This window comes from Polaromonas sp., from assembly GCF_035638815.1.
Classification (GTDB): Bacteria; Pseudomonadota; Gammaproteobacteria; order Burkholderiales; family Burkholderiaceae_C; genus Polaromonas.
On the sequence record NZ_DASQZG010000014.1, the window covers coordinates 113956 to 206635 of the forward strand.

The window sequence follows — 92680 nt, forward strand, 5'->3', positions numbered from 1 at the left end:
TATGCACGTCGGTCTCGCGCAGGGCCGCCGTAATTTTCCCGCCGCCCCTGCCAGTCAGCGCCACAACGGTCATCTCCCGCTCATGGGCGGCCTCGATGGCCGCCAGTATGTTGGCTGAATTTCCGCTGGTGCTCAGCGCCAGCAAGACATCTCCGGCGCCGCCCAGGCCTCGCACCTGCTTGGAAAAAATCACGCTGAAATCGTAGTCATTGCCAATGGCGGTGAGGATGGAGCTGTCGGTGGTCAGCGCGATCGCGCCGAGTTCGGGCCGCTCTCGCTCAAAACGCCCAATAAACTCCGCAGCGAAATGCTGCGCATCCGCTGCAGACCCGCCGTTGCCGCACGCCAGGACTTTGCCTCCGCTGGTCACGCTGGCAAGAATCGCCTGCACTGCTGCCGCGATAGGCTTGGACAGGATCTGGGCCGCCTGGTACTTCAGGTCAGCGCTATCAATAAAGTGTTGTTCAATGCGTTGTTCGAGCATGGGCCAATGATAGCGGGTCAAATTTTCCCAACTAACAATTAGCACTGATCCCTAACAATTAGGAGCAATTTCAATCGCCTACGCACACCCTGGCCATGGAACGCAACAGACGCGGTACTGAATTCACCGCAGGGCACATCTATTCAAGAGAAGAATCGGCAGCCTGCAGCTCTGTCTTATGTTGGGGCCCGATCTGACCAGGCTTCGAACTTGCCGGCTCGTCGCTTCGGGAAGTTGCTCTTGCACCCCGAGCCTCTTCTCCCAGCGTGAAATAAAAAGTGGTGCCTTCGTCAAGAACAGACTCAGCCCAAATCTTGCCGCCGTGTCGCAGGATGATCCGGCTTACAGTCGCCAAACCAATGCCACTTCCTGAGAACTCATCAACCGAGTGGAGCCGCTGAAACGGAATAAAAAGCTTGTCCCTGAACGCCATGTTGAAGCCAGCCCCGTTATCGCGGACGTAGTAGACGGCGCCTTCGACCGGATCCAGATTGCAACCCACGAGAATTTCCCGCCTGTCCTTTTTGGAGCTGAATTTCCAGGCATTGGCGATCAGGTTCTCGAGAACTTCCTGCAGCAGGGACGCGTCACCCCTGACCACCATACCCTCTTGCACCTCCAGCCGAAGCAAACCGCTTGTCTCATCTTCGCTGTGTTGATGCAGAATTTTTCGGGCTTCGGCACTGAGGTCGACATTGACCCATCGAATATCTGTACGGGACAGTTGAGCCAGCGCCAAAAGGCCGTCCGTTAGCTCCCCCATTCGCCGCACCCCCGCCCGTATGCGATCCAGATATGCGCGGCCCCGCGGTAGCGTTTCGGGAGAAACCGCCTTTTCCAGCAAGGTGCAGAATCCGTCGATGGTGATCAAGGGGGAGCGTAAATCATGGGCAACAGAGTATGAAAACGCCTCCAGCTCCTTGTTTGCTGCCTCCAACTCCTTTGTTCTTTGATAAACGCGATTTTCGAGTTCCACATTAAGGCGTGCGACCTCCCTTTCGGCAATCTTGCGCTTGGTTATGTCGGCCATCGACACGACGTACCCTGCGACGGTTGACGAAGCGCCATTGCCGTTGTTTTCAAAGATGGGTTGCACATTCACAGAGGTCCACAGCAGACTGCCGTCAGGTCTGCGAAGGCAGATGACCTCATTGGAAACCGTGCGCCCGGTGCTGACCGCTTTCGCCCCGGGACGCTTTTCCGGGGATAGGGGGTGGCCGTCATCATCAAGCACCTGCCAATCCGGGGCCATCAAAACCTGACCCCTGACCTGCTCGGCCGTTTTGCCAAACATGCGCTCTGCGCTGGCATTGCAGTCGACAATTCTCTGGTTTGCATCACGCAGGACAACACCCTCGGCCAAAGCGCCCACCAGGGTGCGAAAGCGCGATTCGCTTAAGCGTAGCGCCGCCTCTGCCGCGTTGCGGGCTGTGATATTCGTTCCCACCCCTCTGTATCCGCGGAATTCGCCATCGTCCCCATACACCGGCTCACCGCTGATGGACAAAGCCACCATCCCCCCGTTCGGCTCCTCCCGCTCATATTCGAAATCCTTGAACGTTGCGTGCCGCTGAAGATCAGCACGATGTTTGTTCCATAAATCGGCGTTCTTCTCGCCAGGGTCTATTTCCCACCGGGTCTTTCCAATGAAGTCCCCGATTACATTTCTGGCCTGAGGGGTCAAACCACCAGACAATATGGTGAATCTGAAGTCGGTATCTGTCTCCCAATACCAGTCTGCTGACAATCTCGTCAGACTCTCGAACCGTCTTTCGCTTTGAACCAGACGCCGCTGGGCGGTCAGCTGCTCGCTGACTTCCTCAGATGCAACCAATACCCCTTCCAGAACACCCTGCGAATTACTGATGGGCAATTTCCGGACGCGGACATCGAGGGCACCTTTGGATCGACTCCAAACGCGACAGCTTTGCAAGTCCGTCGCGTCAGCCGCTTGCGCGGGTTCAAGCGCATCGTCATCCAGACTTTGGCCGGGCGGGGCGGCACACAAATTCGGGAAACTTTTTCCAAGCGCATCATCACGGGGTATCCCGTAAAGATCTTCAGCAGCCCTGTTCCAGCCAGCCACCCTGTCGTTCTGCCCTGGCGTTTCCAAATGGCAAGCGATAGGAAGGTTTTTAATTACCGCTTCCATCAGGCAAATGGGCCCCTCGTTCCATCCTGACGCTGGCGTGCCTGTCTCAAGAATGCGTGCCGTTCCACGGTAGCCGGTAAAGGTCCCTGCATCATCGAACAGTGGCACCCCGGCAATCGAAAATCGTCTGCGCACGCCATCAGGGGACATGCACTCATATTCGAAGTCCTTGAACGGCTCATGCGCGTTCAGCACTTCCCTGTGTTTCTCCCAGGGCGCACTCAACGCGACACTTCCGGGAAGCTCCCACCGGGCAAGACCTGCAGCCGCCTGCTCCGGGCCAAAAGCACTCCCGCCATCGCGGAGCAGGGCGAACGGCTCCGTAAATCGATGGAGATTGTCTTGCTGCCAACTCCAGTCCCCGGACATCGCCGCCAAACGGCGCAACGCACTAACCTCGTTGACAAGGTCTTTCAGCGCACCCCTTTCTTCCCCCATCACATCGGGGTGTTCGGTCATAAGTTGATCAAAAAAAGCTGAGCCGAAATCACGCTTCATCACACTGACTCCAATTCAGAAACCTCAGGGTATACGCTGACCATATACGGTGGCGGACTGGCGGAGGTTGGCATTAACCCTCAAATATGACGGGGCGCAAACGCGTAGTTACAAATGGCACAGGAGACCCCGTTGGAAAACGCTGATTTGATCAGTCCGCCTCGAAAGCGCCGCGCAGCCATTCGATGGTTGGCACATCGGTGGAACGAAGGCCACCTTGTACGAGGACAACATCAAACCGGCACGGCGGCGGACTGGCATAACGCATGAGATAGTGGCGCGCCGCAAAAACAAGCCGCCGCTGCTTGACCGTGCCTATGCTTGCCCCCGCACCACCATGCTGACTGCTTTTGCGGTGGCGGACTTCCACAAACACCAGGGTGCCCTCCTTGTCGCACATGATGAGGTCCACCTCGCCACCACCCCGCCCCGGCGTTCGATAATTGGCCTCAACGCGCCGCAAACCCGCTTTGACCAGATGTGTCAAGGCCAGAGATTCAGCGGCGTCACCGAGGCGCTTGGTGGTAATCTGACCAGGCTGCGCGGCTGCGCTGGGCGTGGCCGCGCTGGGCAAATTTGCAACCTGTTTTCTGGAAAAACACATTGAACGCTTCCTTCGACCTTGCACTGCCCGCGGCCCGTGCCGCAGCAGGCATGCAGCATTATCCCGAAGCAACACTGTATGTGGTGGCGACGCCGATAGGCAATCTGTCCGACATCAGCCTGCGTGCCTTGCATGTGCTGCAGCTGGTTCACGCCATAGCCTGCGAAGACACACGCCATACCCAAACCTTGCTGCGGCAGTACTGCATCGACAAGCCCCTGCTGGCTGTCCATGAACACAACGAAGCGGAGGCCGCGCTGCTGGTGATTGAGCGGCTTCAGCGCGGTGAACGGGTCGCCTACGTGAGCGATGCCGGCACCCCGGCGGTGAGCGACCCGGGTGCCCGGCTGGTGGCTGCCGTGCGCGCTGCGGGCCTGGCCATCATGCCTTTGCCTGGCGCAAGCAGTGTCACCGCAGCATTAAGCGTGGCTGGCATCGGTGGTGGATCCGGCTTTGCCTTTGCGGGCTTTCTTCCTTCAAAGGCCGGCGAAAGGGATTTGGCCGTAAAGGCCCTGCAAGCAGACCCCCGTGCCGTGGTTATCCTGGAAGCGCCGCATCGCATTGAAGCCCTTGCCAGGGCGATGGCGCTGCTGGGGTCAAGGCAACTCACCGTGGGTCGGGAGCTGACCAAACAGTTTGAAGAGATCGCCACGATTGCTGCGCAGGACTTCAGCGCCTGGCTAGCTGGCAGCAACCAGCGGCTTCGCGGTGAGTTTGTGCTGGTGTTGCACCCCGGCGAGGCAGATGTTGTTCACGATGACAGCGGCCGGGTTTTGCAGCTGCTGCTGGCCGAGCTGCCGCTGAAAACCGCTGTAAAGCTTGCAGCTGAAATCACAGGCGCTTCGCGCAACGAGCTGTACGAGGCTGCGCTGCAGCTAAAAAACGGCCAGGCCTAGGGGTTGCCGGTGTTGAAACGGTCCTGAGCGGCAGATAATCTCCTTCCATGCCCGGCAAAGCCCTAAGAACCACGGTTCAGTCCCTACAACGACTCGCACTTTTCAGCGTCGCCTTACCGCTGGTTGTGCTTGCTACGTTTGCAACGTTTCGGTACTACCAGCTCGTTGAGGTTGCTGAGCTGCGGGTCAACCGCTCCTTGCGGGTGGCACATGAACATGCCCTGAAAGTGCTGGATGGAGCGGAATCCGTTCAGGCCCGCATACTTGATCTGGTCGATGCAGAAAGCCCTGCCGAACTGGAAAAACAAAAGGACGAGCTTCACGCCCGGCTGGTGGAACTGCTGAAGGAAAAGCCGCAGGTCCAGTCAGCGTGGATCATCGGCTCTGACGGGGTACCGCTGGCCAGCAGCCGCATTCATCCCCTGCCTCCGTTGAACTTTGCAGACCGCGCCTACTTCAGGTTTCATCAGCGGGGCGGGCCCTCGCCCTACCTTTCGGAACCCATGGTGACCGTTACCACGGGCGAGCGGGTGGTCGACATCAGCGCACCCTTCACAAAGCCTGACGGGAGCTTCGGCGGTGTGGTCAACGTCAGCCTGCATACCGCCTACTTCCAGAAATTTCACAGCGACCTGGTCGAGGACGAGCCGGGGCTGGCTGTCAACATGCTTCATGAGAATGGCGCTATCTACACCCGCTGGCCACAACTGGCCAACGCGCCGGACAAGCTCGGCACCAACAGCCCCGTCATGACGCAAATTCGCGCGGGACACACGACCGGTGCCGTGCGGGGCATTTCCTCAGTGGACAACCGCGACCGCCTCATCACCTTCAGCAAAGTTGGAGCCTATCCCTTGTACATGGGCACCGGCGTGGACCTGACCGAGGTGAAAAACAGATGGCTCAGGGAAGTGGGGCTGTTGTTCGCATTCGGAATTCCCCCGCTCATCGGCCTGTTTGTGGCAGCAAGGGTGGCGTTGCGACGCACCAACGATGCAGCAGCGGCAGCGGATCGCCTCGGCGAGGAAACCCAGACGCGTCGTCGGGCGGAGGAGGCCTTGTTGCAAGCCCAGAAGCTGGAAGCATTGGGACGGTTGACTGGAGGCGTGGCGCACGATTTCAACAACGCCCTGATGGTGATCAGCAACAACCTTTTTCTGCTCAAGCGAAAGGTACCAGACACCGTCGACCCGCAGCTGGCTTCAATCACCAGAGCGGTGGAGTCAGCCACCAAACTGACGCGCCAGTTGCTGGCCTTTTCACGCAGGCAGCCCCTGGTGCCCGAGCACATCCGCTTGCAGGACAAACTCCCCCCAGTCAAGGAACTGGTCGCGCCGGTGCTCGGCAGCAAGATTCAGGTGTCGGTGGAAGTTGCCAGCGACACCCAGTCGATTGTGGTGGACGCGGCCGAGCTTGAGCTGGCCCTGCTGAATCTGGGCATCAACGCACGGGACGCCATGCCCAACGGCGGCAGTTTTTCAATCTCGGCAAACAATGCACTCACGGACATTCCGGCACTGATGACAGGCCCTGCGGTTGTTATCCAGGCGCGTGACACGGGCACCGGGGTAGACCCCGCTGTACTGGAAAAAGTATTTGAGCCCTTCTTCACCACCAAGCCGGTAGGGCAAGGCACGGGGCTGGGTTTGAGCCAGGTCTATGGGCTGTGCCAGAGAGCTGGCGGAACGGCCACCATTGAAAGCGTTCCAGGCGCTGGCACCACGGTAAGCCTGTACTTTCCGGCCGAAAGCAGTTCACCCCCGGCCGGAAAGGCACTCGCCAGCCCGGTCAACCGGCATTTAGGCAAAACCATACTTCTGGTTGAAGACAACAACGAGGTTGCAGATGCCCTGGTGCTGGTTCTCCAGGCTTTGGGCTGCACCGTGACGCGGGTGGATCGGGCGCATTTTGCGCGCGAATGGCTGGCGGCGCAGGTCCAGTTACCAGACCTCCTCCTGAGTGATGTGATGATGCCCGGGGATATGGACGGCCTGGCCCTGGCCAAGTACGCTCGGGCCACTTACCCGTCGCTCAATATTCTGTTGATGACGGGCTACGCTGAGCAGATGGACATCATCGCCAAATCGGGATTTGACATCCTTCCAAAGCCCTGCTCAGCGGACATTCTTGCCGATGGCATCGTCAAGGCAACCCGCGCGCCCTCGCCCGCAGCTTGAACTCCTGCTGATCAGATTCATCCTCCGTCCTACACCCATCGCGACCGCCTCTTACGCGCCCCCGCAGCGTCGCTTTTTATATTGAGTGCTTTCCATTATTCAAGGAAGCACCATGCCTCAATCCTCCAAAGACTCCAACGGCGGCAAAAACCATCCAGCCAAGGATAAAAACACCGGCAAGGGCGCGCCGCGTAGCAGCACGGCGCCTGAGCGCAATCCCAATTCGCCAACCGGCTCCCACAATCGGGGCGAAAAGAAAACCACTCCCTGAACGTGTCCCGCGTGGCATCGGCTCAATTGCCCGCAATTCTGTGGGTTGTCCGGCACGGGCAAAGCGCGGGCAACGTGGCACGGGATTTCGCCGAGGCGGAGGGTTTGTCGGTCATCGACATTGCCTGGCGTGACATCGACGTTCCCCTGTCAGAGCTCGGTGTAGAACAATCCAGAAGCCTTGCCCGCTGGTTTGGCCATCTGCCAGACGATGCACGGCCCGAAGTGGTTTTATGTTCACCCTACGTCAGGGCGGTACAGACCGCCGAAGCAATTGCACACGGCGCCGGTGGAGCCCTGCAACTCCGCCTGGATGAAAGGCTTCGCGAAAAAGAGTTTGGAATCCTTGACCGACTGACACGGCACGGAATTCAGCAAAAGTATCCCGAGCTTGACGAACAGCGTGGGCATGTTGGCAAGTTTTACTTTCGTCCTCCGGGAGGTGAGAGCTGGTGTGACGTGATCTTGCGCCTGCGCAGCCTGGTGGAAATGATCGCGCGTGAATACGCTGGTAAGCGGGTTCTGATCGTTGCGCATCAGGTGATCGTCAATTGCATGCGTTACCTGGTGGAAAACCTGACCGAAGCCCGCATTCTTGAAATTGACCGAATGGGTGACGTGCCCAATTGCGGCGTCACCTCGTACCGGCTGGAGCCCGGCCCCGACTCCATTGAACAGCTTGTGCTCGATCATGAAAATCTGGTCGCGCCGCTTGAGCAGGCTGGAACGCCGGTAACCACGGCTGCTGACGTTCCTGCAGCAGCCAAGCCCTGACAGAAACTGATCCTGTGAAAAAACCAATCCCGCTGGACCTCAAAACATTGCAGCAATGGGCGCTGCCCATGCCGGGGTCTGACGCCGACAAGGAAGTGCGGGGTCATGTGCTGATTGTTGCCGGCAGCAGGGAAATTCCCGGGGCCGCGTTGCTCGCTGCATCAGCCGCAATGCGCGCTGGTGCGGGCAAGCTAACGGTTGCAACAGCCGAGAGTGTTGCCATCGAACTGGCCCTGGCCTTGCCTGAAGCCCGCGTCATTGCCCTGCCAGAAAGCGATAGCGGAGGCTTGGAAAGCGAGGGCGTAGAAGGGCTGCTGGAGTGTTTGAATACCTGCTGCGCCATGCTGGTCGGGCCAGGACTGATGGATGCGGAAACGACTTCCGGATTTGTAAAACGCCTGCTCGAAAACAGCAGGTCCCTGCCCTGCGTGCTGGATGCCCTTGCGATGGATGCCGCGCTTTTGGGCATGGTCTTCACGCAACCCGTCCTGCTCACGCCGCATGCTGGCGAAATGGCTCACCTGACCGGGGCGCCCAAAACTGCCATTCTGGAAGATCCTGTCACCGCCGGGCAGGAGCTCGCATCCCGCTTGCGGGCCGCTGTGGTCGTGAAAGGGGCCACGACCATCCTCGCGACTCCTGATGCCGGGACATGGAGCCACACCGCCGCTGTGCCGGGATTGGCCACATCCGGGTCAGGCGACGTCCTCGCCGGACTCATTGCCGGCCTGGCGGCGCGCGGCGCCTCACTTGAACAGGCGGCTGCCTGGGGGATTGTTGTGCACGCCCAGGCGGGCGAACGCCTTGCCCGGCGCTTCGGCCCCATTGGCTATCTCGCGAGAGAGTTGCTGGATGAGCTCCCCGCCCTTCTTCACCAAGCCCGTCCTACACCAGAACCCCTGGTTTGCTGACCACCCGAGGCACTGCAAGCAGTAAAGATGATGTCCGCAATGGGGTATTTTGTTCCTGCGCATGGGACTTGGCATTAGGGAGCATCGATATGCGAGTAGCCCAGCTAGACATCACCGACTGGAAAGAAGCGGTTGGAAAAAAGGTTTTATCCGAAGCGTCGTTGCTGAGAATCATCAACGACCGCCTGACCCGCCCCTCTCGCCACCATGGCCTGATGGTTCGATCCTTGAGGCCGGCAGCGTCGGCAGAAGGCAACTGGACCGTTGGCCTTTTTGATCTTGGGTGCGGCGGTCATCACGAACAAAACAAACGTCTGGCCCTGCTCGCCGGCGTTCTCGCCGCAGCCGGTGAGTGTTACGACGTCGCGTGGCCTTCTTTGCGTTTGCATTGACCCCTTTGCTTCCACCATCCTGGGGCTGTCGCATTGCCGCGAACCTCTCTGTCTTTCGTCACTGACCGACCCGCGTAGGAACGAACCCACGCAGGTGAGCGGCCAAGCCTGATACATCACGCCCCCGATGGGTCCCGACACTGAAGTACCTCATTAGGCACTCATATCCATGTTTATCACTCCCGGCGAATGGCTCCCCTCTTTACCAAACAAGATGCCATCCGCATCTGTCCCTACCCGGCCGCACGCCTATGCCCACCTGTACAGCCGCCTCGCAGATTCGCGCCCGGACAGCTCTACTCGCGAGTCGGCTGAATCGTTTGTTCACTACGAGCTCGACCGCGCACACAGCCTTTCTTCAGGCTTGCCGGAGTCGCCCGATGATTTGATCGCCTGGATGCACGACGGTACGCAGTCCGTTCACGCCAGCTACAGCCTCTATCTGGAAGAACGCAAAGGAGGCGCTCCGCGCCGGTATTTCTCCAACCGTTCTCACGCTCTGTATTTTCTTCGCACGGTTGCCCCGACCAAGCTGGTTGACGGAGCCTGGTTGTATGGTCTCACCCGTCACTGGAAAAACCCCCGATTGGCAGACCTGATTCGCACCTACGTCGAGGAACTGGGCGAAGGCCTGGCCGACAAAAATCATGTACTTATATATAGAGACCTGTTGTCGCGTCACGGTCTGGATCCCCTGGACGATCTGGCGGACGATTTCTATAGACAAGGTCTGATTCAGCTCGCTCTGGGATGGAATGCCGAAAAATTTCTGCCCGAAATAGTCGGCTTCAATCTGGCCTACGAGCAGCTGCCACTTCACCTACTGATCACCGCATATGAGCTGAATGAACTTGGCCTTGATCCCTACTATTTTACCTTGCACGCCACAGTCGACAACGCCGAAACCGGCCACGCGCGACGCGCTTGCCAGTCGGTGATCGATCTCTTGCCGCGTCTGTCCGATGGCGGTGAATTCTGGCGCCGTGTTCGCGAAGGGAGCAAGCTGGCGGATGCAGGCATCAGCACCACACAGGTCATTGATGGCTTTGATCTGGACCGCGAGGTCCTGCGCATTTTTTCCAACAAGTCTGGCTCGGGCAAAGGTGCGCATTCTGACTACTGCAAGGTTAGCGGGCGCTCGGTGAATGAATGGTTGTCTTCGTCCGAACACTTGCCGGCCTTTCTGGATCAGCTCCAGAAAACGGGATGGATCCACCGCGGCGAGCCGGTAGGCAGCAGCCGTTTCTGGAATCTGCTCAAGGGCGAAAAGGCGGAGATGTTTGGCGTCTTCTCCAGCTATGAATTACAAGTCATACACGACTGGATACGCGGAGACGCCAGTGCGGACGGGTTGCCCCATGATGCGAGCGATGCGGGTGCAGGCAAGCGACGCCCCACTTTCAGAGCCGCAGCGCGCTTGGCAAACGCTCGTCCAGAAACGGCCCCGACCCCCGACGATCAACCCGAGTTGCTGGACAGCGATCTGGCAATTTTGAAGCGCCAGTTGCAAAGCGTGGAAGATGACGCCCGGACGCAGCTTCTAGCCGAGGTCATGTCACCCGCGCAGCACTGGACCCCCGCTGGCCTGCATGCGACTGCCCTTTACTGCAAGGAAGTTGGGGCTGGCATCGCCTACCAATAAGGCCTACAGCGCCTGCAGGGTGACGATTCCCGGCCGCGCGGAGTAGCGACTGGAAGCATCAAATTGCTCAAGCTGAACCCGTGCTGACCGCCCTGCATAAACTGAAGTCTTGAGCCATTGGCATTCCGCCCGCAGTGAATTTTCGTCGCCCAGCTTGATTTGCCAGACCTTGATGTCGGCATCCCATCGGTACCCTCTTGCCCGGAGCAAATCCTTGGCTTCAAAAGGCGCCGCAGTAGCCTGCAGGCGGTAGCTCGTTCGCACCGAGACTGCAAGCAAACCCGCCAGGCCGGTATGACCAGAAAGCGGGAGCTGGCATGCCAACACTGCCAGCAGCGCGTGGCAATCCATCTCGGCGCGGTGGGCATCGTAAAACCAGCCCAGCTCCAGCGCGAGCTGGCTTAGCTTGGCGGAGCTGCGACCTTCCTTCTTCCAGTCCAGATCTGCAAAGGAACAGGCCCAGGGCAATCGGGAAAACTGCGCCATGCGAGCTTCCACAAAGGGTCGATCGAAACCGGCGTTGTGGGCCAGCACCAGGTCGGCCTTGAGCAGCATGCTCGCCACACGTTGTTCGTCAAGACGATGGCCGCGGACCATCTCGTCATTGATCCCAGTGATCCCCTGAACTTCTTTTGAGATCGGCATGCCAGGATCTTCGAGTGCGTTGTAGACCTCCACTTCGCCCGTGGGCAAACCTGTAGCGGTTTCAACATCGACCGCCAGAAGGGCCAATTCGATGATGCGGTCGCGTGCGTGATACAGCCCCGTCGTCTCGGTGTCCAGAATAAGGACACGCGTTACCGGTCCCGTCGGTTGATGCGCAAACCGCAACTGCACAGGCAAGCGACGCAAGACGCGGTAATCAGGATGTGCCTCAAGCAGGCGGGCCATGGCTTCTGGTTCCGGCGTCTGCGGCTGCACGGCGACCGGACCGCTTTTTCGGGCTTTTCGCAGAGCTGGTGGCAGCGTCCCGGCAGCGGCGTCTTCAAACCCGAACCCCAACTGCCCCGAGGACATCATCTGGCTACTTGCCTCACTCATGTTTCATCCTCTGCGCACGGAGTGCCACTCTTCCCGGGGGGTAATTTGTCTGTCGCGAGGTCGGCATGACCTGGCAGCCCAAAGGATAACGCACCGCTACGCAGGAGAGCCTGCGGGCGCAGCAGAAAGGTGGCCTCCGGTGCGGGAATGGGCGGCAGCCCTACAGACGCTGCCCCAAACTTCTCTATTCTGGAAGTCAGCGCCGCCTGCATCCGCTCAGTTCACCTCGTCACACCAACCCGGCACAAAATCCACCGACATGAAATTCATCAAACAAACAGAGCACTTTTGCAGCCGCCACGCCACGCCGGACAAGCCATGAGATTTCTGGGCATTGGGGAATTTAACGATCTTGCCGCGCTGTACCACGGCCTTGCGAAACGAGGCCATGAAGTTCGTGTGTTTATCGGCGACGAAGCTTGTCAGGACGTGTTTGGCGGCATGCTGCAGACGACCCCGGACTGGCGCGCCGAGCTGGAATGGATTCACCAAGCTGGCGATCAGGGGATCATCCTTTTTGAATCTGCCTCCATGGGTAAGGAACAGGACGAGCTGCGGCGGCAGGGCTTTCAGGTTATTGGTGGCAGCGCGTACGGCGACCGGCTGGAGGCTGACCGCACGTTTGGACAGGAAGTTTGCCGGAGCATTGGACTGCGCACAGCGGCCAGCCATAGCTTCACGCGTTATGCGGACGCGATGGATTTTCTGAAGAAGCGCGGTGGAAGATACGTTCTGAAGTTCAATGGTGCCAACAGTCCACGCACGCGCAACTACATTGGAGAAATGGAGGACAGCGCAGACATGCTGGCCCTTTTGACCATGTACAGTCACGCCGCGCCTGCTGATGTGGACGAGCCCGATTTCGTTCTGATGGAATACCTGCAGGGAGTTGAAGTAGGCGTTGGCGCGTATTTCAACGGAGATGACTTCCTCGACGCTGTGTGTATTGATTTTGAACACAAGCGCTTTTTTGCAGGGGAACTGGGGGAACTGACGGGAGAGATGGGAACCATCGTCAGCTATCGGGGAGCTCGAAAACTTTTTGCCGCTACTCTCGCTCCGCTGGCCCCTCTGCTGCGCGCCAGCGCCTATTGCGGGTATATCAACATCAACCTGATCGTCAATGAGGCGGGGGTGTGGCCGCTGGAATTCACCAGCCGCTTTGGCTACCCAGGATTTGCGATTTGCGAGGCCTTACATGCCGAACCTTGGGAAAGCATCTTCAGCAAAATGGTGGGTAAAACCAGCTTGCACCTGAAGACTCAGGAAGGTTTTGCTTGTGGGGTGGTGTTGACCGTGCCGCCCTTCCCCTACCGCCTTGGTTACGCAGAGCTTTCCAAAGGAGAACCGATCTGCTTCCGCCCGGGCATGACACCCGCAGACCATGCCCGCCTTCACTTTGCCGAGGTGGCTGAGCAACATGGCCAGCTGGTAACCAGCGGCGCCACCGGTTATATCGGCGTTGCCACTGGAACCGGAAAAAATGTTGAAGATGCTAGCCGGGAGGCATATCGCGTTGCGCGCATGGTCGTGATTCCTAACCTGCGATACCGCACCGATATCGGAGAACGGGTCCGCACCAGGGACTGGCAGCAGCTTGAGACGTGGGGCTGGATAGATTCGAGAGACGCACAACCCTGAAACCTTTTCAGGGTTGTGCGTGCATGTCGGACGCAACAGGGTCGCGTCAAGACGAGCCTAGGATTTAAACCAACGGTGGGTCCGTTTCCCGCATCGGGTGCCGATGGTCTTCAATCCCTTTCACAAAAGCAGCAATGGCGCCGCTGACGTCTCCGTCCGCCAGGACAATCCCGGGATCCGGGTCGCCTGAGGGCAGTGTCGGGCTGGCTTCTGCCGCTTCCAGCAACAGACGCGAGCCACCGATGGCCATGATGGTCTTGCAATGCCTGTACTGGTCCTTGATGAACTCCATGGTGTGGCCATCACGTTTAAGCGCCGCCACGCCCCCGTCGCCGCCGGCCAGCACCAGCGCATCAAAGAGAAAACCAGGTTCGTTTTCCAGCGATGCGTCTGCGTCGATGGATACGCCATCTGATGTAGCGACCGGTCCAATGCGTGGAGCAACAAAACGCGGAACCGCACCCTGTTCAACCAGTGCCGCATGCACATCGGTAGCGGAGGCGCCAATAGAGCCATTGGCCACGAGGATGGCAATCTTGCGTGCCCGGATTCCGCCCGCGCCGGGCTTTGCAAAAAGCGACAGTGAGGGAGAGTTGGTCACCTCGGCTTTGGCAGGGTTCTCCAGCGCTCTTGGCATGGGGTCAGGCAGTTCGCGCATGCCAAGATCAGCCGCCACTTTAGCCGCCAGCTCTTCTGAGGCATTGCGCAGGGATGCGACCATACGCTCACGGATGGCCGGCACGGTGACCTTGCTTAACTCAAAACGGAACGCTGCGGCGATGTGGGCCTGCTCCGCTGGCGTCTGGCTTTCAAAGAAAAGTGTTGCCTGGGTGTAATGGTCTGCAAACTTTTCGGGCTTGCCACGTACCTTGCCCTGCTCTTCCTTGGCTTTCAGGCGTTCTGGAACCGTGACAAAACCCTGACCCGCGCCCGCCTGGAAGGGACAACCGCCTCCCAGTGAGTTGGGTTCGTAGGAGACACGCCCGCGGTGAATCGCCTGGCGATGCAAGCCATCGCGCTGGTTGTTGTGCACAGGCGCGACTGGTGCATTGATCGGGATCTCATGAAAGTTGGGCCCACCCAGCCGGGTGATCTGTGTATCCACATACGAGTGAATGCGACCGGCCAGCAGCGGGTCGTTCGAGAAATCAATACCGGGCACCACGTGAGCTGTACAGAATGCGACTTGCTCTGTCTCAGCGAAGAAATTGTCCGGGTTGCGGTTGAGCACCATGCGGCCTACCGGGCGTACGGGGATCAACTCTTCGGGAATGAGTTTGGTGGCATCGAGGATGTCGAAGCTGAACTTGTCCGCTTCCTCCTCCGTGAAAATCTGCACGCCCAGTTCCCACTCAGGATAAGCCCCCGCCTCGATGCGCTCCCACAAGTCGCGGCGATGGTAGTCAGGGTCTGCGCCGGAAATTTTGACCGCCTCATCCCAAACCAGTGAATTCAGGCCCTCTTTCGGCGTCCAGTGAAACTTCACGAACACAGACTCCATGGCCTCATTGACCAGCCGGAACGTATGAACGCCAAAACCCTGCATCATGGAATAGCTGCGAGGGATGGCGCGATCTGACATCACCCACATCAGCATGTGGGTTGACTCCGGCATCAACGAGACAAAGTCCCAGAAGGTGTCGTGTGCGCTGGCGGCTTGGGGCATCTGGTGATGAGGCTCTGGTTTCACGGCGTGAACCAGGTCCGGAAACTTGATGGCGTCCTGGATAAAAAACACGGGCATGTTATTGCCCACCAGGTCCCAGTTACCTTCATCGGTATAAAACTTCACTGCAAACCCGCGCACATCGCGCGCCGTGTCCTTGGATCCGCGCTCACCCTGGACCGTCGAGAAACGAACAAACACGGGTGTGACCTTGCCGGCTTCCTTGAAAGGCGCGGCTTTGGTGTATTGCGTCAGTGGCTCATAACACTCAAAGAAGCCGTGTGCGCCAGAGCCGCGCGCGTGAACAATCCGCTCGGGGATGCGCTCGTGGTCGAAATGGGTGAGCTTTTCGCGCAGGATGAAATCTTCCAGCAGCACCGGGCCCCGGACACCGAGCTTGAGCGAATTCTGGTTGTCCGCAATCGGCACGCCCTGGTTGGTGGTCAGCACCTGGCCACCCGAATCAACCCGCACCCTGTCAAGGGGCTCGATGGTTGAGTTCATGCCTTCGGGGGCGACGCTCCCGGTTTTTTCGGTGCCATTTTCTTCAGTCAAGGTGCTGCCAGTGGGCAGTCGGGACTCAGGCTCAACAGTCACGCCTTCAGGCGGAACCAACCCATTTTGAAAACCGTGTTCTGATTTTTTGTTGGCATTGAACGGCATCGCGGCTGCCAGATCACCGGTCTGGACCATCTTTTGCACGGCGGGGTCATTTGAATCGATCACCGCGGCTTTTGAGGGCCCACTGTCGGTGTTGCGGGCGGCGGCCTTTGCGGCGGCATTGTCTTTGCGGGAGTCGGGAGATTTGGGCATCGTCGTAGTCGCTGGTTGGGTCTGGCGAAATTGCCAACAACCAATCTACGAATGCGTGAAGCGCGCTCCTGTAGGACAACGCGCAGGACGCGGCGGGATGAATGCACTTTCTGCTTCAGCCCTGGACAGAGCCGCTCTTTTACCGCGACTTTTTTCGCCGATGGACTGGCGGATCGGTCTCCAGATGCGTCGCTACCCGATCTGACCGGCATTCGCCCCGCGCCAACGCATCAGCCACGAGCGCAAGCACCGGAAGGGCGCGGTCGCGCCAGTGGTCCATTGGCACAACCTGGGCGATCACATGTCGTCGCAGACTGACAAAGCCATGGATGACGGACCAAATCTGCAGGGCGGCATCGAGCCGGACGGTGTCACTGCTGCTAGCAGGGACCAGACGGGTTATCAGCGCTTGCAGCCCGCTGAAGGCCCGGGCAGCGACAGCGCTTGCCTGGGGGGATGGGGTGTAGGTGCTGTCAGATTTGCCGTAGATCAAATCGTAGTGCGCAGGGTAGCGCTCGGCGATCTCCAGATAGTTGCGGCAGGCCTGCAAGAGTGCCGACTTGGGATCCGCGTCCTGGACATCCATGCCCTGTGCCACCCGCTCGTAACCCTCCACATACAAGGCATCCAGAATACCCTGCTTGCCCTGAAAGTGGTTGTAGATGCCGATGGTGGACAACTCAGCGCGCGTGGCGATGGCGCGCACGCTGAGGGCGTCATACCCTCCCTCAAGGAACAGCTCGGTTGCGGCGGTGAGTATCCGGGTTTTAGCGTCGTCCATGGATGGGGGGAAAGGGTGAGGAGAAACAGTGGCGACACCCATTCTCTCTCATTGCTTGACGTGCAATAACAATGTTATTAATATCGTATAACACTGTTATTGCCATTCTCTTTCCGACGGAGGCCACCATGTCCCACCCTATCCATCTAGACGCTGACTATCTGATCATCGGCGCAGGCGCCGTGGGCATGGCCTTTGCCGACACCCTGATCACCGAAACCGATGCAACCATCATCATGGTGGACCGCATGGCCAAGCCCGGCGGTCACTGGAACATCGCCTATCCCTTTGTCACCCTGCACCAGCCCTCCGCCTATTACGGCGTTAACTCGGTCGAACTGAGCAAGGGCCGACGGGATCCGTCGGGGTGGAACCAGGGCCTGGGTGATCTTGCCAGTGGCACCGAGGTGCTGGCGTATTTTGAGGACATCATGCGTCATCGGCTGTTGCCAAGCGGTCGGGTCCAGTATTTCGCGATGAGCGATGTCCAGAGTGACGACGCCTTTGTCAACCGCCTGACTGGCCAGCGTTACACGGTGACCGTGCGCCGCAAGACGGTTGACGCGACCTGGCTCAAGACATCCGTACCCGCCAATCACAAGCCGGGTTACACAGTGGCCGAAGGCGTTCACTTTATGCCCGTCAATGGTTTGCCAGCGCTGACGGAGCAGCCCGAAGGGTATGTTGTGGTCGGCGGTGGCAAAACCGGCATTGATGCCTGCCTGTGGTTGCTGGCGCAGGGGGTTGAGCCTGATCACATCCGCTGGATCATGCCGCGCGATGCCTGGCTGCTGGACCGGCAGAACACCCAGGCCACCGACGAGTTTTTTGGCAGCACCGTGGGCGGCATTGCCGCCCAATACGAAGCTGCGGCAGCCGCAACAGGCATCGAAGATCTGTTTGACCGCCTGGAAGCTGCCGGGGTGTTGCTGCGGATCGACCCCAACGTGCGCCCAAAAATGTTTCATGGCGCCACCGTGAGCCAGATGGAACTGCAACAGTTGCGCCGGATCCGCAACATTGTCCGTATGGGCCGCGTGCAGCGCATAGAGCCTTCGCGCATCGTGCTGGAGCATGGGGAGCTGCCCACCGGTCCAGGGCAGGTCCACGTGGACTGCTCGGCCAGCGCCATCGGCAACATGAGCGTGCGGCCCATTTTTGAAGGCAGGCGCATCACGCCGCAAACCGTACGTTCCTATCAGCCGGTTTTTAGCGCTGCCTTTATTGCCCATGTCGAGGCCGCCTATCAGGACGAGGCGCAAAAAAACAAGCTGTGCGGCGTGGTGCCCCTTCCCAATCACGACACGGACTGGATCCGCATGATGCTGGCAGGGTCCCTCAACCAATACCATTGGTCGCAGGAGCCTGACATAGGCAAATGGTTGGTGCAGAGTCGGCTCGATGCTGTCACCAGGATGCTCAAGAGCATTCAGCCCCATGAGACCGAGAAGAAGGCCGTCGTCGCCCGCCTGCATCAGGCCGCCCCTGCCGCAATGAGCAACCTCCAACGCCTTGCCAAGCAGATTGCGTGACGGTGGAACCCCGCCAGTCCTGACGCCCCTACCCCCTTTACTCGAGAAAAAAAACCAATGTCGCAGTTTCAAATCGATCGCCAGCAATTTGCCCATGGTCGCGTGGTGGAAGACGGTCTTTCCGCAGCGCCGCTTGCCACCGGCGCAGGCCGGGTGCGCATCGAACGCTTTGCTTACTCGGCCAATAACCTGACCTACGCCGTGACAGGTGAGCAGCTTGGCTACTGGGGCTTTTTTCCCCCGGCTGGCGCCGACGCTGAAGGCTGGGGCATGACCCCAACCTGGGGGTTTGGTGTCGTGCAATCGTCCAATTGCGCGGAGGTCCCGGTGGGCGAGCGCCTGTTCGGCTTTTTCCCACCCGCCACCCACGTCGACCTGTTGCCGCAAGGCGTCAAGCCACACGCCCTGTCCGACGGCTCGCCACACCGCGCCAAGCTGCCGCCTGCCTACAACCGCTACAGTCGTGTGGCGGCTGAACCGAATCACGACCCCGCGCAAGACAACGCGCGCATGCTGCTGACCCCGCTTTACCTCACCGGGTTTGCGATTGCCGCCTGGCTGAGTGAGCAAGGCGACTTTGGTGCCCGTCGGGTGCTGCTGCTGAGTGCCAGCAGCAAAACCAGCATCGGTCTGGCCTACGCGCTGGCTGCACGCGGCGACGCCCCTGAAATAATCGGGGCGACATCGGCGCGCAACCTCGATTTCGTTTCCAGCCTGGGGCTCTACGCCCACACAGTGAACTACGACACCCTCGAAGGTCTCGATCCATCCATCCCGACCGTGGTGGTCGACATGGCGGGCAATTCAGAACTGCGCGCACGACTGCGCACCCACTTGGGTGGAGCCCTGCGGCGGTCCGTCCTGGTAGGGATGACCCACTGGACCCCTGGAGAGAAGACCGATGGCACCGAGCCTGACAGCGAGTTTTTCTTCGCACCAAGCCATGTTCAGCGCCTGCGCCAGAGCTGGGGTGAGGCGAAGTTCGCACAGCGCAGTGGCGCCTTCCTGCTGCAATCCATAACGCTCAGTCAGCGCTGGCTGCGCTTCACCCATGTCGCCGGACTGGACAAGCTGGCAGAGCTACACCCCGCAGTTTGCAGCGGGCGGGTAGCGCCTGAACAGGGACTGATCGTGGCGCCATGATGAGGCGGGCGGGGATGCACAGCCTTGTGCCCTCCTCGTAGTGGATAGCGTCGCGTCAACTGAAACGCCGTGAAGCCAGCTGTCGCACCGCATCACGCGCAATAGCGACCCTGTCCTACCCGCGCGTGCCGGCAAGTCTGCTGAGATGAGATCTTCAGCACAGCTCAGCATTCCAGTTCGTCTTCCTCACTGAAGAAGGCGAACAAGCCACCACAAGACCTCTAATGAAAAATGAAAACCGGATCATTGTCATTGGAGCGTCCGCAGGTGGAGTACAAGCGCTGCAGCAACTGGCAGCGACCCTATCCCCTGACATCGCCGCGCCCATCCTGGTGGTGCTTCACATAGGCGCACACCGCAGTCAACTGCCAGACTTGCTCGCTGGGCATGGCCGACTGCCGGCCGTTTTTGCAGAGAGCGGCATGATCCCGGAGGCCGGAACCATTTATATGGCGCCACCTGATCACCACCTGCTTTTGGAGAACGGCAGACTGAACCTGTTCAAGGGGCCCAAGGAGCATTTTTCGCGCCCCGCCATTGATCCACTGTTCAGATCTGCCGCCTTGCACAGCGGCAACGCCGTGATTGGGGTCATCCTGACCGGGATGCTGGAGGACGGGAGCGCCGGACTCGATGCGATCAAAGCATGCGGTGGCACAACCGTTGTGCAGGACCCTTCCGAGGCGGTCCAGGCAAGCATGCCGAGAAGCGCCATTTCAGCAACCGCCGTTGATCATGTAGTGAGACTTGACGCCATGGCCGACCTTTTGAAGCGCCTTTCCCTGCCGGTTGAACAAGCAAACGCCAACGCGCCTGACTGGCTGCGCGTCGCCCACGCCATCAGTCTGGGCCATGGGGACCTGGAAGAACTGGGTCGCATAGGGACCTCTTCCGGTTTCACCTGCCCGGATTGCGGCGGATCACTGTTCGAACTTAAACACGGGGCGTTGCGCTACCTGTGTCACACGGGCCACGCCTTTAGCCTCTTGAGCCTGGTGGAAGCCCACGATGTGGTGACCGAGGAATTGCTCTGGTCCGGCTTGCGCGCTTTGCAGGAGAAAGAGACCCTTCTTCGCCACCTCGCCGCTACACAAGCTGCGGATGACCCGGCGTGTCAGAAAGACAGTCTTGCTGAAGCCGACGACATTGCCGCCCTCATAGCCCAGATGTGGTGACAACGCGGGATTAAACGGCGGACCTTCCGGCGACCTGAACCCATGGAATCAAGAGAACACCTGTTGCACTTGCTGGCGGAAGCGGCTGAGCTTGAGCACAATATTCTTTGCAGCTACCTCTACGCGGTTTTCAGTCTTAAAGAACGGGAAGACGAAGGCCTTGACCCAAAAGAGCTGGCAGTCGTTGCCGGCTGGCGCAAGACCCTAATGGGTCTTTGCGTCGAGGAAATGGTGCATTTGGCCCAGGTCTGCAATCTGATGGTTGCCCTGGGCTCGCGGCCCCACCTCAACCGGCCCAATCTGCCCACACCTCCCGGCTATCACCCCAGCAAAATCACATTGGGCCTGTCCCCTTTCAACGGCGAAACACTGGACCATTTCATTTTTCTGGAGCGCCCCGAGCAAGCCAACATCGAAGACGCCGAACCCTTTGGCAAGGCGCCAGGCGCCACCGTTCGTCTCCCTCCGCAGTTTCCACCGCTCATGCCCCGGGCACCTGACTACAACACCATCGGCGAGTTTTATACAGATCTTCGCCAGCGGTTTGCAGACCTCGCAAACCAGATGGGAGAGGATCGACTGTTTGTCGGAGACGCGGCGTTGCAGATTCAGGCGGCTGAAATCGGGGCTAAGGTCCTGGTGGTGGTGCAGGACCTGAGCGGCGCCAACAAGGCCATTGATTTCATTGTCGAACAGGGCGAAGGGTCACGCGGTGCGCGCGACGAATCGCACTATGGAAAGTTCATGGCCATCAAGGCGGGCATGGACCGGTTGACGGCGGCTCGCGCAGAATTTCAAGCTTGCCGGGACGCAGCATGCAACCCCGTGATGCACCCGGCCGTTGAGCCAGGCCGAATACATATTGACGGGGAGCAGGCGGCTCCCGTGCTCGACGCCGCCAACTCCGCGTACGCCTTGATGCTGCGTTGCCTGTCTGCCGTTTACGAAGTACCTGCCTCCGAAGGGACCTTGCGATCTGCCTTACTTGAGGGTGCAATGGTCGCCATGAAACTTGTCTCGGGGTTGGGGGTTGCCCTCACTGAGCTTCCCGCGCAAGACCAGGGGTCGACCCGAGCAAGCATCAGTTTTGCCATGCTGAGAAGTGTTGAAGGGCCCCTGCGCGGTCGCGAGGCTGAATTCCTTGGTGAAAGGTTTGTCGCGCTGGCTAGCCGCCTGCCCAAGCTCGGTTTGACAAACGATGTCCAGCGCTCCCTTGTCGAGGCGGTGCTGGGTGCCAGCCTGACCCGTTGGGCTAAAGAGGGCCGTTCTTCAGAAGGTTAAGCCCGCAGCTATGTTGTGCCTCGGGCTTGGGGCATGTCCACCAGATCAAGCGAAGCGCCAGGGTCCTCCTCGCCAGCAACGGACTCCTCCGAAAGATCGACACCCGCCGGCTTTTGCTTTCGCGGCGCTACTTTCTGCGGAGGATTCCTTTTAAGGATCGGTTGGGCGCGGTCTTCTTTATCTGTTCGGTCAACGTCCGGATGTTGTTGATTTTGCATCTGCGGCTCCTTTAAAAAAGCCATCTTCCTGCAATGAAAAACTGGCCCTGTAGGAGGCTATCGCTTCACACCCGAAGCGATGGTGAAGGGCGTCGCACCCCCCCAGGAATCAGGGTGCCAGCCCCGCTTTGGCTCGTCCTACAGTGCTTGCGCAGTCCAACTCACAACGAATGTTTTCACGTCCGTCAGCATGAAAGATGTGACCAGCAATGGTGCTGCTCACTCCATTTGACGCTTCAGCAATTGCGAGGAGCGTTTTTACTTTTCAAGGAGATCAAACATGGCTTCAACCAATCAAGGCGGCAACCAGGTCGTTGGGCAACGCACTTCCAACCGCGGCTTCGCGGCGATGGACCCCGAGCGCCAGCGGGAGATTGCCCGCGAAGGCGGCAAGGCAGCGCATGAAAGCGGTAACGCTCACCAGTTCACCTCAGAAGAGGCCCGTGAAGCTGGCCGTAAAGGTGGAGAGGCCAGCGGCAGCAACAGGCGCAAGTTCAGGTAACGGAGCCGCTGCCAGCAAAGGCGCACGTTGATCCGTTGCACCGATTAAAGGGCGGTCTGCTCCGCCCCCTTCTTGCGCTGACGAAGATGAACCAAACGCTACCAAATTAATAGCCAGTAGCGCCCGTACAAAAAGGGCCAGAGGCCCTTTTCTTATAAATTGTCGCACTGTGTCCACCTAAAGGCGGAACATTCCAGACGCATCGTTAGCCTGCACGAATCAGCCGCAGCAATGCGGCCGCCCATTTCCAGCCAACACCCTGCTCCCAAACCGCCGGTGGACGGTCCGGGAAACGCCAGCGACCGTCACGCGGTCCTGCGTCCATGGGCATGTCGATCAGCGGTTGGTGGTGCTACCGGAAGTACCCGTTCCCGAACCGCTACCGGTACCAGGAGCTGAACTGGCGCCACTTGGGCTGGATACGCCAGAGCCTGTGGTGCCGGAACTGCCCGAGCTGGTACCCGGAGTGCCAGTGCCAGTTCCACTGCTCGACCCTGTTGAACCGCTCCCCATGCCGGAGGCTGCGCTACCCGTGGTGCCGGAGCCCATGCCGCCCATGCTGCTGGCTCCAGAGGTGCCCGTAGTTCCCGAGCTGTCGGTTGAGCTGGAAGAGCCGGTGCTGCCCGTGCCGCTTGAAGAAGATCCGCCGCTGGAGCCAGACGAGGTGGGAGATGTGGAACTACCGGGTGCGCCGCTGCCAGCGCCAGCGTCGCTATTGCGGTTACAGGCGCTCAAGCCGGCAACGCTGACCAGCAAAGCAGTGACCGCCAGGGGTCGCCAAATGGATGTATTCATGAGATGTCCTTAAAAAAAATTGGAAAGGGGTGCCCCAACGGGGCATTCCGGTTTAGATTTGGGAAGGTGGATCAGCCGTTACGGCGGCCAAGACGCATCGCCATAACGATGCCGTACACAGCTGCCAGGCCGATGAGGATGTAGACGGCCCGCGATGCCCCGGTGCCTTCGCCAAACAATGTGGCGACCAGGTCCAGGTTCATGGTGCCCACCAGTCCCCAGTTAAGCCCACCCAGAATCATCAGGGTGAGGGCTATCCAATCCAGGGGATTGAGGGCCGAAGTTGCCGGTGCGACTCTGTAGCCTGCGGCTGTGTTGTTGCTAGTTTCCATGGTTGCTCCAGTAAGGTTATAAAAAAAACGCCGGCAACGCGCCGGGGTTTATTCATTGTGTGGAGGGCACAGGGCCATGCAGTAGCCACGCGCCCTCAGCCCATGTAGGAGGAACTTAAGGACCCGGGCTGACGGGCCGCGCTTGGGCGCAGGGCGACGTACCCGCCATCCCGACCACAAACCGCAAAATCCAGTTACGCCTACAAAAAGATCCGCTGCCGGCCTGCCTGCCACCCTGAAACCTTTGAATGAACTGTCAATAGTGGCCCTCTCACCGCCTGGGGGACTAATATCGACGTTTAAGCAACCACCCAGCACCCTCCATGTCCGACACTGCCCTCACCGCGAACGACCCTGAAGAAAGCAGCAACACGACACGGGGGTCGTTGAACTTTCCGGTGGTGGGAATTGGCGCCTCGGCCGGCGGATTGCCCGCCATGATCCGGTTCTTCGAGCAGATGCCCGCGCGCAACGGGATGGCCTTTGTGATCATTCTTCACCTGTCGCCCTCACATGAGAGCAACGCGGCAGAAATTTTGCAGCGCGCCACAAGCATGCCCGTTGTCCAGGTGACCAAGGCCACACGGATTGAGGCCGACCACGTGTACGTGATTCCTCCGGCCAGTGATCTGCTGATGAACGACGGCTACCTTCGGGTGGTTGACCCGACCCGGACCGGTGGACCGCATGTGGCCATTGACTTGTTCTTCCGGACCTTGGCGCATGTTCATCGTGAGCGGGCCGTTTGTGTGGTGATGTCCGGCACGGGCGCGGACGGCGCCGTTGGCCTTGCGCGCGTTAAAGAGCAGGGCGGCCTGACCTTTGTCCAGTCCCCAGAAGACGCGGAACATGACGGCATGCCGCTGGCAGCGATTGCAAGTGGCATGGCCGATTTTGTGATGCCCGCCGCAGAACTGCCGGGGAAAATGATGGCCCTGTGGGCCAACGCAAGGCGTATCCAGATGCCGGTTGATGCGCAGATCGAAATGAAGACCAAGGCACCAGAGGATCAGGACGCGGCTGAACTCGCCGAGCGAGCGCTAACCGACATCATGGGCTTGCTGCGCCGGTATTCCAAGCATGACTTCCGGCATTACAAGCGGGCCACCGTCCTTCGCCGCATTGAGCGGCGTTTGCAGGTTCAGGGCTTGCCTGATTTGCCAGCGTACCGGGACTACCTGCGCCAAAACCCCGATGAAGCCACCCCCCTGCTCCAGGACATGCTGATCAGCGTGACCAATTTCTTTCGCGACCGCGAAGCATTTGAGGCGCTGGAGCGCGAGGCCATGCCGACCATCTTTCATGACAGAAGCGCAGACGATCCTGTGCGGGCTTGGGTCACAGGTTGCGCCACCGGGGAAGAAGCCTATTCCGTTGCCATTTTGATGCGCGAACAGGCCTTGTTATGCAACCCCATGCCCGAACTCCAGGTTTTTGCGAGTGACATTTCCGACAAGGCCATCGGCGTGGCCCGTACCGGCCTGTATCCCAGCTCCATCGTCACGGATGTGCCGCCGACCCGTCTTCGTAATTTCTTCACCCGGGAGCAGGACCAGTACCGAATTATCAAGACGCTCCGGGAAAAGGTGCTGTTCGCCAATCACAATCTGCTGCGTGATCCCCCCTTCTCGCGACTCGACCTGATCTGCTGTCGCAACGTGCTGATCTACCTGGACCGCGAAGCACAGGTTCGGATTCTGGAGATGTTTCGCTTTGCGCTCAAACCCGGCGGCTATCTCTTTCTGGGGATATCAGAGTCGGCCGACGTTGCGCCAAACCTGTTCACACCGGTTGATAAAAAGAACCGCATCTATCGCGCCAATCCCCTTTCCCAGACCGTGCGCCACGTGCCGACGGTGGCCTACCCGCTGGTGGAAGCTGCGGTAGTCGCGCGCAGTACCGGACCCCATGAGCGGCGTCAGCCCTCGTTGGCAGAGCTGCATCAGCGCTGCATGGCCCAGTACATGCCGCCCAGCGTGCTGATTGACAGCAAATACGATGTGCTGCATCTGGCCGGGGCCGCGGGGCAGTTTCTGGAACACGCGCCCGGAAAACCCAGCCGCAGCCTGTTGGCTAATGTCAACCCGGAGTTGCGCATCGAGCTGCGCACGGCCTTGTTCCGCATCACGCAGTCCAGCGAAACGGCCAAAACCCGACCGGTGGCCCTGCAACGCGGCACCGAGCAGCGAATGGTTGCGATCACGGTCAAGCCGTTTCTGGATCCGACGGTGCATGAGCCCCTGTACCTTGTGGTGTTTGAAGAGCTGGAAGGCAAAGCGCCGCCTCCGCAAGAGGCAGGTGACGCAGCGCAGCAAGCGGTTATCGATGAAATGCACGGAGAGATCAGGCAACTGAAGGCGCACCTCCAGGATTACATCGAGCAATCGGAGACATCGACCGAAGAGTTAAAGGCATCCAACGAAGAACTACAGGCGATCAACGAAGAACTGCGGTCTGCCACTGAGGAGCTGGAAACCAGCAAGGAAGAGTTGCAGTCCATGAACGAGGAGTTGATCACCGTCAACTTTGAACTGAAGTCAAAGGTTGAAGAAACCGCCAAGATCAATGACGACCTGAAAAACTTTATTGCGGCATCTGACATTGCGACGGTTTTCATCGACAAGACCATGCGCATCAAGCGTTACACGCCGCAGGCAGTTGATATCTTCAACCTCATTCCATCGGATTTGAACCGTCCCTTGCTCGACATCAAGGACAGGCTCAACTATGAATCCCTGGCGAGCGATGCAGAACATGCCTTCCAGACGCTCCAGACAATTGAGCGGGCCATTCTGAGCCCTGACGGAAAGCACTACCTGGCGCGCATCCGGCCGTACCGCACCACGGACAACCATATTGACGGCGCGGTGCTGACTTTTGTGGACGTGACCGCCCTTCGCAAAGCCGAAGAAGCCGTGCGCCGGAGCGAAGAGCGGCTGCACATTGCCGCCGAAACCACCAAGGACTATGCCATCCTGACGGTTGACGAGGAAGGCCTGATCACGACCTGGAACGCCGGTGCCGAGCGGGTGTTTGGCTACAAGGAAGAAGAAGTTCTGGGCCAGGCACTCGACCTTATCTTTACGCCCGAAGACGTTACGGCGGGCGCACCGCAGGACGAGCGCCTGCGCGCGGCGACGGAAGGGCGGGCCGAAGACGAGCGCTGGCACGTACGCAAAGGCGGCGAACGTTTTTATGCTAGTGGCATCATGACGCCCCTGGGCAGTGGGCTCAAAGGGTTCTCAAAAATTGCCCGCGACATGACCGGCATGAAGCATCAACAAAACCTGCGCGATGCCGAGCTTGCACAGCAACACGTCATCAACAGCCAGGCACAGGCTGCCAACGAACTCAAGGACAAATTTCTGGCGGTGATGTCGCACGAGTTGAAACATCCGCTCAATCTGATTCAGGTCAACACAGAGTTGCTGGTCAGCCAGCCCGGCGTTCGCGGCCTGCCTCTCGCGGTTCGCACCGGCGATATCATCCGCCGGGCTGTCGCCAGCCAGGCCAAGATCATCGATGACCTGCTGGACCTCTCCCGCGCACGAACCGGCAAGCTCACCCTCAAACTTATGCCAGTACCGCTGGACGCGCTTGTCGCTTCCATCGTCCAGGCGTCTGCGGAAAACGCGCGGAACAAAGGCATTGGTCTTGTTTTTGAATGCGCAGAAGATGATATTCAGGCCCTGTGCGACCGGGTGCGCACGGAGCAAATTTGCTGGAACCTGATCAACAACGCGCTCAAATTTACCCCCGAAGGTGGCAAAGTGACCGTGCATCTGGCGCGCGACGCCGGTTTTGCCCGTCTCAGTGTTGTGGATACGGGTGTGGGCATTGCCGAAGACTTTTTACCCGAAATTTTTGGCATGTTTTCCCAGGGGCCAAAAGCCACTGAAAGCGGTGGCCTGGGTGTTGGACTGGCGCTGGTAAATGAGCTGGCCACTGCGCAAGGCGGGCGTGTGTCCGCTGAGTCCAAAGGCCTGGGTCACGGCGCATCGTTTTCGGTCTGGCTTCCGCTGGAAATGGAGGACACCTTCCCTGACTCACTCCCTGCGGCGCCCGACATCGTGGCCTCGCTGGAAGGCCTGCGCATTCTCGCTGTCGATGACATGCTGGATGGTCTGGAGCCATTTGCAGCCCTGATGCGGATTGATGGCGCCGTGGTCGACACCGCGGACTCCGGCGAGAAAGCCTTGCAGGCGCTGACAGCGTCGAGCTACGACTTGATGATCTCCGACCTGGGTATGGCCGGCATGGACGGCTTCGCGCTGATTCAGGAGATCAGAAAGCGTGCGCCCCTGAAAGATTTCCCGGCGATTGCCCTGAGCGGATACGGCAGGCAGGCTGACGTGGACCGGGCGCTGGAAATGGGATTCACGGCCCATCTCTCCAAGCCCGCAACCTTGAGCCAGGTTCGCGACACCGTGTCCAGGCTAAACCTGAAGCGACGAACCGGTTAATCGAATCCTCAATCGATGTAGCGGTTTTCGATGGCGTAACGGGTCAGGTGGGAATTGGAGGTCAGATTCAATTTTTTCAGCACCTGCTTGCGGTGAGTGCTCACGGTGACGTCACTGACATGCAAGGTGTTTGCGATGTCTGTCACCGTTTCACCGTTGGCGAGGCGCAGGAACACCTGAAACTCCCGGGCTGTCATGCCCGCATCACCTGTCGGCACCTTGTGATTTTCTGCCTCGGCCATCAGGGCCTGGACGCGCGGGGAAAAAGAAGTGCCTCCAGCCGCAACCTCGCGAACGGCGTCAACAAGCGTTTCCAGGGCAGAGGCTTTGTCTACGAACCCACGCGCCCCCAGACGGATCATGGGCAGCGCGTACTTTTGCTCGGGATAGCCGGAGAAGACCACCACCTTGACATGGGGGGAATGAGCAACGATGCGGCCCAGCACGTCCACTGCGCCTGAATCAGGCATGGCAATGTCGAGAACCAGAACATCCATCTCATGGGTCTGCACCAGCTGCAGCGCTTCCACCCCCGACGTGGCGGTACCCACCACGTGCGTGTCCGCATGACGGGAAAACAGCCTGACAAGACCTGACCGCACCACGCCAAAGTCTTCTGCGATACCTATGTTGATAACACCCGGCGCCTGCCGTGGCACCGTGTTTGTTGCGAACGAGCCAAAACTCATGGAATGCCTCGCATCGTCTGTCGGTTTAACTGATCCATAACATTCAGGCTAAATTGCAACGACCCATGCGCTTGTCCCGATGGCCGCTTTGTAAAGTAGGACAGTTCCGCAGGTCATCGCCCGTCTGTCATTGTGGAAAGGAAAGTGATACGCCGTCGGGAGTCTTCAGAAAACCGATGGACTCCGCGCTGGCCACGGCCTCCACGTCGTCCCATGTCAGAGCCCGGTCGTTGTCGTCAAACGTGAAGGCGATGCGCTTGTCCTGCTGCGCAACCACAGAAAGCGTGAGAACGAAAGCCTCACCCTCGTGTGATGTCCGCAGCACAACGTCCGACGGCCCGCTGGCAGTGTCTACAGCAGCCAGCAGCGCGGCTGTCAGGGCGTGCCGGACAGCATCGCGGGGCATCTGCAATGCCTCGTACCGGACTTCGTTTATCAGCCGGAAGCCCACGAAACCAAATACCCGGCCCAGCAAGGCAGAACACTCTCCCACCGCCTGGGCAATGGGGATTGTTGCGCTCGAGTCCCGCTCAAGCCAGGTTGACGTTTCAAGGCAGCAAGCCAATGCAGCCTTTCCGAACCGGTTCATTTTTGCCGAGCTGTCCAGAAGGGTCGCAATATCCGCCCGTCCGCTGGCCACTTGGTGTTCTGCCAGTTCATGAATCATGCCCATGGGCTGCAAATTGGCCACCATGTCGTGTCGGAGGGCGGGTGCAATCCGTTGCAAGACCGCATAACGCACAGCGTCGGCGCGCGCGGCCACGTACGCAGGAGGTGGTCGGGTTGGTGATCGTTGCGATTGAAGGCCTGTCATCGGGTTCTCTCTGTAAATCCGAATTCAGGAGTCTCGCAGCACGCGCACCGAAGCGCTACAACTTAAAACATGTTTACGTCAATTATTTGCAAACGATGGAAAGCATTGCAACCAAACGCGTAATAACGGGCAATTCCCGGGTAATAAATCACACCGCATTCCCCTTTTACCTCACAGCCGGTCGCCTACCCACTTTGCAATGTCCAGCGCCAGTTGCGGCCCTTCAGGCTCGTTGGTGAGGTCGTGTCTGGCAACGGGAATCTCGCGCAGGGTCTTGTCGCTTGATTTTGCGGTCTTCACAAGCAGGCGGCTGCCTGCGATGCTGGTCGACTCGTCAGCCAGGCCATGCAAAATCAAGAGCGGAACCGACACGCTGCTCATCCGGGCGGCGATCGCCTCAACACCATTCAACGCCGCGCGGGCACTGGCTGCCGGGAGGTCACTGTGGTCAACCAGGGGGTCGGTCGCCAGCGCGCGGCGGGCGCTTTCTTCCCGGAGAAACACGGTGTCGTCCAGTTTTTGGATTTTCGCGCCCGGCGCAACGGCGGCTATGGCCCGTCCGATCACCTGTTCAAAGCGCGATGCGTTCTCTGGCAGCACCAGAAATGGCGCACTCAGAATCACACCCCGGATTTGGGGGTCGGGCCGCGCCGCGTAAGTGGCCGCTGTCATGCCACCCATGCTATGGCCAAACACGAATACGGGCAGGTTTGGGCGAGTCGCGCGCGCGCGTGTTATCCCCAATGAAAGATCTGCCACCAGATCGTCCACGGAGTCAAAGCGCTGGCGGTCTCCCCCCGATGCACCGTGCCCGCGCATGTCTTGCGCCTGAACAACAAGGCCCTGTGCGACCAGCGGGGCTATCAGCCGCGCATAACGATTGGAATGATCGCGCAAGCCGTGCGCCACGATCACTACCCCGCGGGGTGCGCCGACAGGCGCCCACTGGTAGCCCTGCAGGCAGATGCCGTCGGCGCTGGTGAGCTGAAAGCTGCTGGCCGAAGCCTGGGCGACAGGGACTGTGGCAGCACTGGGGGCGCATGCTGTGTTGGCGGCTTGGGCTGCAGGAGTGAGCACAAAGGCAAGGCCGGCGATAAAGGTAGCAAGACGGAGCATGGTGTGAAGGGCGAGTTGAGATGCGCGCAATCGTAATTTTTGCGACGCGCGAGGGGAATCCGCCAGATGGCGGATGGGCAACCGCCCCCGCTGCCGGGCCTGCTAAAGCAAGCCCGCACGCGCCGCCGCCAGCGCCGCACCGGCGCGGGTGTCCACGCCCAGCTTGGCGTAGATGTGCTGCGTGTGCGTCTGCACGGTCCGGTCCGAAATACCAAGCGCGCGCGCAATCTGCTTGTTGGTCTGGCCCGTGGCCAGGGGGCGCAACACGTCGACCTCGCGCTCGGTCAGCTGAAGACCGGCGCCCGTTGTCCGCTGGCGTGGTTGCCCAAGTGTTTGCTGGACAACATCGACACAGGCCGCGTCAAGCCGGCCCTCGTTTGCTTCCCGGACAAGCTGCAGCGCCACTTCCGTAACGCTGCAGGCGCGGCGGTGGGGACGATCTTCGAGCCGGTTACAAGTCATCTCGACCACCGCAAGAAGGCGTGACGGACGTTCAAGCTGGGATTGCCTTGCGCCGCGCGGGTAGCCGCTGCCGTCCAGCCGCTCGTGGTGGGCACCAGCAATGCGAGCGGCCTCCTGCAACACCGGTGCCTGGGCGAGGACGCGCTCGGTCACGCTCACGTGCGTCTGGGCACGTCTGCGCTCGTTGTCGCTCCAGGGTCGGGTTTGCATCCACAGCGCCGTCGGCAGCGCGACATGGCCAACGTCGTGCAGGTGTGCTGCGAGGTCCAGCGCAACGAGCTCTTCCTGCGCAAGGCCAAGTTGTACACCCGCTCCGTGGGCGAGCCGTGCCACAGCCGCCGAGTGGCCGCGCGTATGCGGGGTTTGAAGATCCGCAAACTCGCCAAAAACTTCCGCAGCCCGGAAGGGGCTGATCGCGGCTGCGGCTGCGAGCGATTCACTCGCGCTCCAGGCGAGTGCCAGCGATGAAGGTGTATCCAGAACCTGCAGCGCCGACTCGGCGCGCGCGGCCCAAACCGGGTCAAGCGTGCCGCGCGCCGCTTGCGCAAGGGCCCGGCGCGCGACGTCGGTGCCGCCGGAGGTGTGGAACAGCACAGCGACATGGGCTGCCTGCATCACGCGGCCCGGCACCGACAGCGCATCCCCACGCAGCCCGTGCGGGCCACCGCGGCCATCCCAACGCTCAAACATCTCGCCCAAGGCCGTAAGCGTTGCAGAAGTGCAGCCCAGGTGCGTGGCCAGACTGCGGGCCGCGCCACAGGCCTCACGCATCCAGTGGTCGCGGATGTCGGCATGGTGCAGGCCGACATCGATCAAGGCCGCGATGCGGCTGCCCGCCCGCTGGTTGGCGCGCAGCAAGGCCCAGACCAGAGACCGGGGCGACTCGCGGTCGCTCTTGCCCAGTGCGGCGCGCAAGGCAATATCGTCATCAGCAAAGCGCGCTTGCGTCGATGCGAATGCGGTGCATCCGATGTGATACAGCAACCCGGCCATAAACGCCGTGCCCCGATCGGCGGGGGAAAGACCGGCTTCGCTCGCAAGATGCCATGCAAACGCCGCCGTGCGCTGGCTGCTTTCTTCCTCAACGCCATTGGCCAGATCGAGAATCAAGGTCAATGCCGCCACGCAGGCGAGGCCAGCTCCCGGCTGCGCGGCCGCAGGCTCAATGACGGAATCAGTGTCGGCGTGAACGATCGCCATGTATATCCTCTCAGGATGGGGGTGCCCTGCGTGTCCCGTGCCGACAGCAGGCGCTTAAGGCGGGTGGCTAAGTGTGGCCTGTCCCCTTAATGTGCCGCACTTTCTGCAAACGGGAAAGGACCTGGCCAGGCATTACAGAGTGGGGCAAGAGGGCAAGACAATGCGCAGCGGCTGGCACCTTATCCAAGGCCTGTGGCTCCACATTTCCGTCGTTTGGTCGCACGGCACTGGCCATGAGGCGTCAGTTGCGCCACAGTCCGGACTACAAAAGGAGTGACGACATGCTGACCCCGATGCTTATGATCTTGTTGCTGGTCTTTCCGTATATGGTTGATCGGTTTCTGTTGCACCGAGAGCCGGGGCGGGACAGGAGTCCTGCTGCGGCCGCAGGCCTCGCTTTGCTCTTCCTATTCACCGCAAGCGGGCATTTCATTCAGACCGGCCCCATGGTGCTCATGCTCCCCTCGTGGATTCCTGAGAGGGAGACGTTGGTCTACGCGACGGGTGTGCTCGAGATCGCTATCGCACTCGCCGTCTACTTCGCGCGCTCTCGGGTGGCAGGATCGTGGGCTGCTTTTATAACTTTGATCGCGTTTTTCCCAGCAAACGTCTTCGCCGCCCTTCACCACGTGCCGATGGGGGGTCATGCGTGGGGTCCCGTTTATCTCCTAGTCCGTGCGCCCGTGCAGATCTTCGTTCTTTGGTGGATCTGGGCGGTGGTCTTGCCGAACCGCAGCACGGTCCTCGACCGCGCCTTCACTGCTTCATCAGCGAACCCGAGCAGAAGTAAGGACGGAACGCACTCCGTGTAGACGCGAGGAGCCCTGCAAGGGCCTTGCACTGGTTGTTCCCGTCAGTCACGTACCGGCTGTCGCCCGTGGACTTGTACGCGCACGCATCAAACTGGGCGATGGCGTCGTATACGTAAGTCTGAGGGTCAGCCTTGCTACCCGGGTAAGAAACTGACTTGCATGCGAGTAAAGCGGCATTGTTCGCGCCGCTTTGGGCGCCAGAAGCTGTACCGGGGGACGTCTGTGAAGCAAGCGTAGTTCCACTGCCGCCTACACCGGAAGATGCGAGGGTGCCGGCCCTCCCGCCTGAAGTTAGCGCCGAGGCGAGTGCGTTGCCCATTCGACCCTCATCCGTACTGCCAGTTTGCCTTGCAATCTGTTCTTTGGTCTCGGCCGCGAGCTGAGAGTTCATGTCAGCTGCAAGCCTGCCTGCGACGCCGCTACCGCCCAGTGCAGAGTTCACCAACGCCGCATTGCGGTCCACGATCTGGGAGGCGACGCCGCCAAGCAGGCCGCCGAACAGGCCACCACCGAAGCCCGGGCTCGGGGATGGCGGAGGGGGTGGCTGCTGCACTGGAGCATGGGTCACAACTCGTTGGTCTGCCGATGGAGCCGCGTTTTGCTGAGCGGCAGCCTCTGCTGCATCTTGCGTGTGCCCCCTAAGACGCATGGTCTCAACCTCCTTGATGGCAGGTTCGTCACCCAAAGCCGCTGCCTTGCGTAGCCAAGTGAGCGCCAATGGCGAGTTCGCCGGCAGACCGGCATTTCCATTGAAGTGGTAGGCCCCAAGCATCCTCATAGAGTTAGGATTTCCTGCTTCAGCCCCGGCGCGAACAAACGAGAGCCCTTTGGCTTCGTCCTTTGCAACGCCTAATCCAAAGAAGTGCAGATCGGCCAGCAGCCCATAGCAGTCGAGATTTCCTCCATCTATCGCAAGCTGACACAGCCTCACGACACTGGCTGGATCCTGAGAAATGCCTTCTCCCCCGCGCAGGTGCAAAGATGCTAGGACGGTATGGGCCCGGGCTTCCCCCGCGTCGCTCGCCCTTCGGAACCACTGCAAGGCCTGCGGCACGTCCTTAGGCGTGCCGAGACCGTTCAAATAAGCTACACCAAGGCCGTTCATGGCTCGTGTACTACCAGCGCCTGCCGCTTTGCGCCAAAGCGCGACTCCTTTATCAACGTCTTTCACGACTCCCGTGCCGTTGAAGTAAAGCGCGGCCAAATTACCTTCTCCAGCAGGGTCGCCCTTATTTGCCAACTTTTCGTACCAGACAAAAGCCTCGGCAAAGTTTCGCTTTTTTTCAGCGAGTTGGCCGAGTTGAGCCATGGCCTTCGCATTTCCCCCTTCTGCGGCTTTACGCTCCCAGATCGACGCTTGCTCCTCGTTGATGGGTAGGCCCTTGCCTGCCCGGAAAGCTAGCGAGAGCGCGAGCATCGCTCCGGTGTCGCCTGCCTCCGCAGCCGCCCGCAAGCGATTGGCTTCGATCGAGTCGGTCCGATCGGACTGGGCACGCTCTTGCTCTTTTCCCTTGTTCAAGGTCCGGCCACGCGCGTTTAGCCGAGGCGGGCCAAGCTCGATCTCGATGCGCTTGGTAGTGCCGCTGCCGATGCGAATTTCTTGTTCACTCGCAAGTTCGGTTGTGTCGCTGGCCTGTTTGGTTGCTAGGATGCGAATCGTGCCCGGTGCAATTTGCACGTCAAGCGGGCAGTCGCCTTTCACCTCGCCTTGGACAGTGATTTCGGCACCTGCATTTTTGCCTTCACACACGATTTGCAATGTTGCTCGGTCTGCCGAGACCGCAGGGCGCGAGCGGGGCGAGGATTGGGCCCATGTATTAGCAGAATGCAGACACCCCATAGTTACAGCAACTGTCACAAGAAGGGTCAAGGGCTCCCAGCTTTTGCTCACAGGGGGACTGAGTAGACGTGTCATGAACACCTGACGTGATGGAGGTGTGACGGATTGTAACGAGGCAAAAGACAACCAAGCGCGCGTCAGCGGACAGCCATCTCTAGCTGTGGTGTATGGGGACTGCGATTGATAACCGGCTGCGTAACAAACGGGCCTATAGCGAACTTAAGCGGGCTTATGCCTAAAGTCACGAAGCACGCAACGACACGCACCGAACGGTAAGTCATTGATTGGTGCGGCTGGCGGGGATCGAACCCACGACCCTTGGCTTCGGAGGCCAATACTCTATCCACTGAGCTACAGCCGCATGCTGCTTTGAGACCAATAGTCTACCCGTTGCGCTTTATCCCAATGACGACAGCCTTCGGAGGCCAATACTCTATCCACTGAGCTACAGCCGCAACGCTGAAAGGTGCCACTACCCCGGTTTCGAAGGGCAGGGGTTTGCAGAGATCGGGCTGTTTGAGCCTGCCTCTGACGCCCCGGATTCTATCAGCCCGACCGGGCCAAGGTCGGGTTTTACGGGCCCAATGGCTATAATCGAAGGTTGTCGACTATCAGTTGCTTTAGTCACCGATTTTCAGTTTTGAGGAAGCCATGAGCGCAAACGACCACACGACGGCCCACGAAGAAGACCACTCTGGCCCCATCAAAACGCCGCAGCAATTGCTCGCTGCTGTTTTCTTTTCATTTGTCGTCCCGATTTTCGTCATCATCGCGCTGGTGTATTACGTCACCTCTCAAAACAAACCGGCCTCGGGCGCGGTCGATGTTGAAAAAGCGGTGGCCCAGCGTATCCAGAAAATCGGTGTGGTCGACATTCGCGACGCCAACCGCGCACTGAAACCGGGTGCAGAAGTCTTTACCGCACAGTGCGCAACCTGCCACGCTGTCGGTGCTGCGGTTGCTGCGGCGCCCAAGCTGGGCGATGTCGCCGCCTGGGGCCCGCGTCTGAAAACCGGCTTTGAAGCGCTGGTTAATTCCGCCCTTAAAGGCAAAGGCTTGATGGGCCCACAGGGTGGCGGTGATTTTGATGATGTAGAAATCGCTCGCGCCGTGGCCCACATGGCCAATTCCGCAGGCGGCAAGTTTGCCGAACCGCAAAAAGCAGCAGCCGCGGCCACCGCCGATGCGGCCGTAGCGGCACCCGCTGCGCCTGCAGCGACGGCTGTCGCCGCACCTCAGCCCGTTGTTGTTGCTGCAGCGGCTCCGGCTCCAGCCACCGCCGCCAAGGCCGGTGCTGGTGAGGCCCTCTACAAACAAGCATGTTTTGCCTGCCATGCCGCCTCCGTAGCGGGCTCCCCAAAGTTTGGTGACAAGGCCGCATGGGCGCCCCGCATCAAGACTGGTGTGGACGCGTTGACTGCCAGCGTCATCAAGGGCAAAGGCGCCATGCCCCCCAAGGGCGGCTCTTCTGCCTCCGACGCCGACATTCGTGCGGCAGTGGAATACATGGTCAGCGCCGCCAAATAAGCAGGCAGCGCACCAACAAAAAGCCGGTCACTGACCGGCTTTTTTATTGCACTGTGTAAAAACCTAAGCCCTTGGCAAGGGATTCGCCGCCGGGCTGCGCACATAGCCAAACCGCTCCGGCAACTCACGCGTTGCCAACTCGCCTGGCACCCAGAGCCCCTGGTCAATCGCATCGGAGGCCTGCATCATGTCCAGCGTGTGCACCAGGCCAAAACCAAGATCGGTGTCCAGGTAGAGGCGGCCATGCTCATCCAGAATGCAGCACTGCATGCGCGCTGGGCGCCCGAGGTGATCGGTCACCGCAAAGTCCGGTGCGCCGTCAAGCCGCCAGATCAGGGGCGTGGCCTCCAGCTCAACGTACACGCGCTGGGGGCCGTTCTGAAAAAACCAGCGGCCGGTTTTGTCGCTTTCGTAATTGCGGGCAATGAAGGCAATGAGTTTGTCGTGCTTGAGGAGGGAGCCCTTGCTGGCCGCAGAGCCGCCCGCAAACGGCCCCGCGGCCTGGGTCTGGTCGTCCCGCATGTACCAGTTGCCGCGGGCGTCCAGGCCCAGCCAGCCGTAACAATCCGGCACGTTGGGCCATTTGGCGATGGCCTGGCGAACGATGTCATCCATGCACTACTCCCTCTCCATTCAGCTGACTTGCAAAAAATCCGCACACCGCCTCCGGCATGGCGCGTACATGGCCTGGAAACGGCGAGGCCGGAAAACCCACATGCCCGCCTGTGCGCGGCTGCCAAAGAGTCACCGCATCGCTGACGTCTGCCGGTTGCGGCAGGCTAAAGGCCGGAACAAAGGGATCATTGAGCGCGTTGAGCGCGAGGGCCGGCACGGCGATACGCCGCATATGCGGCTTGGCAGATGCGCGCTCCCAATAATCTTCAGTGTTTTTAAAACCATGCAGCGGTGCGGTCACCACGTTGTCAAAGGCGTAAAGATCACGCGCCGCCAGCAGGGCTTCACCGCTGAACAGGCCGGGGTGCTGCTCAAGTTTTTTCATCGCCTTGGGCACCATGGAGTTCAAAAACATGCGCGTGTAGACCAGACGGTTGAAGCCCCGACCGATGGCGTGGCCGCTGGCCGCAAGATCGAGTGGTGAGCACACCGAGGCAACTGCCCGGACCGACTGCGCAGCAGAGGGGCCCATTTCGGCAGCCCAGCGCATCAAGGCGTTGCCGCCCAATGAAATGCCGACTGCCAACACCGGCCCGGCATGCAGGACCCGGAATTTTTTCAGAATCCAGTCGATCTCTTCAAAATCTCCGGAGTGGTAGGCGCGCGGTGCGCGGTTGAGTTCGCCCGAACAACCGCGAAAGTGCGGCACAGCGCAAGCCCAGCCCCGGTCGCGCGCAACTGCGGCCAGCGCCTCTGCATAGTGGCTGGCGGATGAGCCCTCGAGTCCATGAAAAACCACAAGCAGGGGTGCCGATACAGCGCTGGCGTGTTCCGCAAAGTCCACATCGACAAAATCATCATCGGGCGTAACCCATCGCTCGCGCCTGAAGCTGGGCGCCTCGCCGAGATATCGCTCTGAGCGCAGGGCCGCATAAATCGTTTGAAGGTTGCCGCCCGGCAACCACCACGGGGCTTGGTAATTCATGCTCTGTCTTAATGCAGCACCTGCGGACTGTCCGATATCTCCTGCATTTCGCGCGGTGTGCCGGGACTGGTGTGGTGCGCCACCATGCGCCAGCCCTGTGCGGTCTTGTGATACACGTTGGTGGCAATCACAAAGGCGTGGTGCGGACCTTCTTCAGTCAGCACTTCGATGCGCTCGAGCACGCTGTGCACACTGGCGCTCATCACCTCTACCTTGCGTACTTTTTCGGCATGCGCCCGAATGCTGCCGTTGGCAAACATGGCCTCGAATGCTGCGCGTATGGCGCCCGCACCCACCACGCGCGGCCCGCCTGGGTGCACACACACAATATCGTCCTCGTCAGCCCAGCAGAGCATCAATTTCTCGATGTCGCCGCTTTGCAGCGCTTCGTAAAAAGCGGCTTCAATGTCGTCAGCGTTGCCGGTGCTGGCAGGGGAGACTTTGGGTTTTCGCATGTTTCCGTCCGGTTAAGCGCGCATGAGTACTCAGGCACTTTGCTCCGTATTAAGCCACGCCAGCACGCCGTCCTGAAGGTTGGGGGCTTGCACCACCCGGGACAGCAACTCGGGGCCCGCAATATGCACCCCGGCGGGCATGACGCGAAGGGCTGCGTCCACGAATTCCGCGAGCTTGACCGTTCTGACCGGTTGTTCTGCAGATGGAATCATGTATTTGAATATGGACAACATCCAGCGCGCGACTTTTTCAAAAAAAGAGCCGCCAGACAAGCCGGCATGCTTTTGCGCCGATCGCACCAGCAACACCCGCTCAAATCCCAGCGCGACGACCTCCTGCTCGTCAATGCTGGCCAGGCCGTGCCTGAGTGCGTGCGGCAGACTGCCCTGTGCATGCGGCAAAACCAGCACCAGCGTGCGCACGCCGCAGCGCCTGAGCCACTTGGCCAGGGTCACCAGTTCGCCGGGCAAGGGCGTCCACAGGGCGCGCTCGCGGTCGTGGTACAGACGCGGTGGCTCAAACATCACGACACCGGTCTGCGCGGGAATGCGGGGTAGCGGCCAAGCCGCTATGTCACCTCCGCCAACCAGCTCTATGCCCACTTGCGCCAGGCCGGCGGTGATGGGCTCGCGGGCCAGTACCCGGGTTTGCGCAAAGCAGCCGCTGCCTGCCAGCCGGCGCAAAACTTCGCTGCCAAGCGCGCCTGTGGCGCCCGCCACCAGCAATGTGGGTTTGACGCCTGCCACTGGGGCAACGGGGCGAAGCGATGCCTGCAAGACGTGCAACGGGCTGGCTGCGGACGGGGCGTTGGCTGACGGAGACATCATTTTGGGTATGGTAGTGTTCTGCATAACATTTTTGGAGGTCTCCCATGACATCACGATTTTTGAGCTGGTCCCTGATGGGCGCCTTTGCCCTTCTTCTGTCTGGCTGCGGCTACAACAACTTTCAGTCGCTGGACGAGCAAACCAAATCTGCCTGGTCCGAGGTGCTGAACCAGTACCAGCGCCGCGCCGACCTGGTTCCCAATATTGTCGCCACGGTCAAGGGTGAAGCTGCATTTGAACAGGAGACGCTGACCAAGGTGGTTGAGGCGCGTGCCAAGGCGACCTCCATTCAGGTAACGCCCGAGACCTTGAACGACCCGGCCGCGTTCAGCAAATTTCAGGCTGCGCAGGGTGAACTGGGCAGCGCGCTCAGCCGCCTGATGGTGGTGAGCGAGCGTTATCCCGACCTGAAAGCCAATCAGGGCTTCCGCGACCTGCGGGTTCAGCTTGAAGGCACCGAAAACCGCATCACCGTGGCACGCAACCGCTACATCCAGTCGGTGCAGGAGTACAACGTGTTGACACGCAGCTTCCCCAACAACATCACCGCCATGATTTTTGGCTACAGCGTCAAACCCACTTTTGCAGTGGCGAATGAAGCCCAGATCTCAGCACCGCCCGTGGTGGACTTCAACAAGAAGTAAGCGCCCGCCCACCTTTCCTGTCCAACTCCGCTTCATGTCTGGCCTGACCGCGCGCACTGCTGCGCTTGTTTTCTGGGTGCTGGGTGCCTGCTGGCCGGCGCTGGGCTGGGCGCAGGATGTGCAGCCTGTGCCAGCCCTGACCGCACGCGTGATGGACAGCACCGGTACGCTGGATGCCGGGCAAGTTCAGGCGCTGGAGGCCAAGCTTGCGGCCTTTGAGCAAAGCCGCGGCGCGCAAATTGTGATGCTGATGGTGGCAACAACGCAGCCCGAAGACATTGCAGCCTACGCGCAGCGGATTGGCGACAGCTGGAAGATAGGCCGCAAGGGCATTGGTGACGGTGTGCTGGTGGTGGTTGCCAAAAACGACCGCAAGGTGCGCATCGAAACCACCAAAACGCTTGAAGGCGCCATCCCTGACCTGGCGGCGCGGCAGATCATCGACAGCGCCATCACGCCCAACTTCAGGCAGGGCAACTTTGCCGCCGGGCTTGACGCAGCTGCCGACCAGCTCATCGCGCGCATCACGGGGGAAAACCTCCCCACCCCGGATCAGCAGAGCATCCCCGCTCTTGGTGACGGGATTTCGTGGACCGACATGGCGATCTTTTTGTTTTTTGCCGTACCTATTGGTGCGCGCCTTCTATCTGGCGTACTCGGGCGAAAACTGGGATCGGTTGCAACAGGCGGCGCTGTCGGCGGCCTCGCCTGGCTTTTCACCAGCAGTGTGCTGATAGGCGGCATTGCCGCATTTGTCGGTTTGATCTTTGCGTTGATCGCCAGCGTCGGTTCGCTGGGCGGCGGCCGCAGGTCCTCTGGATGGGGCGGCGGCGCTGGCGGTTTTGGCGGCGGTGGTTTTGGTGGCGGCGGCGGAGGGTTTGGCGGTGGTGGCGGTGGCTTCAGCAGCGGTGGCGGCGGAGACTTTGGCGGAGGCGGCGCCTCGGGCGACTGGTAGACCTCATGATGAACAAGCTCACACTGATTTTGCGGCACTTATGGCTGGACGCGTCCGACGCCGAGCGGGTGATTCCGCCAGACGTGTTGACCCGCGTCACGCAGCGCGTTGCCGCAAGCGAGCGACGCCACAGCGGCGAAATACGCATCTGCGTCGAAGCCTCATTGCCGCTGAGCTACCTGGCCAGGGTGGGCAGCCGCAGTCCGCTGCCTAAAGTCATACGGGAGCGCGCCATTGCCATGTTTGGCAAGCTGGGCGTGTGGGACACCGCGCAGAACAATGGTGTTTTGATCTACGTGTTGCTGGCCGAGCATGCGATTGAAATCGTCGCTGATCGGGGCCTGAACACACACGTCACACCTGAGCAGTGGAAAACACTGGTGGTGCACATGGGCGCGGCGTTTCGCGAGAAGCGTTACGAGGATGGCCTGACCCACGGCCTGGAAGAAACGTCAGCAGTCCTCATGCAGCACTTTGCGTTGACGCCGGGTCAGGCTTTCGACAACGTCAACGAATTGCCTGACGCGCCTCAATTGCAGTAAAACCCATCCCGGGACGTCCCCAAGGCGAGGGTTATGCATCAAATCAGCATTTTGCCCTTCATTCACGGGCGCAAGCAGCTATTGATTTAATAGCAAGTGTTTATTGCACAGCCGTCCACTTGCGATCACTGCTGGCGGACTCCACCACTTTCTCAATGAAATGGACGCCGCGTGCGCCATCGGCCACGCGGGGGTAGTCAGCCGCCAGCGTATCAGCCGGGCAACCTGCCGTATGAGCCCGAATGTCCGCTGCCACGCCGAGATAAATGTTGGCAAAGGCCTCGATGAACGACTCAGGATGCCCGGCCGGCAAACGGCTCGCACGGCGGGCGGATTCACACAGCCAGGGCGAACCGCGCGTGAGGATTCTGCGCGGACCATCCAGCGGTGAGTGCACCAGGTGGTTGGGATCTTCCTGGCGCCAGCTGATGGTGCCCAAGGTGCCAGAGACCTGCAGGCGCAAATCATTCTCCAGCCCCGCTGCCACCTGCGACGCAATGATGACGCCGCGCGCGCCATTGGTGTAGCGCAGCAGCAAGTGTCCATCGTCGTCCAGTTGCCGGCCTTGACCAAAAGTGGTCAGGTCAGCGCAAATGCTTTCCAGTGTCAGCCCGGTCACCGTGGCCGCAAGGTTTTCGGCGTGCGAGCCGATGTCGCCCATGGTGCCGACCCGGCCGCCGCGTGCAGGGTCCATGCGCCAGCCGGCCTGCTTGTTGCCCTGCCCCTCCACCGCGGTGGCCAGCCAGCCCTGGTTGTATTCAACCGTGACCTTGCGGACCTCGCCCAGCACACCGCTGCGCACCAGATGGCGTGCTTCGCGCACCATCGGGTAGCCGGTGTAGTTATAGGTCACGCCGAAGACGGTGCCGCTTTGCTCAACCGCGCGCACCAGGGCGTCGGCTTCTGAGCCGCTATTGACCAGCGGCTTGTCGCACACCACATGAAAGCCAGCCTCAACAAACGCCGCCGCCACCGGGTAGTGCAGATAGTTGGGCGTGACGATGCTCACGAAATCAATGCGCTCTTCAGGCGGACGCTCCAACTCATCGGCCAGCAGCGCCTGCCAGTCTCCATGGTTGCGGTCATCGGCCAGCCCCAGCGCGCGTCCCGAGGCGGTGGCTTTCTCCCAGTCGGAAGACAAGGCACCGGCCACAAAATCAATCTCGCCATCCAGCGCCATGGCCTTGCGGTGCACAGCGCCAATAAAGGCATCGCGCCCGCCACCCACCATGGCGAAACGCAGTTTTCTGTCAAATGTCATGAGGTCCTCTTACGATTTGTCGCGCGCGAAGGCGGCGTCAAATGCACCAACAGCTGGCGTGAAATCCAGGCGCTTGCAGAAGGCAGCGCTTTCGGTGGCGCCATGCACGCGGTCCATGCGGCTGTCTTCCCACTCGACTGAAAGAGGCCCCTGATAACGGATGTCATTCAGCGCCACGATGATGGATTCAAAGTCCACCAGGCCGCGGCCCACGCTGCGGAAATCCCAGAAGCGCCGTGCATCACCAAAGCTGGTGTGACCGCCAAACACGCCCACCGTTCCGTCGCCGCGACCCCACCAGACGTCCTTCATATGGACGTTATAAATGCGCTCTTCAAACAAACGCAGAAAGCGGACATAGTCAACGCCCTGATACGCAAGGTGACTGGGATCAAAGTTGAAGCCAAAGCGTTTGTGTCCCTTCACCGCCTCAATAGCGCGTTTCGCCGAAGCAATGTCAAAGGCGATTTCTGTCGGGTGCACTTCCAGTGCGAAGTTGATGTCGTGCTTTTCGAACACATCCAGGATAGGCAGAAAGCGCTGTGCAAAATCGGCAAAGCCTTTGTCCCAATACGCTTGCGTGGTGGGCGGGAAGGCATAAATTGAATGCCAGATGGATGAGCCGGTAAATCCCGTCACGGTCTTCACGCCAAAACGGGCCGCAGCTTTGGCCGTGTCCTGTAGCTCGGAGGCCGCGCGCTGGCGCACACCCTCAGGCTCGCCATCGCCCCACACATGTGGCGGCAGAATGGACTGGTGGCGCTCGTCAATCAGATCACACACCGCCTGACCGACCAGATGATTGCCAATGGCAAAACACTGCAGGCCATGCAATGCCAGCAAAGCCCGCTTGTCCTTGATGTATTGGTCGGAGGCGAGCGCCTCCTGCACATTGAAATGGTCGCCCCAGCAGGCCAGCTCCAGCCCGTCATACCCCATGCTTTTGGCAAGCGGTGCCAGCTCCGCAAGCGGGAAATCGGCCCATTGGCCGGTAAACAGGGTGACGGCTCTAGCCATGGCTTTCCTCAAAAAATCTTGATCAAAAATAAAACAGCTCGGGGCTGGTGCAACACCAAGGACCCCGAGACTCACACACTCAGCCCGTGCTTAGAACGGCGAGTTCGGGTAGTAGAAGTCTTTGGCGTTTTGCTTGGTGATCAGCACCGATGGGACGATGTTGCTTGCGGGCAATTTTTCACCCTTCAGCCGCGCCTCGCCCGTCATCTTGATCGCGTCGTACATGAACTTGGGCGAATAAGACACATTGGCCTGGATCAGCGGGTCGCTGCCGTCCATCAGGGTTTTGATCGCGCCCTTGGCACCCGCGCCACCGAACACCAGCTTGATGTCCTTGCGTTTTGCCTGATCGATGGCCTTGAGCACGCCCACAGCCATGTCGTCATCGGCGGCCCAGACCGCATCGATCTCTTTGAAGCGCGTGAGGTAATCCTGCATGACCTTGAAAGCATCGTCGCGGTTCCAGTTGCCGTGCTTGGCATCCAGCAGCTTGATGCCGGGGTGGTTTTTCATCACGGCGTTAAAGGCGTCCATGCGCTCGTTGTCGATGGTGGTCGGGATGCCGCGCAGCGCCACGATGTTGCCCTTGCCGCCCAGCGTTTTGGCAATGTGCTCGGCGGGGATCTTGCCGAAGGCGGTGTTGTCGCCAGACACGTAGGCATCCTGTGCGCTGGTGTCGGTCAGGCCGCGGTCAACCACGGTGACGTAAATGCCCTTGGCCTTGACCTGCGCCACCGGCTTGGTCAGCGCCGCAGATTCAAACGGAAAGACGACCAGCGAGGTGATCTTGCTCACCGTCACCAGATCCTGCAACTGGTTAGCCTGCTCGGAAGCATTGGCTGCCGTTTTGACGATGACCTTCATGCCGGGATTGGCTTTCTCCAGGTCTTTCTTGGCCTGGTTGGCCCAGTACACGGCACCGGCCATGAAGCTGTGCGTAGCGGCCGGCATGGACACGCCCAGAACTTCTTTCTTCTTGGCTTGCGCCATGGCAGGTGCGCTCAAGGCCAGCGCGGCTGCGCTGATGGCCGAGAGGGCCAGCCTGCGGGTGATTGTTTTCATTTGTCTGTCTCCTTCGATATCGTTAAAAAAAATAGCAGCTTGCGCCACCGGCGGGGAAAAAATCAGTGAAGAACCTTATCGCTTGCCGCGCTGCATAAACGCGACGGCGATGATGACGAAACCCTGCACCGCCGCGTTGAGATAAACGCTGATGATGCTGGTCAGGTTGAGAATGTTGCTGATGACCGAGAGCAAGATCGCGCCGACCACCGTGCCGGTGATGGTGCCGGCGCCGCCCTTGAGCACGGTGCCGCCCACAATCACTGCGGCAATGGCTTCCAGCTCCCAAAGCAGACCGGTGGTGGGGGATGCAGAGCCCAGGCGCGGGACATACAGCAGCGTGGCAATACCGACACACACGCCAAGCAACACATAAGTCAGTATCTTGATGCGGTGCACATCCACCGCGGCGTAATGCGCCACCTGCTCGTTGGATCCGATGGCCTGCACATAACGCCCGTAGGCCGTGCGGTTCAAAATCACACCGCCCGCCAGCGCGACCAGCAGGAAAATCCACACCGGAAACGGCACGCCCAGCAGATTGGCGTAATACACCGGGCTGTAAACATCAGACAGCGAGTTATCCAGCGTGATGGCGCCGCCGTCAGAAAAGTAAGTGAGATAGGCCCGGAAAATTCCCAGTGTTCCCAGCGTGACGATGAAGGGTTCAATCCTGCCCTTGGTGATCAAGAGGCCATGCGCCAGACCAAAGGCCGCACCCAGCACCACCGACAGCACCATGCCCGCAGCCACCGCCATGAGCGGCGAGTCCAGCACAGGTGCCATGGCATTCATGAAAAGAATCACTGATCCGGCAATCAGTGCCGCCATCGAGCCCACAGACAAATCGATGCCGCCTGAGATGATCACAAAACACATACCGACGGCGAGGATGCCGATGAAGGCCGTGCGGGTCAGCACATTCATCAAGTTGTCGTAGGTGGCAAAGTTTTCGTTCAGCAGTGTCCCGGCCACGCACAACAGCACCAGGCCGACGACGGGGCCGAGGCCATGCAGCTTGCTCCACCAGTGGGCGGCGTGGCGCGGCGCGCGCGGGGTATCAGCGGGTTCCTGTGGCATGGGCAATCAACTCCTCTTCGGTCAGCTGGGCGTCCTGCAGGGTAGAAATCAGGCGGCCGGCACGCATCACAGCAACGCGGTGGCACAGCCCGATCAATTCCATCAACTCGGACGAAATCACAATGACAGCGAGCCCGCGCGAGGCCAGCTGCTGAATCAGGTAATAAATTTCGCGCTTGGCACCCACGTCGACACCGCGGGTCGGCTCGTCCAGCACAACAACTGCTGGCGCCGGATGCAGAACCTTGGCCAGCGCCAGCTTTTGCTGGTTGCCGCCTGAAAGTGCAGACGCGGGGACATCAAGCGAGCCGGCGCGTATGCCGTACTCTGCGACGGCTTGCTCAAGCGCAGCGCGTTCAACCTGCGGTTTTAGCCACGGCCTGGCATATTTCTCCAACGCCATCAGGGTCAGGTTTTGCCGCAGACCAAAGTTGACATGCAGGCCCTTGCCTTTGCGGTCTTCACTGAGATAGGTCAAGCCCAGGTGCGCCGCATCGCGCGGGCTGCGCAGCGTCACTGCACGGCCCTGCAGCTCGACCTGACCGGCCGCACGCTCGCGAATGCCCAGCAGTCCTTCAAACAGCTCGGTACGCCCCGCGCCGACCAGGCCTGCAAAGCCCAAAATTTCGCCGGGCTGCACCTGAAAACTCACTTGCGTGGCCCAGCCCGGCACGCTCAACCCGGTGACCTTCAAGGCTGGCGCAGCCGGCTCCACCGGCAGCTTGGGCGGAAACAGATCAGCCAGTTCACGACCCACCATCAGGTTGGCCATTTGGCGCCGGGTCACCGCAGGCGTCGGCTCCCGCGCGACCAGCTTGCCGTCGCGCATAACGATCACTTCGTCCGTGATGCGCTCAACCTCATCAAGTTTGTGCGAGATGTAAATGATGGTGGTGCCCAGCGCCTTGAGAGAGGCCATCAATTCAAACAGCCGCTCGGTTTCGCCGGGTGTCAGGGTGGCGGTCGGCTCGTCCATGATGAGCAGCCGCGCATGGCGGGCCAGGGCGCGCGCAATTTCTACCATCTGCTTTTCCGCGACGATCAACTGGCGCACGCGGGTGTCAGGATCTATGTCCAGACCAACCTTGGCCAAAGCCTCAGCCGCCTCGCGGCGCATGCGCACATCGTCCAGAAAAAACCCGCGCTTGAACTCGTGTCCGAGAAAAATGTTTTGCGCGATGGTCAGGTCTTCAGCGAGGTTGAACTCCTGGTGAATCAGCACAATGCCGAGGTCTTCCGCCTGGCGTGAGCCGCTGAAGCTGCAGGCGGCGCCGTCGACCAGCAACTCACCGCCAGTCAGGCTTTCGTACCCGGCCAGAATTTTCATGAGGGTGGATTTGCCGGCACCGTTTTCGCCCAGCAATCCGTAGATGCGGCCGGGCTGCAGGTCCAGGCTTACGCCATGCAGCACCCGCACCGGACCAAACTCCTTGACCGCGTCACGAAACTCGATGGCGACACTCATCGCAGCACTCCCGCAGCCTTCAGGCTTTCCTGCATGGCCAGCACGCCGGCACCGACCAGGCCGGCATCGTCGGCCAGCGGTATGTACTGGATCTCCAGCTGGCGTGTAGACAGCGCCAGCGAGCGCTGGTAAACGCTTTGTCGCACAGACGCCAGAAACAGCGGCCCCATGCTGGCAATACGCCCCGCAATAAAGACATTGGACGGGTTGAAAAAGTTGACCACCGAAGCCAGCATCTCACCCACCAGATTGCCGGCGCGCTGGATGATGGCGTTGGCCTCGACGTCCCCAGCCCGGCTGGCCTGGGCGACGTCTTCTGCACTTAAGGTGCCCTGGGCCTTTAGCCGCTCGGCCAGCAGAGGACTGCGCCCAGCGGTGGCCGCCTCCACAGCCATGCGAGAAATCGCCTGCGCGCCGGCCATGGCCTCAACGCAGCCGCGGTTGCCACAGTGGCACAGCGGGCCGGAGCGATCCACACAAATATGGCCCACGTCGCCCGCCGAACCATTGGCCCCGCGGTAGACCTGGCCGTGGCACACAATGCCGCAGCCGATGCCGGTGCCAATCTTGATCACCAGAAAGTTCTGCAGGCTGCGCTGCAGCCGCCACAGCTCACCCAGCGCCATGAGGTTGACGTCGTTGTCGACAAAAACCGGGGCTGCATAGTCCTCACGCAAGTAGTCGCGGATTGAAAAACCACCCCAGTCCGGCATCAGCGGCGGGTTGACCAGCTGGCCCCTGTCAAAGTCCACCGGACCGGGCACCCCAATACCGATGGAGATGACCTGACGTGCAGCCAGCCCGCAGCGCGCCAGCAGCTCGCGCATCAGCACGCGCATACGGGCCAGCACCACACCGGGACCCTGGCGCACATCCACAGCTTCAGTGTGGCGGGCCAGTACGGTGAGATCGGGTTTCAGGATGGCCAACTGCATGCTGGTGGCGCCCAGGTCCACGCCCAACAGGACACCCAGCGACGCGCTGAGCTGCAGGGTTTCGGCCCGGCGTCCGCCTGAGGAGTCCTGCAAGCCGACTTCGTCCAGCAGGCCTTCGTCCAGCAAGGCGGCGACCATCGCATTGGCCTTGCTTTTGGAGTAATCCAGGCGCTCGGCAAGCGCATGGCGCGACGCGCCAGCCGACCAGAATATGGTCGTCAGCAGATCGAGATCATCCACACTGCGGTTTTGCCAGCTCACCAAAGCTTGTCTCCTGTCTTGCACCTTTATCGGTGCTTTTCAGAATGTTAGGCGGGTGACTTAAGCCAGGCAAGACTTAACTTAGGCCAATTTCAGGCCTAAGTTAATCACTCAGGAAGGTTTTTGAGCGTTCCGCAGGGGGGGCGGCTCGGTTAATGCGACAGCAGGACACCCAGCGCCGCGACTGTGCAAAGAAGCAGCAGCCCGCGCTTGAGCCAAATGCTGCGCGACCTTCGTGGCTGTGTACTGGGAGAGGCGCCATCTTCCCAACTCACGCTGTCCAGAATGCTGTCCATGATCCCGCCTTGTATGTGTTTTCGGTTGCTCCTGGTGAAACATAACGGCCATCGCAGCCCATTGTGGTGAGCAGTTGTTACGCATGCTCCTGTTTTGATAGCTGCCAGCACCCATCAAATAAGGGCAAATGGCCAATTTCATCATCAATCCGGCCCTCAGGCGCCCGAATTCAGGATTCCGGTAAACGCCACACCGCCCGGCCGCCCACAGGGTAAAGCTGCCGCCCCGGCTCGGGCTGTACCCTCCAGCCGCCGGTGAACTCGCCAAAAGCCGGCAGGATCGCCAAACGAGGTTCAAAACAGAAACAGGGCAGCCGCAGATGGTCACGGCCCGGACCGCGCAGGTGCAGTGCCGGATGAAGATGCCCCGCAATCACCGCATGGGTGGCATGTGTCTGGGGGTGATGGCATGCGGCAAAAGGGCCCATGAGAAACGGCTCATTGACAACCTCAATGTTCAGCCCCTCCGGCGGATCGCCCGCGCGCTGATCGTGGTTGCCCCTGACCAGCGTGCAGTGCACCGCCGCATGCTGACTGCGCCACGCGGTCAAGGCGCTCAGAACGGCTGGCGTGCGCGCTCGCGCCGCGTGCAAAAAGTCGCCCAGGAAAACCAGGGCGTCAGGCCGGTAGTGCGTCAACAAGCGGGTCAGGCGGGTGAGGTTTTCATGTGTGGTGCCACTTGGCACGGGCTGACCCAGCGCGCGGTAGGTTGCCGCTTTGCCCAAATGAATGTCGGCAATCCAGAGCACGCGCTTATTGGGCCACCACAAGGCCCGCTCTGGCAAAAGCCACAGGGTTTCGCCGGCGTAGCTGATAACAAGGGGCGTGGAAGGTGTATCGACAGCTTGCATCAAAGCAGAGGCAAAGGCCGTGATGGTTTACGCCGCGATTTGCGGGAGCCTGGGCCCGCTGCAGATTTGCCAACGCCATCCTGGCCAAAGGCGAGCGTATGACGAACCTGGTCCACATCACTCCCCGGTTGACCAAGCGCGCTGCTGCCCGGGGCGTGACCCGCCGCTTTTTCCAATTGCTGAACAATGCGGGAAATCCGGTCAGCCACACTTTCGTTGGACAGCTGCTCGCGAAAGCGCTCCACCATCAGCGGAAAGGCAAAAGGTGTGGGCCGCTCCAACACCTGCATTACCAGCAGCTGCGCCTGCATGCGCGCCAGACTGCTGCGCATGCGGCCAATCTCCAGCTCTTGCGCCAATAACTCTTGCTCCGCCTGCAGCAACAACTGGTTGGCAGGGTCGTATTTTCTGAATACCTCGTAGAACAGTGATGAAGAGGCCTGCAACTGCTTGTTGCTGCGTTTCTCGCCGGGGTAGCCCTGAAAGATCAGTCCGGACACGCGGGCAATTTCACGAAAGCGCCGCTGCGCCAGCTCGGTGGCATTCAGGCTGGCCAGCACCTCGTGCAAAAGAACCGAGTCATCCTCGGCAGGCATGAGCACTTGCGGCAACAAGGTGGGCCAGTCAACCTCAAGCGCGCTCAACAGCTCAAAGCCGTAGTCGTTGACAGCAATCGAAAACGTCCTCGGCTCACGCTGCGCAACGCGCCAGGCAATCAGGTTGGCCAGGCCCAGGTGCACATGGCGACCTGCAAAGGGATACAAAAAAAGGTGCGAGCCTTCGCGCGTCTTCAGGACCTCAGCCAGAAGCGTCTGCGGCGTCGGCAAGGCAGACCATCGCTGCTGGATATCGAGCAACGGGCGCACACGCTGCAACTCGGGCGTGTCATATCGCTCGTCTTTGGCCAGCGCCAGCTGCTGCACCACGGCATCAGCCAGCGTGGTGGACAGCGGCATGCGCCCGCCATTCCAGCGCGGAACTGCCGCGCGTTTGCTGCTGGCGCGGCGCACCCAGGCGGTCATCTCGTGGATGCGCACCAGTTCCAGCAGGCGACCGCCAAAAAGAAAAGCGTCACCGGGCTTCAGGCGCGCTGCAAAACTTTCTTCAACGCTGCCAATTCTTGCGCCGCCCAGGTATTGCACCGACATGCTGGCGTCGCTCACGATGGTGCCGATGTTCATGCGGTGTCGGCGCGCCAGCCTGGCATCGGGTACTCGCCAGACGCCCTCCTCATCGGGCACCACGCGCCGGTAGTCCGGGTAGGCCGCCAATGAAGCCCCGCCTTGCCGCACAAAGGTGAGGCACCACTCCCAGGTCTCGCGGGACAGTTGTGCGTAAGCCGCTGTGGAACGCACTTCGGCATACAGCGCCTCAGGCTCAAAGCCGCCGCCCAGCGCCACCGTGACGAGGTGTTGCACCAGCACATCCAGCGGCTGCTGAGGCGATTGCCGTGCCTCGATGTGCCCTGCAGCAATCGCCGCGCGCGCGGCAGCGCCCTCCACCATCTCCAGGCTATGGGTGGGCACGAGCGTGATGCGCGACGGACGCCCCGGCGCGTGGCCGGAGCGTCCCGCCCGCTGCAGCAAGCGCGCCACCCCTTTGGGCGAGCCGATCTGCAGCACCCGCTCCACCGGCAAAAAATCAACGCCCAGGTCCAGACTGGAAGTGCAAACCACGGCTTTGAGCTCACCGCTTTTCAAGCCAGCCTCGACCCACTCACGCACGGCGCGGTCCAGCGAGCCGTGGTGCAGGGCGATGAGTCCGGCCCACTCGGGCCGCGCTTCCAGAATGGCCTGGTACCAGATCTCGGACTGCGACCGCGTGTTGGTGAACACCAGCGTGGTTTTGCTGACTGCTATTTCCTCAATCACCTGGGGCAACATGGTCAGTCCCAGATGCCCGCCCCATGGAAAGCGTTCGGCGCGTTCAGGCAGCAGTGAGTCGATGTGGAGTTTCTTGGGGACTTGGCCTTGTACCAACGTCCCCTTATCGTGGCCGAGCAGCGTGTGCATGGCCTCGCCCAAATTTCCCAGCGTTGCCGACATGCCCCAAATCACGGGACCGGGGAGCGCGGAAGCCCACCCCTTGAGCCGTGCCACCGCCAGTTGCACCTGCACGCCGCGCTTGTTGCCGAGCAGCTCATGCCACTCGTCCACGACCACCATACGCACCGTGCTGAGGACTTCTTTGGCATCCGCCCGCGACAACAACAGCGAAAGACTTTCGGGTGTGGTGACCAGCACCGTTGGCAGGCGGCGATTTTGCGCGCTGCGTTCAGCCGATGCCGTGTCGCCGCTGCGCGCACCAGCAGTCCACGGGATCAGGCGCGGCCCAGTGTCACCCTCACCCTGCTCCACGTTCTGCACAGCGTCCAGCGCCTGCTGCAAAGCCCGCAAGGTATCGGCAGCCAGCGCACGCATCGGCGTGATCCAGAGCACCGTGAGTGGCTGTGTTGGCGCAGAGCGGACCGAAGCCGCATTCGCTATTTTTTTAATAGCGCCTCGCGCACGTGGTTTCTGGGCTACCTGCATAAAAGCCATCAAAGCGCCGATCCACACGGCGTAGGTCTTGCCTGCACCCGTAGTGGCGTGCAGCAGGCCTGATTGCCCTGCGGCAATGGCCTTCCACACCTCGCGCTGAAATTTGAAGGGCTTCCAGCCCCGTTCAGCAAACCAAGTATTCAGCGCGTGCTTGACTGGCTTGCTGGCGCTGCTCATGCGGGCAGCAACGCGGCCAGCGTTTCCAAAGTGTCGGCCTCGGCCACTGTTTTGTCTTCGCGCCAGCGCAACATGCGGGGAAAGCGCACCGCGATGCCGCTTTTGTGGCGGCTGCTGCGCGCAATGCCTTCAAACCCCAGCTCAAACACCAGCGTGGGTCGCACGCTGCGCACCGGGCCAAAACTTTCGATCGTGGTCTGGCGGATCACGGCGTCGACGCGGTTCATTTCGACATCGGTCAGGCCGGAATAGGCCTTTGCAAACGGCACGAGCTTGCGGTCCGCCTGCTCGGGCCGACCATCCCACACCGCAAAGGTGTAGTCGCTGTAGACACTGGCTCGCCGGCCGTGACCACGCTGCGCATAAATGAGAACCGCGTCAATGCTGAGCGGATCTATCTTCCACTTCCACCAGATGCCCATGTCTTTGGTGCGACCGACACCGTAGGCAGCCTGCCGCTGTTTGAGCATCATGCCCTCCACACCCATCGCGCGTGCAGCTTCGCGCTGGCGCGCCAGATCTTCCCAGTTGCTGCCATTGAGCATCGGGCTGGCGATGAGTTGGGGATGTTGCAGCTGGGTGATCAGGTCGTCCAGCAACACGCGCCGCTCCGCATGGTAGAGCGTGCGCAAATCGTTGCCTTGCCACTCCAGCAGGTCATATGCCAGCAGCACGACGGGGATTTCGCGCAGCAACTTCGGGCCCAGAGTTTTGCGGCCTATTCTTTTTTGCAGCTCGGCAAAGGGCTGCACCTTGTCTTCACGCCAGACCACGATTTCGCCGTCGATCACCGTGCCGTCCGGCAAAGCCGCCGCCATGGCGCCCAACTCCGGAAAGCGGTCTGTCACCAGTTCCTCACCTCGCGACCACAGCCACTGCTGGCCTGCGCGTCTCACCAGTTGCGCACGTATGCCGTCCCACTTCCACTCGACGATCCAGTCGGCAGGATCGCCCAGCGTTGCGTCAAATTGCGCCACCGGCACATTGAAGGGATGTGCCAGAAAAAACGGGTAAGGCTGGCCGCTGGTTTTCTGATTGAGCTCACCGCTGTTCTCTGGGGCTACCAGCAGCGCGTAATCGGCAGCTGTGGGCTGACCGGTGATGTGGGTGTAGCCCATGAGCCGCTGCGCCACACGCTTGGGGTCAATACCACCCACCGCAGCGAGCGCCTGGGTTACCTGCAGGCGCGAGACACCTACGCGAAAGCTGCCGGTCATGAGCTTGAAGTACACCAGGCGCTCGTCACTCGCCAGCAGTTGCCACTGCGCCTGCAAGGCGCCGGCCAATTCCTCTGGCGGTGTCTTGCGCAGAGGTAACAGGCGCTGCTCAATCCAGGTCGCCAGCCCCTCGTCATGTGCGCCCACCGGCGGCGGCAACAGCAACGCAATGGTTTCCGCCAGATCACCCACGGCTTCATAGCTCTCGTCAAACAGCCATTCGGGAAAATTGGCCGCCTGCTGGGCGAGTTGCCGGAGAATTTTGGTGGGGACCAACTGGCGCGGCTTGCCGCCCGCCAGAAAATAAACCGCCCATGCCGCATCAGCGGGCGCAGCGTTTTGCAGATAGGACTTCAGTGCCGATTGCTTGGCCAAGCTCGAAGTCGTGGCGTCCAGCTCGCGGTACAGCGCGGCGAAGGCTTTCATGTTGCAACTGCCTTGTCGGCCACATCGTCATCACCGTACTCGGTACTGAAACCTTGCGCTTGCAGGCCCTGCTCAGTAAGCCAACGCACCATCACGGCCACGCTGCCATGCGTGACAAACACCCGCTCGGCGCCCGTGGCGGCAATCGCACTTTGCAGGCCGGGCCAGTCCGCATGGTCAGACATCACGAAACCGCGGTCCACGCCGCGGCGGCGGCGCGTGCCGCGCAGCTGCATCCAGCCGCTGGCAAAGGCGTCCGAGTAGTTCCCAAAGCGCTTCATCCACGGTGTGCCCTGCGCCGATGGCGGGGCGAGCACCAGCGAGCGCTGCAACGTTTGAGTCGTCACTTCCAGATCGGTGACGCGAAAGGTAGGCGGCAAGTTGACGCCGGCGGCACGGTAGACGGCATTCAACGGCTCGACTGCGCCATGCACAACGATGGGTCCGATGCTCGCGTCCACGCCGTGAAGAATCCGCTGGGCCTTGCCGAACGCGTAACACAGCAGCACCGAAGCCCTGCCCTCATCAGCATTGCGGCGCCACCACTGGTTGATGCCTGCAAACAGCTCGGTTTGCGTGGGCCAGCGGTATATCGGCAGGCCGAAGGTGGACTCGGTGATGAAGGTGTCGCAAGGCACGGGCTCAAACGGCGCGCAGGTGCCGTCGGCTTCGGTCTTGTAGTCGCCCGACGCGACCCAGACACGCCCGCCATGCGCCAGCCGCACCTGCGCCGAGCCCAGCACGTGGCCGGCGGGATGCAGGGAGACCTGAACACCACGATGTTCAATGGTCTCTCCGTACGGCAAGGTCTGCAGGGTGATTTCACCCAGCCGGGTGCGCAGCGTGCCTTCACTGTCGGTGTGCGCCATGTAATGGCCGTGGCCAACACGGGCGTGGTCCGAGTGCGCGTGCGTGATGATGGCACGGTCGACCGGCTTCCACGGGTCGATATAAAAATCGCCGGCCGGGCAATACAGGCCTTCCGGCCGGGCGATGACGAGGTCCATGTAGCAGCCATGCTAGCGCCCGTACCGCTTGTTTGCTGAACGCCAACTGGCGATCAACCTGTCAGCGAACGCTTACACCGCGCTGGATGTTGAAGGCCACGAGGTGATTGCAGAGGGCAGAAAAAAAGCCCCTGACTCGCAGCAGGGGCTTGATGCAACCTTCAGTGAAGAAGGGCAGCAGCGGGGTGAGCCGCTGCAGTGTTGTTGCTGTTATTTCTTTTGACGGTATTTACGCAGTGCGGCAATCTGCGCCGCCATGACGGCCAGCTCGGACTGCGCCATCGCAATGTCAATATCGGTCTTGGCGTTTTTCAGCGCCTCTTCAGCCGCTGCCTTTGCCGTGCTGGCTTTGGCTTCGTCCAGGTCCTTGCCGCGGATGGCGGTATCGCTGAGCACCGTCACGCAGTTGGGTTGCACTTCAAGCAGGCCACCGGCCACGAAGACAAACTCTTCAGTGCCGTCGGCTTTCTCAATGCGCACCGCACCGGGCTTGATGCGGGTGATCAGCGGCGTGTGGCGTGGGTAAATGCCCAGCTCGCCCGCCTCGCCCGGCAAAGCCACAAACTTGGCCTCGCCCGAGAAGATCGACTCCTCGGCGCTGACAACATCGACACGGATGGTGTGGGTGGTGTCCATGACTTAGACCTTCTTGGCCTTCTCGAAAGCTTCGTCGATCGTGCCGACCATGTAGAAAGCCTGCTCTGGCAGGTGATCGCACTCGCCAGACACAATCATCTTGAAGCCGCGAATGGTTTCGGCCAGCGTGACGTACTTGCCGGGGGAGCCGGTAAACACTTCAGCAACGTGGAAAGGCTGGGAGAGGAAACGCTGGATTTTGCGGGCACGGGCCACGGCCAGCTTGTCTTCAGGAGCCAGCTCGTCCATGCCCAGAATCGCAATAATGTCGCGCAGCTCTTTGTAGCGCTGCAGCGTACCCTGCACGGCGCGGGCCGTGTTGTAGTGGTCTTCACCCACGACAGCTGGCGACAGCTGGCGGCTGGTGGAGTCCAGCGGATCAACCGCAGGGTAGATACCCAGCGAAGCGATGTCACGAGAAAGCACCACGGTGGAGTCCAGGTGGGCAAAGGTGGTCGCTGGGGACGGATCGGTCAAGTCATCGGCAGGCACGTAGACGGCCTGGATGGAAGTGATGGAGCCAACCTTGGTGGAGGTAATACGCTCTTGCAGGCGGCCCATTTCTTCGGCCAGCGTAGGCTGGTAACCCACGGCGGAAGGCATACGGCCCAGCAGCGCGGACACTTCGGTACCGGCCAGTGTGTAGCGGTAGATGTTGTCCACAAAGAACAGAACGTCACGGCCTTCGTCACGGAAAGACTCGGCGATCGTCAGGCCGGTCAGCGCCACGCGCAGACGGTTGCCTGGGGGCTCGTTCATCTGGCCGTAGACCATGGCCACTTTGGATTCTTCAAGCTTCTCCAGATTCACAACGCCGGAGTCGGCCATCTCGTGATAGAAGTCATTGCCCTCACGGGTACGCTCGCCCACACCGGCAAACACGGACAGACCCGAGTGCGCTTTGGCGATGTTGTTGATCAGTTCCATCATGTTCACGGTCTTGCCCACGCCGGCGCCGCCGAACAGACCGACCTTGCCGCCTTTTGCAAACGGGCAAACCAGGTCAATCACCTTGATGCCGGTTTCCAGCAGTTCCTGCGATGGGCTCAACTCGTCATAAGCCGGAGCTTTGCGGTGAATAGGAGCGGTCAGGGTCTGGTCAACCGGGCCACGCTCATCAATCGGCGCGCCCAGCACGTCCATGATGCGGCCCAGTGTGGCTTTGCCAACCGGAACAGTGATGTTGGCGCCAGTGTTGTACACCATGTTGCCGCGGCGCAGGCCGTCGGACGTGCCCAGCGCAATGGTACGCACCACGCCGTCGCCCAGCTGCTGCTGAACTTCAAGGGTCAGGGCAGAGCCTTCCATCTTGAGCGCGTCATAAATCTTGGGCATCTGGTCACGCGCAAATTCCACGTCAACCACCGCACCGATACACTGAACAATCTTGCCTTGAGCTTGAGCCATGACTGGATCCTTTTCTATTCTTTAAATCTTTAAATCGGTTTGGCGGTTTAAACCGCAGCAGCACCAGCCACGATTTCCGAAAGTTCTTTCGTGATCGCCGCCTGACGCGTTTTGTTGTAAACCAGCTTGAGTTCGCCAATCACGCTGCCGGCGTTGTCGGTCGCGGCCTTCATGGCCACCATGCGGGCAGACTGCTCGGACGCCATGTTCTCGGCAACCGCCTGGTACACCAGCGCTTCCACGTAGCGCACCAGCAGGTCGTCGATGACGGTCTGTGCATCAGGCTCGTAGATGTAGTCCCAACCGTGCTCACCCTTGTCGGCTTGCAAACGGTCAGCCGTCAGCGGCAGCAATTGCTCAACGACAGGCTCCTGACGCATGGTGTTGATGAACTTGGTGTAGCACAGGTACACCGCGTTGATCTTGCCTTCGCTGTATGCATCGAGCAGCACCTTGACCGGGCCAATCAGCTTGTCCAGATGCGGCTTGTCACCGAGGTGGGTCGCATGCGAAATCACCTTGGCGCCAATGCGGTTCAGGAAGCCCAGACCCTTGTTGCCAATGGCCACTGCCTGCACGCCTTGACCTGCAGTCTGGAATTCTTTCAGCTTGACCGTTGCCGCACGCAGCAAATTGGTGTTCAGGCCGCCGCACAAACCCTTGTCGGTGGTCACCACGATGAAGCCACCGGCTTTGGCATCGTTGGTTTGCATGAACGCGTGGGTGTACTCAGGGTTGGCCTGCGCCAGATTTGCCGTGATGTTCCGGATCTTGTCGCTGTAAGGGCGGGCAGCGCGCATCCGTTCCTGCGCCTTGCGCATTTTGGAGGCCGCCACCATTTCCATGGCTTTGGTGATCTTGCGGGTGTTTTCCACCGACTTGATCTTGCCGCGTATCTCTTTTCCTGCCGCCATATTGCTTCCTAAATGGTTTCTAAGCGCTGGGCTTTGATGTCTTCAGGTATGAATCAGGCGAAGGATTTTTTGAACGCTGTCACGGCAGTGGTCAATTCGGCTTCCGCGTCCTTGTCCATGGCCTTGGCAGATTCAAGCTTGGCCATCAGCGCAGCGTGCTTGTCCTTGAGGTAGCTGTGCAGACCGGCTTCAAAGGCCAGAACCTTCTTGACATCCACATCGTCCATGAAGCCCTTGTTCACTGCGAACAGTGTGGCGCCCATGGTGGAGATGGACAGCGGGGAGTACTGCGACTGCTTGAGCAGTTCGGTCACGCGGGCACCGCGGTCCAGCTGCTTGCGGGTGGCCTCGTCCAGATCGGAAGCAAACTGCGCAAACGCAGCCAGTTCACGGTACTGGGCCAAGTCGGTACGGATACCGCCGGAGAGGTTCTTGATCAGCTTGGTCTGGGCAGCACCACCGACGCGCGACACCGAGATACCGGCGTTGATCGCGGGACGGATACCGGCGTTGAACAGGCTGGTTTCCAAAAAGATCTGGCCGTCGGTGATCGAGATCACGTTGGTTGGAACGAAAGCGGACACGTCGCCGGCTTGCGTTTCAATAATCGGCAGCGCCGTCAGTGAACCGGTTTTGCCTTTGACTTCGCCCTTGGTGAAGTCTTCGACGTATTTTTCGTTCACGCGTGCAGCACGCTCGAGCAGACGGCTGTGGAGATAAAACACGTCGCCGGGATAGGCTTCGCGGCCTGGTGGACGGCGCAGCAGCAAGGAAACCTGGCGGTAAGCCACGGCCTGTTTGGACAAATCGTCATACACAATCAGCGCGTCCTGGCCGCGGTCGCGGAAGTACTCGCCCATGGTGCAACCAGAATAGGCGCTTACGTACTGCATCGCGGCAGACTCGGAAGCCGATGCAGCCACCACAATGGTGTACTCCATGGCGCCGGACTGCTCGAGCGAGCGGACCACGTTCTTGATGGAAGAAGCTTTTTGACCAATGGCCACATAGACGCAGAAAACGCCAGTGCCTTTTTGATTGATGATGGCGTCGATCGCAACAGCCGTTTTACCGGTCTGGCGGTCACCAATGATCAGCTCGCGCTGGCCACGGCCAATCGGCACCATGGAGTCGATGGATTTCAGGCCGGTTTGCAGAGGCTGGTCGACCGATTTACGGGCAATGACGCCGGGCGCGACTTTTTCAATCACGTCGGTCATCTTGGCGTTGACAGGGCCTTTGCCGTCGATAGGCTGACCCAGCGCATTGACCACGCGGCCAAGCAGCTCGGGACCGACGGGCACTTCCAGAATACGGCCTGTGCATTTGACGGTGTCGCCTTCGGCGATATGCTCGTACTCGCCCAGAATCACCGAGCCGACAGAGTCGCGCTCAAGGTTCAGGGCCAGGCCATAGGTAGGCGTACCGTCAGCGGTGGCCGGGAATTCCAGCATCTCGCCCTGCATCACATCGGACAGGCCGTGGATGCGGACAATACCGTCGGACACCGAGACAACGGTACCCTGGTTACGGATGTCGCTGCTGGCGCTCAAGCCCTCGATACGGCTCTTGATCAGTTCAGAAATTTCTGCGGGATTGAGTTGCATGACTCTTTCCTTCTTTCTTTGTTGTTGGCTGAAAACCGGAGCACAACGCTCAGGCCATCAGCGCCACTTTCATTTGTTCCAAACGGGCTTTGACCGAAGTGTCAAACACCTCGTCACCCGCCACGACCCGCACGCCGCCAATCAAGGCAGGCTCGATTTCAACCGTGAGGTTGAGTTTTCGGCCAAAGCGCTTTTCCAGCGTCACCGCCAGTTCAGCCAGGGCTGGGGCATCCAGCGCAAATGCACTGAACACCGTGGCATCCGAAGAGCCGGTTTTTGCGTTTTTCAGGGCACGAAATTGCAGCGCAATTTCAGGCAGGACACTGAGGCGACCGTTCTCGATCACCACACGCAAAAAGTTTTTGGCGGACTCTGGCAATGCCGTTTTGGCAACACCGGTGATCACTTCAAAACTCTGCGCAGATGTCACGCCGGGGTTGTCCGCAAACTGCTGCAGCTGAACGTTGGACGCAATCGCGGCCAGCTCGTCCAGCCATGTGGCGGTTGCGGCCAGGTCCTGGCCTGCTGCCTTGAACAGCGCTTCGGCGTAAGGACGCGCGATGGTGGCAAGTTCAGCCATGTTTACAGCTCGGTTTTCAGACGGCCCAGCAAGTCAGCATGCACACCGGCATTGACTTCCTTGCGCAGGATCTGCTCAGCACCCTTGACCGCCAGCGCAGCGACCTGCTCGCGCAGTGTCTCGCGCGCCTTGATGGTCTGCTGCTCGGCTTCCACTTTGGCAGCGGCAATAATTTTGTTGCCCTCTTCCACAGCTTTGGCTTTGGCTTCTTCAATCATGGCTTGCGCACGGCGCTCGGCATCAGCCAGACGGCCAGCGGACTCGTTGCGCGATTTGGCCAGCTCTTCTTCCACGCGCTTGTTGGCAACGGAAAGTTCAGACTTGGCTTTGTCGGCAGCGGCAAGGCCGTCGGCGATCTTCCTGGCTCGTTCGTCCAGAGCCGCCGTGATGGGCGGCCACACGAATTTCATCGTGAACAGCACCAGCAATGCGAAGACGATAGCTTGAGCTACCAGAGTTCCATTAATGTTCACAGTAAATCTCCCAGAGCGAAAAGTTCAGGAAGCGCTTACTTGACCAGACGACCGATTTGAGCGAGGAATGGGTTGGCAGTGGCGAACCACAGGGCGATACCGGTACCGATAATGAAAGCCGCGTCGATCAGACCGGCCAACAGGAACATCTTGGTCTGCAGTTCGCCCATCAGCTCAGGCTGGCGTGCAGCTGCTTCGAGGTATTTGCTACCCATGATGCCGATGCCGATACAAGCGCCCAGAGCGCCCAAACCGATGATCAGGCCAGCAGCGAGAGCAACAAAACTAATAACTTCCATGATGACTCCTAAATAACTAAGAAAAAAAAGAGAAAGAAAAACCAACCAAACTAAAAACGGATACGCCGACTCAATGCGAGTCGTGCGCCTGCCCGATGTAGACCAGGGTCAACATCATGAACACAAAGGCCTGCAGGGTAATGATCAGGATGTGGAACACAGCCCACGCCCAACCGGCCACCACGTGCAACAGCAACAGCATCAGGCCCGAGGGCGCAAAAGAGAATGCCCACGCACCGCCAAGCAGCGCGATCAGCATGAAGACCAGCTCGCCGGCGTACATGTTGCCGAAAAGTCGCATGCCGTGTGAGACAGTTTTGGCAACAAATTCAATCAGCTGCATGGACAAATTAACCACGCCGAGGATGACCGCGAAAATCGGGTTCTTGCTGGTGCCGAAGGGCGCGCAGACCAGCTCATGCGCCCAGCCGCCAACACCCTTGTTTTTGACGTTGTAGTACAGGCAAATCAGCAACACAGACACCGACATACCCATGGTCACCGACAAATCGGCCGTCGGAACGCTGCGCATGTAAGCGTGGCTGACATCGCCACCGGTGGCGCCAACAATCAGCTTCCACACCTCAGGCAGGAAATCGAGTGGCAGCAAATCCATGGCGTTGAGCAGGAAGATCCACACAAAAATCGTCAGCGCCAGCGGGGCAACGAGCTTGCGGCTGTTGGCGTTGTGCACGATGCCTTTGGCTTCGGACTCGACCATTTCGACCAGGATTTCCACCGCAGCCTGAAAGCGGCCGGGTACGCCGGATGTCGCCCGTCGTGCAGCTTTCCAGAGGAAGAAGCAGCCGAGCACACCCAGCAGAATTGAGAAAAAGATGGAGTCGAGATTGAAGACGCTGAAGTCGACGATTTCGGTCTGTGGCTTGTTCTGCCAATGGGTCAGGTGGTGAACGATGTATTCACTGGCTGACGGTGCGTTCGGATCTGCGGCCATTCTTTTGAACTCTTTAGTTTGTCTTCTGTTTCGGGCGCATCAAAAGCGCCACCCAATAAACCTTCAGGGTCACGATCAGGCCAATCAGCATTGCCAACCAGTCCAGATCAGGAACCAGGCGCGGAGCCGCAAACAGCATCCCGACGCTGGAAGCGATCTTCACCGCCTCCCATACAAAAAAACCAAAGGCCGCCGTTGCGGCATTTGCGGAGGAGAACCGGCTTTTCAGCCCCCGGGCAAACAAAGCCCCGGGAATCACCACCGCCAAAGCGCCATAAAACGCCGACCAACCAGCACTGCTTCTATCGGTCAGGATCCAGGCGGCAAACGCCACCACAACCCCGACCACCATCTGCCCCACCACCACCCACCAGGGCGACATCGAAGGACTGGCTTCGCGCAGCTTTTGCGCCTCTTCCCGCGTCAGCCGCTTGTATTCCTCATTTCCAGCTTCAACTTCCGACAAGGAAGCGCCAGCTGGGATTGAGGCTGCCGAATTTGCGATTTTGACCATGACAAATTACGAGCGGGTTACAAGCCGTTTATTAGCAAAGCCCCTGATTATACGTAGAAACCCGAGAGCGGCGGAAATGCCCCCGCACGGCGCTGCGTTGATTGCGCCTTCAAGGATCCGTCAGACCCGCGCATTGCCGGTGACAATCGCGCTGTCCCTAGTGCACTGCCTTGTATTGAAAGATCGCTCATGACTTCCCTGATGAAATTTCTCCACATCGCCGCTGCCATCGTCTGGCTGGGCGGGATTTCCTTCATGCTGTTTGCCTTGCGGCCCGCCGCTGCTGCGCAGCTGGCGCCACCACAGCGGCTGCCGCTGATTGCTGCCGTGCTGGGAAGTTTTTTCAGCCTGGTGTGGCTCAGCATCGGCTTGTTGCTTGTCACCGGTCTTGCGATGTTGCTGGCCGTTGGCATGAAGGCTGCGCCTCTGGGCTGGCACGCGATGCTCGGCATCGGGTTGCTCATGTTTGCCTTGTTTGGCCACCTTTATTTCGGGCCTTTCCGCAGGCTCAAACTTGCAGTGGCAGCGTCTGACTGGCCCGAAGGCGGTCGCCGCGTCGGCCAGATAGCCACGCTGGCAATGGTCAATCTCGGCCTCGGTGCGCTGGCTATCGCCGCTGTCATTTTTATGATCTGAATTTTTACCAAGTCCAATCGTGCATTCCTTCTTCTTCTGCCTCTTCCCGATCGATGATTTGCCGCTTCGGCCGGCCGCTTCCTTCCAGGCAAACAAGCCATGAGTACCAACCTGCCCCCGCCCCCTGGGCGTAGAAAAAAAGACGCAGCTCCGCACTGGTCGGACCGTTTCACACGCGGCATACGCCCCGAAACCCTTGCGGCCCACCCCTGGCTCAAGCCCATGTCGCACCGCCTGGAAGAGCCCGCGTTGTGGCGCTTTCAACATGAGGCGGTGGCGCGTGGCGTGGCGATCGGTTTGTTCTGGGCCTTTGCGATACCCGTCGCGCAGATTCTGGTGGCCGCAGCACACAGCATCTGGTGGCGCGCGAACATTCCTGTGGCTGGCGGTATCACCCTCATCACCAATCCCTTCACCATTGGCTTTTGGCTCTGGTTGGCCTACCAATTGGGCAGCCTGATCCTGGGCCTGTCTGCTGAGGACGCCGCAGCGGCCGACGCGGCCTATCAAGCCGCCGCTGCGGCCCCGGGATTTGACGCCATGGCCTGGATGGCGCATTTTGGCTGGCCGGCCGTACTGGGCATGGGAATCTTTTCAGTCGCTGGCTCCATGATTGGGTATTTCGCAGTCAAACTGATCTGGCGCCTGCGCGTCCAGCTCAAGCGGCGCGGCCGTCAGAGCAAACGATAAGCGCTTGCCTGCGCGACAATAAGCGCCCACCCACTTGATGCCCACGATGAGTTCCCTTCCCTCTTCCAGCAGCGTAGAGCTGCCCGCCACCCCTTGTTATCTGAACGGCGAATACACCGTACTCAAAGACGCCAAAGTCAGCGTCATGGACCGCGGGTTCATTTTTGGCGACGGCGTTTACGAAGTGGTGCCCGTCTACGGTGGGAACCTCTTTCGCTTTTCCCAGCACATGGCTCGGCTGGACCGAAGCCTTGGGGAGCTGCGGATCGTCAACCCTTTGACCCATGCGCAGTGGCGGGAAGTGGCCATGAAGCTCGTAGCTGACCACGCGGTGTCGCTACACACCTCCCCCGAAAAAATCGACCAGCTGGTGTACATCCAGATCACGCGCGGCGTCGCGCTGCGCGACCATGTGATGCCGCCAAACCTCACACCTACCGTGTTCGTCATGGTCAACACCATGAAGCCTCCCGGTGCAGCGCAACGTGAGCAAGGCGTGGCCTGCGTCTCCGCCCGGGATTTCCGCTGGAGCAAAGCCCATATCAAAAGCACCAGCCTGCTGGGCGCCGTGTTTGCCCGCCAGATCAGTGCCGACGTGGGCGCGGTGGAAACCGTCATGTTCAGGGAAGGTTTTTTAAGCGAGGCAGCAGCGTCCAATGTCTGGGTGATCAAGGATGGCAAGGTGCTGGGCCCCACCAAGGACAACCTGGTCCTCGAAGGTATTCGCTACGGCCTCATTGAGGAGATGTGCCGTGAGGCTGGGATCGGCTTTGAGCTGCGGCCAATCAGCCGCAAGGAAGTGTTTGCCGCCGACGAGTTGCTGCTTTCGTCGGCTACCAAGGAAATTCTCGCCATCACCTCGCTGGACGGTCAGGCGATTGGCGGCGGGCAACCCGGGCCAGTTTACGCAAAGCTGCATGCCGCCTACCAACGCGCCAAGCAAACGGCTCCGGAGCAAAGCACATGACCACTGTCCCGCCAGAGCCGCCGCGCCAGGAATCCCTGATTGAATACCCGTCGCTGTTTCCCATCAAGGTCATGGGCGTCAAGGTTGATGGACTGGTAAACGCCATCACCATGATTGCGCGCGAGTTTGACCCGGCCTTCGACGCCTCCACCATCGAGCTGCGCGAAAGCAAGGGCGGCAAATACATCGGGGTGACCATCACCATCATGGCCACCTCCCGGGAACAGCTTGATGAGTTGTATCGCACGCTGTCGACGCATCCCATGGTCAAAGTCGTCCTTTAAAGCAGAGTCTGACGTCGCAGATGCAAGCTGAGGTACGACATTTGGGGCAGGTGGACTACCTGCCCACCTATCAGGCCATGCAGACCTTCACGGCGACCCGCAGCCAGGGCGTTGTGAATCAAATCGGCAGTTTGCCCAATAATGACGGGCGCGACCAGCTATGGATTTGTGAGCACCCACCGGTTTATACGCAAGGACTGGCCGGCAAGCTTGAGCATGTTTTGAATCCCGGAAACATCCCCGTGGTGCAAACCGACCGTGGCGGACAAGTGACCTATCACGGACCCGGTCAGGTGGTAGCGTATCCATTGATCGATCTGAGACGCGCCGGCTACTTTGTCAAGGAATACGTCTTTCGCATCGAAGAATCGGTGATCAAAACGCTGGGCCACTTTGGCGTGACCGGGCACCGGGTAGCGGGTTCACCCGGCATTTATGTGCGGTTGGACGACCCCTTTTCGCACGCAGCCCTGTCGGGTCCGCGCAGCGCCGTAGAGCCTTTCCGCGGCCTGGGCAAAATCGCAGCGCTGGGCATCAAGGTCAGCCGGCACTGCACCTACCACGGGGTGGCGCTCAATGTGGCGATGGACCTGGAACCCTTCTCGCGCATCAACCCCTGCGGGTATGTCGGACTGCAAACCACAGACCTTTCTACAATCGGGGTATCGGCCAGTTGGCAGGACACGGCAAGCGTGCTGAGCCAAAAGCTCGTCACCTACCTGGCGCCCTGAGCACATTCCTTCGGAAAAGAAATACATCATGAGCACCCCAGAAGCCGTCAACCCTGTTGTACGCGACATCCAGAGCCAGGAAGACTACAACCCGCTGGCCAAGCAGAAAGCCGCGGCCAAGCTGTCGCGCATTCCGGTCAAGGTGGTTCAGGGTGAGCTGCTGAAAAAACCTGACTGGATTCGCGTCAAGGCTGGCAGCCCCAGCACCCGCTTCTACGAAATCAAGCAAATCCTGCGCGAGAACAAGCTCAACACGGTGTGTGAAGAAGCGTCTTGCCCCAACATCGGCGAGTGTTTTGGCAAAGGCACGGCCACCTTCATGATCATGGGTGACAAGTGCACCCGCCGCTGCCCGTTTTGCGACGTCGGCCACGGCCGGCCCGATCCGCTGGATGTCGACGAGCCCATGAACCTGGCCAAAACCATTGCAGCACTCAAGCTCAAGTACGTCGTCATCACCAGCGTGGACCGTGACGACCTGCGCGACGGCGGCAGTGGTCACTTTGTTGAATGCATCCAGAAAATCCGCGAACTCTCGCCGACAACAACCATTGAAATCCTGGTGCCCGATTTCCGTGGCCGTGACGACCGCGCGCTTGAAATTTTGAAAGCCGCACCGCCCGACGTGATGAACCACAACCTGGAAACCACGGCGCGTTTGTACAAGGAAGCACGTCCCGGCTCGGATTACGCCTTCAGCCTGAACCTGCTGAAAAAATTCAAGGCGCTGCACCCCACAGTGCCAACCAAAAGCGGCATCATGGTTGGCCTGGGCGAAACCGACGAAGAGATTTTGCAGGTCATGCGCGACATGCGTGAGCACAACATCGACATGCTGACCATCGGCCAGTACCTCGCGCCGTCAACCAGCCATCTGCCCGTGCGCCGCTACGTGCACCCCGACACTTTCAAAATGTTTGAAGCCGAGGCCTACAAGATGGGCTTTACACACGCTGCTGTTGGCGCCATGGTGCGCTCCAGCTACCACGCTGACCAGCAGGCACACGCGGCAGGCGTGTCCTGAAGCGAATCTGACAAACGCCGGAGCCGATGCGCGGCGCGGCGCACGGTGTTCTTTGGGGTCGTGGCAATGGCGCTGGACTATAGTGCCAGCCTGACCAATCCGGGCTCATCTTAAACACGACACATGCAAGCCAGCCTCTACGCATTGGGCGCCATCGCGCTGTGGGCCACGCTGGCTGCACTCAGCGTTTCGCTCACCCACATTCCTCCCTTTTTGCTTACCGGCATTGCGCTGGTGATCGGCAGTATCCCGGCCTGGCCGCAGTGGCGTTCCTGGAAGTTGCCGCCGATGACGCTGGCGCTGGGCATTTACGGCCTGTTCGGTTTTCACTTTCTGCTGTTTATCGCCCTGCGCCATGCGCCACCGGTGGAGGCCAATCTGGTCAACTACCTGTGGCCTCTGTTCATGGTGGTGCTTGCGCCTCTCTTTTTGCCCGGCCTGCATTTGCGCCCGGTGCACCTGCTGGCGGCACTGCTGGGTTTTGCAGGCGCGGCCGTGGCGATTCTGGGCGCGCGCAGTGGCGCAGCGGGCGGTATGGGATGGGCCTGGGGTTATGTGCCTGCGCTCGGCTCGGCTTTTATCTGGGCGAGTTATTCACTGCTGACCAAACGCGTTCTCCCTTTTCCAACTGCAGCCATTGGCCTCTTTGGCCTGGTCTCTGGCGTGTTGTCCCTGCTCTGCCATTGGGCCATGGAGCCGGCAGCAAGCTTGTCAGGGCGCGACTGGATATTGCTCGCAGTGATGGGCTTGGGCCCGCTGGGTGGTGCGTTTTTTCTGTGGGACAAAGCGCTCAAGCTGGGTGACGCGCGGCAAATCGGCATCCTCAGTTACCTCACGCCACTGGGATCAACCGCGCTGTTGATGCTGGTCAGCGGACGCGCACTGACCTGGAGCATTGCGCTTGCCGCAGTGATGATTATTGGGGCTGCTGTGTTGGGGACGCGGGGTAAATAGCAGTCAGACCACAGGACCGTCATTCATGCACGCTGGCGCAGCACACGCGTCCAAATGAAGTCCCCCTCCATCGCCCAGCGGGGCGAGGGAGGGGCTAGGGGCGGGAGTGGGGAGTCACTCCTACTGCCCAAGGCACACCGCTAACGCAGCGTGACGCTGGATTCCCAGCAACGAAACAAAGCGAAACACACCGCAACCGCCGTGAAACCCAGGCGGCCGCCCCTGCCCGCACCATACAAAGCCTCAACTACTCATAACAAGGCTTACCCATGAAACGCTTCATCAAGAAAACACTGATTGGTCTCTTTGGCGGGGCGCTCATTGTGGGCAGCCTGGGCGCCTGCTCGCATCGCGGCCCCGGCGGCTGGCAGGAGGCCTCGCCGGAGTCGCGGGCGCGGCTGGTTGAGAAGGTGGGCTCCAAGCTGGATCTGGACACCGCTCAAAAACAAAAGCTCGGTGTTCTGGCTGACAAGCTACAAGCCCAGCGCACCGCGTTGCGCGGCGCCACTGATCCGCGCGCGGCCATGCTCGGGCTCTTTTCTGGCGCCAAACTGGACCAGGCCGGCGCCAAAAAACTGATCGACGAAAAAACCGCAGCGGTGCAAGCCGGTAGCCCCGAGGTGATTGCCGCTGCCGCTGACTTCTTTGACAACCTGCGCCCAGAGCAGCAACAAAAAGTGCGCGACTTCATGGAGCGCGGCCGTCGTTGGGGTCGCCATGGCTAAGGCGCTGAGCTTTGGTCTCGCGGGCGGGCGCCTGGCGCGCCTGGCACGGACATCTGATGTGACGCGCACTCGGCGCGCCGCCGCCTCGGGCAGTGTGGACGGCGGGGTGCGCAGCTTGTTGCGCGCCGAAGGTCTGGTCGTGCTGACATTGGCGCTCCTGGCTTACGAACGGTTCGGCGCGGGCTGGGGCCTTTTTGCGCTGCTGTTTCTGCTTCCAGACTTGTCTTTCCTGGGCTACCTGGCTGGTCCGCGCGTTGGCGCTGCAACATATAACGCAGCGCACTCTTACGCCGGTGCCTTGGGTCTTCTTGCGCTGGGCGTGTTTGCTGAATTGCCGCTGGCCGTGGCCGGAGGGCTGATCTGGTGCGCGCACATTGGTTTTGACCGTGGGCTTGGTTACGGTCTGAAGTACGCGGCGGGTTTTAGCGACACCCATCTGGGCCGGATCGGTCCGGCGGATCCATGGTGAGCTGCGCAAACTTCTTATGATGGCGCCATGCCCCGTATCCTGCTGATTGACGACGATGAACACCTGGCCGCGCCGCTGGCCAGCTACCTCGCGCGCTTTGACTTTGTGCTGGACAGCGCAACGCGACCGACCGAGGGGCTGGCGCGGCTGCGCGCAACGGCCTATGACGCGGCTATTCTCGATGTGATGCTGCCCGAGATGGACGGGTTTGCACTGTGCCGTGAGATCCGCAAGGAAAGCGACATTCCGATCGTCATGCTGACCGCGCGCGGCGACGTGATGGACCGCGTGGTGGGGCTGGAGCTGGGCGCTGATGACTACCTGCCCAAACCCTTTGAGCCGCGCGAACTGGTGGCCCGCCTGCAAACCATTTTGCGGCGCCAGCGCACCGAGCCCACACGGGCACGTGAACAGCGCCGCGTGTTTCAGGATCTGGTGATCGAACTGGAAACCCGCGAGGTGCTGCGCCAGGGCGAAAAGCTGGACCTGACCAGCACCGAGTTTGAGCTGCTGGCCATGCTGGCGGCCGAGCCCGGCAAGGTGTTCAGTCGCGACGACATTCTCAACCGCTTGCGCGGACATGAGGCTGACCTCTACACCCGCGCGGTGGATATCGTGGTGAGCCGGCTGCGCCGCAAACTGGAGCCGCTGGACTGCATCAAGACATTGCGCAACGCGGGCTACACGCTGGCCGTCGGCAAGGTAGAAGCCGCTTGAAGAAAAAAGATCCTTCTCATCGCCAGCGTGGCTGGAGCCACCGCTGGCGCCATTCGCTCAAGCTGCGGCTGGTCACAGTGTTTTTGCTGCTGGCGCTGGCGATGACCGCCATCTTCATGGGCGGCATGCAGCGCGCATTTTCCAGTGGCTGGCGCGACGCAGCCAAGCCGCTGATCAACGACTACATGGACCGCGTGGTGACCGAGATTGGCACGCCACCGGACGTGGCCCGGGCCGAGGCGCTGGTGTCCCGGCTACCGATTGCCATTCGCATCGAAGGCCCGCAGGTGAACTGGCAGTCGCATCCGAACCGGTTTGAGGTTCGTGACCGTTTCGCTCCCGCCGGGCGGGCGGCGGACTGGCTCAGCCGCAACACCGCCGATGGGCACCGCATCAGTTTCGGCGTGGGTACCGTGCCCTGGCAGCGCGGGCCGCACGGTCTTTTTGGCACGCTCACGCTGGCGCTGCTGCTGGCTTTGATTGCCGCAGCTTATGTGTATGTACGGCGTCTGCTGCGCCCGCTGGACGACATCGGCGCCGGTGCGCAGCGCTTCGGCCGGGGAGACTTTGATACGCAAATACCGCTGCGCCGTCGTGACGAACTGGGCGACCTGGCGCAGCGCATCAACACCATGGCGCAGGACATCAAAGGCATGCTGGATGCCAAGCGCGCCCTCCTTTTAGCGCTCAGCCACGAATTGCGCTCGCCGCTCACGCGTGCGCGGCTTAACGCCGAGCTGCTCCCGACCAGCGAGATCGGCACCGGCCCGGGGGAACGTGAGCGCACCGCCTTGCTCCGTGACCTGGGCGAGATGCGCGACCTCATTAGCGATCTGCTGGAAAGCGAGCGGCTGGCCAGCCCGCATGCAACACTGCAGCGCGAGCCGGTAGACCTTGCTTCGCTGGTGCGCGAGGTGGTGGCAGACATGCCCGACGCCGCCGTGGTCACCCTGGACCTCGCTGCCGATTTGCCGGCACTCGCGCTGGACCGTATGCGTATCCGTTTGCTGCTGCGCAACCTGCTCGACAATGCCTTGCGTTACAGCGTGGACGCAGCGCAGCCGCCGCGCATCGCTTTGACCGCCCAGGGCGACGGTGTGCTGCTGGACGTGCGTGACTTTGGCCCCGGTGTGGATGCCGAACAGCTGGCGCGTCTGACCGAGCCCTTCTACCGCACCGACAGTGCCCGCCAGCGCGCGACGGGTGGTGTTGGCTTGGGCATGTATTTGTGCCAGCTGGTGGCGCAGGCGCATGGGACGCGGATGGAGATTGGGAATGCCGGGCCCGGGTTGAGGGTTAGTGTGATCTGGAAATCTGATCTGTCATCCCGGACTTGATCCGGGATCCATACTCGTGAGCCCCGGACGTCGGCGGTTAGCCAACAAGCCGGGTTTCGCCCCGGCGGGCGAGGCACTTTGTCTTTGCGTCGCCAAAGAAAAGTACCCAAAAGAAAGGCGACCCGATGGTCCGGGTCCCTCCGCTTCGCTACGGGCAACCTGTGGTGCTCGGTAAAAGCGGGGTCTCGCAGAACTCGCCTTCGGCTCAAACAGCTGCGAGCCCTGATCCGCTTTGACCTGCGCTCCTCGGCCCGGCCCGACGGGCTTTGGGAAGATAAGACGAACTCGGGAAGGCAAGTTTGTGTCAGACCCCGTCTGAACCGAACACCGCCGGTTGCCCGCAGCATCGCTGCGGAACGCAGACAGCAGGGTCGCCTTTTCTTTGGTGACTTTCTTTTGGAGACGCAAAAGAAAGTTACTTGCCGCCGGGCAACCCCCGGCTAGCAGGCACGCTACAAACGTACCAAACAAAGATGGCTTCGACAAGGCCCATCCCGAACGGAGGGGCGGTAGGAAGCCAGCATGGATCCCGGATAAAGTCCGGGATGACAGAACCGAAGCTCAGTCGCGAGTCACAAGAAAATAAGCATCTCGCCCAGTAACCGCGGGCATAGTTAGCTATTCAATCTATAGCAAAGCCGCAGGCTCATCACTCAGCAACACCTCTTGCGCCCAGCGCGCAAGCTTGCCCGCGTCCGCTCGCAACACCTGCTGCTTCACCGCCAGAATCTGCGATGGATGCATGGAGAAACTGCGCAGCCCCAGACCAAGCAATAAGCGCGTCATCGCCACGTCCCCTGCCATCTCCCCGCAGACACTGACCCCTTTGCCCTGCGCGTTGCACTCTGCAATCGTGTCGGCAATCAGGCGCAGCACAGCCGGGTGGCAAGGGTCATACAGGTGCGCCACTGCTTCATCGGCTCTATCAATCGCCAGCGTGTACTGAATCAGGTCGTTGGTGCCGATGGACAGAAAATCAAAGTACTTGAGAAAGAGTTTCAGCGTCAGTGCCGCGGCCGGAATCTCGATCATCGCACCCAGTTGAACCGGCCCGTAGGCAATGCCCTTGTTGTCCAGCTCGGCGCGCGCATGGTCAATCAGTGACAGCGTCTGCCGGATCTCGCTCACATGGCTCAGCATGGGCACCAGCAGGTTGACCTGGCCATGTGCCGCAGCGCGCAGGATGGCGCGCAGTTGGGTCAAAAACATCGGCGGGTCGGCCAGGCTCCAGCGAATGGCGCGCAGGCCCAGCGCCGGATTAAGTTGCCCGTCTTGCGTGCGGCCGGCCAGTTTGTCCAGCGGTTTGTCAGAGCCAATGTCCACCGTGCGAATCGTCACGGGCAAGCCCTGCATGCCCTCCACGGCCTTGCGGTAGGCAAGGTATTGCTCCTGCTCGTCCGGCAATCTGCCGGCGCGACCCATGAACAAAAACTCACTCCTGAACAAACCCACGCCAACTGCGCCCACATTCACGGCATTTGCCGTGTCATCGGGCATTTCGATGTTGGCCAACAGCTCAATCTTCTGCCCATCAAGGGTGAGCGACGGTGTATGTTTGAGCCGATTCAGGCGCTGCCGCTCCAGCTCGCCCTGGCGCTGCTTGAAACCGTACTCGGCCAGGATGATCGGCGACGGGTCGACGATCAGCACACCCGCATCGCCATCGATGATGACCCAGTCGTCCTGCTCGATCAGCTGGCTGGCGCTGCGCGCGCCCACCACCGCGGGGATGTCCAGGCTGCGCGCAACAATGGCCGTGTGCGAGGTGCGTCCGCCAACGTCGGTGGCAAAACCGACAAACAGGCTTTGCTTGAACTGCAGCATGTCGGCTGGCGAAATGTCGTGCGCCACCAGCACCAGCGGCACATCCATGGTGTCATCCAGCAGCAGATCCTGCTGGCGCGCCTGACGGTTGGCCTGTGCCACCGGCAGCACCGGCGAGGCCACGCCTTTCATGAAAGCCAGAATCCGCTCAACCACCTGCTCAAGATCGGCCTTGCGCTCACGCAGGTACTCGTCCTCCATGTCGTCAAACTGGCGCGCAATGATTTCAAACTGCGTGGTCAGCGCCCACTCGGCGTTGTACAGCCGGTCAGTGATCCAGTGCTTGACGCCGTTGCTGAGCTGCTCGTCAGCCAGCAACATCAGGTGCACATCCAGCAAGGCAGACAACTCGTGCGGAACATCTTTGGGCAACTCGCGCTGCACGCGCGTGATTTCTTCAGCTACCGCATCGCGCGCCACGCGCACCCGCTGAATTTCAGCTTCGATCTTGTCGGCACCAATGAAGTAATGGGCCACATCGGCCCGGCTCGACGCCACCAACACAGCACGGCCAATGGCGATGCCACGTGAGACTGCCAGGCCGTGGACCGAAAAAGTCATCTAGCTACTCGCCTTCGCCGAATTTGTCATGAATGAGAGCAAGCAAGGCATCCATCGCCTTCTGCTCATCCGGCCCGTCGGTCTCCAGCACCACCGTACTGCCTATGCCTGCGGCGAGCATCATCACGCCCATGATGCTTTTGGCGTTGACGCGTCGCTCGCCTTTGGCGATCCACACTTCACACGCAAAGCTGCCGGCCAGTTTGGTGAGTTTTGCCGAGGCCCTGGCGTGCAGGCCAAGCTTATTGCTGATGTTCGTGCTGTTCTTGATCATTGGGTCTGCGTATCTGGTTCTGCGGTGCGGTGATGGCCACCTGCATCACGCCCTGCGTGCCGCCTGTCACTGCGCGTGACACCAGGGCGTCCAGGGTTTCGTGTCGATAGGATACCGTGCGCAGCAGCATGGGCAGGTTGACGCCGGTGATCAGCTTGGAGTGAACACCGTCAACCAGCTTTTGCGCCACGTTGCACGGGGTGGCGCCAAACACATCAGCCAACACCAGCACATGCGAGGTACCCAGCTGCCCATAGATGATGCGGGCCTGGGCCAGGGTTTCCTCGGGCGGCATGTTGGGCTGCACGTCCAGCGCGGCCAGGCTGTCCGGGTTGTCGGGAAACACATGCAGGACACATTGGCGCAGGGCCGAAGCCAGTGGCGCGTGGGCGATGATGAGAATGCCGTTCATTGCCATCAATTATCGGGGGTGGGGTCGGTTTTCACGCTGAGGAAGTAGCCATACGATGCGAGGCAACAACACAAAAACACCCCCAGCGCCGCCTGAAAACTTGCCACTTCGGACAGGCCCAGCGCCTTGAAGGCATCAATGGCCAGGCCTATGCCCCACTGGGAAACAAACACGCCCGCAAAAATGGCGAGGTTGTAGGCCGAGAGCGCACGCCCCGCCAGCGCTGGCGGAAAAGCCATGCCCACCGCGGGCTGGGCCAGCCCCATCACGCTGGAGGCCATACAAAACAGGGCCCAGCCAACCCAACCGGTGTTTGACCCGCCAAAGATATTTACCAGCAGCACCAGCATGCTGACTGGCACACCCCAGGTAATCAGGCGATTGGCACTCCAGCCGTGCTGCGCCAACCAGGGGTTGGCCAGACCCCAAGCCCAAAAGGTCACCAGCATGGCGGCATTGATCCAGAACAATCCGGTCGCGGCCTCCAGCGCTGTGTAACCTGCAACCTTGACCATCCATGGGCCCGCCCACAGCGTCTGGATGGCAATCACCCCGCCATAGTTGATAAAGGCCAGCGGCGTCATCTTGCGGAAATAGCGGTCACGCCAAACCTGCGCATAACTTCCCGGCTTGGGCGCGGAGCCATCTGCGCCTGGCACTGGTGCAGCAACCGTCCAGCGGGGTACGGTCCAGGCAATCAGCGCCATCGCCACCAAAATCAGCACGGCCAGAATCCAGAACAGCGGGCGCCATCCGGTCAGCGGCATCAGCCACTGCACGGGCAGGGTCGAGGCCAGCATGCCGAGTGAACCTGTCATCAGCATCCATGAGTTGGCGCGCAGCAAAGTGCCGGCGTCAAACCAGCGGCGATAGCCGGTCAGCGGCGCCATCAGGCAGGCGCTGACACCCATGCCCAGCAACACGCGGGCGATCAACAGCCAGGTAAAACTGGTCGCCGCTGAAAAAGCCAGACACGCCACCACCGCCAGCGTCAGAAAACACAGAATCACCCGCTTCGGCCCATAACGGTCCAGCCAGGTGCCCAGCGGCAATTGCGTGGCCGCAAAGCCCAGAAAGTAACCACCGGCCAGCAACCCCAGGTCTCGCGCATGTAATGAAAACTCTTGCGTCAGCACGGGTGACAACGTCGCCGTGATGGCGCGTACCAGCGTCGAGCAAAAGTAGGCCGCCGCAAAAGCCAGAAACACAAAGATGGCGGCGCGGCGGCTCAGCAGGCCGAGCGATGCCGCGGACGAATCGGGAGAAGTCGAGGTGTTGGCCATGGACGGAGCGTCAACGGCCCGGGGCGGGTTCAGCCTCAAACCGCAGGCTGGAGAAAAAAGTCTCGCTCACTTCGGGTGCAATCTTGTCGGCATAAATCACCGCCTGAAAAACCTGCCGGCCATGCGCAAAATGCGCTGCCCGGCTCTGCACTGCACGGCCATCGGCGCGCTGCCCGGTCAGTGCCACCAGCACCGGCGGTGGCTGCTGTGCGGCGCCCGGTATTTTCAGTGCGGCGGCCGGGGCAGAGCCGGTCCCCTTCATGTTTGCCAATGTCGCGGCCTGCCACCCGGCCATCACAGCAGCTATCTGGCTGGGGTCGGCAACCGTCGCCACCGCAACGGCAAAGGTTGCGCCGCCAGCATCGCAGCCCAGCATGGCCAGCTCGGTCGTCTGCCCGCCCAGCGGCACGCTGCGTGTGGCCTGGTCTGGCTTGCAAGGCATCAGTGCGGCCAGAGCCGTGTCCGCTGGCCGCGCGTCGCGCCAGTTAAAGGTTGGACTGCAGGCCAGGAGAAGACTCAGGCAACTGGCTGTCAGAAATAGCGTCAAGCGGGTCATGGAGGACTTGGGTGCGGGGGCGCTGGCGGGCCTCGGGAAGGGGCGAAGACCACTGACTTTACAGCGATTGCGACGCACGCACTGTTTTAGGGCCTCGGCCAACGCTAACGCTCGAGCCATGGGGCCGGGCACGATGTTTGCTCGACCACCTCAGGCACCAGAACGCGCAAGCGCCACGGACTCATTTCACACACGGAGAACAAAGCATGAACCGTAACGACGTCACCGAAAAAATCATCACCGTCAAAGTCAGCAAAGGCATCACTTGGGAGTCTGTCGCCAGGAAGGTTGGTCTGAGCAAAGAGTGGGTTACCGCCGCCTGCCTGGGCCAGATGACGCTGGATGAAAAGCAAGCCAAGGTTGTCGGCAAGATTTTTGGCCTGAACGCCGAAGAACAAAAGTGGCTGCAGGTTGTGCCCTACAAAGGCTCACTGCCCACACCGGTGCCGACCGACCCGCTGATCTACCGCTGGTACGAAATCGTCAGCGTGTATGGAACAACCATCAAGGAACTGATCCACGAAGAGTTTGGCGACGGCATCATGAGCGCGATTGATTTCTCAATGGACATCGTGCGCCAGCCAGACCCGAAAGGTGACCGTGTGAATGTGGTGTTGTCAGGCAAGTTTTTGCCGTACAAGACCTATTGATGGCGGTGGCAAGGGAATCGCGTGACACCCTTGCACCCCGCCGAGACCTGGGGCCTAGAGACCTTTAACGCGGCATGCAAGCAGCAACAGGCCAAAACCAATAATCCACGACCACATCGCAATGTGTGCGCCCAACTGGACGACGCCAAACTGCGCGAGTAGCGCGACAACAAACAGAACCAGAGAAATCACCCACACGACGAAGGTAGGTGCTTTGCCAGAAAAATTGCTCATGATGTATTCCTTGTTGGTTTGAACTGAAGCAATAGGATTGTGGGACTGGCAGCCTGGCGGTTTTAGCGAAAGGCGCAACGCCTTACACCTTCACAGGGCGCCCGGCTACGTCGCAGAGTGGCCAATGCGCGCCTTCTGGGTGTCCGGCCTAGACGCCGGCTCGGTGCGCACCCTTTCAACCCGTTCATTGAGGCTGGTGGCGACTGGATTTCACTGCTACCTAACGTCGTTGCTAAGGAGGCCGGTAAAAAGAGGCGGAGCGATGCGGTGGACCGCCGGCGACGTCTGTGGTGAACGGCTGCTAAGTCGCATCCCCATCGGGCCGCTCCATCTCCCGAAGTGCATAGGCGAAATCCAGTTCATATCTGTTGTTCGTGACCATCCATTGAAATGTTCCCACCAACGCAGCCAAAGCGATTTCCCCGCTCCGGCGCAGCTCATCTTGGAACTTTTCGTACTTATCCGCTCCACTGAACTGCGAAAATCGCACTGGGAGGTCAACGTCACCATGAATGAGGCGCGACCGAAAGTCGTAAACCGCACCAAAGAGCTTTTTGTTCTCGAGCCTAGGCCCGAGGATAACCTCGCTCTTTCCAAGAAGTTGCTCCTTGAGACCAACATTGCCTCTCGCGAAGAGGGCCTCCAATCCCAGGAGAACCCAAAAAAGATCAATGGAGCTAGAGCTCGATAGTGTTTCTGTCGTGAGGTGGCTTAGCGCGGCAAGGGCACGGCCCAGCCTTCCGATTCCTACGCCATCGACAATGGATTGTGAGCCCCTAAGCCATTGCCAAGTCTCATAGATAGAAAGACTGGTCAGGCGGGGCCAGCCAGTTTCGCTAGAGGCCTGTACCGCTCCGAAGAGAGTTTCAGCGTAGAACGGATACGTCGTTCCAACTTGCTCCCCATTTACGAATGCAAAGCCCTCAATCGCCGAGATGGAACCAGGTCGTGCGATGTTGACCGCCAATAGCAACAAGCCTAACTCGTGCTCAAGGTTGGATGCAACGCTCTGAAAACAAACCTGCTCCTTGCTCGACTCACTGAATTTTCCATCCGACCACTGACTGGATGTACGCAATCGCTCTACGCACGCGGTACCGTCAATGACTACGTTAAGCAGTGAAAATGTCCGAAGCATATGCGAATCTGTCCAGCGACCCTGCAGGAGAGGCTCGTCGCTTGGACTGTCGAGAACGCTCAAGGTCAGTTCTGCTCCTGCAAGCTCAGGATCAGTGCTAATGAGGCTAGGCATGTCTGCCAATTCATGCAAAGACGCTATGTGGAGCTCGCATTGCTTAGGCTCCAGTGACAAAGGCGCCATAAGTGGTACCGCGAGGTGGACACGAATCGTCATTGATGCGACCTAACGTCGACGTAACCGCAGAGTTGCAGAAGAAACGTGCGCGGCTCCGAAACGCCGAGGGTCCGTCTCGTAAGACATGCTAGCCATCAATCACCTCATGGACCCAAACACCTTTTTGGCGCTTCGACAAATGCAGCGGTGCATCAAATAAGACGGCGAGCGGTTTCGCAACTTCGGCGATGCGAGCGGAGTTCATCGACTTCGCGTTCAATGAGAACGTCTTCACGTAAAACGAGGTCCAGAAGGCAACGGCGTGATCGAATCGGATTTCGGTAGCTGATGCGGCAATCGAGATGAGCTCCTTGTTTTTGCCTCCGACGACTTCAGCGAAAAGTTCGTTTCCAGCGCTGCACGCCGATACAAACAGTCGTCTGTCCTTGAGTTTTCCCTTAAAGATTTCCGCAAATTCTTCGTAAGTCACAGAATCGAGCGTCGTTTCCAAGGCGCCGTCTCCTCCATGACACGAGATGTGGAGATAGCGATATCCGGACGCCTCGAACTCCTCAGCAATGTATGCCAACTCCGCCTTGGTACGAATGTAGTAATAAAGAGGGTTCTTACCGCACATCTTTAAGACAGACGCGAGCACCGCACCCTCGCGCCTCTCCTTATTCTCATCAACGAGTTCGAGGGACTCGATGATGAAGACTTCTGCGACTGTGTCAGCCTTGCTCTTCCTCGGTGTTGGCTTTTGTGGTTCGAAAAGATCGGCGAGGCGCATGTCATTCCTTATTGCTAACGTCACGATGCCGAAAAACCTCCGGTATAACCCGGCGGCTGCGGTAGAACTTAGACACGTAACCCTCTGAAAAAGAGCGCCAACATTGACTCTTTAGAAATTGGGCCAAGGCCATACAAATATTGGTGAAGTCACAATCCTCCGACAACTGCCAACGAATTTTAAGTCTCTGTCCTATTTAGCTCGTCCTCTAATTGCAGGAGATGGTGGCTTTTAACGCCACCAACCGTGCTCATCGTGCCGACACTTGCCATCCCCACAAGGCAAAATAACAGGCATGAACTCCCTAGACGGCATCCGCATCCTCGACCTGTCCCGCGTGCTCGCGGGCCCCTGGTGTACCCAGACATTGGCGGACCTGGGGGCTGACGTGATCAAGATCGAGCGTCCGGGCACCGGCGACGACACGCGCACCTGGGGGCCGCCGTTTCTGCAGGACAGTGCGGGGGCTGACACGACGGAGGCCGCTTATTACCTGGGTACCAACCGCAACAAGCGTTCGCTCACCTGCGACATCTCGCAGCCGGCGGGGCAGGCGCTGATTCGTGAGCTGGTCAAACACTGCGAGGTGTTTGTAGAGAACTTCAAGGTCGGTGACATGGCGCGGTACGGGCTGGACTATGCGTCGCTGAAAGTGCTCAACCCCAAGCTGGTTTACTGCTCTGTCACCGGCTTTGGCCAGACTGGGCCGTATGCCGAGCGAGCGGGTTATGACTACGCCATTCAGGGCATGGGCGGGCTGATGAGTGTGACGGGGGAGCGTGACGACATCGGCGGTGGCCCGCAGAAGGTGGGCGTGGCGGTGTCTGACCTGATGACTGGGATGTACGCCACGGTGGGCATACTCGCCGCGCTGCGCCATGCCGAAAAAACCGGAGAGGGCCAGCAGGTTGACATGGCGCTGCTGGACACACAGGTGGCGATGCTGGCAAACCTGGGCGCCAACTATCTGGTCAGCGGCAAGGTGCCAGTGCGTGCGGGCAATGCGCACCAAAACATCGTGCCTTACCAGGTATTTGAAGTGGCGCTCGGCGCTGATGGAAACAAGGATCACTTGATACTTGCCGTGGGCAACGACAGCCAGTACGCCAAGTTTTGTGCTGTGGCAGGTCGGCCCGAGCTGGCCAGCGACCCGCAGTACGCCAGAAACCGGGACCGCGTGCACAACCGCGCGGTGCTGGTGCCGATGCTTGAAGCCATCATGCGCACGCGCAGCAAGGCCGACTGGCTGGCCGCGCTGGAAGCGGCCAAGGTGCCGTGCGGCGCCATTAACAACATTGCTGAAGTGTTTGCGGACCCGCAGGTGCAGCAGCGCGGCATGGTGACCGAGTGGCAGCACACCGTTAAAAGCGACCTTCGCCTGGTGTCCAGCCCCATGAAGCTGAGCGCCACGCCGGTGCGCACTGACCTGCCGCCGCCCCTGCTGGGCGAGCACACCCAAGATGTGCTGCGCGAGGTGTTGAACTACTCCGATGCGCAGCTGTCTGAACTGAAGCAGCAAGGAGTGATTTGATGGCTAATTTTGTTTTGGTCCATGGCGCGTGGCACGGCGGCTGGTGCTGGCAACGCGTCACCACCGCCCTGCAGCAGCAGGGCCACCGGGCGTTTGCCGTCACGTTGACAGGCCTGGGCGAGCGGGCGCACTTGCTCTCGCCCGCCATCACGCTGGACACGCACATTGACGATGTGATGAATCTGATCGAGGCGGAAGAGCTGCAGGACGTGATTCTTGCTGTGCACTCTTATGCAGGCATGATTGGCACCGCAGTTGCAGACCGAATGGGTAAAGCGCGCATTAAACACCTGGTGTACGTCGATGCAGTGATCCCCAAACCCGGCGAAAGCTGGAGCAGCACGCAGGCTAGCGTCACGCAGCAGCAGCGCATGGCGGCGGCGCAGGCCTCGCCCAACTTCAGTTTTCCGTCGCCAGACCCGGAAGTGTTTGGCCTAAAGGACGCCGACCACGCCTGGGTCAAGCGCCGGCAAACGCCGCACCCTGGCAATACGTATCAGGCGCCGCTGTCGTTTGATGTGCAGCGCGTGGCGGCGATTGCCCGCACCTTTGTTAATTGCACACAACCAGCACTAGCCACCATAGAGCCCAGCCGGCTGCGCGCCAAAGACCCGAAGTTTTGGGACGGCGCGTGGTTGCCCAACTCCAAAATCGTTGAGATCAAAACCGGCCACGACCCGATGATCAGCGAGCCCGCTGCCTTGACCCAAATCTTGCTGAACTGCGTCGCATGACTCTGCTGGCCCGCCGCCGCTTTAGCGCCGCGCTGGCTGGCGGGTTGCTACTGCCTTCGTTGACGCGGGCCGCAGACACGGCCCTGCCGGTGCCGGCGTCTTTGCCGGGCGCAGCGCAAACCGCTGCCGCCAAAAAAGAACCGCTGGTGCTTTTGATCAGCCTGCCCGGCTGCCCTTATTGCGAGCTGGTTCGGCGCAACTACCTGCTACCCGCACAGCGCACGGGCAGCCTGCATGCCTGGCAGCTCAACATCAGCGACCGAACCACGCCCCTGGTCGGCTTTGACGGCAAGCTAACGACGGCCGCGGCGCAAGTGGCCGAATGGAAGGCGGGCTTTACGCCCACGGTGCTGTTTCTGGGCGCGGCCGGGCAAGACCTGGCCGAGCGGCTGGTGGGCTTGGCCTCGCTGGACTTTTATGGCGCGTATTTTGAAGAGCGGGTGGCGACTGCGCGCAGGGCGCTAGCCCGCCCTGCATAACTGGCATTGCCGTGACAGCCTTTGAAGACCCCGCTGTTGAGGCCCTGTTCAGTGCCTGCTCGCCCAAGCTCAAGAAACGCCTGCTTGCGCTGCGCGAAATGATTTTCGAAGTGGCCTCAGCCACACCGGGCGTCGGCACGCTTGAAGAAACCCTGAAGTGGGGCGAGCCGGCTTACTTGACTACCGCCTCCAAAAGCGGAAGCACCATCCGCATCGCCCGCAAGGCGCGCAGCAACACGCAGTACGCCATGTACTTCAGCTGCCAGACCACGCTGGTTGATACCTTCAGAACGCTCTTTCCGAGAGAGTTCAGTTACGAAGGCAACCGCGCCATTGTTTTTGATGTGGGCGACAAGATACCTGCGGATGCTCTGAGGTTTTGTATCGGCATGGCGTTGACTTATCACCGGAGCAAAGTGCGGGCTTGAGTTGACTCTTTGGCCGGTCTTGTCATCCCGGGCTTTGACCCGGGATCCATGCGGCGCAGGCCTAAGGCAGTAGTTTGTGTGACATGGATCCCGGATCGAGGTCCGGGATGACAGCCTCCTTCATGGCGCACTTGACGCAATCCGCGGCATCCTGAACCAACACCGCATTTGCCTGCATGGATGCCGGATCAGTTCCGGTATGGCAGTCCCTCCTCGCTTGTCATCCCGGGCTTTGACCCGGGGTCCATGCGGCGCAGGCCTAAGGCAGTAGTTTGTGTAACATGGATCCCCCCGGATCGGGGTCCGGGGCAGACTCATCGAGTCCGGGAGACAGCCCTTGTGGGAGCAGTGGAGCGTCTGGCTGAGAACAAAATCGGCCCTTTGCCCAACAACCACGGGTGCCGACAGCTATTAAATATATAGCAATACCGTCACTTCATTGATCCAAACACGCGGCGCAAGATGGCGCTGCCCGTACCTATCGGGTCCTGGCGGATCTTCTTTTCTTCTTCGCCGATGATGAGATACAAGCCGTCGAGCGACTTGGCGGTGACGTACTGCTGTATGTTGGCGTCTTCTTTTTTGACCAGGCCAAAACCGGAGGCCTTTTCAGCCACCTTGTTGTATTTGGTGGCCAGGCCAACTTTCTCGGTGGCTTTGGTGACCACGGGCAAGAATTGTGCGCTCAGGGGGCTGCGGGTTTTGTCGGCAAAGAAGTTGGTGACGGACGTTTCGCCGCCTTGCAGGATGTTTTTGGCGTCGGTGACGTTCATGTTGCGCACGGCGTTCACCAGCAGGGTTTTGCCCATGGGTACGGCTGCCTCGGCGGCGCGGTTGATGGACACCAGCAGCTCGTCAAGGCGCTTGCTCTGGCCCAGCGTTTTCAGCAGTTTTGATGCGTCTTCCAGGTAGCCGGGCAATGGAATGCGAACTTTGTCGTTGCCCAGGAATCCATCAGTTTTCCCCAACAAGGCCACTGCAGCCAACGCACCTTTTTCCAGCGCGGTCTTGAGCCCGTTGCTGGCCTCCTGGTTGGTCAGATCGCCCAGCGACAGCGCATGGGCGTGTTGGTAAGTGGTCATGATCAGCAAGCCCAGTGCGCTGATACCGGCCTGGTTAAAATTGCGGCGTTGCATGATGGGGTCCTTCACGATGGTTTCAGTTTCAAACGCGGTAGGCCGAATGGTAATGGCTTCGATATGGTCTGTGGTGGCTCTGGCCGCACTGACCGGCGTGGCAGGCTGCAGTGGAACGGCACAGTCTGCACCTGAATCCACTTTTGTGCTGCTGGACGGCAGTAAAAAAACAGCAGCTGACCTGAAAGGCAAGGTCACGCTGGTCAACTTCTGGGCCACCAGCTGCGTCACCTGCGTGGCCGAAATGCCCAAGCTCATCTCCACCTATGACAAATACAAAGGGCAAGGCTATGACACCGTAGCTGTGGCCATGAGCTACGACCCACCCAGCTACGTGGTCAACTTCACCGAAACACGCAAGCTGCCCTTCAAGGTTGCCATCGACAACACGGGAGCCGTTGCCAAAGCCTGGGGCGATGTGCAGCTAACGCCAACCACTTACCTGGTGAACAAGCGCGGAGAGATCGTCAAGCGCTTTGTGGGCGAGCCCGACTTTGCGGACTTGCACAAGTTGATTGAAAAGCTGCTCGCTGAAACCTGACCCGTTTCGCGCCCCAACAAAAAAGCCGGTTCGAAAGAACCGGCTTTTTTGTTCCCCTTCAAGCAGGGGCCGCGATCCGGCTTTGCCGGGCGCAAGGCGCCTGTCCCCCTGAGGGGGAGAGGAAGCTACACGAAGTGAGCTTCAACAGGGGGCTACTCCTTGCGATAAGCGTCGTGGCAAGCCTTGCAAGTACCAGCGGTAGCGGCAAACGCAGTTTTGAGGTTGTCGAGGTTGCCGGTTTTGGCAGCTGCTGCAAGCTTGGTGCTTTCGGCAACCAGCTTGTCGCTGTGCTCTTTGAACTTGGCCTGCTCGGTCCAGATCTCGGGTTTGGCTTTGGTGTTGCCTTTGTCGCTGCCTGCCATGAAGCCGGCCCACGGCAGTTTGGCCATGTCAGCGACGATGTCAGCATTTTCTGCGGCTACCTTGGCATCAAACGGGACACGGCCATTGGCCATGGCACCGACGCGGCCGAAGTGAGCAGCCATCACGGTGAGCGCGCTCTGGCGGTATTTGATGGCGTCTTCAGGTTTGGCAAACTGGGCAGCGGCAGGCGCAGCCATGGTGAACATGGTTGCAGCGACGGCAAGACAGGCTAGTGCTTTCATTTTCTTCCTCGTGGTTTTTGAGATGTTGTGGCGAGTGGCAGCACTTCCCGATAGACTGCCACTCAACTGGAGCCCTCCCCGAGGCCATAAGTTCCTGCGGAACTTATGGCGCTAGGGTAAGCACCAAGAAAAAGCGGCTCAGTCCGGATGCAGCCGGCGCAAACATACCATGGCCTCATGACCCGCCAACGACACGGGCGCGACAACAACAATTACGAGGAGCAAGCACTTGAATCCACACATCAACAAGGTACGCGTCTGGGATTTGCCCACTCGCCTGTTTCATTGGGCACTGGTGGCCTGCGTCATCGGTCTGGCAATCAGCGGCACGATAGGCGGCAATGCGATGGTCTGGCATTTCCGCTTTGGTTATTGCGTGCTGACGCTTTTGCTGTTTCGAATCATCTGGGGCCTGGTGGGCGGGCGCTGGTCCCGGTTTTCGGCGTTTATCTATTCGCCGCGGAGCGTGCTGGCCTACCTCAAAGGCGTTGGCAAACCAGAACACTCGGTTGGCCACAGCCCTATTGGCGCGGGCTCGGTCTTTGCCATGCTGGGTTTTCTGCTGGCTCAAGTGGGCACCGGTTTGCTCAGCGACGATGAAATTGCTTTCGCCGGACCGTTGACAAGTTTTGTATCCAACGCCACGGTCAACCTCGCCACGAACTATCACAAGAACATTGGCAAGTGGGTGATTCTTGCGCTGGTGGTGCTGCACATCGCGGCCATTGTTTTTTACCTTTGGCGCAAACACAACCTCGTCAACGCCATGCTTCATGGCGACAAGGAACTGGTGTCGGCGGTGCCGTCTTCCCGGGATGACGCCGCATCGCGGGCTGGCGCCCTGGTGGTGCTGGGCGCTTGCGCAGCGGCGGTGTATTGGATCAGCAGCCTGGCAGCGCCCGCTTTTTAAAGAGGGGTTACCGGCACATACAGCAGAGTCCTGAAAAGCCGGTACACTTATTTTTGACCTGCCCGCCCCATGTCTGTCTCCACGCCCACCCTCCAGTTCATCACCCCTACAACGCCAGAACAATTGGCGGCTACGCGTCTGATTTTTCAGGAATATGCGCAGCAACTGGGGGTAGACCTGTGCTTCCAGAATTTTGATGAGGAGCTGGCTAACCTTCCCGGGGCCTATGCAGCGCCTCAAGGCTGCCTGTTACTGGCCACGGTGAATGACGTGATTGCCGGCTGCGGCGCCATGCGTCCGCTGGACACGGTGGACTATCCAGACGCCTGCGAGATGAAAAGGCTCTATGTTCGATCCGGCTTTCGCCGCTCCGGACTGGGCCGGCAAATGGCGGAGGCCATTCTGGATGCGGCGCGGGTTGCGGGTTACAGAAGCGTGCTGCTGGACACCCTCAGCGACATGGAAGCGGCGCGCGCACTGTATGAGGATCTGGGCTTCGAAAGCATCCCACCCTACTATCACAACCCGATAGCCGGCGCTCACTACCTTAAAGCGGATTTGGATTAAAAAGCGGCCTTTGCCTAGGTATTGCGGGTATTGTTTGCTACTCTATTGATAGCAAACAAGGTTTTGCCAAACAGCAGGCAAACAAACAGACAAACAAAAGCCGCTGGTCTTGCGAACAGCGGCTTTTTTGTTGACGCCTGAAATCAAGACTCAGTTAGCGCCAACTTAAGCTTTGGCTTGCGCCAACAGCGTGGTCGCATCGCTGACTTCAAATTTGCCGGGGCCTTCAATGTTTAGTGTCGCGACCTTGCCGTCTTTCACCAGCATGGAGTAGCGGTTGCTGCGCACGCCCATGCCCTTGGCGGTCAGGTCCAATGTCAGGCCGGTGGCGTTGGCGAAGGCGGCGCTGCCGTCGGCCAGCATGCGGACCTTGCTGCCAGTCTTCTGGTCACGCGCCCAGGCGCCCATAACGAAGGCGTCGTTGACGCTGACGCACCAGATCTCATCCACACCTGCCGCCTGAAGCTCCGAGAACTTCTCGACATAACCCGGCACATGTTTGGCCGAGCAGGTTGGCGTGAATGCGCCGGGCAAAGCGAACAAGGCAATCGTTTTGCCGGCGGTGGCCTTGGTCACATCGACCGGGTTGGGACCAATGCTGCAGCCATTGCCTTCAACTTCTGAAAACTCCATCAGTGTTGCTGCGGGAAGGGTGTCGCCTACTTTGATCATGTGTGCTCCTTTATGTGTGCGGTTAGGGGTCGGTGTGCTCAATCGCTGAGGCGTCTGAAAACACCATTTTCATGGATGGGCCGAAGCCTTTAAAACTGCGGGTCAAAACAAAAACGGCCCACATAGTGAGCCGTTTTTTGAGGTGACCTGAGGTCAAGCCGAAAGGCTTAAACCACTGCCGCCTTTTCAACCAGACGGGTCACAACCCAGTTCTTGGTTTTGGAGATAGGACGGCTTTCGGTGATCTCAATCATGTCGCCGGTTTTGTACTCGCCTTTTTCATCATGCGCGTGGTACTTGCTGGACAGCGACACGATCTTGCCGTACAGCTCGTGCTTGACGCGACGCTCAACCAGAACCGTGACGGTTTTGGCCCGCTTGTCGCTGACAACGCGGCCAATCAAGGTGCGCTTGAGGGATTTTTTAGGTTCCGTCATTATTTGGCTCCCTTGACGATGGTTTCGGCCAAAATGGTTTTGGCGCGAGCGATGTCACGGCGTGCAGAACGCAGCGTGGCGGTGTTGGTGAGTTGTTGCGTGGCTTTTTGCATGCGCAGGCCAAAGTGGGCTTTTTGCAGCTCTTTGACTTCGGTTTGCAGGCCGGCAACGTCTTTTTTGCGCAGTTCGGTAGATTTGGTCATGGTCATATCCCTTACTGGCCAATCATGCGGCTGACGAAGGTGGTGCGCAGCGGCAGCTTGGCAGATGCCAGGCGGAACGCTTCGCGGGCCAACTCTTCAGGCACACCGACGATTTCAAAGACGATTTTGCCGGGCTGGATTTCAGCCACGTAGTACTCTGGATTACCTTTACCGTTACCCATACGCACTTCAGCAGGCTTTTGGGAAATCGGCTTGTCCGGGAAGACACGGATCCAGATGCGGCCGCCACGTTTGACGTGACGGGAAATCGCACGACGTGCGGCTTCAATTTGGCGAGCTGTCAAACGGCCACGGTCAGTTGACTTCAGACCGAAATCACCAAACGCTACCGAGTTGCCTCGGGTAGCGATGCCGGTGTTGCGGCCTTTTTGCTCTTTGCGATATTTTCTGCGAGCGGGTTGCAGCATTTTTATTCTCCGTTATTAGACCGATTACTCGGTCTTGGCACCGTCAGCTGCTGCAGCTGGCGCGGCTTTACGGACGCGCTTAACGGTGGTTTTCGGGGCTTCGCTACCAGGGGTAGCTTCGGCCGGCTTGTCGCTGCCATCGGCAGGGGCTACGTTGGTTGCGCCTGGGGCGGCACGTGCAGGAGCACGCGCACCACGGGGAGCAGGACGGTCAGACCCTGGACGATCGCCCGGACGTGCATCACGACGCGGACCGCGTGGCTTGCGCTCTTCGTCAGAAGGAGCAGCATCCAGTTTGGCACCAGGTGAATCACCACGGCCCAGCGTATCGCCTTTGTAGACCCAGACCTTGACGCCGATCACACCGTAGGTGGTCTTGGCTTCAGAGGTGCCGTAGTCGATGTCGGCGCGCAATGTGTGGAGGGGCACGCGGCCTTCGCGGTACCACTCGCAACGAGCGATCTCGATACCGTTCAGACGGCCAGACGACATGATCTTGATGCCCAGGGCACCCAGACGCATGGCGTTTTGCATGGCGCGCTTCATCGCACGGCGGAACATGATGCGTTTTTCAAGCTGCTGGGTGATGCTGTCAGCGATGAGCTTGGCATCAATTTCAGGCTTGCGAACTTCTTCAATGTTCACGGCGACCGGCACGCCCAGCTGGCGGCTCAGTTCTTTCTTGAGGTTCTCAATGTCCTCGCCTTTTTTGCCGATCACAACGCCCGGACGTGCCGAGAAAATCGTGATGCGGGCATTCTTGGCTGGGCGCTCGATCAGAACGCGCGAAACTGCGGCGTTCTTGAGCTTGGCCTTGAGGTACTCGCGAACCTTGATGTCTTCTGCCAGCATGCCGGCGAAGTCCTTGTTGCTGGCGTACCAACGGCTGGACCAGTTGCGGCTGATGGCAAGGCGGAACCCGGTTGGGTTGATTTTTTGTCCCATATCCTGCTGCCCTTAGTTGCCAACCACAACGTACACATGGCACGTTGGTTTGCTGATGCTGTTGCCGCGGCCTTTGGCGCGCGCGGAGAAACGCTTGAGCGTGGCGCCCTGCTCGACGTAGATGGTTTTCACCTTCAGCTCGTCGATATCGGCACCATCGTTGTGTTCAGCGTTGGCGATAGCGGACTCAACCACCTTCTTGATGATTCCAGCAGCTTTTTTCTGCGTGAAGTTCAGGATGTTGAGAGCTTGATCCACTTTTTTGCCGCGGATCAAATCAGCGACCAGACGGCCTTTGTCGACCGACAGACGAACGCCCCGGAGGGTTGCACGTGTTTCCATGGTCTTTCCTTACTTTCTCACAACTTTTTTATCAGCCGGATGACCTTTGAAAGTCCGGGTGAGTGCGAACTCGCCCAGCTTATGGCCAACCATTTGATCGGTGATGTAGACCGGTACGTGCTGCTTGCCGTTGTGCACGGCGATGGTCAGGCCGATGAACTCGGGCAGGATCATGGAGCGGCGCGACCAGGTCTTGATCGGCTTTTTGTCTTTGTTGGTAACGGCTTTATCAGCCTTGGCTACCAAATGCTGGTCGACAAAGGGACCTTTTTTGAGTGAACGTGTCATGGCTTAACCTTACTTCTTGCGACGCGAAACAATCATCACTTGCGTGCGTTTGTTGTTGCGGGTGCGGTAGCCTTTGGTCAGGTTACCCCATGGATCGACAGGATGGCGACCCTCGCCGGTCTTGCCTTCACCACCACCGTGTGGGTGGTCGACCGGGTTCATCACCACACCGCGAACGGTTGGGCGGATACCCATCCAGCGCTTGACACCAGCCTTGCCGAGACGGCGCAGGCTGTGCTCTTCGTTGGCAACCTCGCCAATCGTGGCGCGGCATTCAACGTGGATCTTGCGAACCTCACCAGAGCGCATGCGCACCTGGGCGTAGATGCCTTCACGAGCCAGCAGCGTCGCAGAGGTACCAGCCGAACGTGCAATTTGCGCGCCCTTGCCGATTTGCATCTCGATGCAGTGAATCGTCGAGCCGACAGGAATGTTGCGGATAGGCAGGGTGTTGCCAACGCGGATCGGGGCTTCAGCACCGCTGATCAGCGTAGCGCCAACTTCAAGGCCGCGGGGGGCAATGATGTAAGCGCGCTCGCCGTCGGCGTAGCAGATCAGCGCAATGTGGGCCGTGCGGTTGGGGTCGTACTCAATACGTTCGACCTTGGCCGGAATGGCGTCCTTGTTGCGCTTGAAGTCCACCACGCGATAGTGGTGCTTGTGACCGCCGCCTTTGTGGCGAACAGTGATGTGCCCGTTGTTGTTACGGCCAGACTTCTGGAATTGTGGCTCCAGCAGTGGCGCGTAAGGATCACCCTTGTGCAGGTGATCCCGGGAGATCTTCACCATGCCGCGCATACCCGGCGAGGTGGGTTTCATTTTAATGACAGCCATTACGCAGACTCCCCACCGATGTTCAGCTCTTGACCGGGCTTCAGCGTCACATAGGCTTTGCGAATGTTGTCGCGACGGCCAGTGGATTTGCCAAAACGCTTGGTTTTGCCTTTTTGGTTGAGTACAGACACGGCCTTGACGTCTACCTTGAACATCAATTCCACAGCGGCCTTGATTTCAGGTTTGGTAGCGTCTTGCAGCACCTTGAAGAGCACGGCGTTGGATTTGTCCGCGACCATGGTTGCCTTTTCAGACACGATGGGGGCGACCAGAACCTGCATCAGGCGGCCTTCGTCAAACTTTGGTTTGGCGGCGTATGTTGTAGGGGCGTTCATGCGAACATCTCCTTGAGTTTGTCCATCGCAGCCTTGGTGACCAGGACTTTCTTGAAGTGAACCAGTGACACCGGATCGGCGTAACGGGGCTCAACCACCAGAATGTTGGTCAGGTTGCGGGAGGCCAGGTACAGGTTTTCGTCAACTTCGTCAGCGATCACCAGCACCGATTTGAGGTTCATGGCCTTGAACTTGTCGGCCAGGACTTTCGTCTTGGGCGAGTCCACGGTCATCGAATCAACCACAGCCAGACGGCCTTCACGGGCCAGCTGGGAGAAGATGGAGGCCATACCGGCGCGGTACATCTTCTTGTTGATTTTCTGCGTGAAGTTTTCGTCAGGCATGTTCGGGAAAATACGACCGCCTCCGCGCCACAGCGGGGAAGATGTCATACCGGCGCGAGCGCGGCCAGTACCCTTTTGCTTGAACGGCTTTTTCGTCGAGTGCCTGACCTGCTCACGGTCTTTTTGTGCACGCGTACCCTGGCGGGCGTTGGCCTGGAAGGCCACGACCACCTGGTGAATCAGGCTTTCGTTGTATTCGCGACCAAACACGGTATCAGGCACGTCCACTTTGGACGAAGCCAGACCCTGGTCATTCAGGAGTTCGACCTGCATCAGTTCGCTCCTTTGGCAGCGGTTGGTTTGGCCTTGATGGCAGCGCGAACCGTCACAAAACCACCTTTGGAACCAGGCACGGCGCCGCGGATCATCAGCAGTTGACGAGCTTCGTCAATGCGCACGATGTCGAGGTTTTGCGTGGTTTTGGTGACATCACCGAGGTGACCCGTCATGCGTTTACCAGGAAACACACGGCCAGGATCCTGCGCCATACCGATGGAGCCGGGCACGTTGTGCGAACGGCTGTTACCGTGCGACGCGCGCTGCGAGCTCATCTTGTGACGCTTGATGGTGCCGGCGTAGCCTTTACCGATAGAAGTGCCCTGCACGTCCACCTTTTGGCCAACAGCAAAAATGTCCGCAGCGGGCACAACGGCGCCAGCAGCGTATTTGCCTGCGACGTCAGCTGTCACGCGGAATTCTTTAAGGATTTCACCGGCTTCAACGCCTGCTTTCGCAAGGTGGCCAGCGGCTGGCTTGGTGATACGCGACGCTTTGCGCGCACCAAATGCCACTTGAAGGGCATCGTAGCCGTCGTTTGCTTGGGTTTTCACCTGGGTCACGCGGTTGTTAGACACATCTACCACTGTGACAGGAACGGTATCCCCATCATCAGTGAACAGACGCATCATGCCCACCTTGCGGCCCAGCAACCCGAGGGAGTTGCTTAGACTCATGCTTTTCTTTCGTAACTTCTACCGCTGCGACTTCAATTGGCCGCAGACGTTTTTGTGTAGAAGACAGTTAATAAAACCGCCCTGACTTCGCTTGCGCAAGTTCAGGACAGCCCAAGAGTATAGCGCGGACCTGCCATTTTGGCAACTCCGCGCTGAATCCCGGTTTTTTTGGGGTCCGGCTTTCGCCAAAACCCCGATTTCTTGCTTACTGCAGCTTGATTTCGACGTCCACACCGGCGGGCAGATCGAGCTTCATCAACGCGTCAACGGTTTTGTCCGTTGGGTCAACGATGTCCATCAGACGCTGGTGCGTACGGATTTCCAGCTGGTCGCGGCTCGTCTTGTTGACGTGGGGCGAACGCAGGATGTCAAAACGCTTCATGCGGGTTGGCAGGGGCACGGGACCCTTGACAATCGCGCCGGTACGCTTGGCAGTGTCAACAATTTCAGCTGCCGACTGATCGATCAGCTTGTAGTCAAACGCTTTGAGGCGGATGCGGATTTTTTGCTTGGTGGCCATGGTAATTCCTTAAATGACTGCGGAATTACGCAAGAATCTTGGCCACAACACCCGCGCCGACGGTTTTGCCGCCCTCACGGATGGCGAAACGCAGACCCTCTTCCATCGCGATCGGGTTGATCAGCTTGACGGTGATCGACACGTTGTCGCCTGGCATCACCATCTCTTTGCCTTCTGGCAACTCGATCGCACCAGTCACGTCCGTTGTACGGAAGTAGAACTGGGGGCGGTAGTTGTTGAAGAATGGGGTGTGACGGCCGCCTTCGTCTTTTGACAGAACGTAGATCTCGCCGGTGAAGTGGGTGTGCGGCTTGATCGAACCTGGCTTGCACAGAACTTGACCACGCTGGACGTCTTCACGCTTGGTGCCGCGCAAGAGGATACCGACG

The 92680-nt window shown here is 59.9% G+C and carries 97 protein-coding genes, 1 tRNA gene and 1 pseudogene (1 of these 99 cut by a window edge); 39 read left to right on the forward strand and 60 right to left on the reverse strand.

The window, feature by feature from the left end; all coding sequences use genetic code 11:
- The 3 genes from VE934_RS09255 to VE934_RS09265 all read right to left on the reverse strand — a co-directional run.
- A protein-coding gene (locus VE934_RS09255) for a phosphoheptose isomerase (protein ID WP_324886653.1) crosses the window boundary here: on the reverse strand, window positions 1-484 show its 5' portion. 113 nt of this gene lie to the left of the window's left edge; only the first 484 of its 597 coding nucleotides appear in the window; it begins with the start codon at window positions 482-484; the stop codon falls past the left edge of the window.
- A 139-nt stretch (window positions 485-623) separates the two neighbouring features.
- Window positions 624-3134, reverse strand: coding sequence for a PAS domain S-box protein (locus VE934_RS09260; RefSeq protein WP_324886656.1), 2511 nt, complete (start codon window positions 3132-3134; stop codon window positions 624-626).
- 151 nt (window positions 3135-3285) lie between these two features.
- Window positions 3286-3738 carry a YraN family protein gene (locus VE934_RS09265; protein ID WP_324886658.1) on the reverse strand — a complete coding sequence of 151 codons (453 nt, stop codon included), beginning with the start codon at window positions 3736-3738 and terminating at the stop codon, window positions 3286-3288.
- 50 nt (window positions 3739-3788) lie between these two features.
- Here VE934_RS09265 and rsmI point away from each other — a divergent pair, with 50 nt between their 5' ends.
- From rsmI to VE934_RS09300, 7 genes are all read left to right on the forward strand, one after another.
- Window positions 3789-4634, forward strand: a complete 846-nt coding sequence (rsmI, locus tag VE934_RS09270) for a 16S rRNA (cytidine(1402)-2'-O)-methyltransferase (protein WP_324886865.1) — start codon at window positions 3789-3791, stop codon at window positions 4632-4634.
- A gap of 47 nt (window positions 4635-4681) precedes the next feature.
- Window positions 4682-6811 carry a hybrid sensor histidine kinase/response regulator gene (locus VE934_RS09275; RefSeq protein WP_324886660.1) on the forward strand — a complete coding sequence of 710 codons (2130 nt, stop codon included), beginning with the start codon at window positions 4682-4684 and terminating at the stop codon, window positions 6809-6811.
- 112 nt (window positions 6812-6923) lie between these two features.
- Window positions 6924-7082, forward strand: a complete 159-nt coding sequence (locus VE934_RS09280; RefSeq protein WP_324886662.1) for a hypothetical protein — start codon at window positions 6924-6926, stop codon at window positions 7080-7082.
- Window positions 7083-7108: 26 nt separating this feature from the next.
- Window positions 7109-7855, forward strand: coding sequence for a histidine phosphatase family protein (locus VE934_RS09285; protein WP_324886664.1), 747 nt, complete (start codon window positions 7109-7111; stop codon window positions 7853-7855).
- A gap of 14 nt (window positions 7856-7869) precedes the next feature.
- Window positions 7870-8766: an NAD(P)H-hydrate dehydratase gene (locus tag VE934_RS09290; protein ID WP_324886666.1), complete on the forward strand. Its 897-nt coding sequence runs from the start codon at window positions 7870-7872 to the stop codon at window positions 8764-8766.
- Window positions 8760-9158, forward strand: coding sequence for a hypothetical protein (locus tag VE934_RS09295; protein ID WP_324886668.1), 399 nt, complete (start codon window positions 8760-8762; stop codon window positions 9156-9158). The genes VE934_RS09290 and VE934_RS09295 overlap by 7 nt, the downstream gene beginning before the upstream one ends.
- A gap of 169 nt (window positions 9159-9327) precedes the next feature.
- A complete protein-coding gene (locus VE934_RS09300; protein WP_324886670.1) occupies window positions 9328-10800 on the forward strand; it encodes an iron-containing redox enzyme family protein in 1473 nt (490 codons plus the stop codon).
- Between the two features lie 3 nt (window positions 10801-10803).
- On the opposite strand, the gene VE934_RS09305 is transcribed toward VE934_RS09300, so the two are convergent.
- Window positions 10804-11841 carry a 3'-5' exonuclease gene (locus VE934_RS09305; RefSeq protein WP_324886672.1) on the reverse strand — a complete coding sequence of 346 codons (1038 nt, stop codon included), beginning with the start codon at window positions 11839-11841 and terminating at the stop codon, window positions 10804-10806.
- Between the two features lie 318 nt (window positions 11842-12159).
- Here VE934_RS09305 and VE934_RS09310 point away from each other — a divergent pair, with 318 nt between their 5' ends.
- A complete protein-coding gene (locus tag VE934_RS09310; RefSeq protein ID WP_324886674.1) occupies window positions 12160-13482 on the forward strand; it encodes a phosphoribosylamine--glycine ligase in 1323 nt (440 codons plus the stop codon).
- Window positions 13483-13546: 64 nt separating this feature from the next.
- Here the strand turns inward: VE934_RS09310 and VE934_RS09315 are convergent, their stop codons facing one another.
- Both VE934_RS09315 and VE934_RS09320 read right to left on the reverse strand, forming a co-directional pair.
- Entirely contained in the window at window positions 13547-15961 is a 2415-nt protein-coding gene (locus tag VE934_RS09315; RefSeq protein ID WP_324886676.1) for a catalase, read from the reverse strand.
- A 139-nt stretch (window positions 15962-16100) separates the two neighbouring features.
- Window positions 16101-16742: a TetR/AcrR family transcriptional regulator gene (locus VE934_RS09320; protein ID WP_324886678.1), complete on the reverse strand. Its 642-nt coding sequence runs from the start codon at window positions 16740-16742 to the stop codon at window positions 16101-16103.
- Between the two features lie 128 nt (window positions 16743-16870).
- Here VE934_RS09320 and VE934_RS09325 point away from each other — a divergent pair, with 128 nt between their 5' ends.
- From VE934_RS09325 to VE934_RS09350, 6 genes are all read left to right on the forward strand, one after another.
- Window positions 16871-18274, forward strand: a complete 1404-nt coding sequence (locus VE934_RS09325) for a hypothetical protein (protein WP_324886679.1) — start codon at window positions 16871-16873, stop codon at window positions 18272-18274.
- 57 nt (window positions 18275-18331) lie between these two features.
- Window positions 18332-19417: a DUF2855 family protein gene (locus VE934_RS09330; protein WP_324886684.1), complete on the forward strand. Its 1086-nt coding sequence runs from the start codon at window positions 18332-18334 to the stop codon at window positions 19415-19417.
- A gap of 224 nt (window positions 19418-19641) precedes the next feature.
- Complete coding sequence (locus tag VE934_RS09335) at window positions 19642-20592, forward strand: chemotaxis protein CheB (RefSeq protein ID WP_324886686.1); 951 nt, start codon at window positions 19642-19644, stop codon at window positions 20590-20592.
- 42 nt (window positions 20593-20634) lie between these two features.
- Window positions 20635-21873, forward strand: a complete 1239-nt coding sequence (locus VE934_RS09340) for a ferritin-like protein (protein ID WP_324886688.1) — start codon at window positions 20635-20637, stop codon at window positions 21871-21873.
- Between the two features lie 498 nt (window positions 21874-22371).
- Window positions 22372-22593: a KGG domain-containing protein gene (locus tag VE934_RS09345; protein WP_324886690.1), complete on the forward strand. Its 222-nt coding sequence runs from the start codon at window positions 22372-22374 to the stop codon at window positions 22591-22593.
- 346 nt (window positions 22594-22939) lie between these two features.
- Window positions 22940-23401, forward strand: a complete 462-nt coding sequence (locus VE934_RS09350; protein ID WP_324886692.1) for a hypothetical protein — start codon at window positions 22940-22942, stop codon at window positions 23399-23401.
- A 58-nt stretch (window positions 23402-23459) separates the two neighbouring features.
- On the opposite strand, the gene VE934_RS09355 is transcribed toward VE934_RS09350, so the two are convergent.
- Window positions 23460-23720: a DUF378 domain-containing protein gene (locus VE934_RS09355; protein WP_324886693.1), complete on the reverse strand. Its 261-nt coding sequence runs from the start codon at window positions 23718-23720 to the stop codon at window positions 23460-23462.
- 323 nt (window positions 23721-24043) lie between these two features.
- Here VE934_RS09355 and VE934_RS09360 point away from each other — a divergent pair, with 323 nt between their 5' ends.
- The gene (locus VE934_RS09360) at window positions 24044-28183 is read left to right on the forward strand and encodes a CheR family methyltransferase (RefSeq protein WP_324886695.1); all 4140 of its coding nucleotides are present in this window, start codon (window positions 24044-24046) and stop codon (window positions 28181-28183) included.
- Window positions 28184-28191: 8 nt separating this feature from the next.
- Here the strand turns inward: VE934_RS09360 and VE934_RS09365 are convergent, their stop codons facing one another.
- From VE934_RS09365 to VE934_RS09390, 6 genes are all read right to left on the reverse strand, one after another.
- A complete protein-coding gene (locus VE934_RS09365) occupies window positions 28192-28872 on the reverse strand; it encodes a response regulator transcription factor (protein WP_324886697.1) in 681 nt (226 codons plus the stop codon).
- A 127-nt stretch (window positions 28873-28999) separates the two neighbouring features.
- The gene (locus VE934_RS09370) at window positions 29000-29686 is read right to left on the reverse strand and encodes a hypothetical protein (protein ID WP_324886699.1); all 687 of its coding nucleotides are present in this window, start codon (window positions 29684-29686) and stop codon (window positions 29000-29002) included.
- 171 nt (window positions 29687-29857) lie between these two features.
- Window positions 29858-30802: a lysophospholipase gene (locus VE934_RS09375; RefSeq protein WP_324886700.1), complete on the reverse strand. Its 945-nt coding sequence runs from the start codon at window positions 30800-30802 to the stop codon at window positions 29858-29860.
- Window positions 30803-30904: 102 nt separating this feature from the next.
- Entirely contained in the window at window positions 30905-32464 is a 1560-nt protein-coding gene (locus VE934_RS09380) for an HD domain-containing phosphohydrolase (RefSeq protein WP_324886702.1), read from the reverse strand.
- 756 nt (window positions 32465-33220) lie between these two features.
- Window positions 33221-35242: a tetratricopeptide repeat protein gene (locus VE934_RS09385; protein WP_324886704.1), complete on the reverse strand. Its 2022-nt coding sequence runs from the start codon at window positions 35240-35242 to the stop codon at window positions 33221-33223.
- A gap of 159 nt (window positions 35243-35401) precedes the next feature.
- Window positions 35402-35477: transfer RNA gene (locus VE934_RS09390), tRNA-Arg, on the reverse strand.
- A 290-nt stretch (window positions 35478-35767) separates the two neighbouring features.
- On the opposite strand from VE934_RS09390, the gene VE934_RS09395 reads away from it, so the two are divergent.
- The gene (locus tag VE934_RS09395; protein ID WP_324886706.1) at window positions 35768-36643 is read left to right on the forward strand and encodes a c-type cytochrome; all 876 of its coding nucleotides are present in this window, start codon (window positions 35768-35770) and stop codon (window positions 36641-36643) included.
- A gap of 63 nt (window positions 36644-36706) precedes the next feature.
- Here the strand turns inward: VE934_RS09395 and VE934_RS09400 are convergent, their stop codons facing one another.
- The 4 genes from VE934_RS09400 to VE934_RS09415 are packed head-to-tail and all read right to left on the reverse strand — an operon-like array spanning window position 36707 to window position 39523.
- The gene (locus tag VE934_RS09400) at window positions 36707-37258 is read right to left on the reverse strand and encodes a DUF2946 family protein (RefSeq protein ID WP_324886710.1); all 552 of its coding nucleotides are present in this window, start codon (window positions 37256-37258) and stop codon (window positions 36707-36709) included.
- Entirely contained in the window at window positions 37251-38243 is a 993-nt protein-coding gene (locus VE934_RS09405) for a YheT family hydrolase (RefSeq protein WP_324886712.1), read from the reverse strand. The genes VE934_RS09400 and VE934_RS09405 overlap by 8 nt, the downstream gene beginning before the upstream one ends.
- A gap of 8 nt (window positions 38244-38251) precedes the next feature.
- Entirely contained in the window at window positions 38252-38698 is a 447-nt protein-coding gene (locus tag VE934_RS09410) for a YybH family protein (protein ID WP_324886714.1), read from the reverse strand.
- Between the two features lie 30 nt (window positions 38699-38728).
- Window positions 38729-39523, reverse strand: coding sequence for a hypothetical protein (locus VE934_RS09415; protein ID WP_324886715.1), 795 nt, complete (start codon window positions 39521-39523; stop codon window positions 38729-38731).
- A gap of 47 nt (window positions 39524-39570) precedes the next feature.
- Between VE934_RS09415 and VE934_RS09420 the strand changes: the two genes are divergently transcribed.
- From VE934_RS09420 to VE934_RS09430, 3 genes are read left to right on the forward strand one after another with little or no spacing between them, the layout of a single operon-like run.
- Complete coding sequence (locus VE934_RS09420) at window positions 39571-40170, forward strand: LemA family protein (RefSeq protein WP_324886717.1); 600 nt, start codon at window positions 39571-39573, stop codon at window positions 40168-40170.
- 34 nt (window positions 40171-40204) lie between these two features.
- Complete coding sequence (locus tag VE934_RS09425) at window positions 40205-41125, forward strand: TPM domain-containing protein (protein ID WP_324886719.1); 921 nt, start codon at window positions 40205-40207, stop codon at window positions 41123-41125.
- 5 nt (window positions 41126-41130) lie between these two features.
- On the forward strand, window positions 41131-41667 hold the full coding sequence (locus tag VE934_RS09430) for a TPM domain-containing protein (protein ID WP_324886721.1): 537 nt from the start codon (window positions 41131-41133) through the stop codon (window positions 41665-41667).
- Window positions 41668-41767: 100 nt separating this feature from the next.
- Here the strand turns inward: VE934_RS09430 and VE934_RS09435 are convergent, their stop codons facing one another.
- The 11 genes from VE934_RS09435 to VE934_RS09485 all read right to left on the reverse strand — a co-directional run bounded on the left by VE934_RS09435 (window position 41768) and on the right by VE934_RS09485 (window position 55262).
- Complete coding sequence (locus VE934_RS09435; protein ID WP_324886723.1) at window positions 41768-42928, reverse strand: Gfo/Idh/MocA family oxidoreductase; 1161 nt, start codon at window positions 42926-42928, stop codon at window positions 41768-41770.
- A gap of 9 nt (window positions 42929-42937) precedes the next feature.
- Complete coding sequence (locus tag VE934_RS09440; protein WP_324886726.1) at window positions 42938-43945, reverse strand: sugar phosphate isomerase/epimerase family protein; 1008 nt, start codon at window positions 43943-43945, stop codon at window positions 42938-42940.
- Window positions 43946-44035: 90 nt separating this feature from the next.
- Window positions 44036-45007, reverse strand: a complete 972-nt coding sequence (locus VE934_RS09445; protein ID WP_324886728.1) for a substrate-binding domain-containing protein — start codon at window positions 45005-45007, stop codon at window positions 44036-44038.
- 75 nt (window positions 45008-45082) lie between these two features.
- Entirely contained in the window at window positions 45083-46087 is a 1005-nt protein-coding gene (locus tag VE934_RS09450) for an ABC transporter permease (RefSeq protein WP_324886730.1), read from the reverse strand.
- On the reverse strand, window positions 46068-47552 hold the full coding sequence (locus VE934_RS09455; protein ID WP_324886732.1) for a sugar ABC transporter ATP-binding protein: 1485 nt from the start codon (window positions 47550-47552) through the stop codon (window positions 46068-46070). The genes VE934_RS09450 and VE934_RS09455 overlap by 20 nt, the downstream gene beginning before the upstream one ends.
- Complete coding sequence (locus VE934_RS09460) at window positions 47549-48748, reverse strand: ROK family protein (protein ID WP_324886734.1); 1200 nt, start codon at window positions 48746-48748, stop codon at window positions 47549-47551. The genes VE934_RS09455 and VE934_RS09460 overlap by 4 nt, the downstream gene beginning before the upstream one ends.
- A gap of 152 nt (window positions 48749-48900) precedes the next feature.
- Window positions 48901-49044, reverse strand: coding sequence for a hypothetical protein (locus VE934_RS09465; protein WP_324886736.1), 144 nt, complete (start codon window positions 49042-49044; stop codon window positions 48901-48903).
- A 170-nt stretch (window positions 49045-49214) separates the two neighbouring features.
- On the reverse strand, window positions 49215-49895 hold the full coding sequence (pdeM, locus tag VE934_RS09470) for a ligase-associated DNA damage response endonuclease PdeM (protein WP_324886738.1): 681 nt from the start codon (window positions 49893-49895) through the stop codon (window positions 49215-49217).
- Window positions 49895-52612, reverse strand: a complete 2718-nt coding sequence (locus VE934_RS09475; protein WP_324886740.1) for a ligase-associated DNA damage response DEXH box helicase — start codon at window positions 52610-52612, stop codon at window positions 49895-49897. The genes pdeM and VE934_RS09475 overlap by 1 nt, the downstream gene beginning before the upstream one ends.
- Window positions 52609-54255: an ATP-dependent DNA ligase gene (locus VE934_RS09480; protein WP_324886742.1), complete on the reverse strand. Its 1647-nt coding sequence runs from the start codon at window positions 54253-54255 to the stop codon at window positions 52609-52611. Before VE934_RS09480 ends, VE934_RS09475 begins: the two co-directional genes overlap by 4 nt.
- Window positions 54252-55262, reverse strand: a complete 1011-nt coding sequence (locus VE934_RS09485; protein WP_324886743.1) for a ligase-associated DNA damage response exonuclease — start codon at window positions 55260-55262, stop codon at window positions 54252-54254. Before VE934_RS09485 ends, VE934_RS09480 begins: the two co-directional genes overlap by 4 nt.
- 28 nt (window positions 55263-55290) lie before the next feature.
- On the opposite strand from VE934_RS09485, the gene VE934_RS09490 reads away from it, so the two are divergent.
- A complete protein-coding gene (locus tag VE934_RS09490) occupies window positions 55291-55485 on the forward strand; it encodes a hypothetical protein (protein ID WP_324886745.1) in 195 nt (64 codons plus the stop codon).
- On the opposite strand, the gene VE934_RS09495 is transcribed toward VE934_RS09490, so the two are convergent.
- From VE934_RS09495 to VE934_RS09535, 9 genes are all read right to left on the reverse strand, one after another.
- Entirely contained in the window at window positions 55473-55898 is a 426-nt protein-coding gene (locus VE934_RS09495; protein ID WP_324886747.1) for a F0F1 ATP synthase subunit epsilon, read from the reverse strand. The genes VE934_RS09490 and VE934_RS09495 overlap by 13 nt on opposite strands.
- A 3-nt stretch (window positions 55899-55901) precedes the next feature.
- Entirely contained in the window at window positions 55902-57305 is a 1404-nt protein-coding gene (gene atpD, locus VE934_RS09500; protein WP_324886749.1) for a F0F1 ATP synthase subunit beta, read from the reverse strand.
- 47 nt (window positions 57306-57352) lie between these two features.
- Entirely contained in the window at window positions 57353-58219 is an 867-nt protein-coding gene (gene atpG / locus VE934_RS09505; protein WP_324886752.1) for a F0F1 ATP synthase subunit gamma, read from the reverse strand.
- 53 nt (window positions 58220-58272) lie between these two features.
- Entirely contained in the window at window positions 58273-59826 is a 1554-nt protein-coding gene (atpA, locus tag VE934_RS09510; protein WP_324886754.1) for a F0F1 ATP synthase subunit alpha, read from the reverse strand.
- A 49-nt stretch (window positions 59827-59875) separates the two neighbouring features.
- Window positions 59876-60406 carry a F0F1 ATP synthase subunit delta gene (locus tag VE934_RS09515; RefSeq protein WP_324886756.1) on the reverse strand — a complete coding sequence of 177 codons (531 nt, stop codon included), beginning with the start codon at window positions 60404-60406 and terminating at the stop codon, window positions 59876-59878.
- A gap of 2 nt (window positions 60407-60408) precedes the next feature.
- Complete coding sequence (locus VE934_RS09520; RefSeq protein WP_324886758.1) at window positions 60409-60879, reverse strand: F0F1 ATP synthase subunit B; 471 nt, start codon at window positions 60877-60879, stop codon at window positions 60409-60411.
- 35 nt (window positions 60880-60914) lie between these two features.
- Entirely contained in the window at window positions 60915-61178 is a 264-nt protein-coding gene (atpE, locus tag VE934_RS09525; protein WP_414693831.1) for a F0F1 ATP synthase subunit C, read from the reverse strand.
- A 70-nt stretch (window positions 61179-61248) separates the two neighbouring features.
- The gene (gene atpB, locus VE934_RS09530; protein WP_324886760.1) at window positions 61249-62133 is read right to left on the reverse strand and encodes a F0F1 ATP synthase subunit A; all 885 of its coding nucleotides are present in this window, start codon (window positions 62131-62133) and stop codon (window positions 61249-61251) included.
- Between the two features lie 13 nt (window positions 62134-62146).
- Complete coding sequence (locus tag VE934_RS09535; protein WP_324886762.1) at window positions 62147-62599, reverse strand: ATP synthase subunit I; 453 nt, start codon at window positions 62597-62599, stop codon at window positions 62147-62149.
- A 237-nt stretch (window positions 62600-62836) separates the two neighbouring features.
- Here VE934_RS09535 and VE934_RS09540 point away from each other — a divergent pair, with 237 nt between their 5' ends.
- The 11 genes from VE934_RS09540 (at window position 62837) to VE934_RS09590 (ending at window position 71181) form a co-directional block, all read left to right on the forward strand.
- Window positions 62837-63283 (forward strand): CopD family protein, encoded by a 447-nt coding sequence (locus VE934_RS09540; protein ID WP_324886763.1) that lies wholly within the window; start codon window positions 62837-62839, stop codon window positions 63281-63283.
- 99 nt (window positions 63284-63382) lie between these two features.
- The gene (locus VE934_RS09545; protein ID WP_324886765.1) at window positions 63383-63973 is read left to right on the forward strand and encodes a DUF2062 domain-containing protein; all 591 of its coding nucleotides are present in this window, start codon (window positions 63383-63385) and stop codon (window positions 63971-63973) included.
- A gap of 46 nt (window positions 63974-64019) precedes the next feature.
- Complete coding sequence (locus VE934_RS09550; protein ID WP_324886767.1) at window positions 64020-64940, forward strand: D-amino acid aminotransferase; 921 nt, start codon at window positions 64020-64022, stop codon at window positions 64938-64940.
- Entirely contained in the window at window positions 64937-65224 is a 288-nt protein-coding gene (locus tag VE934_RS09555) for a YbeD family protein (RefSeq protein WP_324886769.1), read from the forward strand. The genes VE934_RS09550 and VE934_RS09555 overlap by 4 nt, the downstream gene beginning before the upstream one ends.
- A 20-nt stretch (window positions 65225-65244) precedes the next feature.
- Window positions 65245-65955, forward strand: a complete 711-nt coding sequence (gene lipB / locus VE934_RS09560) for a lipoyl(octanoyl) transferase LipB (protein WP_324886771.1) — start codon at window positions 65245-65247, stop codon at window positions 65953-65955.
- A 28-nt stretch (window positions 65956-65983) separates the two neighbouring features.
- On the forward strand, window positions 65984-66979 hold the full coding sequence (lipA, locus tag VE934_RS09565; RefSeq protein ID WP_324886773.1) for a lipoyl synthase: 996 nt from the start codon (window positions 65984-65986) through the stop codon (window positions 66977-66979).
- A gap of 123 nt (window positions 66980-67102) precedes the next feature.
- A complete protein-coding gene (locus VE934_RS09570) occupies window positions 67103-67933 on the forward strand; it encodes a DMT family transporter (protein WP_324886775.1) in 831 nt (276 codons plus the stop codon).
- Window positions 67934-68202: 269 nt separating this feature from the next.
- Window positions 68203-68658, forward strand: coding sequence for a Spy/CpxP family protein refolding chaperone (locus VE934_RS09575; protein WP_324886777.1), 456 nt, complete (start codon window positions 68203-68205; stop codon window positions 68656-68658).
- Entirely contained in the window at window positions 68651-69127 is a 477-nt protein-coding gene (locus VE934_RS09580) for a DUF4260 domain-containing protein (protein WP_324886779.1), read from the forward strand. Before VE934_RS09575 ends, VE934_RS09580 begins: the two co-directional genes overlap by 8 nt.
- A 27-nt stretch (window positions 69128-69154) precedes the next feature.
- Window positions 69155-69844, forward strand: coding sequence for a response regulator transcription factor (locus tag VE934_RS09585; RefSeq protein ID WP_324886781.1), 690 nt, complete (start codon window positions 69155-69157; stop codon window positions 69842-69844).
- Window positions 69841-71181, forward strand: coding sequence for a sensor histidine kinase (locus VE934_RS09590; RefSeq protein WP_324886784.1), 1341 nt, complete (start codon window positions 69841-69843; stop codon window positions 71179-71181). The genes VE934_RS09585 and VE934_RS09590 overlap by 4 nt, the downstream gene beginning before the upstream one ends.
- Window positions 71182-71808: 627 nt before the next feature.
- Here the strand turns inward: VE934_RS09590 and ptsP are convergent.
- From ptsP to VE934_RS09615, 5 genes are read right to left on the reverse strand one after another with little or no spacing between them, the layout of a single operon-like run.
- The gene (gene ptsP, locus VE934_RS09595) at window positions 71809-73566 is read right to left on the reverse strand and encodes a phosphoenolpyruvate--protein phosphotransferase (protein WP_324886786.1); all 1758 of its coding nucleotides are present in this window, start codon (window positions 73564-73566) and stop codon (window positions 71809-71811) included.
- A 4-nt stretch (window positions 73567-73570) separates the two neighbouring features.
- Entirely contained in the window at window positions 73571-73840 is a 270-nt protein-coding gene (locus VE934_RS09600) for an HPr family phosphocarrier protein (RefSeq protein ID WP_324886788.1), read from the reverse strand.
- Window positions 73809-74252 (reverse strand): PTS fructose transporter subunit IIA, encoded by a 444-nt coding sequence (locus VE934_RS09605; protein WP_324886790.1) that lies wholly within the window; start codon window positions 74250-74252, stop codon window positions 73809-73811. Before VE934_RS09605 ends, VE934_RS09600 begins: the two co-directional genes overlap by 32 nt.
- 5 nt (window positions 74253-74257) lie before the next feature.
- Window positions 74258-75535: an MFS transporter gene (locus tag VE934_RS09610; RefSeq protein WP_324886792.1), complete on the reverse strand. Its 1278-nt coding sequence runs from the start codon at window positions 75533-75535 to the stop codon at window positions 74258-74260.
- 10 nt (window positions 75536-75545) lie between these two features.
- On the reverse strand, window positions 75546-76091 hold the full coding sequence (locus VE934_RS09615; protein WP_324886794.1) for a hypothetical protein: 546 nt from the start codon (window positions 76089-76091) through the stop codon (window positions 75546-75548).
- Between the two features lie 206 nt (window positions 76092-76297).
- On the opposite strand from VE934_RS09615, the gene cynS reads away from it, so the two are divergent.
- On the forward strand, window positions 76298-76741 hold the full coding sequence (gene cynS / locus VE934_RS09620) for a cyanase (RefSeq protein WP_324886796.1): 444 nt from the start codon (window positions 76298-76300) through the stop codon (window positions 76739-76741).
- 54 nt (window positions 76742-76795) lie between these two features.
- On the opposite strand, the gene VE934_RS09625 is transcribed toward cynS, so the two are convergent.
- The 3 genes from VE934_RS09625 to VE934_RS09635 form a co-directional block, all read right to left on the reverse strand.
- The gene (locus VE934_RS09625; RefSeq protein WP_324886798.1) at window positions 76796-76975 is read right to left on the reverse strand and encodes a hypothetical protein; all 180 of its coding nucleotides are present in this window, start codon (window positions 76973-76975) and stop codon (window positions 76796-76798) included.
- Window positions 76976-77276: 301 nt separating this feature from the next.
- Window positions 77277-78329 carry a hypothetical protein gene (locus tag VE934_RS09630; RefSeq protein WP_324886800.1) on the reverse strand — a complete coding sequence of 351 codons (1053 nt, stop codon included), beginning with the start codon at window positions 78327-78329 and terminating at the stop codon, window positions 77277-77279.
- Window positions 78330-78417: 88 nt separating this feature from the next.
- Complete coding sequence (locus tag VE934_RS09635; protein WP_324886802.1) at window positions 78418-79059, reverse strand: hypothetical protein; 642 nt, start codon at window positions 79057-79059, stop codon at window positions 78418-78420.
- Window positions 79060-79354: 295 nt separating this feature from the next.
- Here VE934_RS09635 and VE934_RS09640 point away from each other — a divergent pair, with 295 nt between their 5' ends.
- The 4 genes from VE934_RS09640 to VE934_RS09655 are packed head-to-tail and all read left to right on the forward strand — an operon-like array spanning window position 79355 to window position 82231.
- On the forward strand, window positions 79355-80590 hold the full coding sequence (locus tag VE934_RS09640) for a CaiB/BaiF CoA-transferase family protein (RefSeq protein WP_324886804.1): 1236 nt from the start codon (window positions 79355-79357) through the stop codon (window positions 80588-80590).
- Window positions 80590-81324, forward strand: a complete 735-nt coding sequence (locus VE934_RS09645) for an alpha/beta hydrolase family protein (protein ID WP_324886806.1) — start codon at window positions 80590-80592, stop codon at window positions 81322-81324. The genes VE934_RS09640 and VE934_RS09645 overlap by 1 nt, the downstream gene beginning before the upstream one ends.
- Entirely contained in the window at window positions 81321-81803 is a 483-nt protein-coding gene (locus VE934_RS09650; protein WP_324886808.1) for a hypothetical protein, read from the forward strand. Before VE934_RS09645 ends, VE934_RS09650 begins: the two co-directional genes overlap by 4 nt.
- Before the next feature lie 11 nt (window positions 81804-81814).
- Window positions 81815-82231 (forward strand): DUF1801 domain-containing protein, encoded by a 417-nt coding sequence (locus VE934_RS09655; RefSeq protein WP_324886810.1) that lies wholly within the window; start codon window positions 81815-81817, stop codon window positions 82229-82231.
- Between the two features lie 431 nt (window positions 82232-82662).
- On the opposite strand, the gene VE934_RS09660 is transcribed toward VE934_RS09655, so the two are convergent.
- On the reverse strand, window positions 82663-83367 hold the full coding sequence (locus VE934_RS09660; RefSeq protein WP_324886812.1) for a DUF4197 domain-containing protein: 705 nt from the start codon (window positions 83365-83367) through the stop codon (window positions 82663-82665).
- A gap of 52 nt (window positions 83368-83419) precedes the next feature.
- Here VE934_RS09660 and VE934_RS09665 point away from each other — a divergent pair, with 52 nt between their 5' ends.
- Window positions 83420-83908: a TlpA disulfide reductase family protein gene (locus VE934_RS09665; RefSeq protein WP_324886814.1), complete on the forward strand. Its 489-nt coding sequence runs from the start codon at window positions 83420-83422 to the stop codon at window positions 83906-83908.
- A 152-nt stretch (window positions 83909-84060) separates the two neighbouring features.
- Here the strand turns inward: VE934_RS09665 and VE934_RS09670 are convergent, their stop codons facing one another.
- On the reverse strand, window positions 84061-84513 hold the full coding sequence (locus VE934_RS09670; RefSeq protein WP_324886817.1) for a cytochrome c: 453 nt from the start codon (window positions 84511-84513) through the stop codon (window positions 84061-84063).
- A gap of 229 nt (window positions 84514-84742) precedes the next feature.
- Here VE934_RS09670 and VE934_RS09675 point away from each other — a divergent pair, with 229 nt between their 5' ends.
- Together VE934_RS09675 and VE934_RS09680 are read left to right on the forward strand one after the other, a co-directional pair.
- Window positions 84743-85423 carry a cytochrome b/b6 domain-containing protein gene (locus tag VE934_RS09675; RefSeq protein ID WP_324886819.1) on the forward strand — a complete coding sequence of 227 codons (681 nt, stop codon included), beginning with the start codon at window positions 84743-84745 and terminating at the stop codon, window positions 85421-85423.
- Between the two features lie 69 nt (window positions 85424-85492).
- Complete coding sequence (locus tag VE934_RS09680) at window positions 85493-85990, forward strand: GNAT family N-acetyltransferase (protein WP_324886822.1); 498 nt, start codon at window positions 85493-85495, stop codon at window positions 85988-85990.
- 165 nt (window positions 85991-86155) lie between these two features.
- Here the strand turns inward: VE934_RS09680 and VE934_RS09685 are convergent, their stop codons facing one another.
- From VE934_RS09685 to tuf, 13 genes and pseudogenes are all read right to left on the reverse strand, one after another.
- On the reverse strand, window positions 86156-86662 hold the full coding sequence (locus tag VE934_RS09685; RefSeq protein ID WP_324886824.1) for a peroxiredoxin: 507 nt from the start codon (window positions 86660-86662) through the stop codon (window positions 86156-86158).
- 167 nt (window positions 86663-86829) lie between these two features.
- Entirely contained in the window at window positions 86830-87099 is a 270-nt protein-coding gene (gene rpsQ, locus VE934_RS09690; protein WP_324886825.1) for a 30S ribosomal protein S17, read from the reverse strand.
- Window positions 87099-87302, reverse strand: a complete 204-nt coding sequence (rpmC, locus tag VE934_RS09695) for a 50S ribosomal protein L29 (protein WP_324886827.1) — start codon at window positions 87300-87302, stop codon at window positions 87099-87101. The genes rpsQ and rpmC overlap by 1 nt, the downstream gene beginning before the upstream one ends.
- An 11-nt stretch (window positions 87303-87313) precedes the next feature.
- Window positions 87314-87730, reverse strand: a complete 417-nt coding sequence (gene rplP / locus VE934_RS09700) for a 50S ribosomal protein L16 (RefSeq protein ID WP_324886829.1) — start codon at window positions 87728-87730, stop codon at window positions 87314-87316.
- 24 nt (window positions 87731-87754) lie between these two features.
- Complete coding sequence (gene rpsC, locus VE934_RS09705; protein WP_324886831.1) at window positions 87755-88675, reverse strand: 30S ribosomal protein S3; 921 nt, start codon at window positions 88673-88675, stop codon at window positions 87755-87757.
- A 12-nt stretch (window positions 88676-88687) separates the two neighbouring features.
- Window positions 88688-89017 carry a 50S ribosomal protein L22 gene (gene rplV, locus VE934_RS09710; RefSeq protein ID WP_007866508.1) on the reverse strand — a complete coding sequence of 110 codons (330 nt, stop codon included), beginning with the start codon at window positions 89015-89017 and terminating at the stop codon, window positions 88688-88690.
- 9 nt (window positions 89018-89026) lie between these two features.
- Window positions 89027-89305 carry a 30S ribosomal protein S19 gene (gene rpsS / locus VE934_RS09715; RefSeq protein WP_077593713.1) on the reverse strand — a complete coding sequence of 93 codons (279 nt, stop codon included), beginning with the start codon at window positions 89303-89305 and terminating at the stop codon, window positions 89027-89029.
- Between the two features lie 9 nt (window positions 89306-89314).
- Window positions 89315-90139 (reverse strand): 50S ribosomal protein L2, encoded by an 825-nt coding sequence (rplB, locus tag VE934_RS09720; protein WP_324886836.1) that lies wholly within the window; start codon window positions 90137-90139, stop codon window positions 89315-89317.
- On the reverse strand, window positions 90139-90474 hold the full coding sequence (gene rplW, locus VE934_RS09725; protein WP_324886838.1) for a 50S ribosomal protein L23: 336 nt from the start codon (window positions 90472-90474) through the stop codon (window positions 90139-90141). The genes rplB and rplW overlap by 1 nt, the downstream gene beginning before the upstream one ends.
- Window positions 90471-91091: a 50S ribosomal protein L4 gene (gene rplD, locus VE934_RS09730; protein WP_324886840.1), complete on the reverse strand. Its 621-nt coding sequence runs from the start codon at window positions 91089-91091 to the stop codon at window positions 90471-90473. The genes rplW and rplD overlap by 4 nt, the downstream gene beginning before the upstream one ends.
- Window positions 91091-91771, reverse strand: a complete 681-nt coding sequence (rplC, locus tag VE934_RS09735) for a 50S ribosomal protein L3 (RefSeq protein ID WP_324886842.1) — start codon at window positions 91769-91771, stop codon at window positions 91091-91093. Before rplC ends, rplD begins: the two co-directional genes overlap by 1 nt.
- Window positions 91772-91976: 205 nt before the next feature.
- The gene (gene rpsJ / locus VE934_RS09740; RefSeq protein ID WP_007838118.1) at window positions 91977-92291 is read right to left on the reverse strand and encodes a 30S ribosomal protein S10; all 315 of its coding nucleotides are present in this window, start codon (window positions 92289-92291) and stop codon (window positions 91977-91979) included.
- A 25-nt stretch (window positions 92292-92316) separates the two neighbouring features.
- Window positions 92317-92680: pseudogene (gene tuf, locus VE934_RS09745) on the reverse strand (elongation factor Tu); the annotation flags it as partial.

Coding starts and splice junctions, on each gene's coding strand:
- VE934_RS09260 (WP_324886656.1), bottom strand. CDS start 3,134: ATGAAGCGTGATTTCGGCTCAGCTTTTTTTGATCAACTTATGACCGAA.
- VE934_RS09265 (WP_324886658.1), bottom strand. CDS start 3,738: ATGTGTTTTTCCAGAAAACAGGTTGCAAATTTGCCCAGCGCGGCCACG.
- rsmI (WP_324886865.1), top strand. CDS start 3,789: ATGCAGCATTATCCCGAAGCAACACTGTATGTGGTGGCGACGCCGATA.
- VE934_RS09275 (WP_324886660.1), top strand. CDS start 4,682: ATGCCCGGCAAAGCCCTAAGAACCACGGTTCAGTCCCTACAACGACTC.
- VE934_RS09280 (WP_324886662.1), top strand. CDS start 6,924: ATGCCTCAATCCTCCAAAGACTCCAACGGCGGCAAAAACCATCCAGCC.
- VE934_RS09300 (WP_324886670.1), top strand. CDS start 9,328: ATGTTTATCACTCCCGGCGAATGGCTCCCCTCTTTACCAAACAAGATG.
- VE934_RS09305 (WP_324886672.1), bottom strand. CDS start 11,841: ATGAGTGAGGCAAGTAGCCAGATGATGTCCTCGGGGCAGTTGGGGTTC.
- VE934_RS09310 (WP_324886674.1), top strand. CDS start 12,160: ATGAGATTTCTGGGCATTGGGGAATTTAACGATCTTGCCGCGCTGTAC.
- VE934_RS09315 (WP_324886676.1), bottom strand. CDS start 15,961: ATGCCCAAATCTCCCGACTCCCGCAAAGACAATGCCGCCGCAAAGGCC.
- VE934_RS09320 (WP_324886678.1), bottom strand. CDS start 16,742: ATGGACGACGCTAAAACCCGGATACTCACCGCCGCAACCGAGCTGTTC.
- VE934_RS09325 (WP_324886679.1), top strand. CDS start 16,871: ATGTCCCACCCTATCCATCTAGACGCTGACTATCTGATCATCGGCGCA.
- VE934_RS09330 (WP_324886684.1), top strand. CDS start 18,332: ATGTCGCAGTTTCAAATCGATCGCCAGCAATTTGCCCATGGTCGCGTG.
- VE934_RS09335 (WP_324886686.1), top strand. CDS start 19,642: ATGAAAAATGAAAACCGGATCATTGTCATTGGAGCGTCCGCAGGTGGA.
- VE934_RS09340 (WP_324886688.1), top strand. CDS start 20,635: ATGGAATCAAGAGAACACCTGTTGCACTTGCTGGCGGAAGCGGCTGAG.
- VE934_RS09345 (WP_324886690.1), top strand. CDS start 22,372: ATGGCTTCAACCAATCAAGGCGGCAACCAGGTCGTTGGGCAACGCACT.
- VE934_RS09355 (WP_324886693.1), bottom strand. CDS start 23,720: ATGGAAACTAGCAACAACACAGCCGCAGGCTACAGAGTCGCACCGGCA.
- VE934_RS09360 (WP_324886695.1), top strand. CDS start 24,044: ATGTCCGACACTGCCCTCACCGCGAACGACCCTGAAGAAAGCAGCAAC.
- VE934_RS09365 (WP_324886697.1), bottom strand. CDS start 28,872: ATGAGTTTTGGCTCGTTCGCAACAAACACGGTGCCACGGCAGGCGCCG.
- VE934_RS09370 (WP_324886699.1), bottom strand. CDS start 29,686: ATGACAGGCCTTCAATCGCAACGATCACCAACCCGACCACCTCCTGCG.
- VE934_RS09375 (WP_324886700.1), bottom strand. CDS start 30,802: ATGCTCCGTCTTGCTACCTTTATCGCCGGCCTTGCCTTTGTGCTCACT.
- VE934_RS09380 (WP_324886702.1), bottom strand. CDS start 32,464: ATGGCGATCGTTCACGCCGACACTGATTCCGTCATTGAGCCTGCGGCC.
- VE934_RS09395 (WP_324886706.1), top strand. CDS start 35,768: ATGAGCGCAAACGACCACACGACGGCCCACGAAGAAGACCACTCTGGC.
- VE934_RS09400 (WP_324886710.1), bottom strand. CDS start 37,258: ATGGATGACATCGTTCGCCAGGCCATCGCCAAATGGCCCAACGTGCCG.
- VE934_RS09405 (WP_324886712.1), bottom strand. CDS start 38,243: ATGAATTACCAAGCCCCGTGGTGGTTGCCGGGCGGCAACCTTCAAACG.
- VE934_RS09410 (WP_324886714.1), bottom strand. CDS start 38,698: ATGCGAAAACCCAAAGTCTCCCCTGCCAGCACCGGCAACGCTGACGAC.
- VE934_RS09415 (WP_324886715.1), bottom strand. CDS start 39,523: ATGTCTCCGTCAGCCAACGCCCCGTCCGCAGCCAGCCCGTTGCACGTC.
- VE934_RS09420 (WP_324886717.1), top strand. CDS start 39,571: ATGACATCACGATTTTTGAGCTGGTCCCTGATGGGCGCCTTTGCCCTT.
- VE934_RS09425 (WP_324886719.1), top strand. CDS start 40,205: ATGTCTGGCCTGACCGCGCGCACTGCTGCGCTTGTTTTCTGGGTGCTG.
- VE934_RS09430 (WP_324886721.1), top strand. CDS start 41,131: ATGATGAACAAGCTCACACTGATTTTGCGGCACTTATGGCTGGACGCG.
- VE934_RS09435 (WP_324886723.1), bottom strand. CDS start 42,928: ATGACATTTGACAGAAAACTGCGTTTCGCCATGGTGGGTGGCGGGCGC.
- VE934_RS09440 (WP_324886726.1), bottom strand. CDS start 43,945: ATGGCTAGAGCCGTCACCCTGTTTACCGGCCAATGGGCCGATTTCCCG.
- VE934_RS09445 (WP_324886728.1), bottom strand. CDS start 45,007: ATGAAAACAATCACCCGCAGGCTGGCCCTCTCGGCCATCAGCGCAGCC.
- VE934_RS09450 (WP_324886730.1), bottom strand. CDS start 46,087: ATGCCACAGGAACCCGCTGATACCCCGCGCGCGCCGCGCCACGCCGCC.
- VE934_RS09455 (WP_324886732.1), bottom strand. CDS start 47,552: ATGAGTGTCGCCATCGAGTTTCGTGACGCGGTCAAGGAGTTTGGTCCG.
- VE934_RS09465 (WP_324886736.1), bottom strand. CDS start 49,044: ATGGACAGCATTCTGGACAGCGTGAGTTGGGAAGATGGCGCCTCTCCC.
- pdeM (WP_324886738.1), bottom strand. CDS start 49,895: ATGCAAGCTGTCGATACACCTTCCACGCCCCTTGTTATCAGCTACGCC.
- VE934_RS09475 (WP_324886740.1), bottom strand. CDS start 52,612: ATGAGCAGCGCCAGCAAGCCAGTCAAGCACGCGCTGAATACTTGGTTT.
- VE934_RS09480 (WP_324886742.1), bottom strand. CDS start 54,255: ATGAAAGCCTTCGCCGCGCTGTACCGCGAGCTGGACGCCACGACTTCG.
- VE934_RS09485 (WP_324886743.1), bottom strand. CDS start 55,262: ATGGACCTCGTCATCGCCCGGCCGGAAGGCCTGTATTGCCCGGCCGGC.
- VE934_RS09495 (WP_324886747.1), bottom strand. CDS start 55,898: ATGGACACCACCCACACCATCCGTGTCGATGTTGTCAGCGCCGAGGAG.
- atpD (WP_324886749.1), bottom strand. CDS start 57,305: ATGGCTCAAGCTCAAGGCAAGATTGTTCAGTGTATCGGTGCGGTGGTT.
- atpG (WP_324886752.1), bottom strand. CDS start 58,219: ATGGCGGCAGGAAAAGAGATACGCGGCAAGATCAAGTCGGTGGAAAAC.
- atpA (WP_324886754.1), bottom strand. CDS start 59,826: ATGCAACTCAATCCCGCAGAAATTTCTGAACTGATCAAGAGCCGTATC.
- VE934_RS09515 (WP_324886756.1), bottom strand. CDS start 60,406: ATGGCTGAACTTGCCACCATCGCGCGTCCTTACGCCGAAGCGCTGTTC.
- atpE (WP_414693831.1), bottom strand. CDS start 61,178: ATGGAAGTTATTAGTTTTGTTGCTCTCGCTGCTGGCCTGATCATCGGT.
- atpB (WP_324886760.1), bottom strand. CDS start 62,133: ATGGCCGCAGATCCGAACGCACCGTCAGCCAGTGAATACATCGTTCAC.
- VE934_RS09540 (WP_324886763.1), top strand. CDS start 62,837: ATGACTTCCCTGATGAAATTTCTCCACATCGCCGCTGCCATCGTCTGG.
- VE934_RS09545 (WP_324886765.1), top strand. CDS start 63,383: ATGAGTACCAACCTGCCCCCGCCCCCTGGGCGTAGAAAAAAAGACGCA.
- VE934_RS09550 (WP_324886767.1), top strand. CDS start 64,020: ATGAGTTCCCTTCCCTCTTCCAGCAGCGTAGAGCTGCCCGCCACCCCT.
- VE934_RS09555 (WP_324886769.1), top strand. CDS start 64,937: ATGACCACTGTCCCGCCAGAGCCGCCGCGCCAGGAATCCCTGATTGAA.
- lipB (WP_324886771.1), top strand. CDS start 65,245: ATGCAAGCTGAGGTACGACATTTGGGGCAGGTGGACTACCTGCCCACC.
- lipA (WP_324886773.1), top strand. CDS start 65,984: ATGAGCACCCCAGAAGCCGTCAACCCTGTTGTACGCGACATCCAGAGC.
- VE934_RS09570 (WP_324886775.1), top strand. CDS start 67,103: ATGCAAGCCAGCCTCTACGCATTGGGCGCCATCGCGCTGTGGGCCACG.
- VE934_RS09575 (WP_324886777.1), top strand. CDS start 68,203: ATGAAACGCTTCATCAAGAAAACACTGATTGGTCTCTTTGGCGGGGCG.
- VE934_RS09580 (WP_324886779.1), top strand. CDS start 68,651: ATGGCTAAGGCGCTGAGCTTTGGTCTCGCGGGCGGGCGCCTGGCGCGC.
- VE934_RS09585 (WP_324886781.1), top strand. CDS start 69,155: ATGCCCCGTATCCTGCTGATTGACGACGATGAACACCTGGCCGCGCCG.
- ptsP (WP_324886786.1), bottom strand. CDS start 73,566: ATGACTTTTTCGGTCCACGGCCTGGCAGTCTCACGTGGCATCGCCATT.
- VE934_RS09600 (WP_324886788.1), bottom strand. CDS start 73,840: ATGATCAAGAACAGCACGAACATCAGCAATAAGCTTGGCCTGCACGCC.
- VE934_RS09605 (WP_324886790.1), bottom strand. CDS start 74,252: ATGAACGGCATTCTCATCATCGCCCACGCGCCACTGGCTTCGGCCCTG.
- VE934_RS09610 (WP_324886792.1), bottom strand. CDS start 75,535: ATGGCCAACACCTCGACTTCTCCCGATTCGTCCGCGGCATCGCTCGGC.
- VE934_RS09615 (WP_324886794.1), bottom strand. CDS start 76,091: ATGACCCGCTTGACGCTATTTCTGACAGCCAGTTGCCTGAGTCTTCTC.
- cynS (WP_324886796.1), top strand. CDS start 76,298: ATGAACCGTAACGACGTCACCGAAAAAATCATCACCGTCAAAGTCAGC.
- VE934_RS09625 (WP_324886798.1), bottom strand. CDS start 76,975: ATGAGCAATTTTTCTGGCAAAGCACCTACCTTCGTCGTGTGGGTGATT.
- VE934_RS09630 (WP_324886800.1), bottom strand. CDS start 78,329: ATGACGATTCGTGTCCACCTCGCGGTACCACTTATGGCGCCTTTGTCA.
- VE934_RS09635 (WP_324886802.1), bottom strand. CDS start 79,059: ATGCGCCTCGCCGATCTTTTCGAACCACAAAAGCCAACACCGAGGAAG.
- VE934_RS09640 (WP_324886804.1), top strand. CDS start 79,355: ATGAACTCCCTAGACGGCATCCGCATCCTCGACCTGTCCCGCGTGCTC.
- VE934_RS09645 (WP_324886806.1), top strand. CDS start 80,590: ATGGCTAATTTTGTTTTGGTCCATGGCGCGTGGCACGGCGGCTGGTGC.
- VE934_RS09650 (WP_324886808.1), top strand. CDS start 81,321: ATGACTCTGCTGGCCCGCCGCCGCTTTAGCGCCGCGCTGGCTGGCGGG.
- VE934_RS09660 (WP_324886812.1), bottom strand. CDS start 83,367: ATGCAACGCCGCAATTTTAACCAGGCCGGTATCAGCGCACTGGGCTTG.
- VE934_RS09665 (WP_324886814.1), top strand. CDS start 83,420: ATGGCTTCGATATGGTCTGTGGTGGCTCTGGCCGCACTGACCGGCGTG.
- VE934_RS09670 (WP_324886817.1), bottom strand. CDS start 84,513: ATGAAAGCACTAGCCTGTCTTGCCGTCGCTGCAACCATGTTCACCATG.
- VE934_RS09680 (WP_324886822.1), top strand. CDS start 85,493: ATGTCTGTCTCCACGCCCACCCTCCAGTTCATCACCCCTACAACGCCA.
- VE934_RS09685 (WP_324886824.1), bottom strand. CDS start 86,662: ATGATCAAAGTAGGCGACACCCTTCCCGCAGCAACACTGATGGAGTTT.
- rpsQ (WP_324886825.1), bottom strand. CDS start 87,099: ATGACGGAACCTAAAAAATCCCTCAAGCGCACCTTGATTGGCCGCGTT.
- rpmC (WP_324886827.1), bottom strand. CDS start 87,302: ATGACCAAATCTACCGAACTGCGCAAAAAAGACGTTGCCGGCCTGCAA.
- rplP (WP_324886829.1), bottom strand. CDS start 87,730: ATGCTGCAACCCGCTCGCAGAAAATATCGCAAAGAGCAAAAAGGCCGC.
- rpsC (WP_324886831.1), bottom strand. CDS start 88,675: ATGGGACAAAAAATCAACCCAACCGGGTTCCGCCTTGCCATCAGCCGC.
- rplV (WP_007866508.1), bottom strand. CDS start 89,017: ATGGAAACACGTGCAACCCTCCGGGGCGTTCGTCTGTCGGTCGACAAA.
- rpsS (WP_077593713.1), bottom strand. CDS start 89,305: ATGACACGTTCACTCAAAAAAGGTCCCTTTGTCGACCAGCATTTGGTA.
- rplB (WP_324886836.1), bottom strand. CDS start 90,139: ATGGCTGTCATTAAAATGAAACCCACCTCGCCGGGTATGCGCGGCATG.
- rplW (WP_324886838.1), bottom strand. CDS start 90,474: ATGAACGCCCCTACAACATACGCCGCCAAACCAAAGTTTGACGAAGGC.
- rplD (WP_324886840.1), bottom strand. CDS start 91,091: ATGCAGGTCGAACTCCTGAATGACCAGGGTCTGGCTTCGTCCAAAGTG.
- rplC (WP_324886842.1), bottom strand. CDS start 91,771: ATGAGTCTAAGCAACTCCCTCGGGTTGCTGGGCCGCAAGGTGGGCATG.
- rpsJ (WP_007838118.1), bottom strand. CDS start 92,291: ATGGCCACCAAGCAAAAAATCCGCATCCGCCTCAAAGCGTTTGACTAC.